The following is a 115,343-nucleotide window of genomic DNA, read 5'->3' on the forward strand; positions in this document are numbered from 1 at the left end:
CGCCGTCATGCGCAAATACCTGACCGGCCTGTGGGCCTGCATGCAAGCCGGAGAAGATTTCGACACGGCCAAGCTTTTTAGCGCAAAAGACCTCGCAAAAGCTTGACCGTGAACAGAGTATCTACAGTTTGATTGCGTACATTTGCAAAAATCTGGTCGGCTGTCAGGCCGCCTTCGCGAGCAGGCTTGCTCCTACAGTTGGAGTGCGTACATTTGCAAAAATCTGGTCGGCTGTCAGGCCGCCTTCGCGAGCAGGCTTGCTCCTACAGTTGGAGTGCTTACATTTGCAAAAAACAGGTGGGCTGTCAGGCCGCCTTCGCGAGCAGGCTTGCTCCTACAGTTGGATTGCGTACATCTGCAAAAACAGGTGGGCTGTCAGGCCGCCTTCGCGAGCAAGCTCACTCCTACAGTTGGAGTGCGTACATCTGCAACAAACAGGTCGGCTATCAGGCCGCCTTCGCGAGCAGGCTCACTCCTACAGTTGGAGTGCGTACATTTGCAAAAACCTGGTTGGCTGTCAGGCCGCCTTCGCGAGCAGGCTCACTCCCACAGTTGAATTGAGTACACCTGCAGAAAACAGGTCGGCTGTCAGGCCGCCTTCGCGAGCAGGCTCACTCCTACAGTTGGATTGAGTACACCTGCAGAAAACAGGTCGGCTATCAGGCCGCCATCGCGAGCAGGCTCGCTCCTACAGTTGGATTGCGTACATCTGCAAAAAACTGGGTCGGCTGTCAGGCCGCCTTCGCGAGCAGGCTCGCTCCCACAAAAAAGCGAGAGCAGATCGCCTCTGCTCCTAACCACTCAACAGGATGAGCGTTAGCTCGGCTGCAGCTTTTGATCTTAAGGCCCGTCGGCAGGCTGAGTGGAGGGATTGATCCGGGGGTGGGAGCGCAGCGACCGTTCGACGAAGTCGAACACATCGAGAGGAGGTGCAGCGAAGCAAACCGTAGGCGATGCGCCCGGATCGATCCCGGAGCGAAGGAACCCCGAGCCCCAGCGAGCGGGCCGAACGTCAGGGCAAAGACCTTTGGTTCCTTTGGGGCGTTTGCCAAAGGGACTCGCTGTAAGAGCGAAACCGCCAGCAGCGACACCCGCAGAAACGGATATACACCCAAAACCCCAAGAACATGGTCGGCCCAAAGGCCGCCACGTCACAAGAAGAATCAAGCGTCCTTACGCACCCGGAACCAAGCCGCATACAACGCCGGCAAAAACAACAGCGTCAACGCAGTCGCAACAATCAACCCACCCATGATCGCCACCGCCATCGGCCCAAAAAACACACTACGTGACAACGGAATCATCGCCAGCACCGCCGCCAAAGCCGTCAACACAATCGGCCTGAAGCGTCGAACCGTAGCCTCGATAATCGCCTGCCAAGGCTTAAGCCCCGAAGCAATGTCCTGCTCGATCTGATCCACCAGAATCACCGAATTGCGCATGATCATCCCGGACAGCGCAATCGTCCCCAACATCGCTACAAACCCGAACGGCTGCCGAAACACCATCAAGAACAACGTCACCCCGATCAACCCCAACGGCGCCGTCAAAAACACCATCGCCGTGCGCGAAAAACTGCGCAACTGCACCATCAGCAACGTTAGCACCACGACAATAAACATCGGCACCCCGGCATTCACCGACTTCTGCCCACGCTCGGAATCCTCCACCGTGCCGCCGACATCCAACAGATATCCATCTGGCAATTCAGCACGAATCGAATCCAGCGTCGGCATGATCTGCTTCACCAGCGTCGCCGGCTGCTCCTTGCCATAAATATCCGCCCGCACGGTCACGTTCGGCAGGCGATTACGGTGCCAGATAATCCCCTCCTCGAAGCCGTATTCCAGCGTGGCGATCTGCGACAACGCCACACTGCGGCCGTTATCCGTCGGCACCGCCAGACTCGGCAACAAGGACAATTCAGTGCGTTCATGCACCGTGCCGCGCAGCAGAATCTCGATCAATTCGTTGTCTTCGCGATACTGACTGACACTCGACCCGGTCAACGAACTCTGCAGGAATTTCGCCAGATTGGCCGTGCTCACACCCAACGCCCGCGCGCGATCCTGATCGATGTTCAGGTACACGACCTTGCTCGGTTCTTCCCAATCCAGATGCACATTGACCACATGCGGATTCTCGCGAACCTTGGCCGCGACCTTGCGCGCCAGCGCCCGGACTTCTTCGATGTGTTCGCCGGTGACGCGGAACTGCACCGGATAGCCAACCGGCGGACCGTTCTCCAGACGCGTAACCCGCGAACGCAGCGCCGGGAATTGCTCGTTGAGGGTTTCAATCAACCAACGGCGCAGCGCTTCACGCTCCTCAATGGTTTTCGCCAACACCACAAACTGCGCGAAGCTCGCCGCCGGCAACTGCTGATCAAGCGGCAGATAAAAACGCGGTGATCCAGTGCCGACATACGCCACATAGTTATCAATGCCAGCGTGATCCTTGAGCATCGCCTCCAGACGTTTCACCTCACCGGTGGTATTGGCCAGCGACGCGCCTTCCGCCAGCTTCAGATCGACCATCAACTCCAGTCGATTGGAAGCCGGGAAAAACTGCTGCGGGACGAAACGGAACAACATCACCGAAGCGATGAACAGCCCCACCGTCAGCACGATCACGGTCTTACGGTGCGCCACGCACCACTCCACCAAGCGCCGAACGCGCTGATAAAACGGCGTGCCGTACGGATCAGCCTGACCATCGGCGGTACCATGTTTGGCCGCATGAATTTTCGCCAGATCCGGCAGGAGTTTTTCCCCCAGATACGGCACGAACATCACCGCCGCCACCCAGGACGCGAGCAAGGCGATGGTCACCACCTGGAAGATCGAACGGGTGTATTCGCCAGTGCCGGATTGCGCCGTGGCAATCGGCAGAAACCCGGCGGCGGTGATCAACGTACCGGTGAGCATCGGGAACGCGGTACTGGTCCAGGCGTAGCTCGCTGCGCGGATGCGATCAAAGCCCTGCTCCATTTTGATCGCCATCATTTCCACGGCGATGATCGCGTCATCCACCAGCAAGCCCAACGCCAACACCAACGCGCCAAGGGAGATTTTGTGCAGGCCGATGCCGAGGTAATACATGCAGGCGAAGGTCATCGCCAGCACCAGCGGAATGGTCAACGCCACGACCATGCCGGTGCGCACGCCGAGGGAGAAGAAGCTCACCAGCAAGACAATCGCCAGCGCCTCGACCAGCACCTGGACGAACTCGCCGACTCCGGTTTTCACCGCCGCCGGCTGATCGGAAACCTTGCGCAGTTGCATGCCGGCCGGAAGGTTTTTCTGGATGCGCGAGAACTCGCCTTCCAGCGCCTTGCCGAGCACCAGAATGTCGCCGCCATCCTTCATCGCCACCGCGAGACCAATCGCGTCTTCGCCCATGAACCGCATGCGCGGCGCCGGTGGATCGTTGAACCCGCGACGCACATCGGCGACATCGGAGATGCGGAACGTGCGATCACCGACGCGGATCGGGAAGTTCTTTATCTCCTCGACCGTCTGAAAATTCCCCGAGACTCGTAGCTGCAAGCGCTCGCTACCGGTTTCGAAGAACCCGGCGGTCGAGACCGCGTTCTGCTCTTGCAGCGCCTGTTGCACTGCCGCCAGCGGCAAGCCGAGGGTCGCCAGTTTGACGTTGGACAGTTCGACCCAGATTTTCTCGTCCTGCAAACCGAGCAAGTCGACCTTGCCGACATCCTTGACCCGTTGCAGCTGGATCTGGATGCGGTCGGCGTAATCCTTGAGCACCGCGTAATCGAAACCGTCCCCGGTCAGCGCATAGATATTGCCGAACGTGGTGCCGAATTCATCGTTGAAAAACGGCCCCTGAATATCCGGCGGCAAGGTCTGGCGAATATCACTGACCTTCTTGCGCACCTGATACCAGAGATCGGGGATTTGCTTGGAATGCATCGAGTCGCGGGCAATGAAGGTGACCTGCGATTCGCCGGGGCGCGAGAACGACACGATGCGTTCGTACTCACCGGTTTCCATCAGTTTCTTTTCAATACGCTCGGTGACCTGCCGCGAGACTTCCTGCGCGGTCGCCCCCGGCCAGCGGGTCTGAATTACCATGGCCTTGAACGTGAACGGCGGGTCTTCACTCTGGCCGAGTTTGGTGTAGGACAACGCACCGACGATGGCCAGCAAAAGCATCAGGAACAGTACGATCTGGCGATTACGCAGCGCCCATTCGGAAAGGTTGAAGCGCATCGGGGCTTACTCCTTGTTCGCCAGATTGACCACGCGATTGGAGCGATCCACCGGACGCACCTGCTGCCCTTCGAGCAACACATGCACGCCGGCGGCCACCACCCAGTCACTGGCGTTCAAGCCTTCGAGTACCGGCACGGTTTTCTCGCCGAACGGGCCGACGCGCACCGGGGTTTTCTTCAAAGTGTTGTTGGCGCTGACGACCCAGACGTAGGTCGCGCCGTTTTCGGCGGTGAGTGCCGAGAGCGGCACCGAGAGGGAAACGCTGTCGGCCGATTGCACGAACACCCGGGCGCTCTGGCCCAGTTCAGCCGCAACTTTGCCGCTGGTAAAGGAGATGCGCGCAGCGAAAGTGCGCGAGCGTGGATCGGCGGCGGGCGACAGTTCGCGGATCTGCCCGGCAAAGCGCTGGTTCTGTTGCGTCCACAGTTCGACGGTCACAGGCTGACCGACCTTGAAGCGCCCGAAGCTCTGCTCCGGCAGGCTGATCAGCACTTCACGCTCGCCATCAGTGGCAAGAGTGAAAACAGTCTGTCCGGCGGCAACCACTTGGCCGACTTCCACCGAGCGTTTAGCCACCACGCCATCCTGCGGCGCACGCAGCACCGCGTAACTGGCCTGATTGGTCGACACGTTGAATTCAGCTTTGATTTGTTTAAGGCGGGCTTCACCGGAGCGGTAAAGGTTTTCGGCATTGTCGTAGGCCGAGCGGCTGACCATCTGCCGATCCATCAGGGTCTTGTAGCGATCACGTTCGGCGCGGACCAGATTGAGATTGGCTTCGGCGGCAGCCACCTGGGCGCGGGTGGCTTCCAGTTGCAGGCGCACGTCCTGCGGATCGAGTTCGGCGAGCGGCTGATCAGCCTTCACCCGCTGACCTTCATCGACCAGTCGTCGGCTGACTTTGCCGCCAATACGGAATGCCAGATCGGGTTCGTAGCGGGCGCGCACCTCGCCCGGATAACTTTCCATCGCCTGTGCCGAAGGCTCTGGCTGCACCACCATGGCCGGTCGCACGGTGACTTGCGTCGCCTCTTCCTGACCGCATGCTGACAAAAGGAACGCCAGACTCACTGGCAACGCGAGGGACAACGCATGGCGGAACATGGTGACGGACCTTTCGCTAATGGTGCTTGGAATAATTATACTGGCGGGTATGTTATTAATAGCAAACTCACCAGTCCAGTATTAAAAGCGAAGAATGTCGAACAATCTTTCAGCTCCAAACGGCCCGGGCCGCCCCAAGGATCTGGCCAAGCGCCAGGCGATCCTCGACGCGGCGAAAATTCTGTTTCTGAGTCACGGCTACGCCAACACCAGCATGGACGCGGTCGCCAGCGAGGCCGGCGTGTCGAAGTTGACGGTCTACAGCCATTTCAACGACAAGGAGACGCTGTTCTCCGCCGCCGTGGTGGCCAAATGCGAGGAGCAATTACCGCCGCTGTTCTTCGAATTGCCCGAAGGCATCGCCGTCGAAAATGTGTTGCTGAACATTGCGCGAGGCTTTCATCACCTGATCAACAGCGATGAATCGGTGAATCTGCACCGTTTGATCATGGCGCTGGGGGTGCAGGATCCGAAGCTGTCGCTGATTTTCTTCGAGGCCGGCCCGCAGCGCATGGTGCAGGGCATGGAACGGCTGTTGACGCGCATCCACGAGACCGGCGCGCTGAGCATTGATCTGCCGCGCAATGCGGCCGAGCATTTCTTTTGCCTGATCAAAGGTGCGGGGAATTTTCGGCTGTTGTATGGGTGTGGCGAGCCGTTGAGCGAAGAGGCAGCGGAAAGCCATATCCTGGAGGTGGTGGGGCTGTTTATGCGTGCTTACAAGCCCTGACGTTTTAGGTGTCTGAGCGGACGCTTTCGCGAGCAAGCTCGCTCCCACATTTGAAATGCATTCCAATGTGGGAGCGAGCTTGCTCGCGAATGGGGGCAACTCGGTTTAAGGCTTGAGCGCTTTCTTCGGATAAATGTCATAGCGGCTCGATTTGCCATCCAGCGCATGACTCGGCTTCGGCCCCGCAATGCACGGCGCCTTGCGCGGTCGCTTGACCACCACCCGGTGCGTGGCCAGCGCCAACGCGGCTTCGAGCAACGCCGGTGCATCCGGATCATCGCCCACCAGCGGCCGGAACAGACGCATCTCCTTTTTCACCAGCGCGGTCTTCTCGCGGTGCGGAAACATCGGGTCGAGGTAGATCACCTGCGGCGCCTCACCCTCCCAGTTCTGCATGACCTCGATGGAGTTGCCCTTGAGCAATTTCATCCGCGCCACAATCGGCGCCACGTCGAAATCTTCCGCCGCGCGCGCCAGACCATCCTCCAGCAAGGCGCCGATCAGCGGCTGGCGTTCGATCAGGCTCATTTCGCAACCGAGGCTCGCCAGCACAAACGCATCCTTGCCCAACCCCGCCGTGGCATCCAGCACTCGCGGGCGCACACCCTGAGCGATGCCGACAGCCTTGGCGATCATCTGCCCACTGCCGCCGCCGTATAAACGCCGATGTGCCGCGCCGCCCTCAACGAAGTCGACCCGCACCGGCCCCGGTGCATCCGGGCCGAGCTGCTGCAGTTGCAAACCCTGCTCGCCAACCTGCAAGGCAAACTCGCCGTCCGCCACTTCACGCGGCAGTCCCAGGCGTTCAGCCCACTGCTCGGCTTGCGCTTCAAACGTCGCGCCGAGGGCTTCGACATGGATGCGGCAGGCCGCAGGTTGCTCGATCATGGAAAACACGCTCAAAAATTCAAGGATCGGCAAAAACCGCCGATAATTCATTCAACGCGCATTTTGCCAGAGCTGAGCGTCAACCGAAAAAAATGTCAGGCATTCTTCCCACATCGATTGGCTACATCTCGCCCCATGGCGACTTTAGCCGTCACAACACTCAAGCACTGAGCGGCGTCAGTCACCTGTGGCAGGATTTCTTTGCCCAAGCGATGGCCGAACAGACGAGTGAAGTGGTGCCTGCCTGCGGTACATTTCCGCCGGTTGACCTGAGCAGCCCGGAAGAACCGACCATCGGCAGCGAGTTGCACGCGCACATCGTCAGCCAGCGCGAATGCGATGTGGTGGAAACCGAAGTGCGTCCGCCTGAGCCGCTGTTCCTGCCGATCGCCGAATTCGAAATGGACTTGCTGGACAAACCATTCCCGCCGTTCCCGCCGGAAGAACTGAAAGCTCAGCAAGAGCAACAGGATTTCGACAGCAGTTGGGTGCGCCCGGTGGTGATCAACAATGGTCAGCCCGTTCCAGAGCCTGGCCCGGCGCCGCAGAAGAAGCCGCTGTACCTGCCGATTGCCGAGTTCGACCTGGATCTGCTGCAAAAGCCTTACCCGCCGTTCCCGCCGGAAGAAATCGTCGAGCAACAGAAGGCACTGGACTTCGATAACGGCTGGGCCCGCCCGATCGTTCTGCAGAACCTGCGCCTCGCCGCCTAAACCTCAGCGACACACGCTCCAGCGCCCGACATCGACATGAAAATGATTGCGGTGGGCGGCGTTGTAATCCGGGCCCAAGACCACACTGAACGCCTCGCAGGCGCCATCGCGCACCTGACGCAGAAACTGTGCGTCCTGATTCTGCTTCGGCCAATCCTTGAGCACACTGATGCTACGGCCGTCCGCCAGGCGAAACCCGGCAATGTCCAGCGCATCGGCACTGGCATGACGGCTGAGCGCTCCGCTTTCGCGATTGTAGATATTGCGACAGGCGAAGCTGCCGAGGTGATCAAGGCGTGCGACTTTCTGACCGTAAACCGACTGTGCGGCGGGTTGCAGCGAATGGTGCTCGAACATCGCGTAGGCCACCGCCAGCGGACAACTGGCGAGGAAACTGCTGCTCAGCGCCACCTCACCGCCCTGTACGCGCAAGGCATCGATCAGCGGGCACTTGGCGTCCGGGCTGTCGGCTTGTCGCGTGACGCGAAGATCAGAGCTGTTCAACGCCTGGGCACAGAGTTCGGGGTCACTGCGCAAACGCATCAGCTTATAGCCGGTCAGCCAGTTGGGCGCGGCTTTTACGTCCAGCGGCGCCCATGGATTCCATGACGGCGGCACGTCCAGCCAACCGCGCCACACACTGATCAACGCGCCGCCAGTGATCAGCAACACCGTTAGCGCGATCCACCGCCCCATGCTCAGCCTTTGAAGAATTGATTGGCTTTGGCGTACGGCATCGACTGCGAGGTAAACCCGAAAGTGCCGGATTGCTGGATTTCTTCAGCGGCACGGAAGAATTCGCCGAACGCCGCCAACGCCAGTGCCGAACCGGTACTGATGCGCCGCACGCCCATTTCTTGCAGCTCCTGCACGGTCAGTTTCAAACCGCCGGACATCAGCACATTGACCGGTTTCGGCGCCACCGCGCGTACCACCGCCAGTACTTCTTCGGCGTTGCGCAAACCTGGCGCGTACAACACATCGGCGCCCGCTTCGGCGAAGGCCTGCAAGCGGCGAATGGTGTCGTTGAGATCGGGATTACCGTGCAGGTAGTTTTCCGCCCGCGCGGTGAGGATGAAGGGAAAGGGTAGCGTGCGCACCGCAGCGACAGCGGCCTCGATGCGCGCCACAGCGTGTTCGAAGCAATAGATTGGCGCATCCGCGCGGCCCGTGGCGTCTTCAATCGAACCACCAACAGCGCCGGCCTCGGCAGCACGCAGCAGACTCTTGGCGCATTCAACCGGGTCATCGGCGAAACCGTTTTCCAGATCCACCGCTACCGGCAAATCGGTGGCGGCGACAATCGCGCGGACATTGGCCAAGGTCTCATCAAGGCTCAACGCGCCATCGGCCTTGCCTTGGGAAAACGCATAACCGGCACTGGTGGTCGCCAAGGCCTGATAGCCGAGACTGGCGAGCATTTTTGCCGACCCCGCATCCCACGGATTAGGAATGACGAAAATCCCCGATTGTTCATGCAGGGCTTTGAAGGCGTGGGCTTTACGGGCTTGAGCATCCATCGGCAGGCTCCTGGGCTGGAAAAAAATCCGCCTCAAAGCAGGCCAAGTTGCTCCGCAGCGGGTTCTCTGTATAGCGCAGGCAGCGCTGGCAGGCCAGGCAAACGTTGCATCAGTTGTGCGTGAAAACGTTGCGCCAGTTTCGCCGCCAGCAGGTTATCGGCGGTGTGCAGGAAGATGTACGGCGTGCGGCCCTCTTCGATCCACTCGGCGATTTTCGCCACCCACGGCAGCAGGAACGGGTCGTTGGCCTCGAGCTCAGGATGACCAATGAAGCGCACCTGCGGGAACTGGGTGAACGCCGCCGGGCGCGTTGGCACGCGTGGCTTTTTCGATTGCGCGTGGATTACCGAAGATTCAGTCGACAGGCAACTGAACAGCGCACGCGGGTCGAGGCAGATGCGCTCAACGCCACGATCCAGCAGCAGGCGATTGAGCAGACGTTCGCTCTCGCCCTTGGCGAAGAACTGTTCATGGCGCACTTCCACCGCCAACGGGCAATCCAGCGCATCAATGAACGCCGCCAGTTCCGGCAGCCGGTGCGGCGTAAAGCTTTTCGACAGTTGCAGCCACAGCGGCGAGACGCGTTCACCGAGCGGCTTGAGTAATTGCAGGAAGGTTTCGGCGGCGGTCAGTTGCTCGCGCAAGTCACCGCTATGGCTGATGTCGCCGGGGAATTTGGCGGTGAAGCGGAAGTGCTCGGGCATGACCTCGGCCCATCGCTGCACCGTGGCGGGCGACGGGCTGGCGTAGAAGGTCGTGTTGCCTTCAACGGCGTTGAACACTTGTGAATACAGCCTGAGGAAATCGGAGGTTTTGGCGTCTACCGGGTACAGATAATCGCGCCAGGCGTTTTCGCTCCAGGACGGACAACCGAGGTAGTAAGGCAGATCCATCAGATATACAGATCGAGGCCCAGCACGTCTGCATCCCAATCGACAAAACCGGCGGTGCTCAGGTAGCTGGCGAGGGCCATCGCTACGCTTTTGCTCATGGCGCGGTGGTAAATCATGTCTTGTTGGCGGGCGGGCAGATTGCTCAGGCGTTGCGCGGCGGCTTTGGCGGCAGCACGGGCAGCCAGTTGCTCTTCAGTCGGAAATTCCAGCTCACCGTCGATGTCATCGACGGACTCATCCACGGTCACATGGCCTTTGCGAGGCTTGCGCTTGATGGGGTAGGACTGAGAGGAGAGGCCGTCTATACGCATAAATTCATGCTCGGTATCGATGATGGCAATTTAGCGGCACTTGACCGACTTAGCAAACTGCCGAGTGATAACTAGAACACATAAAGCGCAAAAGGTTTAAAGCGAGGGGTTAGAAACTGACGATTGGCGGATTCGGAGAGAACACGGTTCCCTGTGGGAGCGAGCTTGCTCGCGAAGAATTCAGCACATTCAACATTGATATTGGCTGACCCGACGCCTTCGCGAGCAAGCTCGCGCCCACAGGATTCGTGGCGAGTTAGCGGGCTTTCGGGGTGGCGACTTTGTCGCGCAGGTAAACCGGTTGAGCGTCATCCGCCGGAATCGACTCGCCGCGTTCCCAGGCAAAACGCGCCAGGGTCAACAGGTCTTCGGCATGGGGCAACATGCCTGCATCCGAGCCGCTCAGCTCGACCGCGATACGCTCGGCATAACCCCAACCGGTGCCAGCACCGAACCACTCGCCACTGGCATCAGCCGGCAGCGCCGCGACTTCCGGTGGCAACACCGCTTCGGCACCCACGAGGCGCATCTCCCCCGCCGTCTCGCGGTAGCAGCCCCAATACACTTCATCCATCCGCGCATCGATGGCCGCCGCGACCTGGCTCACACCGTGCTCACGCAACGCCCGCTGCGCCAGCACTGCGAGGTTGGACACCGGCAACACCGGACGATCCAGCGCAAATGCCAAACCCTGCACCACACCAATGGCAATCCGCACCCCGGTAAATGCACCCGGCCCGCGACCGAAAGCAATCGCATCGACCGCTTGCAGCGTGGTGCCGGCGTCGGCCAGCAGTTGCTGGATCATCGGCAGCAGTTTCTGCGCGTGCAGGCGCGGGATCACCTCGTAATGGCTCGTGACCTTGCCGTCATGCAGCAAGGCAACGGAGCAAGCTTCAGTCGCGGTGTCCAGGGCCAGCAAGGTGCTCATCGATGTTTCCAAAACAGGTGTGGGAAAAAGGGCGTCAGTATAAACAACTACGGCCCGCAAGCGGGCCGTGGATGATGCAGCCGATCAGACTTTTCAGCTCAGCGCTGCCAGCACCTTGGTGGTGATTGCATCAACCGAACCAACGCCTTCGATGTGGCTGTACTTTGGCTTGCCGTTGGCAGCCGACAGCTTCTGGTAGAAATCCACCAGCGGCTTGGTCTGCGAATGGTAGACCGACAGGCGATGACGCACGGTTTCTTCGGTGTCGTCCTTGCGCTGTACCAGCTCTTCGCCGGTGATGTCGTCTTTGCCCGCGATTTTCGGCGGGTTGTAGACGATGTGGTAAACGCGGCCGCTGGCTTCGTGAACACGACGGCCGGCGATGCGTTGAACGATTTCTTCGTCTTCAACAGCGATTTCAACCACTGCATCCAGCTCGACGCCGGCAGAAACCAGAGCTTCAGCCTGCGGAATGGTGCGCGGGAAGCCGTCGAACAGGAAACCGTTGGCGCAATCTGGCTGAGCGATGCGGTCCTGAACCAGTGCGATGATCAGGTCATCCGACACCAGGCCGCCGGCATCCATGATGCTCTTGGCTTGAACGCCCAGTGGAGTACCGGCCTTGACCGCTGCACGCAGCATGTCGCCGGTGGAAATTTGTGGAATGCCGAATTTTTCGGTGATGAACTTAGCCTGAGTACCTTTACCGGCCCCGGGAGCTCCCAGCAGAATGACGCGCATTAGATGTGCTCCTCAATTTTTTTATAAAAAGCTTTTACAAAACAAAGGATTCGCCTCTTGGGACGAATCCTGAAAATACGGGTCGTGGCCGCATAAACGGCCAAAGGCTGATCAAGATACACAGCAGGCTGCGCCCACACAAGACGCCAAAAGTCGGAGAAACCGACGCCCCCCGCGACCTTGCGACGCGGTAACCCAAGTCGCAACCCCATCATTAACTGTCGCCTGGCGGCACTTTCGTCGGTCAGGCGACGCGACAGCCAAGTCTTCGTCCGGCTACCGCGCCCCCGACAAAAACCTTAGCCGGTATTTCGCAAACCAGCGGCAATCCCCGCCACAGACACCAGCAACGCCTGTTCCACCGGGCTGCCCTGCTCGACATCCTGCTGCCGCGAACGGGCCAGCAGTTCGGCCTGCAATAGATGCAGCGGGTCGAGGTAGGTGTTGCGCAGACGGATGAATTCAAGGGTGTCAGGGCTATGTGCCAGCAGCTGCGACTGGCCAGTCAGGCCGAGCACCACCGCGCACGCCTGCGACAATAGGTCGCGTAACTGCGCGCCCAACGGCAGCAGATCCGGCTCGACCAGACGCTGATCGTAGGACAGCGCAATATCCGCATCAGCCTTGGCCAGCACCATTTCCAGCATGTCGATACGCGTACGGAAGAACGGCCATTGTTCGCGCATCTGCCCGAGCAACTCGCCCTCACCGCGCTCCAGCGCCTTGCTCAACGCCGACTCCCACCCCAGCCAAGCGGGCAGCATCAGCCGCGTTTGCGTCCAGCCGAAGATCCACGGAATCGCCCGCAAACTCTCGATGCCGCCGGCACGGCGTTTCGCCGGACGACTGCCGAGCGGCAAACGGCCCAACTCCTGCTCTGGCGTGGACTGACGGAAGTACTCGACGAATTGCGGATTTTCCCGCACGACCTGGCGATAAGCGCTGACACCGTCCGCCGCCAATTCATCCATCAGATGGCGCCATTCCGGTGTCGGTGGTGGTGGCGGCAGCAATGTCGCTTCAAGCACCGCCGCCAGATACAGATTGAGGTTTTGCTCGGCGATGTCCGGTAGGCCGAATTTGAATCGAATCATTTCCCCCTGCTCGGTGGTGCGGAATCGCCCCGCCACCGAGCCCGGCGGTTGCGACAGAATCGCCGCATGCGCCGGGCCACCGCCACGGCCCACGGTGCCGCCGCGACCGTGAAACAGCAGCAGTTCGACTTGCTGCTCACGGCAGATCTCCACCAAACGTTCCTGCGCGCGATATTGCGCCCAGGCCGCTGCCGTGGTGCCGGCGTCCTTGGCCGAATCGGAATAACCGATCATCACTTCCTGCGGGCCTTGCAGCCGTGCACGGTACCCCGGCAGCAGCAACAGCCGCTCCATCACCGGCCCGGCGTTATCGAGGTCGGCGAGGGTTTCGAACAACGGCACCACGCGCATCGGCCGCAGCACGCCAGACTCTTTGAGCAGAAGTTGCACAGCGAGCACATCGGAAGCGGCGCCGGCCATGGAGATCACGTAGGAACCGAGCGAGGCGCCCGGTGCCGCAGCGATTTCCTTGCAGGTGTTGAGCACTTCGGCGGTGTCGGCCGACGGCTTGAAATGCGCCGGCAGCAGTGGCCGACGATTGCTCAGCTCACGGGTCAGGAAGCTGATGCGCTGCTCTTCGTCCCAATCTTCGTAGCGACCGAGGCCGAGGTAATCGGTGATTTCCGTCATTGCCGAGCTGTGTCGCGAGGAATCCTGCCGCACATCCAGGCGCACAAGGAACAGGCCAAAGGTCACCGCACGACGCAAGCAATCGAGCAACGGGCCGTCAGCAATCACGCCCATGCCGCATTCGTGCAGCGAGTTGAAACACAATTCCAGCGGATCGAGCAGATCGCGATTGTTGTGCAACACATCGGCCGGCGCCGGGGTTGGTGCAGTCAGCGCGGCGTGTGCCCAATTGCGCGTGGCGCGCAGACGTTCGCGCAGTTGCTTGAGCACCGCACGATACGGTTCGGCGCTGTCGCCGGCCTTGGCTTTGAGGGCGTCGCTGGCCTGTTGCATCGACAGTTCAGCCGCGAGGTGATCGACATCACGCAGGTACAAATCGGCGGCCATCCAGCGCGCCAACAGCAACACTTCGCGAGTCACCGCAGCGGTAACGTTGGGATTGCCATCACGGTCGCCGCCCATCCATGACGCGAAGCGAATCGGCGCCGCTTCCAGTGGCAGACGCAGGCCGGTCGCTTCATACAAAGCCTTGTCGGCCTTGCGCATATGGTTGGGAATCGCCTGCCACAGTGAGTGTTCGATGACCGCGAAACCCCATTTGGCTTCATCGACTGGCGTCGGGCGCGTGCGGCGGATTTCTTCGGTGTGCCAGGCTTCTGCAATCAGCCGCTGCAGGGTGTTTTGAATCTGTTCGCGTTCGGCTGTGGTCAGGTCGCGATGGTCCTGCGCGGCGAGTTGCCCGGCGATCGCGTCGTACTTCTGGATGAGCGTGCGCCGTGCCACTTCGGTCGGATGCGCAGTAAGCACCAGCTCGATTTCCAGCCGCGCCAGTTGCCGCGCCAGTGATTCGGCGCTGTGGCCTTCATTGCGCAAACGCGCGAGCAATTCCGGCAGCACGCGGGATTCGAACGGCGCCGGCTGCGACTCCTCGCGACGATGAATCAACTGATACTGCTCGGCGATGTTCGCCAGGTTGAGAAACTGGTTAAACGCGCGCGCCACGGGGAGCAATTCGTCTTCGCTCAATTGATTGAGGCTGGCGCTCAGTTCGGCGTCCATAGAACCACGCCGATCGGCCTTGGCGCCCTTGCGGATCTGCTCGATCTTGTCGAGGAAAGCCTCGCCGTACTGATCTCGAATGGTATTGCCCAGCAGCTCTCCGAGCAGGTGAACGTCTTCGCGCAAGCGTGCATCAATATCGGTCATCAGCAATTCCCCAGCAGTAATCCGGACGGCTTAGAAACGAGTGCATGGCCTAGAGAGTGCCGCTCTACGACGCTTCTTACAAGCAGCCGACGAAGGGACGTTAAACCTTGTGGGCGAAAGCTAGTCTCAACAGTAAGCCGCACAACGGCTTGCCGCCGGCCCCGGCGGACACTCACCCAGACCTGCCATGAGCAGGTGCGAAATGAGGTCATCATGAAAATTCGTGAACTCGCCCAGCATTGGGAAGAAAACGCCAAAGGTCGCCTGACCGACACTGGCTACGCGATTCATCTGGACGTTGAAGCGGCTGCGCGTCTGGCAGCGATTACCGAGATGTACCCCAAACGTCATGTCGAAGAATTGCTTGGCGAACTGATCGGTGCGGCGCTTGAGGAGTTTGAAGCGAGCCTGCCGTATGTGAAGGGATCGACGGTGGTGGCGACCGATGAGGAAGGTGATCCGTTATACGAAGATGTCGGGCCTACGCCGCGTTTTCTGGCCCTTTCGCGCCGGCATTTGCATGACCTCTCGGCCGCAGCAGGCAAGCAAAAACACTGACCCAACCTAGATCAAACTGTAGGAGTGAGCCTGCTCGCGATAGCGGTTTTTCATTCAACATTTTTGTTGTCTGATACGACGCCATCGCGAGCAGGCTCACTCCTACAGGGATCGTCTTTCAAGCTGAAAATCGATGTGTTTTTGACGTCTTGAAACCCCACGCGTACCGCTCCATCCCGCCAAAGTTCCCGCTTTAGAGCCTTGTCCATTCGGTCAAAAAATATTTTGGCGATAGGCCATCTTTTCTGAACTTTTGAAAAACGCCTCCGGTCGGAACCTGTAACCACGCCTGGAACGAGCGTTTCAAAAACGCCATTCACACGACGCTTTCGGCTCCTCGACCAGGATGGATTCAGTTGTTTTCAGGAGATGCCTAATGGAGTTGAAGACCATGAAAAACCAAACCTCGTTTACCCACCTGCGCGGTCTGAAACTGGCGGCTCTGGCCATCGGCACCAGCTTCGTACTGGCCGGTTGCGCCGGTAACCCACCGACCGAGCAATACGCCGTGACCCAGTCGGCTGTGAACAGCGCCGTCAGCGCTGGCGGTACCGAGTTCGCTGCCGTTGAGATGAAGCAAGCGCAGGACAAACTGAAACAAGCCGAAATCGCCATGCACGACAAGAAGTATGACGAAGCTCGCATCCTGTCCGAGCAAGCCGAGTGGGACGCTCGCGTCGCCGAACGCAAGGCTCAGGCCGCCAAGGCTGAACAAGCCGTGAAGGATTCCCAGAAAGGTGTTCAGGAACTGCGTCAGGAAAGTCAGCGCACCGTGCAGTAAGCGCGCATCCCGACCGCAAAGCTGAATCTCTTACCGATAGAAAGGACGACAAATTATGCGTAAGCAACTGATGATCCCCGCTCTCCTCGCCGCAAGCGTCGCTCTGGCTGCCTGCTCCACCCCGCCTAATCCGAACCTGGAAAACGCGCGCACCAACTACGCCGGCCTGCAAGCCAACCCACAGGCGAGCAAAGTCGCGGCACTGGAAACCAAAGACGCCAGCGATTACCTGGACAAGGCCGACAAGGCCTACCTGGACAAGCAAGACGCTGCCAAGGTTGACCAACTGGCCTACCTGACCAACCAGCGTGTGGAAGTGGCCAAGCAGACCATCGCCCTGCGCACCGCTGAAAACAATCTGAAGAACGCTGCCGCTCAACGTGCCCAGGCACGTCTGGATGCGCGTGATCAGCAGATCAAACAGCTGCAGGACAGCCTGAACGCCAAGCAGACCGATCGCGGTACGCTGGTGACTTTCGGTGACGTGCTGTTCGCCACCGACCGTGCCGACCTGAAATCCAGCGGTCTGGTCAACATCAACAAACTGGCGCAGTTCCTTCAGGAAAACCCGGATCGCAAAGTGATCGTCGAGGGTTACACCGACAGCACCGGGACCGCGAGCCACAACCAGTCGCTGTCCGAGCGTCGCGCCAACTCCGTGCGCACCGCACTGGTGAAAATGGGCGTTGATCCAGCGCGCATCGTCACCCAAGGCTACGGTAAGGAATACCCGGTTGCCGAGAACGGCAGCGCTTCCGGCCGTGCGATGAACCGTCGTGTGGAAGTGACCATTTCCAACGACAACCAGCCAGTGATGCCACGTTCGGCGGTCAGCTCGAACTAAGCGCCCTGCTGTAACCCAAAAGCCCCGCCTGAGTGATCAGGCGGGGCTTTTTTTGTGCGGGCTGAAATCGCAGCCCCTCACCCCAGCCCTCTCCCGAGGGAGAGGGAGCTGATTTGTGCTGCTTTCAGAATTTGTGTTCGACACAATGGATCAGGTCGGCGTATAGCGAAAGAACACCTCGGTCAGTCCCCTCTCCCTCTGGGAGAGGGTTAGGGTGAGGGCTGAACCTGCAGAATCACTCTTGCAGCTTCTGCGGGGTTTCTTCGCCCATGCAGCGCACGGCTTTTTTCTGTGCGTTGATCAGCACACCGGTCAGACCTTTCTGCTCGGTATCGAACAACACCAGCACCCCATCAATGCACTGCGCCACTTGCGGCGCCGGGTCCAGCGAGACCTTGTAGTCTTCACCCGGAACAGTCTTGAGCATGGTGAATTCGTTGAGCAGCAACGCATCCTCGGGTTTGGCAAAGTGCAGGTAGCCGTAGTACCACAGCGCCCCGACGGTGCCGAGGATGCTGCAGATACCGGTAATGATCAGCGGGATGGCGTTACGTTCTTCAGTCATTGCGGACTCTCATCTTCAGAATTCGGGGGTGTCGGATAATTGGGGATTTCGCCGAGGCGGCGCAGGCCGTTGAAATGCTCGGGATCGTCGAGGTAGCGCAGCATGACCTGACGCCAGACCGGGTCGCCGAAGGTCTGCACATGACCGCCACGGGTCAGTTGCAGCACGCGCGGTGGCGGCGCAGCTTGATACAACCGGATGCCGTTGGACAGCGGCACCAGTGGATCGTCGATGCTGTGGAAGATCAGTTTTGGCACGCCGTTGAGTTGCGGCATCGAGTTGATCGCGCTGTCGCTGTCCGGCACCAGCCACGACAACGGCACCTGGAATGGCCAGGTCAGCCACGAGGTGCTCAGCGCATACTGGCCGACGCTGCGATAACTGGCGGGCACACCGTCGAGCACAAAGGCCTTGAGCTGTTTTTGCCGCTCGGGATGCTGCACCAGCCAATGCACGGCCATCGAACCGCCGAGGCTTTGGCCGAGCAGAATCAGCGGCTTGCCTTTGACCTCGGGCGCCTTGTCCAGCCAGGCGAACGCGGCGTCGATGTCTTGATAGATCGCCGGCAGGCTCGATTTGCCCTCGGACAAGCCATAACCGCGATAGTCGACCAACAACACTTGATAGCCGTTTTTCGGCAGCCACCAGCTCCCGCCCAAATGCATAGGCAGATTGCCGCCGTTGCCGTGCAAATGCAGGACGGTACCTTTGACCTCGACGCCGGATTTGGCCGGCAGCCACCAGGCATTGAGCTTCAAGCCATCCGCCGTGACCAGGGTGACGGTGCGGTATTCGAGCTTGGCTTTTTCCGGGGTAAATATCTGGCCCGGCTCGGGGTAGAACAACAGCGAACTGCAACCGCCAAGGGTCAGGAGCATGCAGAAGATGCCGAGGATTCTCATCCGGTGAAACCTCGCAAAAATTCAGGTTGGAACACCATTAAAAACTGTAGGAGTGAGCCTGCTCGCGATAGCGGTGTGTCAGTCGCTATTTGTGTTGATTGACACACCGCTATCGCGAGCAGGCTCACTCCTACAGGGGTCTAGTGTGTGGGTTAGAGGATATTGGAGTAATCCGCTTCGATCCGGTCCAGGCTCAAGTGATTGAGAAAGTTGGAGAAGCACATCCACGCCGACAATGCATTCAAATCGCGGAACTGGTCAGGCAGATACTTCGGCGGCACCACCAATCCTTCATCCACCAGCTGGCGCAAGGTACGCATGTCTTCCAGCGTGGTCTTGCCGCAGAACAACAACGGAATCTGTTCAAGCTTACCCTTACGCACGGCCAACTGAATGTAGTTGTAAACCATGATAAAGCCCTTGAGGTAGGACAAGTCTTTGGTAAATGGCAGACCGGTCGGTGTCGATCCACGGAAAACCCGACTGGCATTGCCGTAACTTTCCGCCATCTCGAAGCCCTGCTCACGGAAGAATTCGAAAACCTGCAGGAAGTCCGCGCCCTCCTCGACCATATGAATGGCGCGGGTGCGGTTGGTCAGTTTGCGCAGGCGGCTCGGGTAGGAGGCGAAGGTGATGATTTCCATCAGGATCGCCAGGCCTTCCTGGGTCACCGTCGACGACGGTGGGCCTTTGGACAGGAAGGTGCAGATCGGCTGGTTCAAACCGTTGAGCGTGGTGCCCACGTGGACCAGGCCTTCGTGGACTTCCAGCGCGCGCACGTCGCGGTCGTTGAACATCGCGTCGGTGCGGATCTTGATGTAATCCGCACCGGCCGCCGCGTCAGCAACGATACCGTCGGACTCGAACACGCGGATGGTTTCTTCGGCCTCGCCGAACACCTTGTTCAAACGGGTCTGCAGCAAGTGCACAGCGTCTTTGGCGGTGAGGATTTTCGGTTCATCCTTCAAATCGCCACGGCCATCGATGTTATTCAGGTAGTCGGACATCATCAGGCCGAGGTCAGCCAGGGTCGGGTCACCGGCGTGGAACGCATCGGACGCAGCGCCATACAGTTCTTGCGATATCAGGCCAAAATCCTCGGTACCGCGCGCTTCGAGCATGCGCACCACCATGCGGTATTCCTTGCACATGCGCCGCATGATCTGCCCGACCGGGTTGAACTGACCGAGCTGGCGGGTGATGTCGCGCTCGATGTTCTGGAACTCCAGTTTGACCTTGCTCGAATCAAAACTCAGCGGCCGATTGAGGTAATAGTCGCGATCCACCGCCGGCATTTCCTTGCCTTTGGCCTTGAGGAACCCCTTGCGAATGTTCTCGTCCCACTTGACGGCGTCGAGCACACGGATCGGCGTCTGCGCCAGCACAATGCGATCGGACAACATGCGTATCGTCTGCTGGTAATCGTCCACCCGAAACTCCTGTAGAAAACCTGACGTAATGAATTATTGGGCGCGGGCCTGGCGCTGGTAGCGCACGGCTTCCACGAAGACATCGGAATTGGCCGGATCGTCGAGGTAAGCAAAGACCTTATCGAGGTTACTGTCGACCTGCACGCCGTCGCCATCGTCGGTCTGGAAGGCCTGACCGTCGAGGGCTTTTTGTTTGATCGCCTGGTTGATCTGCTCGAGATCGAGGTTGTAGACCACCAGTTCGTGTTTGTCGGTGAGTTCGAAGCCGGCGATGGTGAAGTGGCCACCGTACTGCGCCGGGACTTTCGCCGACAGATACCAGCGGTTGCCATGGCGCGACACAGTGAAGGGATAGGCTTCGCGTTCGCGGGGTTTGGCCTTGAAGTACGTGACAGCCTGATAGCGGTCGTTGCCCAGGCGCGTCAGCTCAAGGTTCATCGGCTCGCCCCAGGCGTTGGTGCTCGACCATTTGCCGAGCAGGCCCTTGGGCGCCGGGTCGCTGGCGGTCAGCGGCTCCTTGAAAGTCACCAGACAGCCACTGAGCAGCAGGAACGACAAGGCGATCAGCACGCCACGCCAGGCTTTCATTCAAAACTCCCTATGAATCTGAAACACCTTTCCCCTGTAGGAGCTGCCGAAGGCTGCGATCTTTTGATCTTGGTCTCTAAAAGCAAGATCAAAAGATCGCAGCCTTCGGCAGCTCCTACATTGGGATCGGCGTCAGGCGGCAACGATTGCGTTACACCGACGCAAGCACCAGGTGCATATAGCGCGTCAGAATGCCGAGCATGTCCTCTTCGGCCAAAGGCTCGGCGTCGTTGAGCAGGCCCTGATATTCCATCCGACCGATAATCGCCGTCAACACCTTGGCATCCTGTTGCGGTTCACGCGAGCCCAGCACCTGGAACAACTGGCAAGTGCCCTGCAACAGAATCTGCTGATGCGAACGCACCAGAATCGCCAGACGCGGGTTGAGCAGCGCTTCCTGACGGAACGCCTGTTCGGCCATCAAATGCTCACGACGGTTAACCAACTGACGATGCACGTAGTCGGCCATCAACCGTGCAATGTCATCAGCCAGTTGCGAGCGCGACTCGGGGCTGCCGTCGCCACTGACGACCATTTCGCGCAGCAGACCTTCATTGTTGACCCACAGCTTGGCCATGTACGCCGCGCTGCGTTCAACGTATTGAGCGAAGGTATCGGTGAGCAGGTCGTCGATATCCTTGAAGTAATAGGTGGTCGCCGACAGCGGCACTCCGGCCTCGGCCGCCACCGCGCGGTGGCGCACGGCACGCACGCCGTCACGCACGACAATGCGCATCGCGGCGTCGAGAATGTCCTGGCGACGCTGCTCACTGCCCTGTCGGCTGGCCTTGCGACCCTGGTACTGAACGCTTTCAGCGACCGCAGTGGCGATACCCGCTGCACCTTCTTGAGCTATTGCACCCATCACGACAGAACTTCCTCTGCAATTCAAAAGTAACCAATTGATACATTTGTACCAGACAGGCAATAAAAAGCCGCCTGTTTTAGGCGGCTTTTTAACTGAAACGTTTACGCTTGCGGTCGCATGTGCGGGAACAGGATCACATCGCGGATCGACGGCGAGTTGGTCAGCAACATCACCAGACGGTCGATGCCGATGCCTTCACCGGCCGTTGGCGGCATGCCGTACTCCAGCGCACGCACGAAGTCGGCGTCGTAGTGCATGGCTTCATCGTCGCCGGCGTCCTTGTCGGCCACCTGCGCCATGAAGCGCTCGGCCTGGTCTTCCGCGTCGTTCAACTCGGAGTAGGCGTTGGCGATTTCACGGCCACCGATGAACAGCTCGAAGCGGTCGGTGACGTTCGGGTTGTCGTCGTTGCGACGGGCCAGCGGCGACACTTCAAACGGGTACTGAGTGATGAAGTGCGGCTGTTCCAGCTTGTGCTCGACCAGTTCTTCGAAAATCATCACCTGCAGTTTGCCCAGACCTTCGAAGCCCAGCACCTTGGCGCCGGCCTTCTTGGCGATGGCGCGGGCCTTGTCGATGTCGTTCAGATCATCGGCAGTCAGCTCAGGGTTGTACTTGAGGATCGAGTCGAACACCGACAGACGTACAAACGGCTCGCCGAAGTGGAACACCTTGTCGCCGTACGGCACGTCGGTGCTGCCCAGAACCAGTTGCGCCAGTTCACGGAACAGTTCTTCGGTCAGGTCCATGTTGTCTTCGTAGTCGGCGTACGCCTGGTAGAACTCCAACATGGTGAATTCAGGGTTGTGACGAGTCGAAACGCCTTCGTTGCGGAAGTTGCGGTTGATCTCGAAAACCTTTTCAAAACCACCAACCACCAGACGCTTCAGATACAGCTCTGGCGCGATACGCAGGAACATTTCCATGTCCAGCGCGTTGTGGTGGGTTTCGAACGGCTTGGCCGCAGCGCCGCCCGGAATGGTCTGCAGCATCGGCGTTTCGACTTCGAGGAAGTCGCGCTTCATCAGGAAGCTGCGGATGTGCGCGATCACTTGCGAACGCACGCGGAAGGTCTGGCGCACGTCTTCGTTGACGATCAGGTCAACGTAGCGCTGACGGTAGCGCTGTTCGGTGTCGGTCAGGCCGTGGTGCTTGTCCGGCAGCGGACGCAGCGACTTGGTCAGCAGACGCACGCTGGTCATTTCAACGTACAGGTCGCCCTTGCCGGAACGCGCGAGGGTGCCTTCGGCGGCGATGATGTCGCCCATGTCCCAGGTTTTCACCGCAGCCAGGGTGTCTTCCGACAGAGTTTTACGGTTGACGTAGACCTGGATGCGACCGGTCATGTCCTGGATCACCATGAACGAGCCACGGTTGAGCATGATGCGACCGGCAACCTTGACCGGGATTGCAGCCTCTGCCAGCTCTTCCTTGGTCTTGTCCGCGTACTGTTTCTGCAGAGCATCGCAGTAGTTGTCGCGGCGGAAGTCGTTCGGGAAGGCGTTGCCCTTGGCGCGCTCGGCAGCCAGCTTTTCCTTGCGCAGGGCGATCAGGGAGTTTTCTTCCTGTTGCAGGGCTTGCGGGTCGAGTTGTTGGTCGCTCATGTCTTTAGATATTCCATCAGGTTCGTTGCCCCCGGGCCTTGCGGCCCGGGGATCGCCAGCAGGCTGGCTCCTACAGGGATCGGGTTGAATCAGCCGATCCTGTAATGCGTCTTTTACAGCCCGGATTTCAGGCTGGCATACAGGTATTCGTCGATATCGCCGTCGAGTACCTTGTCGCAGTCGCTGCGTTCGATGTTGGTGCGCAGATCCTTGATCCGCGACGCATCGAGCACGTACGAGCGAATCTGGTGACCCCAGCCGATGTCCGACTTGGTGTCTTCCAGCGCTTGCGACGCGGCGTTGCGTTTCTGCATTTCCTGCTCGTACAACTTGGCCCGCAGCATTTTCATGGCGGTGTCCTTGTTGGCGTGCTGGGAACGTTCGTTCTGGCAGCTGACCACGGTGTTGGTCGGTACGTGAGTGATACGTACGGCCGAGTCGGTGGTGTTTACGTGCTGACCACCGGCACCGGAGGAACGATAGGTGTCGATCCGCAAGTCTGCCGGGTTGATTTCGATTTCCACCTTGTCATCGATCTCTGGCGAGACGAAAACCGCGGAGAACGAGGTGTGGCGACGGTTGCCGGAGTCGAACGGGCTCTTGCGCACCAGACGGTGTACGCCGATTTCGGTACGCAGCCAGCCAAAGGCGTATTCGCCCTTGATGTGCACGGTCGCACCTTTGATACCGGCGACTTCACCGGCCGACAGTTCCATGATGGTCGCGTCGAACCCGCGTTTGTCCGCCCAGCGCAGGTACATGCGCAGCAGGATGTTGGCCCAGTCCTGGGCTTCGGTGCCGCCGGAACCGGCCTGGATGTCCAGGTAGGCGTTGTTCGGGTCCATTTCATGGCTGAACATGCGGCGGAATTCCAGCTTGGCCAGATTTTCCTCGAGACGGGCCAGCTCGGCGACGACATCGCCCACTGCGCCTTCGTCGTTTTCTTCGACGGCCATGTCCAGCAGGTCGCGGCAATCGGCCAGACCGCCGTTCAGTTCGTCGAGGGTATCGACGATCTGCGCCAGCGCGGCGCGCTCGCGGCCCAGTTCCTGGGCGTATTCAGGTTTGTTCCAGACGCTCGGATCTTCAAGCTCGCGATTGACTTCGGTCAGACGCTCATGCTTTTGATCGTAGTCAAAGATACCCCCGAATAGTTTCGGAGCGCTCGGACAGGTCCTTGATGGTGTTCAGGATCGGGTTGATTTCCATGACGGGCAGCACTCGTTGGCGAACTTTTGAAAGCCGGCGAGTATAACGTAATCAGGCTGTGACGGCAGCCCGTCTGGCGGGTGTGGGGATCATTAAAGCCTTTGCCCTCACCCTAACCCTCTCCCAGAGGTAGAGGGGACCGATTGGGGGATATTTGAGAGGTACGCCGACGTGAAAGGGCTTTGCCGAATCAATGATCGCCACGCTTACAGATCCATAATCGCCGAGGTCTTTCAGGTCGATGCAGAACCCAAGACACCTCGGTCTGCCCCCTCTCCCTCCGGGAGAGGGTTGGGGTGAGGGCCGGCCGTTACTCGATCCCGACCTGATTACGCCCATTGTTCTTGGCCAGATACAACCCACGATCCGCCGCCGAAATCAGCAACCGGCAATCACTGCCCGCCTGCGGCACCATCGTCGCCAGACCAATACTGATGGTCAGGCTCGCCCCTTCCGCCGGGGTGTTGTGCGGGATTTTCAAGGATGCCACGGTCTGGCGCAGTTTCTCCGCGACCAGCCGCGCGCCGCCCGGCGAGGTGTTCGGCAGCACCAGCACAAACTCCTCACCGCCATAACGCGCCGGCAGATCCGACGGTCGTGCGCTGGCCTCGCGGATCGCCGTAGCGACCTTGCGTAACGCTTCATCGCCTTCAACGTGACCAAAGCTGTCGTTGTAGGACTTGAAGTAATCGACGTCGATCATCAACAGCGACAACTGACTCTGTTCCCGCAACGAGCGGCGCCACTCCAGTTCCAGGTACTCGTCGAAGTGCCGGCGGTTGGACAGCCCGGTCAGGCCGTCGGAGTTCATCAGGCGTTGCAGCACCAGATTGGTGTCGAGCAATTGCTGCTGGCTGACGCGCAGCGCGCGGTACGCGGCATCGCGCTGCAGCAAGGTCATGTACGAGCGCGAGTGATAGCGGATGCGCGCCACCAGTTCGATGGTATCCGGCAGTTTCACCAGGTAATCGTTGGCGCCGGCAGAGAACGCCGCGCTCTTGATCAGCGGGTCTTCCTTGGTCGACAGGACGATGATCGGGATGTCCTTGGTCGCCGGGTGATTGCGGTATTCGCGCACCAGGCTCAGGCCATCGAGGCCGGGCATCACCAGGTCCTGGAGGATCACTGTCGGTTTGATCCGCACCGCCTGGGCAATGGCCTGCTGCGGGTCGGAGCAGAAGTGGAAGTCGATGTTTTCTTGATTCGACAGCCCACGGCGCACCGCTTCGCCGATCATCGCCTGATCGTCCACCAACAACACCATGGCGGCGTTTTCGTCGGTTTTAATGTCGTCGATCTGTAAGTCATTCATGGGCGGTCACCTGAGTACTGCGGGGGCCAGGATTGCGGATAAACCTGTTCATTTGGGAAAAACCTCCAGCAATCGTGGCGCTATCTTTTCCAGCGCACGGATTTCAACCGCGGCATCGATCGCCGCGGCAGCCTTGGGCATGCCGTACACCGCACTGCTTTGCTGATCCTGCGCGATGGTCAAATAACCCTGCTGGCGCATGAGCTTAAGCCCTTGCGCGCCGTCGCGCCCCATCCCGGTCAATAAAACCCCGATCGCGTCGCCGTTCCAATAACTGGCGACACTGTCGAAAAACACATCGATCGAGGGGCGGTAGATCTCGTTGACCGGCTCGGCGGTGTAGGCCAGCGTGCCGTTTTTCAACAAGCGAATATGGTGATTGGTGCCGGCCAGCAACACGGCACCGGCCTGCGGCGGTTCGCCTTCACGGGCCAGGCGCACATCGAGGCCACTGGCGCTGGCCAGCCATTCGGCCATGCCGGCAGCAAAGACCTGATCGACATGCTGCACTAGCACAATCGCCGCCGAGAAATCCTTGGGCAAGCCTTTAAGCAGCACCTCCAGCGCCGCCGGACCGCCTGCAGATGAGCCGATCGCCACCAGTCGCTGACACGACGCAGAACTGCGCTGGGCCGTCGGCGTCGGCCGCGAACGCGTGGGTTTCTCGCCGATCAGCCAGCCGATATTGAGGATCTTGCGCAGCAACGGCGCCGCCGCTTCCTGGGCATTGCCGGCGCCGAGCGCCGGGGTATCGACCACGTCCAGCGCGCCGTGGCCCATGGCTTCGAAGACCCGGTGCACGTTCTGCTGGCGGTCGACCGTCACAATGACGATCGCGCACGGGGTTTCGGCCATGATCCGGCGCGTGGCTTCGACGCCGTCCATCACCGGCATGATCAGGTCCATCAGTATCAGGTCTGGGGTATTTTCGGCGCACAGTTGCACCGCCTCGGCGCCATTGCGGGCGACCCAGACCACCTGATGCGCCGGCTCGAAGGCCAGCGCCCGGCGCAGGGCCTCCACCGCCATGGGCATGTCATTGACGATTGCGATCTTCATGCCCGCGCTCCTCCGATCAGCTCGACCACTGCGTCGAGCAGGGCGTCGTCATGAAAACTGGCTTTGGCCAAATAATAGTCGGCGCCGGCATCGAGGCCACGGCGGCGGTCCTCTTCACGGTCCTTGTACGACACGACCATCACCGGCAGCGATTGCAGGCGGTTGTCGCGGCGCAGCAGCGTGACCAGCTCGATGCCGTCCATGCGCGGCATGTCGATGTCGGTGATCAGCAAATCGAAGTCCTCCGAACGCAGCGCGTTCCAGCCGTCCATGCCGTCCACCGCCACCGCGACATCGTAGCCGCGATTGAGCAGCAGTTTGCGTTGCAGCTCGCGCACGGTCAGCGAGTCGTCAACCACCAGCACCCGCTTGCGCGCCGCCTCGGCAGCTTGATTGCCGCGACGCGCGATGCGCTCAAGGCGCCCGGTATTGAGCAGTTTGTCCACTGAGCGCAGCATGTCTTCGACGTCGACGATCAGCACCACCGAGCCGTCATCAAGCAAGGCGCCGGCGGAGATGTCCTGCACTTTGCCCAGACGCTCATCGAGCGGCAAGACCACCAGCGTGCGTTCGCCAATAAAGCGCTCCACGGCAACGCCATAAACCGCATCACGCTCACGGATCACCACGACTTTGAGGGTTTCACCACTGTTCTGGCTGGCCGGACGATTCAGTAACTGGCTGGCCGCCACCAGTCCGACGTGCTGGCCTTCGTGCCAGAAATGCTGACGGCCTTCGACCTGCACGATGTCCTCCGGCGCCAGATCGCACATGCGCTCGATGTGCGCCAGCGGGAAGGCGTAGGCCTCTTCGCCAACTTCCACCACCAGACTGCGCACCACCGACAAGGTCAGCGGTACTTCCAGATGAAAGCGACTGCCCTCGCCCGCCGTTTGCTCCAGCACCACGGCCCCGCGCAACTGGCGAACCATGTGCTGAACGGCATCGAGGCCAACGCCCCGCCCAGACACTTCGGTGACCGTGTCGCGCAAGCTGAAACCAGGCAGGAACAGGAACGTCAGCAGTTCTTCTTCGCTCAGTTGCGCAGCGGTTTCGGCTGGAGATAACTGCCGCTCGACAATGCTGCGGCGGACCGTCTCCAAGTCGACACCATTGCCGTCATCGCTCAACTCCAGCACTAGCAGACCGGCCTGATGCGAGGCGCGCAGGCGGATCAGGCCTTCTTCCGGTTTGCCCTTGAGCAGCCGTTGCTCCGGGGTTTCGATGCCATGATCGACCGCGTTGCGCAGCAAATGCGTCAGCGGTGCTTCGAGCTTTTCCAGCACATCGCGATCGACCTGGGTTTTCTCGCCTTCGATCTCCAGGCGTACCTGTTTGCCGAGGCTGCGACCCAGATCGCGGACCATGCGCACCTGACCGGTGAGCACATCGGCAAAGGGCCGCATGCGGCAGGCCAACGCCGTGTCGTAGAGCACTTGTGCGCGCTGGCTGGCCTGCCAGGCGAACTCGTCGAGTTCGGCGTTTTTCTCGCTAAGCAATTGCTGGGATTCGGCGAGCAAACGGCGCGCGTCTTCCAAGGCTTCGAGCGCTTCAAGGCTCAGCGCGTGCTCCTTGAGGTGCACGTTGAGATTTTCCAGCGCACGCAAGCCGTTGTTCTGCATGCGTTTGAGGCGCTGCATGGTCGCCAGATGCGGTTTGAGGCGCTGGGTTTCCACCAGCGACTTGCTCGACAGATCGAGCAAACTGTTCAGGCGTTCAGCGGTGACCCGCAGCACCCGTTCGCCACCTTCGGTGGTGCGTTTGCTTTTGCGTGGCGCCGGTTCAGAGGGTTCGACCGGGGCTTCAATGATCGGCGCTGGCGTCAGTTCAAATACGGGCGGCGCTTGAAGTTGCAACTCGGCCATCGGCGGCGCAACAAACGCTGCCAGCGGCGTCGACGGATCGAGCAAACCCGCCATCAACGCCACGTAAGTTTCAATATCGCTCGGCTGCGGCGCATTGGTCGGGGTGGCGATGCGCATCAGCAAATCGGTGCCCTGCAACAGCGCATCGATGTGTTCGGGCCGCAACAACAAGCGCCCCTCCTGGGCGCTGACCAGGCAATCTTCCATGACATGGGCGACGCTGACGCCGCTATCGATGCCAACAATTCGCGCCGCGCCTTTGAGCGAATGCGCCGCGCGCATGCACGATTCCAGTTGATCGGCCTGGGTCGGGTTGCGCTCCAGGGCCAGCAATCCGGCGCTGAGCACTTGGGTCTGGGCTTCGGCTTCAAGGCTGAACAGCTCAAGCAGCGAGGCGTCGCGCATTTGCTCGGGGGTCATGTGAGGCTCCGGGTCACGGCGGACAGCAGCTGTTCTTCATCCAGCCAACGCAGGCTGCGACCGCGATACTGCAGAACACCACGGGTGTATTTGGCACTGGCTTGCGCGCCGGATTGCGAGGCGGCATCAAGAATGCGCTCGTCGATGGCATGAATACCGTCGACCTCATCCACCGGCACCACCACCGGCCCGCCACGGGCGGTGATGATCAGCATGCGCGGCATGATGCGCGCGCCGGTGGCTGGCGCGGCGTTGCCATCCAGATCGAGCAATTCAACCAGCGACAGGCAGGCCACCAGCGCACCACGCACATTGGCCACACCGAGCAATGCGCGTGAGCGCTGGTGCGGCAGCGAGTGAATCGCCTGCAGTGGCGCGACTTCGACGAGGCTGCGCGTCGCCAGCCCCAGCCATTCTTCGCCGAGACGGAACATCAGCAACGAGCGGGTTTTCACATCGCTTTCGACAGCGATCGCCACCGGGTCGCGTTCGTCCTGTTGCAACGCATAACGGTCGAGCAGGCGCGTGGCGGCGGCGGAATACACCGAACAATTGCGGCAATGAATATGCTCTTCCAGCAGCGGACAGGACTTGTCGCCGTGAATGCCGATGCGGTTCCAGCAATCGTCGATGGCCCGGGCGTCTTCGTGGGTGACGTTCAAGGTGTCGGACGGGATCATCGTTTACGCTCACTGTCGGCGGTGCGGCCGCTGCGGGCGGCACGCTCCTGCAATCGTCTGGCACCCGCTGTATCGCCCTGGGCCTGCAACAACGCGGCCAGGTGCATCAACGCTTCAGGGTGTTGCGGTTCGAGGTACAACGCCTTGCGGTAGAAGCCCTGAGCTTCGAGGGTCAGGCCGGCGACGTCGCTGAGCAGACCGAGCCAGTAAAACACCTGAGCCACCGGTTCATGGCTGCGCAGATACTGTTCGCAGGCCGTCCGGGCTTCAGCGCTTTTGCCTTCGTTGGCCAGCGCGGCGATATTGGCCAGCAGGGTCGCCGCATCCGGGTTCGCGCCTTTGCTGGCGGTCGACAGTGGCGTCACGGAGGCAAACGGTCGCTGGCGCACCAGCGCTGGCGGTATGCTGCGTGGCGGCAGACTGACAGGCAACGTGACAGGTTTAGGTGTCGGCAACGGCTCGGGGTGCGGATCGTTGTGGCGGCTGAACGCGAAGGATTGCGGGATACCGATCGAACGCATGCCCAAGCGCCCAAGCAAACTGCCCTCGGCCGGCCCGATAAACAGCACGCCATCGAAATGGGTCAGGCGCTTGAGCACCTCGAACACCTGCTTCTGCGTCGGCTGGTCGAAATAGATCAGCAGGTTGCGGCAGAACACGAAATCGAACGCTGGCTCGCTGGTCAGCAGCGTCGGATCGAGCACATTGCCGACCTGCAAACGCACTTGCTCACGCACATAGTCATTGACCCGATGGCCGTCCTGCTCAGGCGTGAAATGCCGTTCGCGAAAGTCCAGATCCTGGCCGCGAAACGAATTCTTGCCATACAGCGCACGCCGCGCCTTCTCCACCGACAGCGGGCTGACGTCCATGCCATCGACCTTGAACTGATGCGGTTTGAGCCCGACATCGAGCAAGGCCATGGCAATCGAATAAGGCTCTTCGCCGGTGGAACACGGCAGGCTGAGGATGCGCAGTGCGCGCATGTTGTTCAGTTCAGCGAGACGATTGCGCGCCAGTTTGCCCAGCGTGGCAAAGGACTCTGGATAACGGAAAAACCACGTCTCGGGGACGATCACCGCTTCGATCAGCGCCTGTTGCTCGTCTCGCGAGCCTTGCAGCAATTGCCAATACTCATCGGCATGCGCGGCTTGCGACAGCGTTGTGCGCTGGCGCACAGCGCGCTCGATGATCGCCGGGCCAACCGAGGTCACATCGAGGCCGATGCGCTCCTTGAGAAAGTCGAAAAAGCGCTGATCACTGCTCATGCCTGCGCCTCAAGCTGCGCCGGACTCAGCGGCGGATCGGGGAACAGCAACCTGCGCACGGCGTCATCGAGCAAGTCATTGACCCGAACCCATTGCACCAATCCCTGGGCATCTTCACGCACCGGGCCGAGGTACGGCGCCGCGCGGTTGTCGAGGCCGTAAGGCTGGAATTCCTGAGGATGGCAACGCAAGGTGTCGGTGGCCTGTTCCAGAATCAGCCCGAGCCATTGCGCGGGTTGCGCTTCATCCGGCCGATAATTGACCAATACCAGACGGGTGCTGGTGCGCGCCTCGGCGGGATGACCGAAGGTCAGCGCACTGAGGTCGATCACCGGCACCACCGCACCGCGATAGGCAAACACCCCGGCGACCCACTGCGGCGCCCGGGCGATTGGCTTGAGCGGCAGGCGCGGCAGCACTTCCGCCACTTCGGTGGCGCGCAAGGCGTAGCGCTCGCTGCCGATGCGAAACAGCAGGAATAACGCCGGCTTCGCCACCTGCGCGGCGCTGCGTTTGGCGAGGATTTCGCTCATCAGACTTTGAATCGCGAAACGCCGCTGCGCAGCCCGACGGCCACCTGGCTCAGTTCGTCGATGGCGAAACTGGCCTGACGCAGGGACTCGACGGTCTGGCTGCTGGCATCGCCCAACTGCACCAGCGCGTGGTTGATCTGCTCGGCGCCGGTGGCCTGGGCCTGCATGCCTTCGTTGACCATCAACACCCGCGGCGCCAGCGCCTGCACCTGATGGATGATCTGCGACAACTGCTCGCCGACCTGCTGCACCTCGGACATGCCACGGCGCACTTCTTCGGAGAACTTGTCCATGCCCATGACACCCGCCGACACCGCCGACTGGATCTCACGAACCATCTGTTCAATGTCGTAAGTGGCCACGGCGGTCTGATCCGCCAGACGCCGTACTTCGGTGGCAACCACGGCAAAACCGCGACCGTATTCACCGGCCTTTTCGGCTTCAATCGCTGCGTTGAGCGACAACAAGTTGGTCTGGTCGGCAACCTTGACGATGGTCACCACCACCTGATTGATGTTGCCGGCCTTCTCATTGAGGATCGCCAGTTTGGCGTTGACCAGATCGGCTGCGCCCATCACCGAGTGCATGGTGTCTTCCATGCGCGCCAGGCCTTGCTGGCCGGAGCCGGCCAGCACCGAGGCCTGATCGGCGGCGGTGGACACTTCGGTCATGGTGCGCACCAGATCGCGCGAGGTGGCCGCAATCTCGCGGGACGTCGCGCCGATTTCGGTGGTGGTCGCGGCGGTTTCGGTGGCAGTGGCTTGTTGTTGCTTGGAGGTGGCGGCGATTTCGGTCACCGAAGTGGTGACCTGCACAGAAGAGCGCTGGGCCTGCGACACCAGCGAGGTCAGTTCGGTCATCATGTCGTTGAAGCCGGTTTCGACGGCGCCGAACTCGTCCTTGCGGTCGAGGTTGAGCCGCGAACTGAGGTCGCCGGTGCGCATGGTTTCGAGGATCTGCACAATGCGGTTCATCGGCGCCATGATCGCGCGCATCAACAGTAAGCCGCAGGCACCGGCCGCCAGCACAGCCACCAGCAGCGAGACGAACATGCTGACCTTGGCCGCCGCCACCGCCTCGTCGATATTGTTCATGGCCTGATCGGCGACTTTCTTGTTTTCACCGATGATGTCGTTGAGTTTCATGCGCCCGGAATACCAGGTTGGCGTGAGCTTGTCGTGGAACAGCCTGACCGCGTCTGCTTCCAGGTTGCGTTTGTGCAAATCAAGCACGGCATCCTGAATCTGAATGTAGGCGTCGTGGTACTTCTCGAACGCGGCGAACTCGGTACGGTCCTCGTCGGTCGCCATCGTCTTGCGATAGTTCTCCATCTGCTCCTGCAAACGCGCCTCGAAAGCCTTGTAGTCGGCCGCGTCCTCGCTGGAAATCCCCTGACCTTCCTTGAGCCCGAGCAGTTCTTGCGTCTGCAGATAGCTGTCGACCCAGGCGCCACGGATCATCGAGCTGTAATAGACGCCGGGAATCGCGTCATCACGCACGCTGTTTTCACTGGCCTCGATCTTCAGCAACCGCGAATAAGAGACGACAACCATCAGCAACATGATGGCGATAATCACCGCAAAGCTCGCCAAAATGCGTTGGCGCAACGTCCAGTTCTTCACAGTGATTCCTCGTGCCTGATCGAAATGCGGAGAGTATAGCCGAGGGCGGTGTCTCATTTATAAGACGCTTTTTAACCCTCGGCCTGTCCGACGGGGTTAGCGAGAAGGCTCTGGGGTGGGACTGTCCGACAATTGCGAGTGGCCGTACCAGTGGGGTAATGGCAAAAAGAGGCGATAGATCGGCCATTGCCGCCGGTGTGCGGCGGAAAATGCCTTCGCGAGCAAGCTCGCTCCCACATTGGAACGCAATCCCCTGTGGGAGCGAGCTTGCTCGCGAAGGGGCCAGCCGGGTTTACACCGATGCGATGCGCACCTGCTTCTCCAGCTCCACCTTCAACCCCGGCTCCAGCTTCAACTGTCGCGCCAGTTCATCCAGATAGCTCTTCTCCATGAAGTTCTCCTCATCCACCAACATCACACTGGCGATGTACATTTCTGCCGCCATCTCCGGCGTGCTCGAGGCCCGGGCGACGTCGGTCGGGTCGAGGGGTTTATTGAGTTCGGCGTGTAGCCAGTGTTGCAGTTCCTGATCGTTGTCGAGTTTGGTGAATTCGCCTTCGATCAGTTGGCGTTCACGGTCATCGATATGGCCGTCAGCCTTGGCGGCGGCCACCAGTGCTTTGAGAATGGCCTGACTGTGTTGCTCGGCTTGCGCAGGTGGCAAGCGATCGAGGGTTTGCGGTTCGCGTTGTGGGGCGGTGCCTTTTTGCGCGTTGTAGTTGCCGTAAGCCTTGTAGGCCAACACACCCAGCGCCGCGAGGCCGCCGTAGATCGCAACTTTGCCGCCGACCTTGCGCACTTTCTTGTTACCGAGCAACAGGCCCATCGCACCTGCGGCCAATGCACCGCCACCTGCACCTGACAGCAGACTGCCGAGTCCACCAGAGCCTGATGCGCCGCCGAGCAAACCGCCCAAGCCACCGGCAGCCGGTTTGTTCTGCGTTCCGCCAGCCTTGTTCTGCAATAGATCCTGGCCGGACTTGAGCAGTTGATCGAGCAATCCACGGGTGTTCATGTTCCGCCTCCAAACAGGGGTTATCCGGATCTATAAGGCCCTCAGCCTAGTTCGAAAGTGCCCCTGTCCGACCTGCGAGTGTGCTTCCAGATGTTGCTCGCCCTGCAGCAGCCCTTCGTGAAAATAGATATACACTCAGGCCAATCTATAAAAACCGCCCACTGGGTAGCCCTTCTCATGATGACCCTGCGTCAGATTCGTCACTTCATCGCCGTGGCCGAGACCGGCTCGATCTCCTCCGCCGCGCAAACCGCGTTCATATCCCAATCGACCCTGACCTTGGCGATTCAGCAACTGGAAGAGGAAATCGGCGTCAGCCTGTTCAGCCGCCACGCCAAGGGCATGACGCTGACACACCAAGGTCATCAATTCCTACGCCAGGCGCACCTGATTCTGGCGACCGTGGATAACGCCAAACGCAGCCTGCAACAGAGCACCGATCAGGTTGCCGGGCAGTTGATCGTCGGCGTAACCAGTCTGGTCGCCGGTTATTACCTGGCGGATCTGCTCACCCGTTTTCAGCGCGCTTATCCCAATGTCGAAATCAGAGTGATGGAAGACGAACGGCCCTACATCGAGCATTTGCTGGTCAGTGGCGAGATCGATGTCGGCGTATTGATCCTCTCCAACCTCGAAGATCGCCACGCTTTGCAGACTGAAGTACTGACTCACTCACCGCACCGTTTGTGGCTCCCGGCCCAGCATCCACTGCTGGAGCACGACAGCATCAACCTCGCCGACGTCGCCCGCGAACCGTTGATTCAACTTAACGTCGATGAAATGGATCGCAACGCCCAGCGTTTCTGGCGCGGTTCCGGGCTGCAACCGAAAATCACTCTGCGAACCGCATCCACCGAGGCGGTGCGAAGTCTGGTCGCCGCCGGTTTGGGCGTGTCGATCCAGCCGGACATGACTTATCGCCCATGGTCGCTGGAGGGCGACATCATCGAAGCGCGTCCGATCGCCGACCTCAATCAGACCTTGGACGTGGGCCTGGCCTGGCGCCGCGGCACCGCGCGTCCCGCATTGGTCGACCCCTTCCTGACTGTCGCGCGCGAGCAACCCCACGGCGGGCGCAAGCCATCTATTTAATCGAATGCTGCCTTCAGTATTTAGTATTTGTCGACCTCGGAGCCGCGCACTAGTCTTGCTGCATCTATAAGACGGTCGGCTCCCCTGTCCAGGGAGCAACAATGGCCACACAAGAAAAGAGATCGCGGAAAATGGCTGGCGCGCAGACCCCGATGTGTACCGCGTTGTTGATTGACGGCGAATTGGTCGCCGGGGAAGGTTTTGTCGAGCCGATTTTCAATCCGGCCACCGGCGAAATCCTCACGCACATCGCCGAGGCCAGCACCGAGCAAGTCGAAGCCGCCATCCTCGCCGCCCACCGCGCCTTTGCCGAGTGGTCGCGCACCACGCCGCAGCAACGTTCGAACCTGTTGCTCGAGATCGCCAACGCCGTGGAAAAACACGCCGACCACCTCGCCCGCCTCGAATCGCTGAACTGCGGCAAGCCGTTGCACCTGGCGCGCCAGGACGATTTGACCGCGACCGTCGATGTGTTCCGTTTCTTCGCTGGCGCCGTGCGTTGCCAGACCGGGCAGCTCAGCGGCGAATACCTGCCGGGCTACACCAGCATGGTCCGTCGCGATCCGATTGGCGTGGTCGCTTCGATTGCGCCGTGGAACTACCCGATCATGATGGCCGCGTGGAAAATCGCCCCAGCCCTCGCCGCCGGCAACACGCTGGTGTTCAAACCGTCCGAACACACACCGCTGTCGATCCTCGCCCTGGCGCCAGCGCTGGCCGAAATCCTGCCGCGCGGGGTGATCAACATCATCTGTGGTGGCGGCGAAGGCGTCGGCAGCCATTTGGTCGGCCACGCGAAAGTGCGCATGGTCTCGCTGACCGGCGATATCGTCACCGGACAGAAAATCCTCCAGGCCGCCGCGAAAACCCTGAAACGCACACACCTCGAACTCGGCGGCAAAGCCCCGGTGATCGTCTGCAACGACGCTGACATTCAGGCCGTGGTCGAAGGCGTGCGCACTTACGGTTACTACAACGCTGGCCAAGACTGCACCGCAGCCTGCCGGATCTACGCGCAAGCCGGGATTCACGACAAATTGGTTGCCGAACTCGGCGCTGCCGTCAGCAGCCTGCGCTTCGCCGGCAAACGTGATGCCGACAACGAGATCGGCCCGCTGATCAGCACCCGTCAGCGCGACCGCGTCGCCAGTTTCGTCGAGCGCGCCCTCAGCCAGCCGCACATCGAACGCGTGACCGGTGCGGCGGTGCACTCTGGTGCCGGTTTCTACTATCAGCCGACGCTGCTCGCCGGTTGCAAACAGAGCGACGAAATCGTTCAGCGCGAAGTGTTCGGCCCGGTGGTGACCGTGACACGTTTCGACGAACTCGCGCAGGCCGTCGACTGGGCCAACGACTCCGAATACGGCCTCGCCTCGTCGGTGTGGACACAGAATCTCGACAAGGCCATGCAGGTTGCCGCGCGCTTGCAGTACGGCTGCACGTGGATCAACAGTCATTTCATGCTGGTCAGCGAAATGCCCCACGGCGGGCTGAAGCGCTCCGGTTACGGCAAAGACTTATCCAGTGATTCGCTGCAGGACTACAGCGTGGTGCGGCACATCATGGCCCGCCACGGCCAGCATCTCTGACTACGCTAATAACAAGCCGCCAACGGCATGCTTCACCGCGTTCACAACTGCCCCGACCATAATTTAAAGAAGAGGGTTCAACCATGTTCGTGCACAAGACCGCACTGCTCAGTGCAATCACCACGGCCCTGCTGGCCAGCGCCAGCCTGCAAGCGGCCGAGCCGTTAAAGGCTGTCGGTGCTGGCGAAGGTCAGCTGGATATCGTTGCGTGGCCGGGTTACATCGAACGTGGTGAGAGCGACAAAGCCTATGACTGGGTGACCGGTTTCGAGAAAGAAACCGGCTGCAAGGTCAATGTGAAAACCGCCGCTACCTCGGACGAAATGGTCAGCCTGATGGCCAAGGGCGGTTACGACCTGGTCACCGCGTCGGGCGATGCCTCACTGCGGTTGATCGTCGGCAAACGGGTGCAACCGATCAACACCGCGCTGATCCCGAACTGGAACACCCTCGACCCACGCCTGAAAGATGCGCCGTGGTACGTGGTCAACCAGCAGACTTACGGCACCCCGTACCAGTGGGGACCGAACGTGCTGATGTACAACACCAACGTGTTCAAGACTGCGCCGACCAGTTGGAACGTGGTGTTCACCGCTCAGGATCTGCCCGACGGCAAGCCGAACAAGGGCCGCGTGCAGGCGTATGACGGCCCGATCTACATCGCAGATGCGGCGCTGTATCTGAAGTCGACCAAGCCTGAACTGGGTATCAAGGATCCTTATCAACTGACCGAAGATCAGTACAAAGCCGTGCTTGATCTGTTGCGCGCACAGCAGCCGCTGATCCACCGCTACTGGCACGACACCACGGTGCAGATGAGCGACTTCAAAAACGAAGGCGTGGTCGCCTCCAGCGCTTGGCCGTATCAGGTCAATGGCTTGATGAACGAGAAGCAGCCAATTGCTTCGACCATTCCTAAAGAAGGCGCCACCGGCTGGGCCGACACCACCATGCTCCACGCCGAAGCCAAGCACCCGAACTGCGCGTACAAGTGGATGGACTGGTCGCTGAAACCGAAAGTCCAGGGTGATGTGGCGGCGTGGTTTGGTTCGTTGCCGGCCGTTCCTGCGGCGTGCAAAGAGAGTGAGTTGCTTGGCGCTGAAGGTTGCAAGACCAACGGTTTCGACCAGTTCGACAAGATCGCCTTCTGGAAAACCCCGCAGGCTGAGGGTGGCAAATTTGTGCCGTATAGCCGCTGGACTCAGGATTACATCGCGATCATGGGCGGCCGCTAAGCCCGGGAGCACCTCGGTCTAGCTCCCTTTCCCCCTCGCCCCCCTGGGGGAGAGGGCTGGGGTGAGGGGGTAGCTTTTGCCTTTGCTCTTGATTGAAGGGCAACGGCCAATAAAGCCCCCTCACCCCCCGCCCTCTCCCGGAGGGAGAGGGAGCTAAAAGCAATTTCAGCGCCCTGCACACCTACTGTAGGAGCTGCCGCAGGCTGCGATCTTTTCGACGCACACACGACTTTTTTGAAAGCCCGTTTTACCGGAGCACCGCACCATGACGCTTGCAGTCCAGTTCACCAACGTTTCCCGGCAGTTCGGCGATGTAAAAGCCGTTGACCGGGTTTCCATCGATATCGAGGACGGCGAGTTCTTTTCCATGCTCGGCCCATCCGGTTCGGGCAAAACCACCTGCCTGCGCCTGATCGCCGGGTTCGAACAACCGAGCGCCGGTTCGATCCGCATTCATGGCGCTGAGGCGGCCGGTCTGCCGCCGTACCAGCGTGACGTCAACACGGTGTTTCAGGACTACGCGCTGTTCCCGCACATGAACGTTCTCGACAATGTCGCCTACGGTTTGAAGGTCAAAGGCGTCGGCAAAACCGAACGGCATAAACGCGCCGAAGAAGCTTTGGATATGGTTGCCCTCGGCGGTTACGGCGCACGAAAACCGGTGCAGTTGTCCGGCGGTCAGCGCCAGCGTGTGGCCCTCGCCCGCGCCTTGGTCAACCGTCCGCGCGTGCTGCTGCTCGACGAGCCTTTGGGCGCCCTCGATCTGAAACTGCGCGAGCAAATGCAAAGCGAACTGAAGAAGCTGCAACGCCAGCTCGGCATCACCTTCATCTTCGTCACTCACGATCAAACCGAAGCGCTGTCGATGTCCGATCGCGTCGCCGTGTTCAACAAGGGTCGCATCGAACAAGTCGACACGCCGCGCAATCTGTACATGAAACCGACCACCACATTCGTGGCTGAATTCGTCGGCACCTCGAACGTGATTCGCGGCGATCTGGCGCGTGAAATCAGCGGTCATCCGCAGCCGTTTTCGATCCGTCCGGAACACGTGCGGTTTGCCGAAGGCCCACTCGCCAGTCATGAAATTGAAGTCAGCGGATTACTCCACGACATCCAGTACCAAGGCAGCGCCACGCGTTATGAATTGAAGCTGGAAAACGGCCAGACCCTGAGCATCAGCCACGCCAACAATCAGTGGATCGACAGCAGCGCACAGCATCAGACCGGCCAGCGCCTGAGCGCGCGCTGGGCGCGGGAAGCGATGATCCCGCTGCACGATAACGTGGCGAGCGGGGTGTGACATGAGCACGCTCGCGATGACTGCATCGCCGCCGTTGCGCCGGTTTTCCAACCTGCTCTACCGCAAGCCCAACCTGTATCTGTCGATGTTGCTGGTGCCGCCGCTGCTGTGGTTTGGCGCGATCTACCTCGGCTCGCTGCTGGTGCTGTTGTGGCAGGGTTTCTACACCTTCGACGACTTCACCATGGCGGTCACTCCTGACCTGACCCTGGCGAATTTTGCCGCACTGTTTCAGCCATCGAACTTCGACATCATCCTGCGCACGCTGAGCATGGCCATCGTCGTGTCGATCGCCAGCGCCATCGTCGCGTTCCCGATTGCCTACTACATGGCGCGCTATACCACCGGCAAGACCAAGGCGTTTTTCTACATCGCGGTGATGATGCCGATGTGGGCCAGTTACATCGTCAAGGCCTACGCGTGGACGTTGCTGCTGGCCAAGGGCGGCGTGGCGCAATGGTTCGTGCAGCACTTGGGGCTGGAGCCGGTGTTGCAGTTCATTCTGGGGATTCCCGGCGTCGGTGGCAGCACCTTGTCGACCTCGCATCTGGGGCGGTTCATGGTGTTTGTCTATATCTGGCTGCCGTTCATGATCCTGCCGATTCAGGCGTCGCTGGAACGTCTGCCGCCATCGCTGTTGCAGGCTTCTGCCGACCTCGGCGCCAAGCCGCGTCAAACGTTTATGCAGGTGATCTTGCCGCTGTCGATTCCGGGCATTGCGGCCGGTTCGATCTTCACGTTTTCGCTGACCCTGGGCGATTTCATCGTGCCGCAACTGGTCGGGCCACCGGGCTACTTTGTCGGCAGCATGGTGTACGCGCAGCAAGGGGCGATCGGCAATATGCCGATGGCCGCCGCGTTTACGTTGGTGCCGATTGTGTTGATCGCGGTTTACCTGTCCATCGTCAAACGACTGGGGGCCTTCGATGCGCTCTGACTCTTCATCACAAGGGCAGGCCTCACTGGGCTTAAAAATCGCAGCCTGGGGCGGGTTGGTATTTTTGCACTTCCCGATCCTGATCATCTTCCTTTACGCCTTCAACACTGAAGAAGCCGCGTTCAGCTTTCCGCCGAAGGGCTTCACGCTGCACTGGTTCAGCGTGGCGTTTTCGCGGCCGGATGTACTGGAATCGATCAAGCTTTCATTGCAGATAGCAGCCATCGCTACATTGATCGCGATGGTGCTCGGCACGCTGGCTTCGGCAGCGTTGTACCGCCGGGATTTCTTCGGCAAGCAGGGCATCTCGCTGATGCTGATTTTGCCGATTGCGCTGCCGGGGATCATCACCGGGATCGCGCTGCTGGCAACCTTCAAAACGCTGGGGATCGAACCGGGGATGTTCACCATCATCGTCGGCCACGCGACCTTCTGTGTGGTGATCGTCTACAACAACGTCATCGCCCGCCTGCGCCGCACTTCGCACAGTTTGATCGAGGCCTCGATGGACCTCGGCGCCGATGGCTGGCAGACGTTTCGCTACATCATCCTGCCGAACCTTGGCTCGGCGTTGCTGGCCGGCGGCATGTTGGCGTTTGCATTGTCGTTCGACGAAATCATCGTCACCACGTTTACCGCCGGGCATGAACGCACGTTGCCGTTGTGGCTGCTCAATCAACTGAGCCGACCACGGGATGTGCCGGTGACCAACGTCGTCGCGATGCTGGTGATGATGGTGACGATGTTGCCGATTTTGGGCGCGTATTACCTGACCCGGGGTGGCGAAAGCGTTGCCGGCAGCGGCGGTAAATAACCGAATAACTGAAGAAACCGAACCCCGTGTAGGAGCTGCCGAAGGCTGCGATCTTTTGATCTTGATCTTCAACAGCAACATCAACATCAAAAGATCGCAGCCTTCGGCAGCTCCTACACAGAGTTCGGTTTCGGCAGAACAATAAAAGTGTTAGTGAGGACACAACAATGCAAACCAAACTCTTGATCAACGGCCAACTGGTCGACGGCGAAGGCCCGGCGCAACCGGTGCTCAACCCTTCACTTGGCGAAGTGCTGGTAGAGATCAACGAAGCCACTGAAGCCCAGGTCGACGCGGCCGTGCGCGCTGCCGACAACGCCTTCGCCGACTGGTCGCAAACCGCGCCAAAAGACCGCTCGCTGTTGCTGCTCAAACTCGCCGACGCCATCGAAGCCCACGGCGAAGAACTGGCCAAACTGGAATCCGACAACTGCGGCAAACCCTACAGCGCCGCGCTCAACGACGAGATTCCAGCGATTGCCGACGTGTTCCGTTTTTTCGCTGGCGCCAGCCGTTGCATGAGCGGCTCGGCCGGTGGCGAATACCTGCCGGGGCACACCTCGATGATCCGTCGCGATCCGGTCGGCGTGATCGCCTCCATCGCGCCGTGGAACTACCCGCTGATGATGGTCGCCTGGAAAATCGCCCCGGCGCTGGCCGCCGGTAATACCGTTGTGCTCAAGCCGTCGGAACAAACCCCGCTGACCGCGTTGCGCCTGGCCGAACTGGCGTCGGAAATCTTCCCGGCCGGTGTACTCAATCTGGTGTTTGGTCGCGGTCCTACCGTCGGCAGTCCGTTGGTTACGCACCCGAAAGTGCGCATGGTTTCGCTGACCGGCTCCATTGCTACGGGCGCCAATATCATTTCCAGCACCGCCGACAGCGTTAAACGCATGCACATGGAACTCGGTGGCAAAGCGCCGGTGATCATCTTCGACGACGCCGATATCGATGCGGCAGTTGAGGGCATTCGCACGTTTGGTTTCTACAACGCTGGGCAGGATTGCACCGCCGCGTGCCGGATCTATGCGCAGCAAGGCATCTACGACAAGTTCGTCGAGAAGCTCGGCGCGGCGGTCAGCAGCATCAAGTACGGCTTGCAGGATGATCCATCGACTGAGCTGGGGCCGCTGATCACAGCGCAACATCGCGATCGCGTTGCCGGGTTTGTCGAGCGTGCTGTGGCGCAATCGCACATTCGTTTGATCACTGGCGGCAAGGCTGTTGACGGTAACGGCTTCTTCTTTGAACCGACTGTGCTGGCCGATGCCCAGCAGGACGACGAAATCGTTCGCCGTGAAGTGTTTGGGCCGGTGGTTTCGGTGACCAAATTCACTGATGAAGCGCAGGCGCTGGAATGGGCCAACGATTCGGACTACGGCCTCGCCTCCTCGGTGTGGACAGCGGACGTCGGACGCGCGCACCGCATGTCAGCGCGGTTGCAGTACGGATGCACGTGGGTGAATACGCACTTCATGCTCGTCAGCGAAATGCCCCATGGCGGTCAGAAATTGTCCGGTTACGGGAAGGACATGTCCATGTATGGGCTGGAGGACTACACCACGGTTCGGCATGTGATGTTCAAGCATTAACAGCGAAAAGATCGCAGCCTGCGGCAGCTCCTACATGATGGACGCCGCTCCTCTGTAGGAGCTGCCGCAGGCTGCGATCTTTTCCGCGACACACGGATGATGTCGGCGATTCACCACCAGGCTTCACCGAAACCAAAACAATAACTACCGACCCGGGCGGCGCCTGCATGGCCCCGCCACGGCCTCGGCCATCCGAAATCTGCCGATTTCACGGAGCAAACACACATGAGTTCCTCACCCGATCTCGCCGCAGCCGTTGCCGACAGCGATGCCGAACAACTGCGCAAACTGGGCTACACCTCGAACTTCAACCGCAGCATGAGCCTGTGGGAAAACTTCGCCTTGGGCTTCACTTATCTGTCACCGGTCGTAGGGGTTTATACCCTCTTCGGTCTGTGCCTCGCCGCCGGCGGGCCACCGATGTTCTGGGCCTACTTGCTGGTCGGTTGCGGCCAATTGCTGGTGTGCCTGATATTCGGCGAAGTGGTCTCCCAGTTCCCGATTTCCGGCGGCGTTTACCCTTGGGCACGCCGATTGGTCGGCAAGAAATGGGCATGGATGGTCGGCTGGATCTACTCCATCGCCCTCTGCGTCACCATCGCTGCCGTTGCCGTCGGCGCCGGCCCGTACCTGGCCGCCATGCTCGGTTTTGAGCCAAGCAACAACACCAACATCGTCATCGCCCTGGTGCTGACCCTGTTCGCCACACTGGTCAACCTCAGCGGCACCAAAGTGCTGGCACGCATCGCCATGTTCGGTTTTCTCTGCGAGCTGGTCGGCGCGGTGATCGTCGGCGTTTACCTGTTGGTGTTCGAACGTCATCAACCGCTGAGCGTGCTGTTCAACACCTTCGACATCAGCGTCGACGGCTCGTACCTGCCGGCCTTCCTCACCGCATCGCTGGCGGGGATGTTCCTCTACTACGGCTTCGAGGCCTGCGGCGACGTCGCCGAAGAAACCCCGAACCCCAGCGCAAAAATCCCGGTGGCCATGCGCATGACCATCTACATCGGCGGCATCGCGGCAATGTTCGCCTGCCTGGCGCTGATCCTCGCTGTGCCGGACATGCAAGCGGTGATCAACGGCACCGACAAAGACCCGGTCACCACCATCCTCAACAACGCCTTCGGCCCGGTCGGTTCGAAAGTGGTGATGGGCGTGGTAATGATTTCCTTCATCTCCTGCGTCATCAGCCTACAAGCAGCGGCAAGCCGTCTGCTGTACTCCTACGCTCGCGATGAAATGGTCATCGGCAGCCGACTGCTGAAAAAGATTTCTCCTACCACCCAAGTACCGGTTGCCGCACTGTTCGTGTCCGGCGTCCTGCCCGCCCTGATCATCGCCCTCGGCTTCTTCCTGCAAGACGCCGTGGCCACCATCGTCAGCTTCGCCGCCATCGGCATCTACCTCGCATTCCAGATGATCGTCCTGGCCGCACTGTACGCCCGCAGCAAAGGCTGGAAACCGAGCGGCAAATTCACCCTCGGCGCGTGGGGCTGGCCGGTGAACATCGGCGCGCTGGTGTACGGCGTTGGCGCAATCATCAACATGGCCTGGCCACGTACTCCGGATGCGGCTTGGTATGTGAACTATGCGATGGTGTTGAGTACTGCGATCGTGATTGGTTTGGGGCTGGTTTATATGTGGATTGGCAAGCCGTATGACCATGGCAAGGCGCCGGCTGGGGATGCGTGGAAGGTGAGTCGCTAAGAGCGCTTGATCCCGGCACCGACAAGGTGCCGGGGTTCAGGTAAGCCGTGAAACATCATCAAAAAGAAAGATCTGTCTGATCGTGCTTCAACAGGGAAATACGGTCGAACAGTTTGATTTTTTCATTGGCTTTTTGCTTGGCGTGATCGGACATGAATGCAATCAACTCTTCGAGCTGACTGACGTCTCCGACCACTTTGAATTCCTTTTCCTTGTTGACGAAAACAAGCGACTTCTTCTTTCTCGACAACAATTCAATGACGTTGCTGAGCGTGCCGGTGCTCTTCGCGTCCCAGATCATCAAACCGTAGTCAGCCGCTTCGGCCATGACGACGTCTTTCTCGGTGAAGAAGGCTCTCGATCCCTTGGAATGTTTGGAGTCGACTGTTCTGGCGGGCCAGTGCCCAAGGTTGTTCCTCGGTGCCGAGCCGCTGCAGAACACCGTGGTTCTGGATCGTTCGAGACTCAGCAGGTACTCCTGAATGGAGGTATCGGCGCCACCTGCATCCCCAACCACCACCTCAAAATCAGACGCCACGATATTATTGATACGCTCTTTAACCTTCGGATCAAGGTTCTTGATGTTGATAGAGCCGGCAATAAATACAGTCGTCATTGAATTCACTTCCAAGTTAGCGCTGCGACGTAAATTTTCCCTACCTTCGGATATTTACGCAAAACAGCGCAGGCCGCGCCCATGGACGCCCCGCTATCAAACAAATCATCTACAACCAAAACATTCCAGCGCCCATCAGTGGTGATTTCATCATTGACGCTGAAACTGTCTCCAATCGCAGCAAACTTTGTGACCTTCGAGGAAAAATCTTGTTTCCTACAGTGGATGGCGACTGAATGGCCTTGGTTCAGCCAGCGCCTGCCAGCAACGTCTCGTCTCAGCTACTGGGGGGCTCGGAGAGGTCTTATGTGTCAATCGGCTGGGGCTTTGAGAGGGCTTCGAACTCATCCATCAATAGGTGAATTTCAGTGCTTGGGTTGTGTTCGCCACTGAGGGCCACATCCTCAAGAACTTTGGGGGCCAGCGCTCTTGCCTGCTGAAATGGCTTTCCGAGTAGCTGAGCGAAGTAGCTGACGTCTTTGCCTTTCTGATAGTCAGCCATGCTGGGTTTTGCTCTGAGGCTCTTGGTCACCAAATCAGCCGGAGAGTTCTTCCCGGCTGTGCTGAACGGTTTTCGACTGTAGCCAAAGTGCAGTAGCAGCCAAAACTCGAAGCACGGATAAGATGCGATGACTTGGATTTTTGGATAAGACTTCGCCACATTCAACGCTCGCCCGAAGCACATGTGGGTGTCTCGATCCAAAACACAGAACACCTTATCGAAGCTTTTTTGCCTTACGACTGCTCGCTCAACAATGCCGCTTGGATGTGTAACACCGCAGTGGACGATCTCAACCTGGGCCTTGGCCCGAAAATAAAACGCGGCTTCCTCCAGATAACGTTTCCCTGACTTACTGTCTTCACACAACACCAGCACCTTAGGCTGCGGTTTGAAGCGGGAAGCCTTGCGATCAAACGATTTGAACGAACTCACTACCCTCACCCCTGCCTTATCAGCGGCAGCCCGCGATAACGCCCTTCGAAGTAACGCTTCTCGACATCCTCGCTTTCCCGGCCTCCAAAATCGTGTACGGAAAACAAGCTCGTGGCGCCATGAGCATCACGTTCTGTAATCCAGAACTGGTCACGCCGCAGAATCTTTTCATTCATCAGATGGGTATCGTGTGTCGTGAAAATCAGTTGGGTATCCAACCCACTGTCCAGATGCTTTGCGATCAAATCAGCGACGATTTCGGGATGAAGACTGCTATTCAGTTCGTCGACGCAGAGGATCCCACTGCCACCGGCCTGATTCATCATGAACCAGGGCAACCAGAAGCCAATCAGGTTTTTGGTTCCGCAAGACTCCTCCGAGAAGTCGAACTGCGCATCGCCTGAAATGCTGGAATGCGTGAGGGTCAGTTTGTCCCTTTGAGCCGCCGCGAAGAACTCCTTCAAGGTCAGCTTTCTGTTGCTCAAGTCTGCACAGGCGTCATCCGGGTCGAGCTGTATCGCAGACACAGGAATATCCAGCGCACTGAGAAAATCGCGCAGGTTGCTCGTATGATTTTTGACCATTCGCAGAAAGCGAATCGAGGCTGTGGATAAGCCAAGCATGTTGTTTTGTTCAATGACTAGCAGACCGGTTTGAAACCAACTGAATGGAGTGCGCAGTTGACTCAACTCTTCGCTGCTATGAGTGACGGCTTGTGCAATAAACAGCATCGTCGGACTGGTCAATCGACGCCAGGCGCAATGCACTTCCTTGCCGCCCTCAAGGGTTTTACCAAACAGGTAATGCTCACCTTCAGCATCAAACCGGCGGTCATAAAGCAGTGTTTCCTTACCTTTCGGGTAAGCAGTCAGTTGTTCCTGAACAATCCTCTGCGCGGTCAGCCCGAGGACAAACCGATAGCGCAGTCCGCCCTGAATAAAGTCGTACTCAAAGACACTGGGCGCATCGCTCAGAGTGCAATCAAATCGAAAAGGTGAAACGGGCAGCGCTTCATCATTTGAACCAAGTGGTGTCGCCAGCAAGCGTCCGACGATGCCCATTGCGCGAATCAGTGAAGACTTTCCGGAGGCGTTCGGACCGTAAATAGCTGCAACCTTCAACAGCTCTGGAAGCTTTTCTGCGCTCGTGGAGGCTTTGAACGTATTGCGCGTTTTGCTCAGACGAGGGCTCGCCGCCATGGACAGGGTTTGCCTGTCCCGAAATGAGCGGTAATTGGATACCGAGAATTCGATCAACATGGAGAAAACCTGCAGTTCATTGCTTGGGTTTTCATGAATAAACGAAAAAACAGGCTTCAGATGCAGACGGACTGCAGCGAGTGCAAAAACAGGCATTTCCTACAGACACAGCCTTCCTGAAAAAGCCCCGTTTCCTACAGTTATTGTCGATAGAACAGACTTGGTGCGTAGAGCACACGGCAGATAGTCTTCTTTCCAGCTGTGACATCAGCAGCCCGGTGTCGAAGCCGGAAGAAAATCAACATGGCGCAACCGCGCTCATTTGAGTGGCGGCTCTATTCTCGATATTGGAGTCGACAAATGCATAACCACGTACAAATTCCTTCTGAAACCTCCGCTTTCTTCACCCCCACCGTCTTCACCCGCCACAACCGTTTCCTCCACGCCTTCATGCAAGATCACGAAGCCTGGTTCTGTGTTCAGGATCTCGGTCGCTTGATGGGTTACCCCCTGAACGAACGCCTCACCCTTAAACTCGATCCCGACCAGCGTCGCCATGTCCTCCTGCGTCGGGACGGCGAAATCATCGATTGCGCGATGGTCAGCGAGTCCGGCCTGTTTGCCCTGCTCGTCCATCACTTCGTCCCGGAAAACCGACACTTGCGCCAATGGCTGAGCCATGAAGTCATCCCGATGCTGCTCGAAACCCATTCAAGCCCTGTGAAAAACCACCCCAGCGTGAGTTCGATGCATTGGGCAGGCGTCACCGTGCCGCTGCTGCACTGGCAACAGCAGGCGTGGGTCAAATGGGGGGATGTGCCGGAGTTGATGCACGGCCAGCGGCCGTATCCAGTACTGGGAACGTGTAGCTGATCCAAATAAAAAAGGGGCGGACCTTTCAGTCCGTCCCTTTTTATTTCGACTCAAAACCGCGAAACACTCCGCATCGCATCCACCAGATACCTCATCGCGATCCGGTCATTCTCCGAAAGCTCTCGATAACGCTCCACCAGCTTCACTTCGTCAGAGCTGAGCCGGCGCCTTTTGCGGCCGCTGCCCAGGCAAGGAAAGATGCCCAACATGTCGGTGATCCCTTGTATTTTTGCCATGGACGATGTCCTTCAATACTTCAAAGAATTGCTAAACCACCACATCGCCCTGCCCCTTACAGCAGCGCCGTGTGCCCTACCGGTCAGCACCGGTCATGCCCATAGAATAGAAATTAAATCGGCGCTGAAAAGCGGTTTTTAGAGTAATTAGTCGAAAAAAGCAGATATGCCGTGTAAATCAGAACGCCCTGTCAGACTTTTAACCGACATGTCTTGTTTCATTGACACACTGACGCGGTGAATCAACGAATTTTGCATTGCGAGCGAACCGTTTAAGCTAGCCGGCATCTGTTAATAGTCCGTTGCGTTTGGCCGAAGGCTTGTCCGAACCGTTATTTCTGATCCAGCACGTGCCAGGAACGGCGCGGGATTGCACACGACAGGTTGTATTTATGCATCGCAGGAATTTGCTCAAAGCGTCCATGGCCATTGCGGCTTACACCGGTCTTTCGGCCACTGGCCTGCTGGCCAGCCGTGCCTGGGCGGCCAATGGCGGCGCCGCCGATGGCGAGGCGCAGGCCTTCGACTTCGAAGCGCTGAAGCGCCAGGCCAAGCAATTGGCCGGCAGCGCCTATCAGGACACCAAACAGGTGCTGCCGCCAACCCTGGCGACCATGACCCCGCAAAACTTCAATGCGATCCGCTACGACGGCGAGCATTCGCTGTGGAAGGAAAACAAGGGTCAGCTGGACGTGCAGTTCTTCCACGTCGGCATGGGGTTCCGTCAGCCGGTGCGCATGTACAGCGTCGACGCCAAGACGCGCACTGCCCGCGAGGTGCATTTCCGCCCGGCGCTATTCAACTATGAAAACACTTCGGTCGACACCCAGCAGCTCAAGGGTGACCTCGGTTTTGCCGGCTTCAAGCTGTTCAAAGCGCCGGAGCTGGATCGTCACGATGTGTTGTCGTTCCTCGGCGCCAGCTATTTCCGTGCGGTAGACGCCACTGGCCAATATGGCCTCTCGGCGCGCGGCCTGGCGATCGACACGTACGCGAAAAAACGCGAAGAATTCCCTGACTTCACCAAGTTCTGGTTCGAGACACCGGACAAGAACGCCACCCGATTTGTGGTGTATGCCCTGCTCGACTCGCCGAGTGCCACTGGCGCTTACCGTTTCGACATCGACTGCCAGGCCGAGCGCGTGGTGATGGAAGTCGATGCGCACATCAATGCGCGCACGGCGATTGAGCAATTGGGCATCTCGCCGATGACCAGTATGTTCAGTTGCGGCACCCATGAGCGCCGCATGTGCGACACCATCCACCCGCAGATCCACGACTCGGATCGTCTGGCGATGTGGCGCGGCAACGGCGAGTGGATCTGCCGCCCGCTGAACAACCCGGCGACCCTGCAATTCAATGCGTTTGCCGACACCGATCCGAAAGGCTTCGGTCTGGTGCAGACCGACCATGAATTCGCCAACTATCAGGACACCGTGGACTGGTACAGCAAGCGCCCGAGCCTGTGGGTAGAACCGACCACGGCGTGGGGCGAAGGCTCTATCGATCTGCTGGAAATCCCTACCACCGGCGAGACTCTCGATAACATCGTCGCGTTCTGGACCCCGAAAAAACCGGTGGCTGCCGGGGATTCGCTGAACTACGGCTACAAGCTTTACTGGAGCGCATTGCCGCCAGTGGGCACGCCGTTGGCACGGGTGCACGCGACCCGTTCCGGCATGGGCGGATTCACCGAAGGCTGGGCACCGGGCGAGCACTACCCGCCAGTCTGGGCGCGTCGTTTTGCCGTGGACTTTACTGGCGGTGGTCTGGATCGACTGCCGCAAGGCACCGGGATCGAACCGGTGGTGACGTGCTCGAACGGCAAGGTGCAGGATTTCAGCGTCTTGGTGCTGGATGACATCAAGGGCTATCGGATTCTGTTTGACTGGTACCCGACCAATGACAGCGTCGAGCCGGTGGAACTGCGTTTGTTCATTCGCACCAATGACCGCACATTGAGCGAGACCTGGTTGTATCAGTACTTCCCGCCGGCACCGGACAAGCGCAAATACCCTTGAGGGGTATGTAGCGCCTGATTGGGCCTCATCGCGAGCAGGCTCACTCCTACAGTTGATCTGTGTCGAACACGTATTTTGTGAACGACACATGCTCCTTGTAGGAGTGAGCCTGCTCGCGATCGCGTCCGATCAGGCAACGCAACGACAACCAGACAAAAACAAAGCCCCGGCCATCAATGACCGGGGCTTTTTGCTTTACCGCGACTGACTCAATCGCGCAGATCAGACTCATGAATCGGCTGATCACGATGCGTCGCGCGTTGATACTGCGCCGGCCACACCGCTTTGCGCCCACCCAGGTCATCGTCGGCATGCAGTGGCCAGTACGGATCACGCAACAACTCCCGAGCGAGGAAAATGATGTCAGCCTGACAGGTGCGCAGAATATGCTCGGCCTGCGCCGGCTCGGTAATCATTCCCACGGTGCCGGTGGCGATGCCTGACTCTTTGCGCACACGCTCGGCGAAGCGGGTCTGATAGCCCGGCCCGACCGGGATTTCTGCGTTGGCCGCCGTCCCGCCCGACGACACATCGATCAGATCCGCGCCGAGGGTGTGCAGACGTCGCGCCAGTTCCACGGTTTCATCCGGGTTCCAGCCGTCCTCCACCCAGTCAGTGGCCGACACGCGGACAAACACCGGCAACTCCTCAGGCCAGACCGCCCTCACCGCCTCAGTCACTTGCAGCACCAGACGAATGCGGTTTTCAAACGAACCACCGTACTGATCCCGGCGCTGATTACTTAACGGCGAGAGAAACTGATGCAACAGATAACCGTGCGCGGCATGCACCTCAACCACACTGAAACCGGCCTTCAGCGCACGTTTGGCGGCATCGACGAACGCTTGAATAACATCGGCGATCTGCCCTTCATCCAGCTGTTTCGGTTGCGTGTGTTGTGGGTCAAAGGCAATCGGCGATGGCCCGACCGGAGTCCAGCCGCCATCATCGGGTTTGACGCTGCCGTGCTTGCCGATCCACGGCCGATGGGTGCTCGCCTTGCGCCCGGCGTGGGCCAGTTGAATCCCGGCGACCGCACCTTGGGCAGTGATGAAGCGGGTGATGCGTTGCAGCGGCTCGACCTGTTCGTCGTTCCACAGGCCAAGGTCTTCGGCGGTGATCCGCCCGTCGGCCGTGACCGCCGTGGCTTCGGTAAATACCAGACCCGCGCCACCTACCGCGCGACTGCCGAGGTGTACCAGATGCCAGTCGTTAGCGAGGCCGTCGACACTTGAGTATTGGCACATCGGTGACACCGCGATGCGGTTGGGCAGGGTCAGTTGGCGCAGGGTGAAGGGTTCAAGCAGCAGACTCATGGGGCACCTCTCAAATCAGTGGGCAGGCTCCAGGGTTCTGTTTGAATAGTCGACGAGTGACAGGAAAAAGATGCAGCACCCGCCCCCGCGGGCAAAAAATTCGACAAGACGTCACAAGGCCAATCAAGCAGTGCTTAGAGCCTAGTCGACAACCGGGGATGAGGGAGGGTTCAGAGTGATTCAGTGTGTGAAAGGACGCTTTCGCGAGCAGGTCGAATCGTCGCACCGTCGCTCCCACAGGGGAATGCATTCCAAAATGTGGGAGCGAACTTGCTCGCGAAGACGTCAGCGCGGTTCGATGTGGGCAATCATCAGTTGTACCGTCTCATTACCCCGAAACTCATTAACGTCAAGCTTGTAAGCCAATTCAACCCACTGAATCGTCGGGTTCGGCCAGATATCCCGATCGATACCAAACGCAATGCCATCCAGTTTCACCGAGCCGCACTCGCTTTTCAGCACCACTTTCAGATGCCGTTCACCGACCACGCGTTGCTCGACCAGCTGAAACACGCCGTGAAACAGCGGTTCCGGGAAGTGCTGCCCCCAAGGTCCGGCATGACGCAGGGCGCGAGCCAGTTCGAGGTGGAACTCTTCAACCGCCAGTGTGCCGTCCGACAGCATGCGCCCGGTCAGATCTTCCTCGCGAAGTTGCCTACGCACTTCAGCGTCGAAGGCCTCGGCGAACAGCGCAAAGTTCTCCTGCAGCAAGGTCAGACCGGCCGCCATTGCGTGGCCACCATACTTGGCGATCAGGTTCGGATGCTGCGCCGCCACCACGCTCAACGCGTCACGAATGTGGAACCCTTGCACCGAACGCCCGGAGCCCTTGAGCAAGCCATCACCGGCATCGGCGAAAGCAATGGTCGGACGGAAATAGCGCTCTTTCATCCGCGACGCGAGAATCCCGATCACACCCTGGTGCCACTCCGGGTCGAACAGGCACAGACCAAACGGCATCGATTCGACCGGCAAGTCCTTGAGCTGCGCCAGCGCTTCACGCTGCATGCCCTGCTCGATGGATTTGCGATCCTGGTTCATGCCGTCCAGTTGCGCGGCCATTTCCCGGGCCAGATTGGCGTCGGTGGTGAGCAGGCATTCGATGCCCAGGCTCATGTCATCCAGACGTCCGGCAGCATTCAGGCGCGGGCCGACGATAAAGCCGAGATCGGTGGAGGTAATGCGCGCAGCGTCTCGCTTGGCCACTTCAAGGATCGCTTTGATCCCCGGCCGTGCGCGCCCGGCGCGAATCCGCTCGAGGCCCTGATGCACCAGAATCCGATTGTTGGCGTCCAGCGGCACCACGTCGGCGACGCTGCCCAGCGCCACCAGATCGAGCAGTTCGCCGATGTTCGGCTGCGGCTTGTTCTCGTACCAGCCGAGGCTGCGCAGGCGCGCGCGCAACGCCATCAACACATAGAAAATCACCCCGACGCCGGCCAGCGCCTTGCTCGGGAATTCGCATCCGGGCTGGTTCGGGTTGACCAGCGCATCGGCCAGCGGCAGTTCATCGCCGGGCAAGTGGTGGTCGGTGATCAGTACTTTGAGGCCAGCCTTTTTGGCTGCGGCAACGCCTTCGACGCTGGAGATGCCGTTGTCGACGGTGATCAGCAATTGCGGCTCGCGGGTCAGTGCGACCTCGACGATTTCCGGGGTCAGGCCGTAGCCATATTCGAAGCGGTTCGGCACCAGATAGTCGACATGCGCCGCACCGAGCAAGCGCAAACCAAGCATGCCGACGGTACTGGCGGTCGCCCCGTCCGCGTCGAAGTCGCCGACGATGAGGATGCGCTGGCGTTGCTCCAGCGCCGTCACCAGCAGGTCTACCGCCGCATCGATGCCCTTGAGTTGCTGAAACGGGATCAACCGCGCCAGGCTCTTGTCCAGCTCCGCCTCGGACTGCACGCCCCGTGCCGCGTACAAGCGGGTCAGCAAGGGTGGCAGATCACCGAGAAACGGCAGAGTGGCAGGCAGTTGACGAGGTTCGATACGCATGGGGTGACAGAGACTTCTCTTGATTACGTGGGATTATTGCGCTGGTGGCGCGGGATCAGCCGCGCTCACCTTGCAGCCATTGCAACTGGACTTCGTGCTGACCACGATCGTCAGTGACGAAGATCGTGCCTTCGCTGATCATCACGTCCCACTTGATAACGCGGGGCATGTCCTTGGCCAGGGTTTCCAGCACTTCTTGCGGGACCGCTGCGATGTTGACGTTCTTCAGGTTTTTGATCGCCGGGATCACTTTGGTTTCCCAAACGCGCAGGCTGCCATAGGCCAGCAGGCTGGTGCGCTCGGTGCGACGCGAGCACCAGGTCAGGCGATCAGCGTCAGGCTGGCCAACTTCGATCCAGTGCAGAACACGGTCGTCCAGGCTCTTTTCCCACAGTGCAGGTTCATCCACGTCTGACAGACCGCGACCAAACGACAACTGCTCGTTGTACCAGAGGGCGTAGGCCAGCAGTCGCACGGTCATACGCTCTTCGGTTTCCGAAGGGTGACGGGCGATGGTCTGCTTGACGCTCTCATAGACACTGCGGTCGAGGTCGGTGAGGTTCAGTTCAAATTTGTAGGTAGTGGACGGCTGGGCCATGAACGGGCTTCTTGATACGAGGAAAGTCGGCAAGTCTAACCGATGCGGTAGGCAATCATCGAATTGATGGCGATCAAGCTGCGGCGTCTGACCGCCGGCTATGTTAAAACGCTGTATCCGCTCAGCCTTGTCCTACAGGATTTCGCATGCCGTTCACTAGCAAACCGCTCTCGGGTCTGAAAGTCATTGAATTGGGTACATTGATTGCCGGGCCGTTTGCCTCGCGCATTTGCGGCGAGTTCGGCGCCGAAGTGATCAAGATCGAGTCACCGGACGGCGGTGATCCGCTGCGCAAATGGCGAAAACTGTACGAAGGCACGTCGTTGTGGTGGTTCGTCCAGGCACGCAACAAGAAGTCGCTGACGCTGAACCTCAAACACCCTGACGGCTTGGCGATCCTGAAAAAACTGCTCAGTGAAGCCGACATCCTCATCGAGAACTTCCGCCCCGGCGTGCTGGAAAAACTGGGCCTGGGTTGGGAAACCCTGCACGCGTTGAACCCGAAACTGGTGATGGTGCGCCTGTCCGGTTTTGGCCAGACCGGGCCGATGAAGGATCAGCCCGGCTTCGGTGCGGTGGGTGAGTCCATGGGCGGCTTGCGCTACATCACCGGTTTCGAGGACCGCCCACCGGTGCGCACCGGAATTTCCATCGGCGATTCGATTGCCGCGCTATGGGGCGTGATCGGCGCACTGATGGCGCTGCGTCATCGTGAGGTCAATGGTGGCACCGGACAAGTTGTCGATGTCGCGTTGTATGAAGCGATTTTCGCGATGATGGAAAGCATGGTGCCGGAATTCGACGTGTTCGGTTTTATCCGCGAGCGCACCGGCAACATCATGCCCGGCATCACGCCCTCCTCTATCCACACCAGTGCCGATGGCAAACACGTGCAGATCGGCGCCAATGGTGACGCGATCTTCAAACGCTTCATGCTGATCATCGGCCGTGAAGACCTGGCCAATGACCCTACGCTGGCCAGCAACGACGGGCGTGACAATCGTCGCGACGAGTTGTACGGCGTGATCGATCGCTGGGTCAATTCGTTGCCGCTGCAATCCGTGCTCGACCTGCTCAATCAGGCCGAAGTACCGGCCAGCCGGATCTTCAGCGCCGAGGACATGTTCAGCGATCCGCAGTACCTGGCCCGAGAGATGTTCCTGCAGGCCAAGCTGCCCGGCGGCAAAGATTTCAAGATGCCGGGCATCGTGCCGAAACTCTCAGAGACACCCGGCAGTTCGGAATGGGTCGGACCGCAATTGGGTGAACACAATGCGCAGGTACTTCACGATCTTGGCTACGACGAGAGACAGATCACCAAGTTGCGCGAAGACGGAGCCATTTAAGCTGAAACGCCGGCAGACATCGCACACCAACCGTGCCCATCACTGGTGGACGTGGCGGTTGTTCGGCTTGTTGTTTTTGCTCATGCTGTCGACCGGCGCGCAGGCGAAACCGACGCTGATCTGGTTACTGCGCGACCTGCCGCCACTGACCATTTTCGAAGGCCCGAAAAAAGGTCAGGGTGTGATCGACCAACTGATGCCGCTGCTGATCGCCGGCATGCCGCAATACGAACACAAGTTGATGCGAGTCAATCGAGCCCGAGGCATCCAGATGCTTCACGAAGCCTCCTTCACCTGCGACCCGTCGCTGATCTGGAGCAAGGAGCGCGCGCAATGGATCGCGTACTCCATCCCGGCCTTCCGCGCCGTCAGTAATGGGCTGGTGGTGCGTCAGAAAGATCGCGAAGTGTTGGCACCGTTTCTCGTGGAAGGTGAAATCGATCTGGCATCGCTTCTAGCCAATGGCCAAGAGAAAATCGGGGTCGTGGCGGAACGCAGTTACGGTGAAATAGTCGATGACTTGCTGCGCCAGGCCCCCAGGGACGCCCTGACGCCTCATTACGGCAACGAGGCCCTGAACAATCTGCTGCTGATGCAGCGCCTGGGACGATTACAGCTGGTGCTGGGCTATTGGCCAGAAATTCGTTATCAGGCTCATCTGGCGCACATCGCCGAAGACGAGTTGCTGTTTTATCCGATCCGCGGCACCGGTAAATACCTGTCGGGCTACATCGGCTGCTCCGACACACACCAGGGCCGTCAGGCAATCAGCGAAATAAACCAACTGCTGCGCACCCTTCCCCACGATCAACTGAACCAGTTGTACGCCGACTGGCTGGACCCCGCGATGCGAAGTGACTACCTCGAACAGGCCCGATCGTTCTTCGAGCAACAAGCGGCGCCATGAGCAAATCGCAGACAAAAGAAACCCCGAGAAGTGGGGAGACGACTCGGGGTTAAACGTGGCCTACATAAAGACCCGTAGCAGCAAGCGACAAGCACCGGAGCACAATGCTTGATCCTGCTGTTACCGGGTCTGACTGACAGGGATGCAGGAAGGTTCCCACAAAAAATATTTCATCTTTACAGCGCCGCACGTTTATCCAGCGCGGCGTTGCGCAATGCCGCGATCACACAGGGTTCCAGCCTTCCCTCCGCAATCAGAACGTCGCGGTGCAAGCCGTCAACGACATCGGTCAACTGGCGCTTGTCGGTCAGTTGCGCCTGATTGAATTCGCGTTCCACCACAATGGCGCCGTGACTGTTCTTCAAGGTCACCAGGCATTCGCCATGGGAACCGTTTGGAGACAACGAAACCTGATACGGGCTCAGAGCCTCACCGAGCAATAGACTGATACTTTCCATCTCGATCTCCACTCAATAGTCCGAAAACTGTGTGCCTGGGGCGTGTTCACAATAAATGACCACCGGCCCGAGAAGAAAGTTCTGCATACCGATCGCTCCGCTCCTGGAGTCACCGGTCTGTCAGAGCATGCACGGCGAAGATGACAGAAAAATAACCGTCCCCGTCAAACCTGGAGAGTTGGCGAAGCGGCGCTCAGGTAACTGTCGAGCAAACCGCGCATCAGCACCGCCGACACCGGGGTTTGCAGGCGCCCCAGCAGCCGCAGGCGGTGTTCACACAGCAAAGGCTCTAGATCGTTCAGCAGGCTTGACGCGACCGCCCCCAGCAGGATCAACGCACGCGCCTCATGCCGTGTCGCCAGATGATGAATCAGCGCCAGGCCATCGCCACCCTTGAGTTGCGGATCGCAAATGGCGATATCGACCGCGCCGCGATGGCCCAGCGAAGACAGCGCAGAGGCCAGCGACGGCGCCGTCAGCACGTCATAGATGCCAATGGCATTGAGCATTTGATGCAATGCCATCAGCTGGAACGGATTGGGTTCAAGTATCAGGACTTTAAGCGAGCGCATAAGCGACCTCTGGAGGCGACAATCGCGGACTCTCACCGCAGTTGTTGTCACTCTAGGGCAGGCGTCCTAAGCCTCCCATCGGAAAAGTAGTCGCGTCTTATAGGACATTTCCCATCTTCATTGCAGACATCGACACCCGCTCTCTGTACGACGCAGGGTGATGTCCGTCCAGCCCCCCAAAAGTCCACGCAGTTTGCCGTCGGCGCTGTAGAACGGCACTGTCCACTGATAGACGTCGCGGGGACCACTCTTGAATTGCAATCGGCGCTTGCTGAAGCGCGACTTGCGGGTACGCAACTGCACCAGGAACTCGTCGTGCAGCATCAGCGCCGTAGCCTGCGGCAGCGCGTCAACCTCGATCAGCAACTTCCCCAGCACCTGATCCAGTCGAATCGACAAGGCCTCCTCATAGCTGCGATTGCACATGATCAGCCGCCCTTGCAGATCACGGACGAACACCGGGTCGGGCATGGAGTCGATCAGCGCGTGCTGAAACGCCAGTTGATCGCCCAGATCCTTTTCCGCCGCGCGACGCAGTTTGATCACGGCCGTCAGTCGCCGATTCCATATCAGGAAAAGCAGGCCAAACACGCCGAGTCCGCCCATGCCCCAGCAACCCCATTCGAGCATCTGCTGCCAGACCGACGGCACGGGCACCGGTGCAACACCCTCCAGCCATTTCAGGCGGATCGCCCGTAACTCCGCCGCAGGAAAAGCCTCAAGGGCCTTGTTGAGAATACTCAAGAGCACTGGCATGCCTTTGCGCACGGCCAGGTTATCCGCTTCCCATTTGCCTTCGACCAGACCGCCTACCTTGAGCAACCCCAAAGGATAAAGCTGCGCGCCGATTTCGTTCTCGATGGTGGCGTAAGCTTCACCGCTCTCGACCAGTGCCCGCGCCTCGGCGTAGGTCTTGACCGAGCGAATCTCGATCAACGGGAAGTCACGCCGGATCATGTCTTCCAGCGCATGCCGGGCCGGCAGCACCAACACCCGTTGACTCAATTGCTCAAAAGCCTCCAGTCGGGGCGCGTCGGCGCGGCCGACAAACACCCAGCCCGCACCACCAAATGCATGGCTGTAATCCAGAAACGCCTTGCGCTCCTCGCTCATGGCCAGGGTCGTACTGATATCCGCCGATCCGCTTTCCAGACGTTCGAGCATGTGATCGGTGGAAAACGACTCCTGATGCACAAACCGCAACCCGGTCATCGCCGTCACGCGCTTGAGTACATCATTATTCAAGCCGCTCCACTGCCCGTGCTCATCCTGGAACAGATACAACGGGTACTGCAACGACGTCACCTTCACCTCGGGGTTGTCTCGAATCCACTGACGCTCGTGCGCAGCCAGTTCGATGGGCTGGACCCTGGAAGTCGCGGCATCGTCATGCAGCGCCAGTTGCGCCGCCTCGCTGCTGCGCATCAAAGCCAGTAATCCGAACAAGAACAGCCCACTCAGTGCCGGTTTCAAACCTCTATAAAACAGCATTGCCACTTCCTTCGTGATCGACTCACCCGTCCTTCGTGGGTGAAAACCCGCACAGTGTGGCAGCAGAAACAAAAAAGCCCGTCAGGAGACGGGCTTCAAAATGTGACAGCTTTTACCGGATTAAAGCGGCTTGCCGCGGTTGCCATGCTGGCTGACAAAGGCTTGCACGGCTTTCAGCTCGTTTGGCAAAACGGTGCAACGCTCGTTTCGCTCAAACAAATCAGAAAGATGTGCAGGTAGCTCGAGCGCTTTTCCTACACCGGCTTTCTCTACCGCATCCGGGAATTTCACCGGATGTGCGGTGCCGAGAATCACCATCGGGATATCGAGGCTACGACGGCACTCGCGCGCGGCCTTGACGCCGATCGCGGTATGCGGATCCAGCACTTCACCGGTCTGCTCGTAGACTTCGGCGATGGTTTCGCAGGTTTGCGCGTCGTCCACGGCCAGCGAGTCGAACAGCTTGCGGGCTTCGGTCCAGCGTTCTTGCTCGACGCTGAAACCGCCACCCTGCCTGAACGTGTCCATCAGGCCGGCGATGGCCGCGCCGTTGCGACCGTGCAGGTCGAACAGCAGGCGTTCGAAGTTCGACGACACCATGATGTCCATCGACGGCGACAGCGTGGCGTGCAGGGTTTCCTTGACGTACTGATTGCCGCTCATGAAGCGGTGCAGGATGTCGTTGCGGTTGGTGGCGACGATCAACTGGTTGATCGGCAGGCCCATGTTGCGCGCCAGGTAACCGGCGAAGATGTCGCCAAAGTTGCCGGTCGGCACCGAGAACGACACCGAACGCGCCGGACCGCCCAACTGCAGGGCCGCGTGGAAGTAGTAGACGATCTGGGCCATGATCCGCGCCCAGTTGATCGAGTTCACCGCCACCAGACGCGTGCCTTTGAGGAAGCTCTGGTCGGCGAAGCTCGCCTTGACCATTTCCTGGCAGTCATCGAAGTTGCCTTCGATGGCGATGTTGTGGATGTTCTCGCCGAAGATGGTGGTCATCTGGCGACGCTGCACTTCGGACACACGGTTGTGCGGGTGCAGGATGAAGATGTCGACGTTTTCGCAGTGCTTGCAGCCTTCGATGGCCGCCGAGCCGGTGTCACCCGAGGTGGCGCCGACGATGACCACGCGCTCACCGCGTTTTTCCAGCACGTAGTCGAGCAGACGGCCGAGCAGTTGCAGAGCGAAGTCCTTGAACGCCAAAGTCGGGCCGTGGAACAACTCCAGCACCCATTCGTTGCCGTTCAGCTGACGCAGCGGTGCCACGGCGCTGTGGGCGAACACACCGTAGGTTTCTTCAAGGATCTTTTTGAAGTCGGCATCCGGAATGCTGCCGGTAACGAACGGACGCATCACCCGGAAGGCCAGTTCGTGATACGGCAGGCCGGCCCACGAAGCGATTTCTTCCTGAGTGAAACGTGGCAGGTTTTCCGGAACGTACAGACCGCCGTCGGTGGCGAGACCGGCCAGCAGGACGTCTTCGAAATTCAGGGCCGGTGCCTGGCCGCGGGTACTGATATAACGCATGATTTCAAACCTTCGGTTTGAGCTTCAAGCTACGAGCTACAAGCTGCAAGTAAAAGCCAGACCGCTTTTCTCTTGCCGCTTGCAGCGCGAAGCTTGCAGCTGCTTCTGTTTAGTTCAGGTGCTCGACGCGGATCCGGACAACCGGACCATTCACGCCGGCCAGGGCTTCGAGGGCGGCGATCGCATCGTTGATACGTTGCTCGACCACGCGGTGGGTCAGCAGGATCATCGGCACCAGACCGTCATGCTCTTCGACTTCCTTCTGCATGATCGACTCGATGTTGATGCCGCGCTCCGAGAGGATGCTCGCCACCTGAGCCAGTACGCCGGGATGGTCCTTGGCCTGGATGCGCAGGTAGTACGCGCTTTCGCAGGATTCGATCGGCAGGATCGGATGGGCCGACAGCGAATCCGGCTGGAAGGCCAGGTGCGGCACGCGGTTTTCCGGGTCGGAAGTCATGGCGCGAACCACGTCCACCAGATCGGCGATCACCGACGAGGCGGTTGGCTCCATGCCGGCGCCCGCGCCGTAGAACAGCGTCGAACCAGCCGCATCACCGTTGACCATCACCGCGTTCATCACGCCGTTGACGTTGGCGATCAGGCGATCGGCCGGGATCAGCGTCGGGTGCACGCGCAACTCGATGCCGGCGGCAGTGCTGCGCGCCACGCCGAGGTGCTTGATGCGGTAGCCCAGCGCTTCGGCGTAGTTGACGTCGGCGGTGGTCAGCTTGGTGATGCCTTCGGTGTAAGCCTTGTCGAATTGCAGCGGAATGCCGAACGCGATCGAGGCCAGAATCGTCAGTTTGTGCGCGGCGTCGATGCCTTCAACGTCGAAGGTCGGATCGACTTCGGCGTAACCCAGTGCCTGGGCTTCGGCCAGCACGTCTTCGAAGGTACGGCCCTTCTCGCGCATTTCGGTGAGGATGAAGTTACCGGTGCCGTTGATGATCCCGGCCACCCAGTTGATGCGGTTGGCGGACAAGCCTTCACGGATCGCCTTGATCACCGGAATACCACCGGCCACGGCCGCTTCGAATGCGACGATTACGCCTTTCTCGCGAGCCTTGGCGAAAATTTCATTACCGTGAACGGCAATCAGAGCCTTGTTCGCGGTGACCACATGCTTGCCATTCTCGATGGCCTTGAGTACCAGCTCGCGGGCGACGGTGTAGCCGCCCATCAGCTCTATGACGATGTCGATCTCAGGGTTCGTGGCCACTTCGAAGACATCGTTGGTAATCGCAATACCGGTCGTCTGGAACTGAGGCTTTGGCGTGCGCATGGCAATTTGTGCCACTTCGATCCCACGCCCGGCACGACGAGCAATTTCCTCGGCGTTGCGCTGAAGTACGTTGAAGGTACCGCCACCGACGGTCCCTAACCCACAGATGCCTACTTTGACCGGATTCACTGTGAACTCCCCATAAAACGGCCGACGCGGGGTCGGCCGGAAAACAACCGCGTGCTCGCGGCTCTCTATTGATGGTCCGGCGATGCAGCTGCCGGACCATGATCGTCACGGCTGACCGTGACGATGCGAATCACTTCGCGCCCAGCGCCAGTTTGGCGACTTGTGGCGCAGGCTGGTAGCCCGGAATCACTTGTCCGTCAGCCAAAACGATGGCCGGTGTGCCGTTCACGCCGATCGACTGACCTAGGGCGAACTGCTTGGAAACCGGGTTATCGCACTTGGCGGCCTTGATTTCCTTGCCATCGACCATTTTGTCCATGGCAGCTTTCTTGTCTTTCGAGCACCACACGGCTTGCAGTTGCTCGTCACCCGGCGAACCGAGGCCCTGACGCGGGAACGCCACATAGCGCACTTCGATGCCACGCTTGTTCAGCTCAGGCACTTCGGCGTGCAGCTTGTGGCAGTAAGGGCAGGTGGTGTCGGTGAACACGGTGATGTGCGATTTGGTTTCGCCGATCGCCGGGTAGACCACGGTTTCGGCAACCGGAATGGCGTTGACCAGTTTGGAGACGCCCAGGCGTTCGGTTTTCTCGGTCAGGTTGACCGGTTTGCCGTCCTTGAGCTGGAACAGGTAACCCTGAACGATGTACTGGCCATCGGCGCTGGCGTAGAGCACGCGGCTGCCCTTGAGCTTGACTTCGTACATGCCCGGCAACGGGCTGGCGCTGATGCTTTCTACCGGAACCTCGAGTTCGAGTTTTTCCAGGCTTTGACGAATGGCTTTGTCGGCCGCGTCATCGGCGACGGCAAAGGTGCTGACCAACGCAATGGCTGCGGCGGCGAAAATCTGGGTCAGACGCATGAGAACTCCTGAAGGCGGACAAATGGAACGATCAGAACGCCCGTGCCGGAACACCGGGTCATAACCGTCCATCGTGCAAACCGGCAAAGCCTAACACATAAGGTCACGGTGGCCGAATGCGCCTGTCGCCATAGATTTTGAGAGCACTGAAGAACCTGTAGGAGTGAGCCTGCTCGCGATAGCGGTCCTTCATTCAGCAGTGTGTTTTCAGGAATCTCGCTATCGCGAGCAGGCTCGCTCCCACAGGAATTTTTGTTCAGCCGCGCGGGTGGTGTTTGGCGTGCAGATCCTGCAATCGAGCGCGGGCGACGTGGGTGTAGATCTGTGTAGTAGAGAGGTCGCTGTGGCCGAGCAACATCTGCACCACGCGCAAATCCGCGCCATGGTTGAGCAAGTGCGTGGCAAACGCATGGCGCAAGGTGTGCGGCGACAGCGACTTGCCGATCCCGGCGACCTTGGCCTGGTGCTTGATCCGGTGCCAGAAGGTCTGACGGGTCATCTGCTCGCCACGCTGACTGGGAAACAGTACATCGCTGGGGCGGCCACCGAGCAATTCGCTACGACCGTCACGCATATAGCGCTCGACCCAGACGATCGCCTCTTCGCCCATGGGCACCAGCCGTTCCTTGCTGCCCTTGCCCATCACCCGCAACACACCTTGACGCAGGTTGACCTGCTCCAGCGTCAGGCTGACCAGTTCTGTCACGCGCAAACCACAGGCATACAACACTTCGAGCATGGCGCGGTCTCGCTGACCGATGGCTTCGCTCAGGTCCGGCGCTTTGAGCAACGCCTCGACGTCGGCTTCCGACAGCGATTTGGGCAGAGGCCTACCGAGTTGCGGCATGTCGACGCGCAATGTCGGGTCGACGCTGATCATCTTTTCCCGCAGCAAATAGCGATAAAAGCCACGCACCCCGGAAAGAAATCTGGCAGTGGAGCGCGGTTTGTAGTTCTGCTCCAGACGCCAGGACAAGTGATCGAGGATCAATTCACGACCGGCATTGATCAGCTCAAGGTTCTTCTCCTGCAACCAGCCATTGAACAACGCCAGATCACTGCGATAAGCGCCACGGGTGTTCTCGGACAGGCCTTTCTCCAGCCATAACGCGTCGAGGAATTGGTCAATCAGCGGGTGGTCGATGGCAGGCATGGGCGCTCAAGTCACACAGCCTTAAGACTGTGCGCAAATGTAGAGTGAACTGTAGGAATGGGCGCTAGTCTTTCATAGCCCGCTAATTCAAGGAACAGGGAGCATCAATGAACGAGCAGCAAATTCTCTTGGCATTTGGCGGGATCGGCGCAGCCGCGCTGGGTTGCCAATGGCTGGCCTGGCGCCTGAAGCTGCCGGCCATTCTGTTTCTGTTGTTGACGGGGATTCTGGTCGGCCCGGTATTGGGCTGGCTGGATCCGCAGGAAATGTTTGGCCCATTGCTGATGCCGCTGGTGTCGCTTGCCGTAGCGCTGATTCTGTTCGAGGGCAGCCTGACGCTGCACCTGTCGGAGTGGAAGGAGATCGGCAGCGTCGTCCATCGACTGGTGACCATTGGGGCGATCTCGACTTGGGTTGTGATCGCGGTGGCGACTCACTTTCTACTGGGCTTCGACTGGATGCTGGCCATCCTGTTCGGCAGCCTGACGCTGGTCACCGGTCCAACCGTGATCGTGCCGATGCTGAGAGTCGTGCGGCCGAAAGCCTCAATCGCCAGCATTTTGCGCTGGGAGGGCATCGTTATCGACCCGATCGGCGCCCTCCTCGCCGTGGTGGTTTACAGCTTCATCATTGCCAGCGCTGAAGGTCATGGCCTCAAGCAGAGCCTGTTCACCTTTGGTGGCGTGATCCTGTGCGGCGCGGTGTTCGGCATTGTCGGTGGCTGGCTGCTCGGCACCGTGATCCGCCGGCAATGGTTGCCGGAGTATCTGCATAACCTCGCCTCGCTGGCGGCGGTGCTGGGGATTTTCATTGCCGCCAACGAAGTGATGCATGAATCCGGCCTGCTGGCGGTAACGCTGATGGGCATGTGGCTGGCGAACATGAAAGGTGTGGATGTACGGCACATCCTGCACTTCAAGGAAAACCTCAGTGTGCTGCTGATTTCCGGGCTGTTCATCCTGTTGGCGGCGCGCCTCGATTTGTACGCGCTGATCGGACTGGGGCCGCTGGTGCTGATTCTGCTGTTGGTGATTCAACTGATCGCTCGACCGCTGAACGTGCTGCTCAGTACAGCGGGGTCCAGCCTGAGCTGGCGAGAGCGAGCGTTGCTGTGCTGGATTGCGCCACGCGGGATCGTTGCGGCGGCGGTTTCGGCGATTTTTGCGATTCGTCTGCATGAGGCGGGGCACGAGGGCGCATTGCTGCTGGTGCCGCTGACGTTTGCAGTGATCATCGGCACGGTTGTGCTGCAAAGCGCCACGGCACGACCGCTCGCGCGTCTGCTGAAGGTTGCAGAACCGGCGCCGAGTGGCTTCCTGATCGTCGGCGCCAACGGCCCTGCGCGGGAGCTGGGCAAATCGCTGCAGCAACTGGGTAGCCGTGTGCTGCTGACCGATTCGAGCTGGGAAAACATTCGTGCCGCACGCATGGAAGGGTTGCCGACGTACTTTGGCAATCCGGCCTCGCAGCATGCCGATGCGCATCTGGATCTGGTCGGGCTGGGGCATCTGCTGGCGCTGTCGCCGTCAGGTGAACTCAATACCTTGGCGGCAATGCGCTTTCGGCATGACTTCGGCCATCAGCGCCTGTTCGGTCTGGCCAGCGGCCATGAAAGCCGGCGCAGCGACAAACACCGCGCCAGCCTTGAGCATCGCGGCAATCAGTTGGGTAGCGAGGCATTCACCTACGCGAAGCTGGCCAGCCAGATGGGCCAGGGCGCCGAGTTGTACAGCACGACATTGACGGATGGCTTCGGCTGGGAGGATTACCGCGCGCTGCATGGTAATCGTGCGACCTTGCTGTTCATGCGCGATGACAGCGGCTGGGTGCATGTGGTGACGCCGGAGACTGCTTTGAAACCGGGATCCGGGTGGACGCTTTTGGCGTTGATTCAGCCGGAGGCCAGCGGCGCCTGAGCTGACGACTGCGAGCAAGCTCGCTCCCACAGGTTCTGTGCCGGACACAAATGGTGTGTTCACCCCGATCACTGTGGGAGCGAGCTTGCTCGCGAATGGCGCGACTCGATATCAGATCATGCAGCAAACCCCGGCAGCACCGGCACCGGCCGCTTGTCATCATCAATGGCGACAAAACTGAATTGCCCGTGGATCGCCTTCTCACGCCCATCACAGCTCATGCTCTCGACGAACACTTCCACCTCGACCTTGAGGCTGGTATTGCCGACCTTGATCACCTTGCCGACCAGCTCGACGATGGAACCGGCCGGGATCGCATGATTGAAGTCGATGCGATCGGTGGACACGGTCACCAGCGGCAGGCGGCAGAAGCGTGTGGCAGTGATGAACGACACTTCGTCCATCCATGCCAGCGCTGTGCCGCCGAACAGGGTGTTGTGGTGGTTGGTGGTCGGCGGGAAGACGGCTTTGGTTACGCGGGTCACCGAGAGTTCGGTGCGGCGTTCGATTTCCTGGTCGCGGGTGGTCATGGTTCTGGCCTGAAACGAAAGTACGGTGAATAAATTGCAGGCAACAAAAAAGCAGCCCGTAGGCTGCTTTTTTCTGCATCGGAAGCTGGGCTTAAGCCAGTTTTTCCTTGATGCGAGCTGCTTTACCCGACAGATCGCGCAGGTAGTACAGCTTGGCTTTACGTACGTCACCGCGACGTTTAACAGCCATGCTGTCGATCTGCGGGGAGTAGGTCTGGAAAGTACGTTCTACGCCAACACCGTTGGAGATTTTACGAACGGTGAACGCACTGTTCACGCCGCGGTTACGCTTGGCGATTACAACGCCTTCGAACGCTTGCAGACGGGAACGATCGCCTTCCTTCACTTTCACCTGAACGACAATAGTGTCGCCTGGGGCGAAGGTAGGGATTTCTTTGGTCATCTGCTCTGCTTCGAGTGCAAGGATGATTTTGTTGGTCATGCTGTGCTCCTAAGGTAAATCGTTCGATCTACCATCGATACGTTGTTAACTATCGTCCCGCTCGCGGATGTATTCCTCGAGCAGCTTCTTCTCTTCTCCAGAAAGCGAGCGGCTTTCCAGAAGATCGGCGCGTCGTTCAAAGGTCCTACCAAGGGACTGCTGTAAACGCCAACGCCGGATATGCGCGTGATTGCCACTCAGCAACACGTCGGGAACACGCTGATCCGCATACACCTCAGGTCGGGTGTAGTGCGGGCAATCCAGCAGACCATCCGTAAAGGAATCTTCCTCAGCGGAATCCGCATGCCCTAAAGCTCCAGGCAGCAGTCGTGTAACCGCATCGATCAGGACCATGGCCGGCAGCTCACCGCCAGACAGTACATAGTCGCCAATCGACCACTCTTCATCGACATGAGCCTCAATAAAGCGCTCGTCAATGCCTTCATAGCGGCCGGCAATCAGGATCAATGCATCCGATTGTGCCAGCTCGCGTACCGCCGACTGAGTCAGTTGACGGCCTTGGGGGGACAGGTAAATCACCTTCGCCGCCTCCCCGGCTGCTGCTTTGGCCTGAACCAGAGCATCTTCCAGGGGCTTGATCTTCATCACCATGCCCGGACCACCGCCAAACGGGCGATCGTCCACAGTGTGATGCCGATCCGTCGTGTAATCTCGCGGATTCCAACAGGTCAGCTGCAAGAGCCCCTGTTTGACCGCACGACTGGTGATGCCGTAGTCGCCGATGGCGGAAAACATCTCGGGAAACAAACTGATCACTTCTACGCGCAAATTAGCCACGTTTAGAAGTCCGCGTCCCAATCCACCTTCATCTCGCCCGCGGCCAGGTCGACAGCCAACACGCATTGCTCCGTATAGGGCAACAGGCGTTCGCGATCATCCAGGCTGCCAGCGCAAGGCTTGACGACCATTACATCATTGGCGCCGGTTTCCAGAAGATGATCGATTTTCCCGAGCAATTGCCCAAGCGTGTCGATGACCTTCAGACCTTCCAGCTGGTACCAGTAGTACTCGCCTTCGGTCAATTCAGCGAACAGATTGCGCGGCACGCAGATCTCATAACCGGCCAGAAGACGAGCTTCTTCACGATCATCAAGACCCTTGAGCTTTGCGACCAGGAACTTGTCGTTCCCGCGTCCACTGACCAGCTCGACCTGTTTCACATTGCCTTCGCGCTTGAGCGTCCAGGTTTTGTACTGCAACAGGTTTTCAGTCGGATCAGTAAAGGAATAAACCTTCACTTCGCCGCGAACGCCATGAACAGAATAAATTTTGCCAATAACGATCAAATCATCGGCAACAGCAGGCGTCGCGTTCATATTGCTCAGGCCGCAGCCTTGGCAGATTCCTTCAACAACTGAGCAACGCGCTCAGAAGGTTGTGCACCAACGCTCAGCCAGTAGGCTACGCGCTCTTGGTTCACGGACAAACGGGTTTCCTGACCACGGGCAACAGGGTTGAAGAAACCAACCTGTTCTTTGTGGGAGCCGTCACGCGGGTTACGCGAGTCGGTTACGGTCAGGTGGTAAAACGGGCGCTTTTTGGAGCCGCCAAGGGCAAGACGGATTGTTAGCATGTGAACATCGTTCCTGTAGTCGGTGCTGCAAATCTAAATGCACAGCGGGCATGGGTGCCCGAAAGGCCGCATATTCTAAGGAATATCCGGACTTTTGCAAATGACTTTTTCCGGCGCCTATGGCATGCCGTGCAGATCTGCATATAGAGCCGTCGATGAAAACGGCCAGTCAGCTCCCGCCGAGTGCGGGTTTGCTGTTGATCCCGCATCCTTGCGGGGCCTGCGCCGGTGCGACGACCGGCGAGATTCCAGTATCCCGTCTCACCCATTTCACTCACTTTTGGCGAGTGAAATGGATGAGACGGGACACCTTACATTTTTGGCATGCCGCCGCCGGGCAACATTCCGCCCATGCCGCGCATCATTTTCGCCATACCGCCCTTGGCGGAGAATTTCTTCATCATCTTCTGCATCTGCTTGTGCTGCTTGATCAAGCGACCGATGTCCTGCACCTGGGTGCCGGAACCCATGGCGATCCGACGCTTGCGCGAACCGCTGATCAGCTCAGGGTCGCGGCGCTCGGCCGGGGTCATGGAATTGATGATGGCTTCCATCTGCTTGAACTGCTTCTCTGCGGCGTTCTGGGCATTGCCCATCTGCGACAGGTTGACGCCGCCGATGCTCGGCAGTTTGTCCATGAGCCCGCCGAGGCCGCCCATGTTCTTCATTTGTTGCAGCTGATCGCGGAAGTCTTCGAGGTCGAAGCCCTTGCCCTTCTTCAGCTTCTTGGCCAGTTTGTCGGCCTTGTCCTTGTCGAGGGTCGCTTCGGCCTGTTCGATCAGGCTGAGCACGTCACCCATGCCGAGGATCCGCGAGGCGATACGCTCAGGGTGGAACGGATCGAGCGCTTCGCTCTTCTCGCCCATACCGATGAACTTGATCGGTTTGCCGGTGATGGCGCGTACCGACAGGGCGGCACCGCCACGGGCGTCGCCGTCGACCTTGGTCAGGATCACACCGGTCAGCGGCAGTGCATCACCGAAGGCCTTGGCCGTGTTGGCCGCATCCTGACCGGTCATGGCGTCAACCACGAACAGGGTTTCGACCGGGTTGATCGCGGCGTGCAACGCCTTGATCTCGCCCATCATCTCTTCGTCGATGTGCAGACGACCGGCGGTATCGACGATGACCACGTCGATGAATTTCAGTTTTGCTTCTTTAATAGCTGCGGTGGCGATGTCGACCGGCTTCTGGCTCAGATCGGACGGGAAGAACGTCACGCCGATGTCGTTGGCCAGGGTTTCCAGCTGTTTAATCGCCGCAGGACGGTAAACGTCCGCCGACACGACCATGACCGACTTCTTCTTGCGCTCTTTAAGGAAGCGCGCGAGTTTGCCGGCGGTGGTGGTTTTACCCGCACCTTGCAGACCTGCCATCAGAATGACGGCAGGTGGCACAGCGCTCAGGTTCAAATCTTCGTTGGCTGCGCCCATCAGGCTTTCGAGCTCGGCCTGGACGATCTTCACGAACGCCTGGCCCGGCGTCAGGCTGCGCGACACCTCGGTGCCGACAGCGCGCTCCTTGACCGAATTGACGAAGTCCTTGACCACCGGCAGGGCGACGTCGGCTTCGAGCAACGCCATGCGCACTTCACGCAGGGTGTCTTTGATGTTGTCCTCGGTCAGCTTCGCCTTGCCGGTGACATGGCGCAGCGTCTGCGAGAGACGGTCGGTTAAGTTTTCAAACATTGCGCGATCCTTTCAGGCCCTGTGTAGACCGGGATAATGGCGGCCCAGACCGGAATCAACATGTGCTCGGCGAGCCTGCGGCGTGGGCAGGTCGCGGATTATAGCGAAGACTGCGGCTGGCGGACACCTCGCTGTCAGCTTCCTGAGTCTTTCGTGCCATGGCGGTTCTATGCCAAACTCAGCCCCTTTCGGGCCTGCCTAACAGGATTTATGCTCCCCTTGTCACCCAGTTTATTGACCACTCTCGCCGCCGCCCTTCTATATGCCGCTGCGACCCTTTATCAGAGCACTCGTCTGGCCACTGGTGCCAAGGCGAACAAGCGCCTGCTGGTTAGCCTCGGCGCTCTCGCCGTGGTGGCCCACGCTGCCAGCCTGCTCACGCATCTACTGACCCCGATCGGTCTGGGCCTGGACTTCTTCAGCGCCTCGAGCCTGATTGCCGCGGCAGTGATCGCGCTGACACTGATTGCCTGCTCGCGAATCCCGGTGGAAAACCTGCTGGTGCTGCTATTTCCGCTGGGCGCGATCACGGTGCTGCTGGCGCAGTTCGCGCCGACCGGCACGGTGCAGATCATCGACGAAGAGCCGGGCATCCTCGCGCACATTCTGTTGTCGATCCTCGCCTACGGCATGTTCACCATCGCGGTGTTCCAGGCCTTGCTGCTGCTGGTGCAAGACCACCAGCTCAAACACAAGCACCCGTCCGGGCTGATCAAGAATTTCCCGCCGCTGCAAACCATGGAAAGCCTGCTGTTCGGCTTCCTCTGGGCCGGCTGGACACTGCTGTCGCTGTCGCTGATTTCCGGCTGGCTGTTCGTCGAGAACCTGTTCGCCCAGCATCTGGTGCACAAGACCCTGCTGGCGTGCCTCGCCTGGATCGTCTTCAGCGTGTTGTTGTGGGGCCGCAATCGTCTCGGCTGGCGCGGTCACAAGGCGATTCGCTGGACCCTCGCCGGTTTCTGCCTGCTGATGTTGGCGTATTTCGGCAGCAAACTGGTTCGTGAATACATCCTGCACATCTGACGGGCGGCATAAATGGACGGTTTGCCCCTAGGGCCGATGCTCGCGGTATTTGTCCTGCTGATTTTATGGTCGGGGCTGTTTACCGCCGTCGAAATCGCGCAGCAGCACCTGCTCGCGCAACGCATCGCCTCGCGCGCCAGCGATAAGCCGCTGGCGAAGCTGAGCTTCCCGCTCGACAGCCTTATTCTCTGCAACACCCTGTGCCGCGCTCTCGCGGTCGTCATCGCGACACTGCTGGCGATTTTCCTCTGCGAAGAAAACGGCCCATGGGCTGCGTGCCTCGGTGCCGGCGCCATTCTGCTGGTGTTTGCCGATTACTTCCCGCGTACCGTCGCTCAACGTTATCCCGACGCGGTGCTGGCGTTCGGCAACACCTTGCTGGCCGTGCCGCTGAAAATCATTTACCCGTTTGCCTGGCTGTTCAGCCGTATCAGCGGTTTGCTGATGAGTCCGTTTGCTCGCAAAGTTCAGGTCGTGCAGCAAAGCGAAGATGACTCGCCTGCCGATCGTTACGAGGATCCAGAGCATCCAGTGCGCGCGCACCCGGTCTCAGGCATTCATGCGCTGGACAATATTACGGTCAACGACATTCTGGTGCCGCGCAGTGACGTCGACGGCATCAACCTCGATGACTCGATCGAAGAAATCATCGAACAACTGCGGCATAACAAGCGCACACGCCTGCCGGTGTTCCATAGCGACATCAATCAGGTTGAAGCGGTGCTCAACACCCGGCAGATCCGGCACCTGCTGAACAACGGCGATCTGTCGCGCGAAGCGCTGCTGGCCGCCAGTTACGAACCGTACTTCGTGCCGGAAAGCACGCCGCTGCAACTGCAACTGCTGAACTTCCACAAGCAACAACGCCGCCTCGGCATGGTGGTCGACGAGTACGGCGAAGTGCTTGGCATCGTCACTCTGGAAGACATTCTCGAAGAAATAGTCGGCGAGTTTGAAAGCGAGCACAGCCTGGATAATCCGCATATTCATCCGCAGGGCGATGGCCGCATGGTCATTGACGGCGCCGCGTCGATCCGCGAGCTGAACAAGTGCCTGGGTTGGCATTTGCCGAGCGATGGGCCGAAAACGCTGAATGGGCTGGTGACTGAAGCATTGGAGACGATTCCGGAAAGTGCCGTTTGCTTGAAGATCGGGCGTTATCGGCTGGAGATTCTTGAGACTGAAGAGAACCGGGTTAGCAAAGTGCTGATTTGGCATACCTCTTCTGTGCCTGCTTTGGTGCCTGCCCGATAAAAATCAAAAGATCGCAGCCTTCGGCAGCTCCTACATTTGAAATGCGTTCCCATGTAGGAGCTGCCGCAGGCTGCGATCTTTGCTCTTGTTTGATTGTTAGCCTCCTTCCTATAATCGAAACGCTTATCCAAGCCCCCGCCAAACCTTGTGCTTACCCCGCACCCAACAGGTTTCGGCCATTTCTGTTGTACTCCGGCGACTGTTCCTACCTGAAACAGCGACCGCGCCTCATCCCACATCCCTGGGTGCTCGACCATAATAATTCGCTCCAATGGAGCTCATGACTGTCAGGGATCACCGCATGACGACCAGTACCGCTTACAGCGCCACCGCGCCTGCCCAACCGACCAACTCCGCCACCCGCGTGGCCACGGCAAGTTTTATCGGCACGGCCATCGAGTTCTACGACTTCTATGTTTACGCCACCGCCGCCGCTTTGGTGATCGGGCCGGTGTTCTTTCCACAGACCTCTGGCACCGCGCAGATGCTGTCGGCGTTCCTGACCTTCGGCATTGCCTTCCTCGCCCGACCGCTGGGTTCGGCGTTGTTCGGCCACTTCGGTGACCGTATCGGGCGCAAGTCGACGCTGGTTGCCTCGCTGCTGTTGATGGGCGTGTGTACGACACTGATCGGCGTGCTGCCGGGTTACGCCACCATCGGTGCCTGGGCACCGATTCTGCTGTGCGTGCTGCGCTTCGGACAGGGCCTGGGATTGGGCGGTGAATGGGGTGGCGCGGCATTGCTGGCCACGGAAAACGCGCCGAAAGGCAAACGTGCGTGGTTCGGCATGTTTCCGCAGCTCGGACCTTCGATCGGCTTTCTCGCCGCGAACGGTTTGTTCCTGACCCTGGCGATGACGCTCACGGACGAGCAGTTCCGCAGCTGGGGCTGGCGGATTCCGTTTCTGCTCAGCGCAGCGCTGGTAATGGTCGGCCTGTATGTACGCCTGAAACTCCATGAAACTCCGGTGTTCGCCAATGCCATCGCTCGCCAGGAGCGGGTGAAAATACCGCTGGTCGAGCTGTTCAGTCAGTACTGGGCACCGACATTGCTGGGCGCGGCGGCGATGGTGGTCTGTTATGCGCTGTTCTATATCTCGACGGTGTTCTCCCTGAGTTACGGGGTTTCCACACTTGGCTATAGCCGCGAAACCTTCCTCGGGCTGCTGTGCTTTGCCGTGCTGTTCATGGCTGCCGCGACACCTTTGTCAGCCTGGGCCAGCGACCGTTACGGGCGCAAACCGGTGCTGATCATCGGTGGCGTGCTGGCGATTCTGTCCGGGTTCCTGATGGAGCCGTTGCTGACTCAGGGTTCGACCTGGGGCGTGGCGCTGTTTCTGTGCATCGAGCTGTTCTTGATGGGCGTAACGTTTGCGCCGATGGGGGCACTGTTGCCTGAGCTGTTTCCGACCCATGTGCGTTATACCGGCGCGTCGGCGGCGTATAACCTGGGCGGCATTGTCGGAGCCTCAGCGGCGCCATTCTTTGCGCAGAAACTGGTAGCGATGGGCGGTTTGAGTTATGTCGGCGGGTATGTGTCGGGGGCGGCGGTGCTGAGTTTGATTGCGGTGCTGTGCCTGAAGGAAACGAAGAATAACGACCTGAATCAGGTTGCCTGACAGAAGATCAAAAGTTTCGCGAGCAGGCTCGCTCCCACAGGGTTTTGGGGTTGGTCACAGATTCTGTGTTCACCCAACCCCATGTGGGAGCGAGCCTGCTCGCGATGGACGCGACTCGGTTTAGAGCTCGACCACAACAGCCTGAGCAGCGCGGGTCGCCTTGGCACGAGCAGCCTCGATCGACTCATCTCGCGCCAGCGCCACGCCCATGCGGCGCTGGCCATTCACTTCCGGCTTACCAAACAGACGCAACGCCGTATCCGGCTCGCTCAGGGCAGTGCCGAGGTTGGCGAATGCGGTCTGCGTCGACTGCCCTTCCACCAGAATCACCGCCGAAGCCGACGGCCCGAACTGACGGATCAGCGGCACCGGCAGGCCTAGAATTGCCCGAGCGTGCAGCGCGAACTGCGACAGATCCTGCGAAATCAAGGTCACCAGGCCGGTGTCATGCGGACGCGGCGAGACTTCACTGAACCACACCTGATCACCTTTGATGAACAGCTCAACGCCGAACAGACCACGGCCACCCAGCGCTTCAGTTACCGCTTTGGCAACGCGCTCGGATTCAGCCAGGGCAATCGGGCTCATGGCTTGCGGCTGCCAGGATTCCTGATAGTCGCCCTTCTCCTGACGGTGACCGACCGGCGCGCAGAACGTGGTGCCGCCGATGTGGCGCACGGTCAGCAGGGTGATCTCGTAATCGAAATCGATGAAACCTTCGATGATCACCCGGCCTTTGCCGGCGCGACCGCCCTCTTGCGCGTAATCCCATGCTTTCTGCACGTCATCAGCGCTACGCAGCAGGCTCTGGCCTTTGCCCGACGAACTCATGACTGGTTTGACGACGCATGGGAAGCCCAGGTCCTGAACGGCTTTGCTGTAGTCCTCGAAGGTGTCGGCAAAGTGGTACGGCGAGGTCGGCAGATCCAGCTCTTCAGCAGCCAGACGACGGATGCCTTCGCGATTCATGGTCAGTTGCGCAGCGCGCGCGGTCGGGATCACGGTGAAGCCTTCGGCTTCCAGTTCGACCAGCGTGGCGGTGGCGATCGCTTCGATTTCCGGCACGATGAAGTGCGGCTTCTCGGCTTCGATTACGGCACGCAGGGCCGCGCCGTCGAGCATGTTGATCACGTGACCGCGATGGGCAACCTGCATGGCTGGCGCATTGGCGTAGCGATCGACGGCAATCACTTCAACGCCCAGGCGTTGCAGCTCGATCACCACTTCCTTGCCCAACTCACCACAGCCACACAGCAATACGCGGGTCGCGGTTGGCGACAATGGAGTTCCGATACGGGTCATCTCAGGTCCTCAAAGAAGCGGATCATCGAGGAAAGCAACGCCAGACGCGCTTTCCATGGGGAGAAAGCGCGGCATTTTACATGAACCTGAGGCTTTGGCTTCAGCCGGCGACGGCCTGTTTGCGCTCGCGCCAGGCCATGATCAGCCAGACGGCAGTGACGCCGGCGAATTTCGAAGCCAGAGCGGTGATGATCACCGGCGGCGTCAACAGGTCGATCATGCCGAAGAAGATGAAGGTATCGAGCGGAATACTCAGCGCCGAACTGATCCACAAGCGGTCGCGCAGCGGCCGTTTGGTGATGCTGAACACCAGCCAGTCGATGATCTCGGACACCGCAAACGCCGTGGCACTGGCCAACGCGATCGACGGATCGGAGGTGACATAAGACAGCACCAGCGCCGCCAGCATTGCCACCAACGCACCGTGGCCGAAACGGGTTTGCACCATGTCGCGCAACACGAACACCAAGCCGCCCCAGGCCGACCAGATGATGTCCAGGTGTGGCGCGGTGGAGAAGGCGAAGTTGATCAGCACAACGCTGCTGATGTAGGCGATGAGGAAAATCATGGAGGTGACCTGTCAGATTGGCGCACAGATTACTGGACCCGCAGATCAAGAGCCACCCCCTCACCCCAGCCCTCTCCCCCAGGGGGCGAGGGGGAAAGGGAGCCGATCTCCAAGATGTTCAAGACCTGAGTTCGACGCGGTATTTTCAGGTCGGCGTGACTCGTCCAAACAACCCGGTCAGTCCCCTCTCCCTCTGGGAGAGGGTTAGGGTGAGGGCACCCTCAAGCCGATCACGATTTCGAAGGGATCATCCACACCAACCCACTCGCCTTCGCCCGCTCATGACACAACCCCAGCACCACGCGGCGCTCGTCATTGGTCATACGGCCCCAGCGGGTGATCTCCGCGACCGTACGCTGGCAGCCAGTACAAATGTCATCCTCATCCAGCGCACAAATATTCACGCATGGCGAGGCGACCGGTCTTTCGGCTGTGTTCATTCTTCCTGCTCAACCAGATCGCGGGCATAACGCTGGGCGTTATGCACATAGTGGGCGGCGCTGGCTTCGAGCATCTTCTTCTGCGGCTCGGTCAGCTCGCGCACGACTTTGCCCGGCGAGCCCATCACCAGCGAACCATCCGGAATTTCCTTGCCTTCACCAATCAGCGAGTTGGCGCCAATGATGCAGTTCTTGCCGATCTTCGCGCCGTTGAGAATCACCGCGTTGATGCCGATCAGGCTGTAGTCGCCGACGGTGCAGCCGTGGAGCATGGCGTTGTGGCCGATGGTCACGCCGGTACCGATGGTCAGCGGATAGCCCATGTCGGTGTGCATCACCGTGCCATCCTGCACATTGCTGTTCTTGCCGATCAGGATCAGTTCGTTGTCGCCGCGCAACACGGCGTTGAACCAGACATTGGCGCCCTCTTCGAGTTTGACCTTGCCCACCAGTACGGCATTGGGGGCGACCCAGCTTTGTGGATGGGTCTCGACACGGGCGTCGCCCAAGCGGTATTTCATCTTGTTTTCCTCAGGGCTCACGGTGAATGGCCATTGTGCCGATGGCTCAGGTATTGATGCGTTCAAATATCAAGAAAGCTTTTCGGCGGTTGGTGCAGGCTGATCTTCGCGTCATAGAGCAGATTGATCAACTCGACGATCATGATCGCCGTCAGCCCCCAGATCTTGTACTCGCCAAAACGGTAGCTCGGCACGTACCAGCTGCGACCCTGATAGTCGATGCGGTGCGTGTGTTCACGGGGGTCTTTACGGAAGAATTCCAGCGGCACAGTGAACACCGCAGCAATCTCGGCATCGTTGGCCAGATACTCGACAAAATCGGGGATGACGCCGACATAAGGCGTGACCTTGATGCCGTGCAGGGAGATCAGCGGACTGAGCGGGCCGATGATTTCAACCAGGCCGGGGGGCAGGCCGATCTCTTCTTCAGCTTCGCGTAGCGCGGTGAAGATCAGGTCGGGGTCTTCCGGGTCGCGACGGCCACCGGGGAACGCGACTTCGCCGCCGTGGGTCGAGAGCCCGCTGGCGCGCAGGGTCAGTACCAGTTCCGGCTCGTCACTGCGGGTGATCGGCACCAGAACGGCGGCCTCGGGGAAACGGGTGTCGGTCTCCAGCGTGCGCGGTGTGTGGTTGCTAACCCTATGCAGTAGCTCGTCCAGCATGAGTGTTCTCGATCTGTGCCTTACTCTGCATCATGCACCAATCGTTGCAAGCGCCCAAGCCCCCGAAACCCGACGTGTCGCGAAACGACAACTTGCCGACCGGCACCGCTGCACGCCAAGATAGGCGCAGCATTCAGGAAGCCCAGCATGAAATTTTGCAGCCACTGCGGTAACCCGGTCACCCAGCGCATTCCCGAAGGCGATTCGCGGCTGCGATTTGTCTGTGACAGCTGTCAGACCATTCACTATCAAAACCCCAATATCGTCGCCGGTTGCGTGCCGACCTGGGGCACGAAAGTGTTGCTCTGCCGCCGCGCCATCGAGCCGCGTCTCGGCTACTGGACCTTGCCCGCCGGCTTCATGGAGAACGGCGAGACCATCGAGCAGGCCGCCGTACGCGAAACCGCCGAAGAAGCCTGCGCCCGGGTGCGCAACCTGAGTATCTACACGCTGATCGACGTACCGCACATCAGTCAGGTGCATGTGTTCTTCCGCGCCGAACTGGTCGACCTGGACTTTGCCGCCGGCCCCGAGAGCCTCGAAGTACAACTATTCGACGAAGCCGACATTCCCTGGGACGAGCTGGCTTTCCGCACGGTGGGGCGTACCTTAGAATGCTTCTTCGCTGATCGGCGTATCGAGACGTATCCGGTTCGGTCGGAATCGATTCCTCCGTTGGCGCAGCCGGTCATTATTTAATCAAGACATTGGCGTGATGGCCGACAAAAAGATCGCAGCCTTCGGCAGCGCCTACATGTACACATACATATAAAATGTTGGTTATCCGCGTCACTCCCTGGGGAATCGTTTCAATGCGCTGGTTGCTTGCCCTGTTTTGCCTGTCGTTCGTTACCGCCTCCCAAGCGTCATTCGTGACCACCGTGACGCCGTCGAATACCCCGCTCATCGAGAAAGTCCTGGTGCTCAAAGCGGCTCATCAACTGCAGTTGATCGCCGACGGCAAGCCGTTGAAGACCTATCGCATTTCCTTGGGCAAAGGCGCGAAGAAAGGCCCGAAGCTGATAGAGGGTGACAAGCGCACGCCGGAAGGTTTCTATTGGATCGACTGGCGCAAGACCAGCGACAAATTCAATCTGTCGATGCACATTTCCTATCCGAACATCAGCGATTCGGCCCGCGCCCGGCGTGAAGGCGTCGAGCCCGGCGGGATGATCATGATCCACGGCACGCCGGATTCGGAAGAGACCCCGGAAGACCTGTTCCACACCTTGGACTGGACTGACGGCTGCGTCGCCATGCGCAACGTTGATATGCGCGAAGTATGGAACCTGGTGCCGGACGGCACGATGGTCGAAATTCGCCCTTAACTTCCTCACGACCATTGGTCGGCATTAAAAAATAAATCAAAAAGATCGCAGCCTGCGGCAGCTCCTACAAGGGTGATACCACTCTCAACTGTAGGAGCTGCCGCAGGCTGCGATCTTTTGCTTTTCCTAGCCCACCACTAATACCACTTGAAACCAAACCCCCTGAATACCGCCAATTCATTAGACATGGCGTTGTTTCATCGCGTTGACATGGTATTCAAGTGGTATTAATTTCCGTTCCACAAGCGAGCCACAACAATCCTATACTCGCGACGGAAATGCCCTCCATGAACGACCTCCATCCCCTACGCCCGGACGACTCCCAGCCGACGCCGCTGTACCTGCAGCTAGCGCGCAATCTGGAAGCAGCGATTCATGCCGGGCAGTGGAAGTCCGAACAGGCGATGCCTTCGGAACGCAACCTCAGCGAGCAACTGGGCATCTCCCGTGTGACGGCACGCAAGGCACTGGAAGTCCTGCTCGATCAGGGCCTGATTCGTCGCCTGCAAGGTTCCGGCACTTTCATCACCCCTCGCCTCGAACAACCACTGTCACGCCTTTCGGGTTTCAGCGAGATGCTGCGCCTCAAGGGCTTCGTGCCCAGTTCGCAATGGCTGGAACGCGAAATCACCCTGCCGACCCACGAAGAACTGATCCGCCTCAGCCTGTCGCCGAACGACAAGGTCGCGCGCATGAAGCGTCTGCGCAAAGCCGATGACACGGTGATGGCCATCGAAATGAGCACCCTGCCCGCCTCGATCATGCCCAAGCCGCAATTGGTCGGCGATTCGCTCTACGAATACCTCGACGGCATCGGCAAGCCGATCGTCCGCGCCCTGCAGCACATCCAGGCGATCAACGCCTCTGACGAGTTCGCCGCACTGGTCGGCATCGCCCCCGGCACCGCGATGCTGCTGATGACCCGGGTCGGCTACCTCGAAGACAACACTCCGATTGAAGTCACCGACACCTATTGCCGCAACGACTACTACGACTTTGTTGCAGAGCTTCGTAGATAAAGAGCTGCGTCGATAAGCGCAGTCACAAGCGAGAACCAAAATGTCCGAAGACAACATCCTTACCGCCAGCGGCTGGATTCGCGGCCGGCTGGTCCACGAACACGGCAAAGTCGTGTCGATCGAAGGCGTGCCCTGCGATCCGGCCGACAATGACCTGCCGTATCTGCTGCCGGGCTTCATCGATCTGCACGTCCACGGCGGCGGTGGCAAAGACATCATGGAAGGCGCCAGCGCCTTCGAGACCATCACCAGAACCCACGTGCGTTTCGGCACCACCTCGCTGCTGGCCACCACCATGACCGCGCCGAGCGCCGAGATCTCCAGCGTCTTGAAAGAAGTCGGAGAGTTCTGCGAACAGCGTCCGCAAGGTGCCGCGCGAGTCCTCGGTGTACACCTCGAAGGCCCGTACATCAATCCGGGAAAACTCGGCGCGCAACCGAACTTCGCCCACACCGCGTTAATGGCCGAAGTCGAAGAATATCTGGCACTGGCGCCGATCCGGGTGATCACCATCGCCCCGGAAATCGCCGGCCACGACGGTTTGATCCGTGAGCTGAGCAGCCGTGGCATCCGCATGCAGATCGGCCACACGCTCGGCAGTTACGAGGAAGGCGTTGCCGCCCTCGATGCCGGCGCGACCAGTTTCACCCACCTCTACAACGCCATGAGCCCGCTGCATCACCGCGAGCCGGGCATCGTCGGCGCCGCACTGGCCCACGCCAAATTCGCCGAGCTGATTCCGGATTTGCTGCACGTGCATCCCGGTGCGATCCGCGTGGCCTTGCGTTCGATCCCGTGCCTGTATTGCGTCACCGATTCGACCGCCGCCGCTGGCATGCCCGACGGTGAATACAAGCTCGGCAGCCACACCGTGACCAAATGCCTGGGCGGCGTACGCCTGCCCGACGGCACGTTGGCCGGCAGCACCCTGACCATGGATCAGGCCCTGCGCAACCTGGTGAAGATCGGTTTGCCGATCGCCGAGGCCTCGCAGCGCCTGTCGCAATTTCCCGCCGACTACCTCGGCATAAACGAACGCGGGCGCCTGCAACCAGGGGCCTGGGCCGACTGCGTGCGGCTGGATCGCTCACTCACACTGACCGCCGTCATGGTCGAAGGAGAAGACATTGACTTCAAAAATGCTTGAGGAGGCGCTGTCCTCGTTCGAGGCCGTGCAAGCCCAACTGCAACAGCTCGACCCGCAAATGATCGAAATTGCCGGGCGCCTGCGCCGTCAGCCGCCGCAAGTGGCAATGACTGTGGCTCGCGGCAGCTCCGACCACGCGGCGAGCTACTTCGCCTACTTGACCATGCAGCAACTCGGCGTACCGGTGGCGTCGTTGCCAATGTCGGTGGTGACCATGCAGCAGGCGCCGTTGAAAGTCAGCGGTCAGGTGGCGTTCGCCTTTTCGCAATCGGGGCAGAGCCCGGACCTGGTCAACAGCCTGCGCCTGTTGCGCAAGCGTGGCGCGCTCAGTGTGTCGATGGTCAACGCCGCCGATTCGCCATTGGAAGCCGCGTGTGAATTCAGCGTTCCCCTGCTCGCCGGGACTGAAAGCAGCGTCGCCGCGACCAAAAGTTTTATCGCCACCCTCAGCGCCAGCGCCCGTTTGATCGCGCACTGGAAAGAGGACAGCGAATTGCTCGAAGCCGGCAACGCCCTGCCCGAAGGCCTGCGCGAAGCCGCCAAACAGGACTGGAGCGTGGCCATCGAAGCGCTGCGCGATTGCGAGCGTTTGATGGTCATCGGCCGTGGCGCCGGTTTTGCCATCGCCCAAGAGGCGGCGCTGAAATTCAAGGAAACCTCGGCGATTCAGGCCGAAGCGTTCAGCAGCGCGGAAGTGCGTCACGGCCCGATGGCGCTGATCGACGAACACTATCCGTTGCTGGTCTTCGCCCCACGCGGTGCCGAGCAGGCCGGGCTGTTGAGCCTCGCGGCAGAAATGCGTCAACGCGGTGCTCGCGTATTGCTCGCTGCGCCGGACGATATCAGCGAACGCGACCTGACCCTGACCCTGACCCGCGCCGAGCACCCGGCCCTTGATCCGATTCTGGCGATTCAGAGCTTCTACGTGATGGCCGCTGGTTTGGCCGTGGCCCGAGGCATGGACCCGGATCAGCCGCGCCACCTGAGCAAAGTGACCCGCACGCATTAATTGAAGCAAACCTGTAGGAGCTGCCGAAGGCTGCGATCTTTTGATTTTGATTCACAGAAAGACAAGATCAAAAGATCGCAGCCTGGGACAGCTCCTACAGGGGACATCGAACCGAGATATCACCGATGAGACCGAGCCATGCACAACAACAATAAAGAGCTGACCCTCTGCGCCCCGCTCAGCGGCCCGGTGCTCACGCTCGCCAAAGTCCCGGACGCGGTGTTCGCCAGCGGCGCCATGGGCGACGGCATTGCTATCGACCCGATCAACGACACGCTGTATTCGCCGTGCGCCGGAATGATCATTCACGTCGCCCGCACCGGCCACGCGCTCACCGTGCGTGCCGACAACGGCGCCGAGATCCTTCTGCATCTGGGCCTCGATACCGTTGAGTTGAACGGCGAAGGCTTCTCAATGCTGGTCAAGGATGGCACCCGCGTCAGCAAGGGCCAGCCGTTGTTGCGCTATGACCTGGACAAGGTCGGCCAGCAATGCAAAAGCCTGGTCAGCCTGTTGATCCTGACCAACAGCCAGGATTTTCAGGTGCGACCGATTACGCTCAAAACAGTGAAAGTCGGCGAGCCGTTGCTGCACATTATTGCGCGCAACGGTTTGGCGGCGAGCGCAGCAGTCATCGACGGGCCTGAGGTTCATGGCCATGTTCTGGTGGCCCATCGCGGTGGTTTGCATGCCCGCCCGGCTGCGTTGATTCGGCAGACTGCGCAAGGGTTCAAGAGCCAGTCGCAACTGCACTTCGCCGGCAAATCGGCGCCGTGCAACAGCCTGATCGGTTTGATGGGCCTGGCCGTTGGCGAGCAGGATGAGGTGCAGGTCAGTTGTCAGGGGCCGGACGCTGAAGCCGCGTTGCAAGCGTTGCTCAGCGCACTGGCCACGGCGCTGCCGGATGATCATCACGCGGTGGCGCCGGTCAATGTTGCCGCTCTTAAGCGCCCGGCCGAGGCTGGCGTGTTGCACGGTGTCTGCGCTGCGCCGGGACTGGTTGGCGGGCCGCTGTTTCGTTTGAACGCGATCAGGTTGCCGGCGGATGCGGGCAATCATGATCCGCTGCAGCAACAGCAGGTGCTCGACGCGGCGCTGACTCAGGTGCGCAACGAAATCGACGCCACCCTCGCGCAAGCGAAAAAACACAGGAATGCCGACGAAGAAGCGATCTTCGCCGCGCATCTGGCGTTGTTGGAAGATCCAGCGCTGCTCGACGCGGCACAGCTTTCCATCGAACAAGGTTGTGCGGCCACTCACGCCTGGAGTCAGTCGATCGACGTGCAATGCGAAATGCTGCAGCACACCGGCAGCGCGCTGCTGGCCGAGCGCGCCAACGATCTGCGTGACCTCAAGCAACGGGTGTTGCGGGCATTGCTCGGCGAAGCCTGGCATTACGACGTACCGGCCGGCGCCATTGTTGCCGCTCATGAACTGACGCCTTCGGATCTGCTGCAACTCAGCGCGCAAGGCGTTGCCGGGTTATGCATGGCCGAGGGTGGCGCGACGTCGCACGTGGCAATTCTCGCTCGCGGCAAAGGTCTGCCGTGCATGGTGGCGTTGGGTTCTGCCTTGCTTGATCAGCGACAAGGCCAAGCGGTGGTGCTCGATGCCGACAGTGGACGCCTCGAACTGACGCCAGATGCCGAACGCCTGGCTGAAGTTCAGCAGGCGCAAATTGATCGTCAGCAACGCCGCGACGCACAGCAAGCCAAGGCTCACCTGCCTGCAGAAACCCGCAACGGCGTGACCATCGAAGTTGTCGCCAACGTTGCCTCCAGCGGTGAAGCGGCAGATGCCTTCGCCAACGGCGCTGACGGCGTTGGTCTGTTGCGCACTGAGTTTTTGTTCGTCGATCGTCAGACCGCGCCGGACGTCGAAGAACAGCGCTGTGCCTATCAAGCCGTCATCGATGCGATGGGCGACAAGTCGGTGATCATCCGCACCATCGACGTCGGCGGCGACAAGCAACTCGACTACCTGCCGCTGCCGGTCGAAGCCAACCCGGTGCTCGGCCTGCGCGGCATTCGTCTGGCTCAGGCGCGCCCGGAAATCCTCGACCAGCAACTGCGCGCGCTGCTGCAAGTCAGCCCATTGCGCCGCTGCCGGATCCTGTTGCCGATGGTCACCGAAGTCGACGAGCTGCTGCACATTCGTGAACGCGTCGATGCGTTGTGTCTGGAGCTGAACATCACCCAACGCCCGGAAATCGGCGTGATGATTGAAGTCCCTGCCGCCGCATTGCAGGCCGAACAACTGGCCGAACACGCGGACTTCCTCTCCATCGGCACCAACGATCTGTCGCAATACACCTTGGCCATGGATCGCGACCACGCCGGTCTGGCTGCCCGCGTCGACGCCTTGCACCCGGCGCTGCTGCGTCTGATCGCCATGACCTGCGAAGGCGCAGCAGTGCACAAGCGTTGGGTCGGCGTCTGCGGCGCCCTCGCCTCCGACCCGCTGGCCACACCCGTTTTGATCGGCCTCGGCGTGAGCGAACTGTCGGTCAGCCCGGTGCAGATCGGTGAAATCAAGGACCGCGTGCGTCAACTGCACGAAACCGAATGTCAGCGCCTGAGTCGCGACCTGCTCAAGCTGAGCAGCGCCGCCGCCGTGCGTCACGCCTGCCACCAGCATTGGCCGCTGCCCTAACAACAAGCTCTCTATAAAGAGCCGGGAGAACCACCATGTACCAACTCTTCATCGAAGGCCTGCAACGCCTCGGCCGCGCGCTGATGCTGCCGATCGCGATCCTGCCGATTGCCGGCCTGCTACTGCGCCTGGGTGACACCGACCTGCTGAACATCGCGATCATTCACGATGCCGGCCAAGTGATCTTCGCCAACCTGGCGATGATCTTCGCCATCGGCATCGCCGTCGGTTTCGCCAAGGACAACAACGGCACCGCCGGTCTTGCCGGAGTGATCGGTTATCTGGTGATGATCTCCACGCTCAAGGTGCTCGACGCGAGCATCAACATGGGCATGCTCGCCGGGATTGTCAGCGGCCTGATGGCGGGCGCGCTGTACAACCGCTTCAAGGACATCAAGCTGCCGGAATACCTGGCGTTCTTCGGTGGCCGGCGGTTTGTGCCGATTGTCACAGGGTTCGCGGCGGTCGGCCTCGGTGTCGTGTTCGGCTATATCTGGCCGCCGATCCAGCACGGCATCAACGCGTTTGGTGCGCTGATGATGGAAAGCGGCAGTATCGGCGCGTTCGTGTTTGGCGTGTTCAACCGCCTGCTGATCGTCACCGGCCTGCACCATATCCTCAACAACATGGCGTGGTTCGTGTTCGGCAACTTCACCGATCCAACTACCGGGGCTCTGGTGACGGGTGACCTGTCGCGCTACTTCGCCGGTGATCCGAAGGGCGGCCAGTTCATGACCGGCATGTTCCCGATGATGATCTTCGGCCTGCCCGCCGCGTGCCTGGCGATGTATCGCAACGCCCTGCCGGAACGGCGCAAGGTCATGGGCGGGATTTTTCTGTCGATGGCTTTGACGTCGTTTTTGACTGGGGTGACCGAGCCGATTGAATTTGCCTTCATGTTTCTGGCGCCGTTGTTGTATCTGCTGCATGCGCTGCTGACCGGGTTGTCGATGGCGATCACCAATGCGTTGAACATTCACCTCGGCTTCACCTTCTCTGGCGGCTTCATCGACATGGTGCTGGGCTGGGGCCGTTCGACCAATGGCTGGTTGGTGATTCCGGTCGGGCTGGCGTATGCCGTGGTGTATTACGCGGTGTTTGATTTCTGCATTCGTCGTTTCAATCTGAAGACGCCGGGGCGTGAAGATGTGGCGACGGCTGAAAAAGCGGTTTTTGCGGAAAACGAACGCGCCGGGGCTTACATCAAGGCACTCGGTGGTGCCGATAACCTTGTGACTGTCGGTGCCTGCACAACGCGGTTGAGACTGGAAATGGTGGATCGCAACAAGGCGTCCGATGCAGACCTGAAAGCGTTGGGTGCGATGGCCGTTGTGCGTCCGGGCAAGGGTGGCAGTTTGCAGGTGGTGGTCGGTCCGCTGGCCGACAGCATTGCTGATGAGATTCGCCTGGCGATGCCGGCGTTGGGGCGTGCGGTTCTTGCTGAACCTGTTGCGGTTGTCGAAGAGCCGAAAGCTGTTGTGGTCGCAGGCACCGAAGCCCAGCAATGGCTGAACGCACTGGGTGGTGGCGACAACGTGCTGCAACTGGATTGCATTGCCATGAGCCGGATTCGCTTGCTGTTGGCGGATGGCAAGGCGCTGTCCGAGGCGCAGTTGAAGGAGCTGGGTTGTCAGGGTGTCAGCCAGTTGGAGGGTGGGGTTTGGCACTTGTTGGTGGGTGACAAAGCTGCGAGTTTGAGTGGAGCACTTGAAGCGCTGGTCAATCGTAGTGAGGTCAGTGCGAAGGTTTAAGCCAAAGCAAAATCAAACAACCTTGCTGATCAAGGAAAAGCCGCTGCGCTATGAAGCACAGCGGCTTTTTTTCGGCAGTTACTTGGCTGGAACAACGGTAAACGTACGAGCCTGTGACATACCAGCGCTTCCTTTGGCCGTAATCGAATGAGCACCCAGTTTCAGACCTGTCAGGTGCAGCGCCCAGCGTCCTGTACCACTGGCGATTACTTGCCCCTTCACAACAGAAGCGTCGAGGATTTCAACTCTCTCTCCAGCAACTGCAATCCCGCTCAAGTGCACAGAAGTTGCCAAAGTGGTGCCACCGCTGGGAATTTCTAGGCCGTTATCGTCTTTCACACTGGTGATTACTGGCACAACATTTTTTTCAGCAGACATATCTAAGTTCCTTCTTACCCGTTTTGGATGGAAGGCTTATCTGACAGGAGTTGGAGGTATCGCACCACTGTCAGAAATTACAGGTCAAGGGCTGTTTCCGATGAACGGTCAATGCCACATCTGCCACTGAGTTGAGCCGCGAACGTCAATCTCCAAAGTCATGCGCTTGAGCAGGCTGGCCCCTATCCCAATGGGGCCAGCCTGTTTGCGATGTCCCCGTATGGATCAGGTTTGCGGGTCTACCCGATCCAGTGCGCGATTTACCGCCAGTTCGGCGAGCATGACGATTTGCTGGATGCCTAATACGGTGCTGCGCTGAGAACCGTTTAGCTCATTGGCGAAGTTGCCGGCCGCGGTACTTGCAGAGGCTAATGACTCGCAAGCGTGGGCGAGCAGGCTTTCGGTGTCGACCTGCGGACAGACCATGAACATGGTGCTAGGCCGGCGTGGCTTTGCGGGCTCGGGGCACAGGTAGAAGTCGAGGGCGCGCTTGATGGCTTCGCGGTTTCGGGCCTGGTCTTCGGCGCGGAGGGCTTCTTCGAGTGGGGTTTTGGTTTCGTGGGGTGGGTCGGGGATCAGCTTGTCCAAAGTTCAACTCCTGCTACTGCAAGTGTGGATGCCATCGTTCGCCGGATCTCACGCGGCGAAGAGGTGGCAGCTATGTGCAGGGTGAGATCCACCGGAGCAGGCAACCGGCCAGACCGAAGTCTGCCCGCACACAGCCGCCATAAAACAGGCAGCAGATTGAGCTGGCGCCAATTATCGTAGTGTTGGCGCTAGTTGCAAGCATTCCGGGGATCTCACGCCCGGTCGCTGAATTGGCAGCGACAGGCAAAGCCTAGAGAGCGGGCGTCCGACGGACAACCTGAAAACCTTGTGGGAAGGTTCTGGCTATTCGACACACCATTAAACAGCCAAAAGCAAACCCTCACCCTAGCCCTCTCCCAAAGGGAGAGGGGACTGACCAAGGTGTTTGGTGGATGTACGCCGACGTGAAATACCGAGTCGAATTCAGATTCTGAAACAGATCAAAAGCCATTACCTTCCCCTCACCCAGAGGACGAGGGGACTGACCGAGGTGTTTGGTGGATGTACGCCGACGTGAAATACCGAGTCGAATTCAGATCTTGAAAAGCCCACAAATCGGCTCCCTCTCCCTCGGGAGAGGGCTGGGCGGGCGGCGTTCCGATGAGGGGCGAATCCACCACAAAACCACTGCCGAACACTCCGTGCTCCTCACCACTCAGCAGGATGAGCGTTAGCTCGGCTGCTGCTTTTGATCTTGATCCACCGGCCCCGTCGGCAGGCTGAGTGGAGGGATTTATCCGGGGGTGGGAGCGCAGCGACCGTTTGGCGCAGCCAAATGCATCGAGAGGAGGTGCAGCGCAGCAAACCGTAGGCGATGCGCCCGGATGAATCCCGGAGCGAAGGAACCCCGAGCTTTAGCGAGTGGGCCGAACGTTGGGGCAAGCCTTTTTTTGCTTACTTTTTCTAGGCGTTTGTAAAAAAAGTGAGTCGCCGTAAGGGCGAAACCGCCAGCCGCAGCACCCGAAGAAACGGATATTCACTCAGTCAGCCAGAACATGGTCGCCTGTCAGGGCGCCATCGCGAGCAGGCTCACTCCTACAGAACAGCAAATCGCAGGCAACAAAAAACCCGCAGACAATCACTCATCTGCGGGTTTCCTGTTTCAGCAGCAAGAAAGATCAGAAATCTTCCAGCCGCCACACTTCATAAGCCGGCGTCTCGTAGGGATGGCTCAACTTGAGCGCCGCCACAACAGCCACGATCAACTCATCCGCCACTACAAGCTCAACCTTCCATTCCTCAACCCGCTCAACCCGCCCCGCCTCGCCCATAAACGGCTGACTGCCGTCCAAAGGTCGAAACTGGCCAGACCCAAGCACCTGCCAAGCACAGTGGTCATAGTCACCGATCCGCCCACCACCGGCAGCGAACACAGCCCCTTTGACCACCTCGACATGACTGTCAGGAACAAAAAACGCCAGCTTATACACAGGCCTTAGTTAACCCACACACGCGCATTACGGAACATACGCATCCAGGGTGCGTCTTCGTTCCAGTCTTCCGAACGCCACGAGTTCTGCACCGCGCGGAACACACGCTCCGGGTGCGGCATCATGATCGTTACACGGCCATCACGGCTGGTGAGACCGGTAATCCCGCGCGGCGAACCGTTCGGGTTGGCTGGATAACGCTCGGTGACCTTGCCATGGTTGTCGACGAAACGCATCGCCACGCAACCCGACAGATCGGCTTCCAGCAGTGCTTCTTCGCTGGAGAACTCAGCGTGACCTTCGCCGTGAGCAATGGCGATCGGCATACGCGAACCGGCCATGCCTTGCAGGAAGATCGAGTTCGACTCCTGAACCTGAACCATCGCCACGCGGGCTTCGAACTGCTCGGAACGGTTACGCACGAAGTGCGGCCAGAACTCGCTACCCGGGATCAGCTCGTGCAGGTTGGACATCATCTGGCAACCGTTGCACACGCCGAGGGTGAAGCTGTCGTTACGCTCGAAAAAACCCTGGAACGCATCGCGGGCGCGGCTGTTGAACAGTGCCGACTTGGCCCAGCCTTCACCGGCGCCGAGTACGTCGCCGTAGGAGAAACCACCGCACGCCACCAGACCTTTGAACTCGTTCAAGTCAACACGGCCGGCCAGAATATCGCTCATGTGCACGTCGATCGCGTTGAAACCGGCGCGGTCGAACGCGGCCGCCATTTCCACCTGACCGTTGACGCCCTGCTCACGCAGCACGGCAACCTGTGGGCGGATGCCTTTCTTGATGTAAGGCGCGGCGATGTCCTGATTGACGTCGTAGCTGAGCTTGACGCTCAGGCCCGGGTTGTCTTCTTCCAGCAGCACGTCGAACTCTTGTTCGGCGCAGTCGGCGTTGTCGCGCAGACGCTGGATCTGGTAGCTGGTCTCGGCCCACTGACGTTGCAGCAGACGACGCTGACCTTCGAACACGGTGTCACCGTTGAAGGTGATGTTGATCTGGCCATTGTTGATCGGCTGACCGATCACCGATACGCAGTCGCCCAGACCGGCCGCGCTGAATTGCGCGAGGATATCTGGCGTGGCGTCCTGACGAACCTGGATCACGGCGCCCAATTCTTCGTTGAACAGGATCGCGGCGATTTCCGCCGAAGACTCGGCAACGCTGTCGAGGTTCAGGCTCAGACCGCAGTGGCCAGCGAAGGCCATTTCCACCACGGAGGTCAGCAGACCACCGTCGGAACGGTCGTGGTAAGCCAGCAGGTGACCGTCGGCGTTGAGGCCCTGGATCACTGCGAAGAAGGCTTTCAGGTCTTCGGCGTCATCGACGTCCGGAGCGTGTTTGCCGAGCTTGCCGTGAACCTGAGCAAGAATCGAAGCCCCCATACGGTTCTGACCGCGACCGAGATCGATCAGGATCAGGTCGGTGGTGCCCTTGTCCATGCGCAGTTCCGGGGTCAGGGTCTGACGGATGTCAGCCACTGGCGCGAAACCGGTCACGATCAGCGACATCGGCGAGGTCACGGTTTTTTCTTCGCCGTTATCGTTCCAGCGGGTGGCCATGGACATCGAGTCCTTGCCCACCGGAATGGTGATGCCCAGCTCAGGGCACAGTTCCATACCGACCGCTTTCACGGTGTCGTACAGACGCGCGTCTTCGCCCGGGTGGCCGGCCGCCGACATCCAGTTCGCCGACAGTTTGATGTCGGAGAGCTTGTTGATACGCGAAGCAGCAATGTTGGTCAGGGTTTCGCCGATGGCCATGCGGCCCGACGCCGGAGCGTCCAGCAGTGCCAGCGGAGTCCGCTCGCCCATCGCCATCGCTTCACCGGTGTAAACGTCAAAACTGGTGGCGGTGACAGCAACGTCGGCCACCGGAACCTGCCATGGGCCAACCATTTGGTCACGGGCCACGAGGCCGGTGATGGTACGGTCGCCGATGGTGATCAGGAAGCTTTTGCTCGCCACGGCCGGGTGATGCAGAACGCGTTCGATGGACTCGCTGATGTCGAGGTTCGACGGATCGAAGTCATCGCCCAACTCAGCTTCGCGAACCACCGAACGGTGCATGCGCGGGGCTTTGCCCAGCAACACTTCCAGTGGCATGTCCACCGGGTTGTTGCCGAAGTGGCTGTCGGTCACGGTCAGTTGCGGCTCGGCAGTCGCCTCGCCCACTACGGCAAACGGGCAACGCTCACGTTCGCAGATCGCCTGGAAGCGCTCGAAGTCTTCCGGGCCGACCGCCAGAACGTAACGTTCCTGAGATTCGTTGGACCAGATTTCGTGCGGGGCCATGCCCGGCTCGTCGTTGGGAATGTTGCGCAGTTCGAAACGGCCACCGCGGTCGCCGTCGTTGACCAGTTCCGGGAAGGCGTTGGACAGACCGCCCGCGCCGACGTCGTGGATGAAGCTGATCGGGTTTTTGTCGCCCAGTTGCCAGCAACGGTCGATGACTTCCTGGCAGCGACGCTCCATCTCAGGGTTTTCACGCTGCACGGAAGCGAAGTCGAGATCCGCCGAGCTGGTGCCGGTGGCCATCGAGGACGCAGCGCCGCCGCCCAGACCGATGAGCATCGCCGGGCCGCCGAGGACGATCAGCTTGGAGCCAACGACGATCTCGCCTTTCTTGACGTGTTCTTCGCGGATGTTGCCCATGCCGCCAGCGAGCATGATCGGCTTGTGGTAACCACGAACTTCGTCACCGTGCGGGGTGGTGATCGACTGTTCGAAGGTCCGGAAGTAGCCGGTCAGGGCCGGACGACCGAATTCGTTGTTGAACGCAGCGCCGCCGAGCGGGCCTTCGATCATGATGTCCAGCGCGGTAACAATGCGCTCAGGCTTGCCGTACGGCACTTCCCATGGCTGTTCGAAGCCCGGGATCTGCAGGTTGGACACGGTGAAACCGGTCAGGCCAGCCTTTGGCTTGGCACCACGGCCGGTTGCACCTTCGTCACGGATCTCGCCACCGGAACCGGTGGACGCGCCCGGGAACGGAGCAATTGCGGTCGGGTGGTTGTGGGTTTCAACCTTCATCAGGATGTGCACCGGCTCCTGCACCGCGCCGTACTGGCGGGTTTCAGGATTCGGGAAGAAACGGCCGGCAACGTTGCCGACGATCACCGAGGCGTTGTCCTTATAAGCCGACAGAACGCCTTCGCTGTGCATCACGTAGGTGTTCTTGATCATGCCGAACAGGCTTTTTTCCTGGTTCTCACCATCAATATCCCAACTGGCGTTGAAGATCTTGTGGCGGCAGTGCTCGGAGTTGGCCTGGGCGAACATCATCAGTTCGATGTCGTGCGGGTTGCGCTTGAGACCGTTGAAGGCATTGACCAGGTAATCGATCTCGTCTTCAGCCAGAGCCAGGCCCAGCTCGGTGTTGGCCTTTTCCAGCGCGGCGCGGCCGCCACCGAGGATGTCGATTGCAGTCAGCGGCTTCGGCTCGGCGTGGCTGAACAGACCGGCGGCCTGCTCGAGGTTGGCCAGCACGATCTGGGTCATGCGGTCATGCAGCACGTCGGCAATCTGCTGCGCTTCGGCTTCGCTGAACTGACCGGCAACGTAGAAGGCGATACCGCGCTCCAGACGCTGGATCTTGCTCAGGCCGCAGTTGCGGGCGATATCGCTGGCCTTGCTCGACCATGGCGAGATGGTGCCAAAACGCGGCAACACCAGAAACAGACGGCCGGTAGGCTCTTGTACCGGAACGCTTGGACCGTACTTCAGAAGGCGCGCAAGCACCTGCTGTTCGTCGCCGGTCAGGACGCCGGTGACTTCGGCGAAGTGAGCGAATTCAGCATACAAGCCACTGACAGCCGGAACCTTCTGGCTCAGTTGCTCAAGGAGTTTGCTGTGGCGAAAGGCAGAAAGGGCAGGAGCGCCGCGCAGGATCAACATCTTCGGGACAGCCTCGGGAAGGGGTGTGCTTTGAGGCCGTGCATTCTAGCCTAAACCGCCCTCAACATCACCCGAAACGCTACGCACGGTTGCACTCGGGTATCAATCTGTGTTTCCGACTTCAGAGTCAGGTAAATCAGCGATACAGATGCCGCTTATTTTTACTGTAACAAAATGCCGTCAAGCCCCGTTCCTGCGGGATTTCGTGCAGTTTTGTGATCGCTAGCAGACTCGCCCTGCACTGTCGAGATATGGCGCCCGCAGCCGTTTGCGTATACTGCGCAGATGTTTTTCCCAACGGCTTTGCGTCCGCGGTACGCCAAATGGCTGATCGCAACCGGACTCTTCCTGGTGCTCGGTGGCTGTGTTGATAAACCCAACACACTCGAGCGCGTAAAGGAGGATGGTGTGCTGCGGGTGATTACCCGTAACAGCCCCGCCACCTACTTTCAGGATCGCAGCGGTGAAACCGGCTTCGAATACGAGCTGGTGAAGCGTTTCGCCGACGATTTGGGCGTAGAGCTGAAGATCGAGACCGCCGACAACCTCGACGACCTGTTCGACCAGATCGGCAAACCGAATGGCCCGGTACTGGCCGCCGCCGGTCTGGTCAGCAGCGAACAGCGCAAGCAGCAGGTGCGCTTTTCGCACTCCTACCTTGAAGTCACCCCGCAGATCATCTATCGCAACGGCCAATCGCGGCCGACCGATCCCGGCGATCTGGTCGGCAAGAAGATCATGGTGCTCAAGGGCAGCACCCACGCCGAGCAACTGGCGGAGCTGAAAAAGAAATTCCCCGGCATCGAATACGAAGAGTCCGACGCGGTTGAAGTGGTCGACCTGCTGCGCATGGTCGATGAAGGCCAGATCGACCTGACCCTGGTCGATTCCAACGAAGTGGCGATGAATCAGGTGTACTTCACCAATATTCGTGTGGCCTTCGACCTCGGTGATGCGCGCAGCCAGAGCTGGGCGGTCGGCCCCGGCGAAGACAACAGCCTGCTCAACGAAATCAACGCGTACCTGGACAAAGTGCAGAAGAACGGCACCCTGCAACGCTTGAAGGATCGCTATTACGGCCACGTCGATGTTCTTGGCTATATGGGCGCCACGACCTTCGCCCAGCACTTGCAGCAGCGCCTGCCGAAATACGAACAGCACTTCAAGAATTACGCGAAGAAAGAGAAAGTCGACTGGCGTCTGCTGGCGGCCATTGGTTATCAGGAATCGCTGTGGCAACCAGCGGTCACCTCAAAGACCGGCGTGCGCGGGCTGATGATGCTGACCCAGAACACGGCACAGGCAATGGGCGTGTCCAACCGCCTCGATCCGAAGCAGAGCATCATGGGCGGCGCCAAGTACCTGGCTTATATGAAGGATCAGCTCGACGATTCGATCAAGGAGCCGGACCGCACCTGGTTTGCCCTCGCGGCGTACAACGTCGGCAGTGGCCACCTGGATGACGCGCGCAAGCTGACGGCCAAGGAAGGGCTGAACCCGGACAAATGGCTGGACGTGAAGAAAATCCTGCCGCGCCTGTCGCAGAAGCAGTGGTACAGCAAGACGCGTTATGGCTACGCCCGAGGCGGCGAACCGGTGCATTTTGTGGCGAACATTCGTCGCTACTACGACATTTTGACCTGGGTGACGCAGCCGCAACTTGAGGGTGATCAGGTTGCTGAGGGCAATCTGCATGTGCCCGGTATCGACAAGTCAAAACCCGCTCAAGAACCTGCCCCGCTCTAACAGACCCTGGAACCAAATGTGGGAGCGAGCCTGCTCGCGATAGCGGTGGGTCAGTCAATTAATTTTGTCTGACACACCGATATCGCGAGCAGGCTCACTCCTACAAGGGTTTTGAGTTGAAGCTTAAGGCTTGGCAGCAGCCAGGATCAGCGCTTTCATTTCGGACACCGCGGACTTGAAGCCCACGAACAACGCATGCGCCACCAGCGCGTGGCCGATGTTCAGTTCGTTGATGCCTTTGATGGCCGCTACGGCTTCAACGTTGTGATAGTGCAAACCGTGACCCGCGTTAACGATCAGGCCTTGGGCCAGACCAAACGCCACGCCATCGGCGACACGCTTGAGTTCTTCTGCCACTTCGGTCGGGGTTTCGGCATCGGCATAACGTCCGGTGTGCAACTCGATGGCCGGCGCACCAACACGCTTCGACGCTGCGATCTGGCGCTCATCTGCATCGATGAACAGCGACACTTCGCTGCCGATCTTCGACAGGCGCTCAACCGCTGCCTTGATGCGCTCTTCCTGCCCCGCCACATCCAGGCCACCTTCAGTGGTCAGCTCCTGACGGGTTTCCGGCACCAGGCAGATGTGCGCCGGACGAATGCGTTCGGCGAACGCCATCATTTCTTCGGTGACGCCCATTTCGAAGTTCATGCGGGTTTGCAGCACATCCTTGAGCAGCAAGACATCGCGCTCCTGGATATGCCGACGGTCTTCACGCAGGTGCACGGTGATGCCATCGGCGCCCGCCTCTTCCGCGTCCAGTGCCGCTTTGACCGGATCCGGGTAGCGCGTGCCACGAGCCTGACGCAGGGTGGCGACGTGGTCGATGTTCACGCCAAGAAGAATGCGATTGCTGGTGGTCACGGATGCGCTCCTGAAGGGAAAGATTCGGCGCACAGCATACACGGGGCTAGGGCTTGCGAAACAGCTCGCGACTGACGAGAGGGCGACCGCCCAGGTGAACAGCCAGTGCCTGACGCATCAAGCGCTTGGCGGCGGAGAGCGCGCCGGGGGCGGTCCAGTCGGCTTCGGCCATGGCCAGTAATTCGACGCCGTTGAACAGGCCGGGTTGCAGCAGGAAGACCCGCTCAAGACCGGCATCCACTTGCAGACGATAAAGACCATCCGGCGCAACAGGTTCGCCATGGACATCGGTATTCAACGAAAAGCCGTAACCGAGATCGTCCAGCAGCCGCCATTCGAAGGAGCGCAGCAACGGCTCCAGCGGACGACCTTCGGCCAATGCCAGCAAGGTCGCGGCGTAGTGATCGAAGACACCCGGGTGCGGGTCTTCGGCAGGCAGCAGGCGAATCAGCAATTCATTCAGATAGAGACCGCTGAACAGCGCTTCACCGTTGAGCCACGCCGAGGTGCCAGAGCTCTCCATGCGCCCGACATTTTTCAACTCACCCTTACCGCGGAACTCCACTTCGAGCGACACGAACGGCCTGGCCAATGTCCCGGCCTTGCCCCGCGCACTGCGCAACACCGCCCGCAGCCGACCTTGCGGCGTGAGGAAGTCCACCAACGCACTGGTTTCGCGGTAGGCGCGAGAATGCAGGACGTAGGCGGGTTGGGCGGGAGGCGGTGTTGAGGACATGGAGCTCTCATTGATAAAAACGCGGTTCTATATTCACCCCAAAACCAATGTGGGAGCGAGCTTGCTCGCGAATGCTGGGTGACAGTCAACAAATATGTCGGCTGGCACTACGCCTTCGCGAGCAAGCTCGCTCCCACAGGTTTCTTCGGTGTTGCGACAACCGCGTTTTTACAGGTCGCCGTAACCCAGCGAACGCAGCGCACGCTCGTCATCGGACCAGCCGCCCTTCACCTTGACCCACAGGTTGAGCATGATCTTGGAGTCGAACAGCAGCTCCATATCCTTGCGCGCTTCGGTGCCGATGCGTTTGATACGCTCGCCCTTGTCGCCAATGATGATCTTCTTCTGGCCGTCGCGCTCAACGAGGATCAAAGCATGAATGTGCAGGGTCTTGCCCTGCTGCTTGAACTCTTCGATTTCGACGGTGATCTGGTACGGCAGCTCGGCGCCCATCTGGCGCATGATTTTCTCGCGCACCAGTTCGGCGGCAAGGAACCGGCTGCTGCGGTCGGTGATCTGGTCTTCCGGGAAGAAGTGATCGTTCTCCGGCAGATGGTCTGCGATGACCTTTTCCAGCGCTTCAAGGTTGTGTCCGTGCTGCGCGGAAATAGGAATGATCTGCGCGTTCGGCAGTTGTTCCTGCAGCCAGCTCAGGTGCGGCATCAGCTCGGCTTTGTCTTCGATGCGGTCAGTCTTGTTCAGCGCGACGATCAGCGGGCCGGTCACGTACTGCACGCGCTCCAGGACCATCTGGTCTTCGTCGGTCCACTTGGTGCGGTCAACGACGAAGATCACCACGTCGACGTCTTTCAACGCTGCCGAAGCGGTTTTGTTCATGTAACGGTTCAGGGCCTTTTCGCCACCCTTGTGCATGCCGGGGGTGTCGACGTAGATCGCCTGTACGTCACCTTCGGTTTTGATCCCGAGCATATTGTGGCGAGTGGTCTGCGGCTTGCGCGAAGTGATCGCAAGCTTCTGGCCAAGGATGTGGTTCAGCAACGTGGACTTGCCAACGTTGGGACGGCCGACGATGGCAACATAGCCACAGCGAGTTGCGTTTGTATCAGTCATTGCCATTCTCCACGCCCAGGGCAATCAGTGCTGCGGCGGCCGCTACCTGTTCGGCAATACGACGGCTCACACCCTGACCTCGGCTTTTTTCATTCAGTAAGACAACTTCGCACTCGACGAAGAAGGTTCGGCAGTGCGGCTCGCCCTGGATATCCACCACTTCGTAGCGTGGCAGTTCACAACCGCGCGATTGCAGGTGTTCCTGCAGGCGGGTCTTCGGATCCTTGTTGGTGTCGACCAGCGTCAGACCTTCGAACTCGCCAGCCAGCCAGGCCAGCACGCGCTCACGCGCCATGTCCATGCCGGCGTCGAGGTAGATCGCGCCGATCAGGGCTTCGAGGGCATCGGCCAGAATCGATTCGCGACGGAAACCGCCGCTTTTCAACTCACCGGAGCCCAGTCGCAGGTAATCGCCAAGGTCGAAACCGCGAGCCAGTACGGCCAGCGTCTCACCTTTTACCAGGCGTGCGCGCAAACGCGACAACTGGCCTTCGCGGGCCAGCGGGAAGCGATCGAACAGTGCCTCGCCGGCGACAAAATTGAGGATGGCATCGCCGAGGAATTCCAGGCGCTCGTTGTTGCGCCCGGCAAAACTTCGGTGCGTCAGGGCCAGCAGCATCAGCTCCTGATCCTTGAAGGTGTAACCGAGCTGGCGCTCGAGACGGCTTAGAGAAACGCTCACGGTTTACCCACGCTGAGTTCGTGGCTGAATTCCACTGCCATCGCCGGGATGCGGCGCAGGCCTGGGACAATTAACGCTGTGTTCAAAAATTAAATCCTGGCGATTGCGAAGCCGATTGTGCCGGCTCCAGAAATGCATTCGGCGCTGTGGTCAACAGCGCCGTGTGTAATTACTTGATCAGGCCAACCCGCGAAAAATTCGGCAGGTGACTGAGTTTTGATTCCGGCCAGCTCATCCAGACCGCGAAGGCCTTGCCGACGATATTCTGGTCTGGAACCATGCCCAGCAGATCCTTGGGAATGTTCGGATCATCCCAGTAGCGACTGTCGTTCGAGTTGTCGCGGTTGTCGCCCATCATGAAGTAGTGCCCGGCCGGCACGGTCCAGGTATGGTCCGGCGTGGCGCGGTAACGGCTCATTTCCTTGCGGATCAGGTGTTCGGCAGCGCCGAGCTTTTCTTTGTAGAACTCGGCGCTGCCGAGCATGCCTGGCTCCGGGCCGACCAACTGTTCGGCCACCGACTCGCCGTTGATGAACAGACGCTTGTCGGCGGTGTAACGCACCGTATCGCCCGGCAGGCCGACTACACGCTTGATGTAATTGACGTTCGGATCACTTGGATAGCGGAACACCATCACATCACCGCGCTGCGGATCACCCACTTCGATGATTTTCTTGTCGATCACCGGCAGACGGATCCCGTAAGAAAACTTGTTCACCAGAATGAAGTCGCCGACGTCCAGGGTGGGTTTCATCGAGCCCGAAGGGATCTGAAACGGTTCCACGAGGAACGAGCGCAGCACCAGCACGATGAACAACACCGGAAAAAACGACTTGCCGTATTCGACCAGCAGCGGCTCTTTGTTCAGTTTTTCAACGACCACTACATCGGGCTGGCTGACACTGCCTTGATAGGAGGCAATGGCAGCACGCCGACGCGGCGCCAGGATCAACAGATCAAGCAACGCCAACAGGCCGCAGACGAACACGGCGATGACCAGCAACAGCGGGAAATTTAGTGACATAGGACCTAACTATCCAACCTGAGCACTGCGAGGAAGGCTTCTTGTGGAATTTCCACATTGCCGACCTGCTTCATGCGTTTCTTACCGGCCTTTTGCTTCTCGAGCAGTTTCTTCTTACGGCTGACGTCACCGCCGTAGCATTTGGCCAATACGTTCTTTCTGAGCGCCTTGACGGTTGTCCGGGCAACGATCTGACCACCGATGGCGGCCTGAATGGCTACGTCGAACATCTGACGAGGAATCAGTTCTTTCATCTTCTCGGTCAACTGGCGACCTTTGTAGTGCGAGTTGTCACGGTGCACGATCAACGCCAGGGCATCGACCTTGTCGCCGTTGATCAGCACGTCCAGTTTCACCAGATTAGCCGATTGGTAACGATCGAAATGGTAATCCAGCGAAGCATAGCCGCGGCTGGTGGATTTGAGACGGTCGAAGAAGTCCAGGACCACTTCGTTCATCGGCAGGTCGTAGGTGACCTGCACCTGATTGCCGAGGAACAGCATGTCGACTTGAACGCCACGCTTCTCGATGCACAGGGTGATGACGTTGCCCAAGTGTTCCTGCGGCACCAGAATGTTGGCCCGCACGATCGGCTCACGCATGTCTTCGATCGACGACACATCCGGTAGCTTGGATGGGTTGTCGACGTAAATCGTTTCACCGGTTTTCAGCACCAGCTCGAAAATTACCGTTGGCGCAGTGGTGATCAGGTCCAGGTCGTACTCGCGCTCGAGGCGCTCCTGGATGATTTCCATGTGCAACATGCCAAGGAAGCCGCAACGGAAGCCGAAGCCCAGTGCGTCGGAGCTTTCCGGGGTGTACTGCAACGACGAGTCGTTGAGGGTCAGCTTCTGCAGCGCTTCGCGGAAGTCCTCGAAGTCGTCGGAACTGACCGGGAACAGACCGGCGTAAACCTGTGGCTGAATGCGTTTGAAGCCGGGCAGCACTTCAACGTCCGGGGTCGAGGCCAGGGTCAGGGTGTCACCGACCGGTGCACCGTGAATGTCCTTGATGCTGGCGATGATGAAGCCCACTTCGCCGGCTTTCAAATCAGTGGTGGCGGTGTGTTTCGGGTTGAACACACCCACGCTGTCGACCAGATGGATCTTGCCGGTGGACTTGACGAGGATCTTGTCGCCCTTCTTCACGCGGCCATGACGTACACGTACCAGGGAAACAACGCCCAGGTAGTTGTCGAACCACGAGTCGATGATCAACGCTTGCAGCGGATCTTCAATGTTGCCGGTCGGCGCAGGAATGGTATGCACCAGGCGCTCGAGCACTTCGTCGACACCCAGGCCGGTTTTGGCACTGCAGGTGACGGCGTCGGTGGCATCAATGCCGATGATTTTCTCGATTTCGTCTTTTACGCGATCAGGATCAGCCTGCGGCAGGTCGATCTTGTTCAGCACCGGCATGACTTCAAGGCCCTGCTCGATCGCGGTGTAGCAGTTGGCCACGGACTGGGCTTCAACGCCTTGACCGGCATCGACCACCAACAGTGCACCTTCACACGCTGCCAGGGAACGGCTGACTTCGTAGGTGAAGTCGACGTGACCCGGGGTGTCGATGAAGTTCAGCTGGTACTTGATGCCGTCTTTGGCGGTGTAATAAAGGGTGACGCTGTGGGCCTTGATGGTGATCCCGCGTTCACGTTCCAGGTCCATGGAGTCCAGCACCTGGGCTTCCATTTCACGCTCGGCCAGGCCGCCGCACATCTGGATGAAGCGATCGGCCAGCGTCGACTTGCCATGGTCAATGTGGGCGATGATGGAGAAATTGCGGATATGACTCAAATCACTCACGGATCAACACTCAAAAAGGCTGCAGGCATGGCCCGCCGAAAAATAGCCGGGAATTGTACCTGATACACGGCGCAAGCGTCACGTTCGCCTGTCACCCGGATTGCATGCAAAAACGCCCCGATCTGTCGACCGAGGCGTTTTCGAGGTTTAAAACACAGGTCAATCGCCTGTCATCAACCGGCTCTTCGCAGCAGCCAGACACCCGCCAGCGCACAGACCCCGGCCGGCACCAGCACCGCAAACAGCGGCGAGAAACCGAACACCAGGCTCGACGGGCCGAGTAAATCCTGGACGATACGGAAGGTGAAGCCCACCAGCACGCCGGTAAACACCCGCTGACCGAGGGTTACCGAGCGCAGCGGACCGAAAATGAAGGAGATCGCCATAAGCACCAGTGCTGCGGTCACCAGCGGCTGCAACACCTTGACCCAAAATGCCAGCCAGTAGCGGCCGTTGCTCAGGCCCTGCTCGGACAGATAGTGGATGTAGCCCCACAAACCACTGATCGACAGCGATTCCGGTGCCATGATCACAGTGCTGAGCAATTGCGGGCTCAACGCCACGTCCCATTGCTCGCTCGGGGTATTGACGACTTCAGTGCTGCGTTCATGGAACAGCGTGGTGGCAACGTCGGTGAGCTGCCACTTATTGCCGTCGAACTCGGCCTTCTTGGCGAAACTCGAACTCAGCAGGTGACGCTCTTTGTCGAAGTGATAACGGGTCACGCCATACAGCAGGCCGTTGGGTTGCACGGCGTTGATGTGGATGAACTCTTCACCTTGACGGTGCCACATACCGTGCTTGGCGCTTTGCGCGTCGCCGCTGCCTTGCGCCAGCGAGCGATTGGCCTGGGCCATGCTTTCGGTCGCCGGCGCGACATATTCGCCGATCAGCACACCGGCCAGCATCAGCACCAGCATTGGCTTCATGACAGCCCAGACAATACGGCCGATGGACACGCCAGCGGCGCGCATGACGGTCAGCTCACTGCTACTGGCCAGACTGCCGAGCCCGATCAGGCAACCGATCAACGCCGCCATCGGCAGCATTTCGTAGAGACGGCGTGGCGCGGTCAGCAACACGAAGCTGAGGACATCGACAAGGGTGTAGGTGTCGCTGACGTCGCCCATCTCATCGATGAAGGCAAACAAGGTTGCCAGACCGAGAATGATTGCCAGCACGGCGATGATCGCCATGAACACGCTGCTGCCGATATAGCGGTCGAGTTTAACCACGGGCCACCTCCAGCGCGGCAGCGCGACGGCTGGCCATCTTCAGACGCAGCGGCTCCCAATAAAGCAAACCGAGACCGATGAACAGGAAGATCGCATGTACCCACCACAGGCCCAGGGCTGGCGGGATCTTGCCTTTTTCAAGGGCGCCGCGGGCGGCAATCAGAATGGTCAGGTAAGCCATATAAAGAAGAATCGCCGGCAGCAGCTTGAGGAAACGCCCTTGGCGCGGATTGACGCGCGACAGCGGCACCGCCATCAGGGTCACGATAAACACCAGTAGCGGCAGGGACACACGCCATTGCAGTTCGGTTTTCGAGCGGATGTCATCGCTGCCCAACAGAGACGAGGTCGGCATGGCGTCACGGTCGGTGACTTCTTCGCTGACGTCTGGCTTGGGCAGCAGCACACCGTAGGTTTCGTAATGAATAGCGCGGTAATCGGCCTGACCCGGGCTGCCGTCGTAGCGGTAGCCGTTATCGAGGATCAGGTAGCGGTTGCCGTCGGGACGCACTTCCTGGCGACCGCTTTCGGCCACCAGCACGGAAATCCCGCGATCCTTTTGATCGGCACCGAGGTTCTTCTGCGAAATGAATACGCTGCCCAGATTGACGCGATCGTCGCTCAAGGTCTCGGTATAGGTGACCCGAGTGCCATCACGCAGGGCCTGAAAGCGACCCGGCTCGAGGGTGTCGAATTCGGTCAGGGCGTCTTGCTTGTTCAGCAGCAACTGGAATTGATTGGCGCCTTGCGGGGCGAGGCCCAGGCTCAGCCATGCCACCACCAGTGCCACCAGCGTCGCCGGGAACAGCGTCATGCGAAACAGCTTCTGCTGACTCATGCCAGTGGCCGACAGCACGGTCATCTCGCTTTCCAGATACAGGCGACCGTAGGCCAGCAGGATCCCGAGGAACAGACCCAGCGGCAGAATCAGCTGCATGAAACCCGGCAGGCGATAGCCCATGATCAGGAACAACGAGCCCGGATCGAGCTGGCCGGCAGCGGCCTGAGCCAGATATTTGATGAAGCGACCGCTCATGATGATGACCAGCAGCACAGCACTCACGGCGCTGAGGGTCAACAGGACTTCGCGGGACAGATAACGGAAGACGATCAAACCAGACACTCCAGGGTTGTCAGGCTAAGGCGGCCAAACAAGCAAACACATCGACCGGCCCGCAACGCAGAGCCGTCGAAAAAAGATGCGGCATTATCCTGTGATTGAGGGCGCCTGTCACTGCGCACACTCATCCATGTCTGTAATCCTTTGCAGATCGTACAACCTAGGGGGCGTTCTCAATTAGTTTTCACACCGCGCCGGGTCTGCTGTTGTGCAGGGCAAGGCGCGAGAAGCGTGGTTTGGTCATTCCAAATAAGCTTCGAGCAACGCAGCCCTGCACAACAGCAGGCCCGGCCCTTCGGGTTGTGCCTTAAAGCCGGCCAGTCTGCGTTGCAAGCCTTGGAAAGGGAACAACCATTCCCAGCGGCCTGCGCCTTGCCTGGCTGGCTTTAAGGCTACAACGCGGTGTGAAAACTAATTGAGAACACCCCCTAGGGTTGTCAGGCGCGGGGAGCGAGGTTCAAACTGCGGCCCTTGTCGCAGGCTTTGGCCTGCGCCTCTTCTCTCTATAAGCAGGCGACTGCGAACAGCGTCGAACGCCTGCGTGTTGACCATTCATTCAGGGATCCGGACATGGAACTGGTTGTAAAAAGCGTTAGCCCAGAAACGTTGAAAACCGCCACCCTGGTGGTTGCCGTCGGCGAAGGCCGCAAACTCGGTGTCGCCGCCAAACAAGTCGACGAACTGAGCGGTGGCGCGCTCAGCGCCGTCCTCAAGCGTGGCGATCTGGCTGGTAAAGTCGGTCAAAGCCTGCTGCTGCACAGCCTGCCGAACCTGAAAGCCGAGCGCGTGCTGCTGGTCGGCGTGGGCAAGGATGAGGAACTGGGCGACCGTCCATTCCGTAAAATCGTGGCCGGCATCCTCAACACCCTGAAGGGTCTGGGCGGCAGCGACGCCGTGCTGGCGCTGGATGAAGTTATTGTCAAAAACCGCGACAGCTACGGCAAAACCCGTCTGCTGGCAGAAACCCTGGTCGATGGCGAATACACCTTCGACCAGTTCAAGAGCCAGAAAGCCGAACCGCGCGCCCTGAAGAAAATCACCCTGCTGACCATCAAGGCTGCTCAGGCCGAAGTGCAGCGCGCGGTGAATCACGCGACCGCGATTGCCAATGGCATGGCCTTCACCCGCGATCTGGGCAACCTGCCGCCGAACATCTGCCACCCGACCTTCCTCGGCGAACAAGCCAAGAATCTGGGCAAAGAGTTCAAGGATCTGAAAGTCGAAGTCCTCGACGAGAAGAAGATCAAATCCCTGGGCATGGGCTCGTTCTACGCCGTCGGCCAAGGCAGCGAGCAACCGCCGCGCCTGATCGTCATGCAATACAACGGCGGCAAGAAATCCGAGAAGCCGTACGCGCTGGTTGGTAAAGGCATCACCTTCGACACTGGCGGCATCAGCCTGAAACCGGGTGCCGGCATGGACGAAATGAAGTACGACATGGGCGGCGCAGCCTCCGTGTTCGGTACCCTGCGTGCCGTGCTTGAGCTGAAACTGCCAATCAACCTGGTGTGCATCCTCGCCTGCGCGGAAAACATGCCGAGCGGCAACGCGACCCGTCCGGGCGACATCGTCACCACCATGAGCGGCCAGACCGTGGAAATCCTCAACACCGACGCCGAAGGCCGTCTGGTGCTGTGCGACGCGCTGACCTACTCCGAGCGTTTCAAGCCGCAAGCGGTGATCGACATCGCCACTCTGACCGGCGCTTGCGTCGTGGCACTGGGCGCACACACCTCGGGCCTGCTGGGCAACAACGACGAACTGATCAGCCAACTGTTGAGCGCTGGCCAGACTGCCGACGACCGCGCCTGGCAATTGCCGCTGTTCGACGAATACCAGGAGCAACTGGACAGCCCGTTCGCCGACATCGCCAACATCGGCGGGCCGAAAGCCGGCACCATCACTGCCGCTTGTTTCCTGTCGCGCTTCACCAAGAACCTCAACTGGGCGCACCTGGACATCGCGGGCACCGCATGGACAAGCGGCGGCAAGGACAAGGGCGCCACCGGCCGTCCGGTGCCTCTGCTGACCCAGTACCTGCTGGATCGCGCCAAAGCCTGAACCCGCTGACGGGCGGCGTTACCTTCGGGTGACGCCGCTTGCTGCTCTGGAACCGCAATGACCAAAGTCGACTTCTATATCCTGCCCAGCGCTGACCCTTCGGCGCGCCTGGACTTTGCCTGCAAGCTCACCGAGAAAGCCTGGCGCATGGGCCATCGCATCTACCTGCATTGCAGCGATGCCGCTCAGCGCGACGATCTCGATGCGCGCTTGTGGGCATTCAAGGGCGAAACGTTCGTGCCGCATGGCCCGGCTGACAGCGAACCGGACGGTTTGATTGTGTTGGGATTGGGTGATGACTGCGGTCAGCACCAGGATTTGCTGGTCAACCTCGACCTGAAAGTCCCGGCCTTCGCCAGCAAATTCGCCCGTGTGGCGGAGGTGGTGGTGGAAGATCCGACAATTCGGGCGGCCGCGCGGGAGAGTTTCCGTTTCTACCGCGAACAGGGCTATCCTCTGCAAGACCACCGTTTACAGCGACTCTGAGCATTCCAATGGACACTCCGAAACCGCAACAAAAGTCCGCACACCTGTTGGATGATCTTGAATCGATCCGCCAGTTGCTCGGCGATGACAACCTGCAACCACCGCTGTTGACCGACACGGTCGACGATGGCGAACAGGAACAGATTCCGATGTTGTTTGATTCGGTCGGCAACGAGCCGGCTGCTGTCGAACCACCACCCGCGCCAGCCCCGACACCCGCCGCCCCGACTGCGACCGCTGCCAAAGGCCCGGACGCCCTGCTCCACCTGGACAGCGAACTGCGCGCCGCCGCGCAATTGATCATGCAAGACGTGATCGATGACTTCGCACCGCACATCGAAACCGAAATCAAGCGCCGGCTCGATGCACGCATGGAACGACTGCTCAGCCAATACGAATAACGTACCCCGTGTAGGAGCTGCCGCAGGCTGCGATCTTTTGACCTTTGTTTTTTAAAGACAAGATCAAAAGATCGCAGCCTTCGGCAGCTCCTACATTTAGATCTCCATCCGGCCCGCCCCGCTCGCCCTCGGCCCCATGCCCCGCTATACTCGTCGGCTTTTCCTGAATTAATGCCAATAGGGTCCCGCCGCGCATGGATAAGACCTACCAGCCGCACGCCATTGAAACTTCCTGGTACAACACCTGGGAGTCCGAGAACTACTTCGCCCCGCAAGGCGCGGGCGACTCCTACACCATCATGATCCCGCCGCCGAACGTCACCGGCAGCCTGCACATGGGTCACGGTTTCAACAACGCGATCATGGACGCCCTGATCCGTTTCCGCCGCATGCAGGGTCGCAATACCCTGTGGCAGCCGGGCACCGACCACGCCGGTATCGCCACGCAGATGCTGGTGGAGCGTCAACTGGAAGCCACCGGCCAGAATCGTCACGATCTGGGCCGCGAGAAGTTCCTCGAGAAAGTCTGGGAGTGGAAGGATCAGTCCGGCGGCAACATCAGCCGTCAGATCCGCCGCCTCGGCTCGTCCGTCGACTGGAGCCGCGAGCGCTTCACCATGGACGACGGCCTCTCGGAAGCGGTCAAAGAAGCGTTCGTGCGCCTGCACGAAGACGGTCTGATCTATCGCGGCAAGCGTCTGGTCAACTGGGACACCAAACTGCACACGGCGATTTCCGACCTCGAAGTGGAAAACCACGACGAGAAAGGTTTCCTGTGGAACCTGAAGTACCCGCTGGCTGACGGCGTGAAAACCGCTGAAGGCAACGATTTCCTGATCGTCGCGACCACCCGTCCGGAAACCATGCTCGGCGACTCCGCCGTTGCGGTGAACCCGAACGATGAGCGCTACCAGGCCCTGATCGGCAAGTTTGTCGAGCTGCCACTGGTTGGCCGCCGCATCCCGATCATCGCCGACGATTACTGCGATCCTGAATTCGGCACCGGCTGCGTGAAAATCACCCCGGCCCACGATTTCAACGACTACGAAGTCGGCAAGCGCCACAACCTGCCGCTGCTGAACATCTTCGACAAGAACGCTAACGTGCTGCCAGCCGCCCAGGTGTTCAACCTCGACGGTACGCTGAACGACAGCATCGATGGCGCGATTCCGGCTGAGTACGCCGGCCTTGAGCGTTTCGAAGCGCGCAAGCAAATCGTGGCTGCGTTCGACGCCGCCGGCCTGCTGGTCAGCGTCAACGACCACGGCCTGAAAGTGCCGAAAGGCGACCGCTCCGGCACCATCATCGAGCCGTGGCTGACTGACCAGTGGTACGTGTCGACCAAACCGCTGGCCGAGCCTGCGATTGCTGCCGTTGAAGATGGCCGCATCCAGTTCGTGCCGAAGCAGTACGAAAACATGTACTTCTCGTGGATGCGCGACATCCAGGACTGGTGCATCAGCCGTCAGCTGTGGTGGGGCCACCGGATTCCGGCCTGGTACGACGAGTCGGGCAAGGTCTACGTTGGTCGCGACGAAGCCGAAGTGCGCGCCAAGCACAACCTCGGCCCGGACGTGGCGCTGCAACAGGACAACGACGTACTCGACACCTGGTTCAGTTCCGGCCTGTGGACGTTCTCCACTCTGGGTTGGCCTGAGCAGACCGAATTCCTGAAGAAATTCCACTCCACCGACGTGCTGGTGACGGGCTTCGACATCATTTTCTTCTGGGTTGCCCGGATGATCATGCTGACCATGCACCTGATCAAGAACGAGGACGGCACGCCGCAGGTTCCGTTCAAGACCGTTTACGTGCACGGTCTGGTGCGCGATGGCCAGGGCCAGAAGATGTCCAAGTCCAAGGGCAACGTTCTGGATCCGCTGGACATCATCGACGGTATCGAGCTGGAAGAACTGGTGCAGAAACGCACCTCCGGCCTGATGCAGCCGAAACTGGCGAAGAAGATCGAGAAGCAGACCCGCGACGAATTCGCCGACGGCATCGCCAGCTACGGCACCGACGCCCTGCGCTTCACCTTCTGCTCGCTGGCCTCGACCGGTCGCGACATCAAGTTCGACATGGGCCGCGTCGAAGGCTATCGCAACTTCTGCAACAAGATCTGGAACGCCGCGCGTTATGTTCTGGACAAGGGCGAAGACTGCGGCCAGAACGGCGAAGCCTACGAGCTGTCGCTGGCGGATCGCTGGATCATCTCGCAACTGCAACGCACTGAAGCCGAAGTGACCCGTCAGCTGGATCAATTCCGTTTCGACCTGGCAGCACAAGCGCTGTACGAGTTCATCTGGAACCAGTACTGCGATTGGTACCTGGAGCTGTCCAAGCCTGTGCTGTGGGACGAGAACGCACCGGTTGAACGTCAGCGCGGCACTCGCCGTACGCTGGTTCGCGTACTGGAAGTGGCACTGCGCCTGGCGCATCCGTTCATGCCGTTCATCACTGAAGAAATCTGGCAGCGCATCGCGCCGCTGGCTGGTATTCAGGGCAAGACGATCATGCTGCAAGCGTGGCCAGTGGCCAACGAAGAGCGCATCGATCCGGCTGCCGAAGACGACATCGAATGGCTCAAGGAACTGATGCTCGGCACGCGTAACATCCGTGGCGAAATGAACATTGGCCCGGGCAAGCCACTGCCGATCTACCTGAAGAACGTCAGCGCTGAAGACCAGCGCCGTCTGACCGAGAACGAAGCGCTGCTGAAGAAACTGGCGCGTCTGGAATCGATCACCGTTCTGCAGGCCGGCGAAGAAGCGCCGCTGTCCGCCACCGCACTGGTTGGCGAGATGGAAGTGCTGGTACCAATGGCCGGCCTGATCGACAAGGGCGCTGAACTGGCGCGTCTGGACAAGGAAATCCTGCGTTTGCAGGGCGAAGTCCAGCGCGTCGGCGGCAAATTGTCCAACGCCGGTTTCGTCGACAAGGCCCCGGCCGAAGTCATCGAGAAGGAACGCGCCAAACTGGCCGAGGCTGAACAAGCCTTGGGCAAACTGGCCGAGCAGCACGCGCGGATTGCCAGCCTGTAAGGGCAAATCGCAATGAAGAAGGGAGGCCCAGGTGGCCTCCTTTTTTCATTCCCGCCACTTCCCCCCTGTAGGAGCTGCCGCAGGCTGCGATCTTTTGATCTGGCTTTTAAAAACCAAGATCAAAAGATCGCAGCCTGCGGCAGCTCCTACATGGGATCGGCGCATAGCTCGTCAATGTGGGACAATACCCGCCACTTTCAGCCATACCCGAATCGACCACGCCCATGAACGCCCCCCGCACACCCAAACCTGCGCGCAAGAAGCCTGATTCCGCGACCCCGGCCAAGACCGTCGAGCCGCGTGAAAAGGCCAGCCTGCACCCGCGCAATCGCCATCAGGGTCGTTACGACTTCCCGGCGCTGATCAAAACCACGCCGGAACTGGCGAAGTTCGTGATCACCAACCCGTACGGCAAGGAAAGCATCGACTTCGCCAGCCCCGATGCGGTGCGCGTTTTCAACCGGGCGCTGCTCAAGTCGTTTTATGGCATCCAGCATTGGGACATTCCGGCAGACTACCTCTGCCCGCCTGTACCGGGCCGTGCCGATTACGTGCACTTCCTCGCGGATTTGCTGGCGAGCATGAACGACGGCAAGGTCCCGCGCGGCGCGATCGTCAACGTGCTGGACATCGGCATGGGCGCCAACTGCGTGTATCCGCTGATCGGTAACAGCGAATACCGCTGGCACTTCCTCGGTTCGGAGATCGATCCGACCGCCGTGGCCGCAGCCAAAGCCATCGTCCAGTCCAACGACCTGAGCAAGGTTATCCAGCTGCGCCAGCAGGAAAACCGCAAGCACATCCTGATTGGCTTGCTGGAGCCGGGCGAGCGCTTTGACCTGACCATGTGCAACCCGCCGTTCCACGCCTCGATGGACGAGGCGACCAAGGGCAGCGAGCGCAAATGGCGCGCACTGGGCAAGGCTGACCCGAAACGCAAACTGCCGGTACTGAACTTCGGTGGCCAGTCGGCGGAGCTGTGGTGTGAAGGTGGCGAGGCGCGTTTCGTGACGCAACTGATCGCCGAGAGTGCCAACTTCCAGCATAAAGTGCTGTGGTTCAGCACGCTGGTGTCGAAAGCGTCGAACCTGCCGGCCATCGAAACCGCGCTGAAAAAGGCCGGCGTACTGGAAAGCCAGGTCGTGGAAATGTCTCAGGGCCAGAAGCAGAGCCGCTTTGTGGCCTGGACCTTCCAGACCAAGTCCGAGCAGCAGATCTGGCGCCGCGAGCGCTGGGTTCGCTGATAGCTGCGCAGAGGCCCCTGTAGGAGCTGCGGCACGCTGCGATCTTTTGATCTTGATCCCGAAGAACAAGATCAAAAGATCGCAGCCTCGTTTCACTCGACAGCTCCTACAGGCGGTGTCATTCCTCGCCAAATCGCAGGCACAAAAAAACCGTGCCCGGATCACTCCGGTGCACGGTTTTTTTATCGCTGCGTCTTACTTGTTCACAGCGTCGGTCAGGCCTTTGGCCACAACCAGCTTGATCACTTTCTTAGCAGGGATTTCGATGGCAGCGCCAGTCGAAGGGTTACGGCCAGTGCGGGCAGGACGCTCGGTCACTTTCAGCTTGCCGATACCTGGCAAGGTGATTTCGCCGCCGTTTTCCAGCTGATCGGCAACGATTTGGCCCAGTTGGTCCAGAGCGTTACGCGCGGTGGTTTTCGGCGCGTCGATAGCTTCAGCGATGTCGGCGATCAGTTGGTCTTTAGTAAGAGCCATGTAGTGTTCCTTCCCTATCAAATTCATATGGATTGCAGAGTGCAGTGTCAGCCATCGAGCCCGATCTTCTGGATCTGGCACCCTCGGCGATAACCACGACGAGTCGGGTTATAGATGCCGAAATCAGGGTTTGGTTCGACCTGACAAATGCTGATTGCACGCTTAACGCAGTGACTTCGCGTAAGACCGGGCAAAACTAGCACAGAGACGGGGAAATATCCGCCTCTAGCTACCCATTTGGTCAGCTTTATTGCGCTAAATCGGTAAAAAACTGCATATGCGTCAGTGCGCGCCCCGGTTTTGCCCTACAACCCCCTGTAGGAGCTGCCGAAGGCTGCGATCTTTTGATCTGGCTTTTCAAGAAAACAAGATCAAAAGATCGCAGCCTTCGGCAGCTCCTACGGAGAGTCTCGACCGGAGATTCGGGTACACTTAGCGCTTTTTCGGGGGAGCCTGCCCTCCTCCCTTCCAACAGCCGAGAAGCCCATGCCGATCCGTCATTGCATCGTCCACCTGATCGACAAAAAACCCGACGGCACGCCCGCAGTTCTGCACGCCCGCGACACGGAACTGGCCGAGTCTGCAGCCATCGAGAACATGCTCGCCGACCTCAACGAGAGCTATAACGCCAAACAGGGCAAAGCCTGGGGCCTGTTCCATCCGGAGTCCGGCGCGTTCCCGTTCAGCGGCTGGCTGAAGGAATACATGGAAGGCAGCAAGGACTTCACCGCGTTCAGCAAAGTCGCGGTCGAGCACCTGCAGAAGCTGATGGAAGAGTCGAACCTGTCGGTCGGCGGTCACGTGTTGTTCGCCCACTATCAGCAAGGCATGACCGATTACCTGGCCATCGCCCTGCTCCACCACAGCGAAGGCGTGGCGGTGACCGATGAGCTGGACGTGACCCCTTCGCGCCACCTCGACCTCGGCCAGTTACACCTGGCGGCGCGGATCAACGTGTCCGAGTGGCAGAACAACAAGCAGTCCAAGCAGTACATCTCGTTCATCAAAGGCAAGAACGGCAAAAAGGTCTCCGAGTACTTCCGCGACTTCATCGGTTGCCAGGAAGGCGTCGACGGCCCGGGCGAGACCCGCACGCTGCTCAAGGCTTTCAGTGACTTCGTCGAAAGCGAAGACCTGCCGGAAGACTCCGCCCGCGAGAAGACCAAGACCCTGGTCGATTACGCCAGCAGTCAGGCCAAACTCGGCGAACCGATGGGCCTGGAAGAGCTCTCGGAGCTGATCGACGAAGAGCGTCCGAAAGCCTTCTATGATCACATTCGCAACAAGGACTACGGCCTGTCGCCGGAGATTCCTGCGGATAAACGCACTCTCAACCAGTTCCGCCGTTTCACCGGCCGCGCCGAAGGCCTGTCGATCAGCTTTGAAGCACACCTGCTGGGTTCGAAGATCGAGTACGACGAAGAGGCTGGCACCTTGGTGATCAAGGGCCTGCCAACGTCGCTCACCGATCAGTTGAAGCGGCGTAACTGATGCTCGGCAATGTGCTGAAGAAGGTCGCTCTGGTTCTGCTGGTGGTCGTGGTCTATCAGAACTGGGGCAAGATCGAGCGGCTGTTCAACCCGTCGCAGATGGTCTCGGAGCAGACACGGGCGCAGGCCAATGTCGTGCTCTACGCCACTGACTGGTGCGGCTACTGCAAGCAGACCAAACGCTTTCTCGACAGCAAAGGGATTGCGTTCAAGGAGTTCGATATCGAGAAGGATGCCGAGGCGCGCAAGGCGTATGAGGCATTGGGTGGACGCGGGATTCCGTTGATCGATGTGAATGGCACGTTGATTCGCGGTTTTGACCCGGACGAAATCCTCGCCGCCCTGAAATGACCTGTAGGAGTGAGCCTGCTCGCGATAGCGGTGTGTCAGTCGATAAATCCGCCGATTGACACACCGCTATCGCGAGCAGGCTCACTCCTACAAAGTTTTGCATCAGACTTGAGAGATCAGCGTGCTTCGATACGGAAACCGAATCGCGGGAAGTGCACATGCACCACACCGCCACGTTCGTCTTCACGACGAATGATCAACTCTTCGCGACCGGCAAACAGCAGCTCACCGACCACCGGATCAACCCCGTAATCCGTCGCCGAGACTGCCACCTGCTGGCCAGCCTTGAAGCCGTTCGGATCAACAAACTGCTCATCCGGCAATGCCGCCGGTGTCGCGTTGCGTGCAACCTCAAGCGCCTCCTCGGAGGTCATCGCACTCGCCGCGCCATGACCAAAGCCCAGTACTCGACTCAGCCACGCCGAAACCGCCGGATACTCATCCACCAGCGGCGCCGTCACATGCGTCGCCTTGAGGAACCACAGCGGATGCGCCAATGCGAAGTCAGCAATCGACGGCTCGCCAAAAAGGAAGTCGCCTTGCTCGCGCTGCAACTGCTGCTCCAGCCGCGCCATGATCGTCGGCCATTGATGCTTGGCCTGTTCGGCGGACAGACGTGTGGCACTGCCGCCCGAGAACAAACCGGCGCGGTCGGCAATAAACGCTTTGATCGCCTCCGGCGGCAACTTGGCAAAACGCACGGCCACAGATTCCGGCTGGAACACCAGACTCACCGCATGCTGGAACACTACCGAGTCAGCCCACGTGGCGAAACTGGCGGTGGTGAACTCCTGACCTTCGGGGAAGAACGCTGGCAAAGCCTTTTCTTGCTCGAGACGACGAGCGATCAACGACGTGTCGCAGTAGATGTCAGCGCCAATCTGCAACACCGGGGTCTTGCGATAGCCACCGGTCAGGGCGGTCAGATCCGGTTTCGGCATCACCGGCGAAATATGCACCGAGCGCCACGACAAGCCTTTGAAGCCCAGCAGCAGACGGGCCTTCTCGGCAAATGGAGAGGTCGGGTAATGGTGGAGAATCAACTCGGACATGCTCGGCTCCGCCGCTCAGATAGTGAGCCAGCAGCTTAGCGTGCATTTGCTTAGCAGCCTACAGATCTGCCTGATGGGAACCAATCAGTCAGATTGATAAGACGCAACCAGACATTCCTTGGCGCTCTTCCTGAGTTTTTTGATCAAACGTTCCTGGCGCAGCGCATCGCTCTTGTCGCGGCACAGTTCGGTATAAACCAGCGCCATCGCCGGGCTGGAGAGGAAGAACCGCGCGCCCTTGCCGCTTTGATGCTTGGCGAAACGGCGCACCGGGTCGTCGCTGATTCCGCAGTACAACGAGCCATTGGCGGCGCGAACGAGGTAGACGAACCAGGACTTGCTCACCGGTTCGGCCACATCGACAGATTTTTCGCTAAGGCTGGTCACTTCGGGATCTGAACGTGTAGGAAAACAGGCGGCGATCTTATCAGCGACCGGACTGAAATGCCTTCAGTCCCTTCAACGCCTGAGCGCGTACGGCGTTGCGCACCAGTGGTGTCCAGCCCAGCAGCAGGCCTTTGAAACCGAGGGCCTGACGCGACCAGCGCCACAGGTCGAAGTGATCGTGGTGCTCGCAGATCTTGCCGTCACGGAAGACGAAGCGGGCCTGGATATCGTTGATGACGATGTTACCGGTCTGGCTGAACAGATAAGTCGCGACCCAATGTGCGCCACCGCTGCGCTCATCGACGCGGACGTTGTCGAAGGTCAGCGAGAAGTCTTTGGCCCGAGTGGTGAGCATGCGCCACATGTCGCCGGCATCGCGTCCGCGCAGTTCGCCGAAGGCCGGATCACTGAACACGACGTCGTCGGTGTAGCAGGCGGCCATGGCTTCGGCATCGAGGCGCTGGAAGGCCTGGTAGAAGCGGGTGATCAACGCGGCGTGGGCTTCGCTCATGGGCAAACTCCAAAATAGGTACAGAGTGCCAGCACCATAATCTGCAATGCGCAGAAACACTATCGGCATTCGTAAACCGAATACCCGCTGTACACAAAACCCATGTAGGAGTGAGCCTGCTCGCGATAGCGGTGTGTCAGTCAGCGCAACGTTGACTGGTATAAAGCTGTCGCGAGCAGGCTCACTCCTACAGTTTGAACCGCGTCAGATTTTTTCGCTTTGCACTTGCACGTACAACGCACGCCCGGCGCCGAGGCCGGCGATGATCGCACCGGTGCCAATGATGCCGAAGATCCAGCCCACGGCATTCCAGCCGCCGGTCCAGTCATGCACCACGCCGACCGCAAACGGTCCCATCGACGCCAACGTGTAACCGAAACCCTGAGACATGCTCGACAGATTCGCCGCAACATGCGAATCACGCGAACGCAGTACGATCAACGTCAACGCCAGACTGAACGTACCGCCCTGCCCCAGCCCCAACAGAATCGCCCAGCCCCACAGGCCTTCGATCGGCGCGTACAGGCAACCGAACAGCCCGCCAAGAGTCAGCGCCATGACCACGACGATCGCCAGACGCTGATCCTTGCCGCGCGTCGCCAGCCACGGTGCGGCTAACGAACTGGCGAGCTGGATGATCACCGAACCGGACAACACCAGACCGGCCTGGGTCGGCGTCAGGCCGCGACCAATCAGGATCGACGGCAACCAGCCGAACACAATGTAGGCCAGCGACGATTGCAGGCCCATGTACAAGGTCACCTGCCAGGCCAGCGGATCACGTAATAACCCGCGAACGCGATAGGCGACGTTGTGCGCGCCATGTTTCTGCCCGACTTGCGGCAGCCAGAACACCGCCGCAACCAGCGCCGGAATCACCCA

Annotated in this window: 103 protein-coding genes and 1 pseudogene (1 of these 104 running past the window's edge); 37 read left to right on the forward strand and 67 right to left on the reverse strand. The window is 59.6% G+C overall.

The annotated features are described in order from the left end of the window. Positions 1 to 106, forward strand: a pseudogene (locus H8F23_RS29430) (IS110 family transposase); the annotation flags it as partial. Positions 107 to 1,163: 1,057 nt separating this feature from the next. Here the strand turns inward: H8F23_RS29430 and H8F23_RS02075 are convergent. Continuing rightward, entirely contained in the window at positions 1,164 to 4,232 is a 3,069-nt protein-coding gene (locus H8F23_RS02075) for an efflux RND transporter permease subunit (RefSeq protein ID WP_194933256.1), read from the reverse strand. 6 nt (positions 4,233 to 4,238) lie between these two features. Further along, complete coding sequence (locus tag H8F23_RS02080; protein ID WP_194933257.1) at positions 4,239 to 5,339, reverse strand: efflux RND transporter periplasmic adaptor subunit; 1,101 nt, start codon at positions 5,337 to 5,339, stop codon at positions 4,239 to 4,241. 94 nt (positions 5,340 to 5,433) lie between these two features. Here H8F23_RS02080 and H8F23_RS02085 point away from each other — a divergent pair, with 94 nt between their 5' ends. Further along, positions 5,434 to 6,069 (forward strand): TetR/AcrR family transcriptional regulator, encoded by a 636-nt coding sequence (locus H8F23_RS02085; RefSeq protein ID WP_194933258.1) that lies wholly within the window; start codon positions 5,434 to 5,436, stop codon positions 6,067 to 6,069. Positions 6,070 to 6,174: 105 nt separating this feature from the next. Here H8F23_RS02085 and H8F23_RS02090 read toward each other — a convergent pair whose 3' ends face one another. After that, positions 6,175 to 6,957, reverse strand: coding sequence for a class I SAM-dependent methyltransferase (locus H8F23_RS02090; protein ID WP_228759079.1), 783 nt, complete (start codon positions 6,955 to 6,957; stop codon positions 6,175 to 6,177). A gap of 92 nt (positions 6,958 to 7,049) precedes the next feature. Between H8F23_RS02090 and H8F23_RS02095 the strand changes: the two genes are divergently transcribed. Further along, positions 7,050 to 7,670 carry a hypothetical protein gene (locus tag H8F23_RS02095; RefSeq protein WP_007908883.1) on the forward strand — a complete coding sequence of 207 codons (621 nt, stop codon included), beginning with the start codon at positions 7,050 to 7,052 and terminating at the stop codon, positions 7,668 to 7,670. 3 nt (positions 7,671 to 7,673) lie between these two features. On the opposite strand, the gene H8F23_RS02100 is transcribed toward H8F23_RS02095, so the two are convergent. From H8F23_RS02100 to ppc, 7 genes are all read right to left on the reverse strand, one after another. Further along, positions 7,674 to 8,366: an extensin-like domain-containing protein gene (locus H8F23_RS02100; RefSeq protein WP_194933259.1), complete on the reverse strand. Its 693-nt coding sequence runs from the start codon at positions 8,364 to 8,366 to the stop codon at positions 7,674 to 7,676. A 2-nt stretch (positions 8,367 to 8,368) separates the two neighbouring features. Continuing rightward, complete coding sequence (locus H8F23_RS02105) at positions 8,369 to 9,190, reverse strand: isocitrate lyase/PEP mutase family protein (protein WP_194933260.1); 822 nt, start codon at positions 9,188 to 9,190, stop codon at positions 8,369 to 8,371. A gap of 32 nt (positions 9,191 to 9,222) precedes the next feature. After that, positions 9,223 to 10,083, reverse strand: coding sequence for a DUF72 domain-containing protein (locus H8F23_RS02110; protein ID WP_194933261.1), 861 nt, complete (start codon positions 10,081 to 10,083; stop codon positions 9,223 to 9,225). Beyond that, positions 10,083 to 10,394, reverse strand: a complete 312-nt coding sequence (locus H8F23_RS02115; protein ID WP_093436677.1) for a hypothetical protein — start codon at positions 10,392 to 10,394, stop codon at positions 10,083 to 10,085. Before H8F23_RS02115 ends, H8F23_RS02110 begins: the two co-directional genes overlap by 1 nt. Before the next feature lie 256 nt (positions 10,395 to 10,650). Then, a complete protein-coding gene (gene tsaB / locus H8F23_RS02120; RefSeq protein WP_194933262.1) occupies positions 10,651 to 11,325 on the reverse strand; it encodes a tRNA (adenosine(37)-N6)-threonylcarbamoyltransferase complex dimerization subunit type 1 TsaB in 675 nt (224 codons plus the stop codon). Positions 11,326 to 11,418: 93 nt separating this feature from the next. Continuing rightward, positions 11,419 to 12,066, reverse strand: coding sequence for an adenylate kinase (gene adk / locus H8F23_RS02125; protein WP_093436683.1), 648 nt, complete (start codon positions 12,064 to 12,066; stop codon positions 11,419 to 11,421). Positions 12,067 to 12,365: 299 nt separating this feature from the next. Next, positions 12,366 to 14,996 carry a phosphoenolpyruvate carboxylase gene (ppc, locus tag H8F23_RS02130; RefSeq protein ID WP_194933263.1) on the reverse strand — a complete coding sequence of 877 codons (2,631 nt, stop codon included), beginning with the start codon at positions 14,994 to 14,996 and terminating at the stop codon, positions 12,366 to 12,368. Between the two features lie 213 nt (positions 14,997 to 15,209). Here ppc and H8F23_RS02135 point away from each other — a divergent pair, with 213 nt between their 5' ends. The 3 genes from H8F23_RS02135 (at position 15,210) to H8F23_RS02145 (ending at position 17,179) form a co-directional block, all read left to right on the forward strand. Beyond that, a complete protein-coding gene (locus H8F23_RS02135; protein WP_093436693.1) occupies positions 15,210 to 15,554 on the forward strand; it encodes a pilin assembly protein in 345 nt (114 codons plus the stop codon). A 376-nt stretch (positions 15,555 to 15,930) separates the two neighbouring features. Next, positions 15,931 to 16,335 (forward strand): DUF4398 domain-containing protein, encoded by a 405-nt coding sequence (locus H8F23_RS02140; protein ID WP_093436697.1) that lies wholly within the window; start codon positions 15,931 to 15,933, stop codon positions 16,333 to 16,335. A gap of 55 nt (positions 16,336 to 16,390) precedes the next feature. Further along, positions 16,391 to 17,179, forward strand: a complete 789-nt coding sequence (locus H8F23_RS02145; RefSeq protein ID WP_007908901.1) for an OmpA family protein — start codon at positions 16,391 to 16,393, stop codon at positions 17,177 to 17,179. Positions 17,180 to 17,414: 235 nt separating this feature from the next. Here the strand turns inward: H8F23_RS02145 and H8F23_RS02150 are convergent, their stop codons facing one another. From H8F23_RS02150 to H8F23_RS02220, 15 genes are all read right to left on the reverse strand, one after another. Continuing rightward, positions 17,415 to 17,744, reverse strand: coding sequence for a hypothetical protein (locus tag H8F23_RS02150; protein ID WP_194933264.1), 330 nt, complete (start codon positions 17,742 to 17,744; stop codon positions 17,415 to 17,417). Continuing rightward, positions 17,741 to 18,646, reverse strand: coding sequence for an alpha/beta hydrolase (locus H8F23_RS02155; RefSeq protein WP_194933265.1), 906 nt, complete (start codon positions 18,644 to 18,646; stop codon positions 17,741 to 17,743). The genes H8F23_RS02150 and H8F23_RS02155 overlap by 4 nt, the downstream gene beginning before the upstream one ends. 152 nt (positions 18,647 to 18,798) lie before the next feature. After that, on the reverse strand, positions 18,799 to 20,049 hold the full coding sequence (locus H8F23_RS02160; RefSeq protein WP_175559644.1) for a flavohemoglobin expression-modulating QEGLA motif protein: 1,251 nt from the start codon (positions 20,047 to 20,049) through the stop codon (positions 18,799 to 18,801). A 60-nt stretch (positions 20,050 to 20,109) separates the two neighbouring features. After that, entirely contained in the window at positions 20,110 to 20,664 is a 555-nt protein-coding gene (locus tag H8F23_RS02165; protein ID WP_095050373.1) for a hypothetical protein, read from the reverse strand. A 151-nt stretch (positions 20,665 to 20,815) separates the two neighbouring features. Continuing rightward, positions 20,816 to 21,529, reverse strand: coding sequence for a TetR/AcrR family transcriptional regulator (locus tag H8F23_RS02170; RefSeq protein WP_034154855.1), 714 nt, complete (start codon positions 21,527 to 21,529; stop codon positions 20,816 to 20,818). Between the two features lie 104 nt (positions 21,530 to 21,633). Then, positions 21,634 to 23,136, reverse strand: coding sequence for a lysine--tRNA ligase (gene lysS / locus H8F23_RS02175; RefSeq protein ID WP_194933266.1), 1,503 nt, complete (start codon positions 23,134 to 23,136; stop codon positions 21,634 to 21,636). Between the two features lie 113 nt (positions 23,137 to 23,249). Further along, positions 23,250 to 24,345 (reverse strand): peptide chain release factor 2 gene (gene prfB / locus H8F23_RS02180; protein WP_102900567.1). Its coding sequence is split into 2 segments (ribosomal slippage): positions 23,250 to 24,272 and positions 24,274 to 24,345, totalling 1,095 coding nucleotides; the frame shifts between segments, so codons are not numbered across the junction. A gap of 310 nt (positions 24,346 to 24,655) precedes the next feature. Then, positions 24,656 to 25,657 carry a response regulator gene (locus tag H8F23_RS02185; RefSeq protein ID WP_093436712.1) on the reverse strand — a complete coding sequence of 334 codons (1,002 nt, stop codon included), beginning with the start codon at positions 25,655 to 25,657 and terminating at the stop codon, positions 24,656 to 24,658. Positions 25,658 to 25,705: 48 nt separating this feature from the next. Beyond that, a complete protein-coding gene (gene cheB / locus H8F23_RS02190; RefSeq protein WP_194933267.1) occupies positions 25,706 to 26,716 on the reverse strand; it encodes a chemotaxis response regulator protein-glutamate methylesterase in 1,011 nt (336 codons plus the stop codon). Continuing rightward, a complete protein-coding gene (locus H8F23_RS02195; protein ID WP_194933268.1) occupies positions 26,713 to 29,001 on the reverse strand; it encodes a hybrid sensor histidine kinase/response regulator in 2,289 nt (762 codons plus the stop codon). Before H8F23_RS02195 ends, cheB begins: the two co-directional genes overlap by 4 nt. Continuing rightward, the gene (locus H8F23_RS02200) at positions 28,998 to 29,681 is read right to left on the reverse strand and encodes a chemotaxis protein CheW (protein WP_194933269.1); all 684 of its coding nucleotides are present in this window, start codon (positions 29,679 to 29,681) and stop codon (positions 28,998 to 29,000) included. Before H8F23_RS02200 ends, H8F23_RS02195 begins: the two co-directional genes overlap by 4 nt. After that, on the reverse strand, positions 29,678 to 30,949 hold the full coding sequence (locus H8F23_RS02205; protein ID WP_194933270.1) for a CheR family methyltransferase: 1,272 nt from the start codon (positions 30,947 to 30,949) through the stop codon (positions 29,678 to 29,680). The genes H8F23_RS02200 and H8F23_RS02205 overlap by 4 nt, the downstream gene beginning before the upstream one ends. Then, the gene (locus H8F23_RS02210; RefSeq protein ID WP_194933271.1) at positions 30,946 to 31,482 is read right to left on the reverse strand and encodes a chemotaxis protein CheW; all 537 of its coding nucleotides are present in this window, start codon (positions 31,480 to 31,482) and stop codon (positions 30,946 to 30,948) included. Before H8F23_RS02210 ends, H8F23_RS02205 begins: the two co-directional genes overlap by 4 nt. Continuing rightward, a complete protein-coding gene (locus H8F23_RS02215; protein ID WP_194933272.1) occupies positions 31,482 to 33,104 on the reverse strand; it encodes a methyl-accepting chemotaxis protein in 1,623 nt (540 codons plus the stop codon). Before H8F23_RS02215 ends, H8F23_RS02210 begins: the two co-directional genes overlap by 1 nt. Positions 33,105 to 33,396: 292 nt before the next feature. Then, a complete protein-coding gene (locus tag H8F23_RS02220; RefSeq protein ID WP_194933273.1) occupies positions 33,397 to 34,119 on the reverse strand; it encodes a tellurite resistance TerB family protein in 723 nt (240 codons plus the stop codon). 177 nt (positions 34,120 to 34,296) lie between these two features. On the opposite strand from H8F23_RS02220, the gene H8F23_RS02225 reads away from it, so the two are divergent. The 8 genes from H8F23_RS02225 (at position 34,297) to H8F23_RS02260 (ending at position 44,391) form a co-directional block, all read left to right on the forward strand. Next, a complete protein-coding gene (locus H8F23_RS02225; protein WP_194933274.1) occupies positions 34,297 to 35,211 on the forward strand; it encodes a LysR family transcriptional regulator in 915 nt (304 codons plus the stop codon). A 131-nt stretch (positions 35,212 to 35,342) separates the two neighbouring features. Further along, entirely contained in the window at positions 35,343 to 36,800 is a 1,458-nt protein-coding gene (locus H8F23_RS02230; protein ID WP_194933275.1) for a gamma-aminobutyraldehyde dehydrogenase, read from the forward strand. A gap of 83 nt (positions 36,801 to 36,883) precedes the next feature. After that, positions 36,884 to 38,035: a putative ABC transporter substrate-binding protein YdcS gene (ydcS, locus tag H8F23_RS02235; RefSeq protein ID WP_099758096.1), complete on the forward strand. Its 1,152-nt coding sequence runs from the start codon at positions 36,884 to 36,886 to the stop codon at positions 38,033 to 38,035. A gap of 265 nt (positions 38,036 to 38,300) precedes the next feature. Next, on the forward strand, positions 38,301 to 39,338 hold the full coding sequence (locus H8F23_RS02240) for an ABC transporter ATP-binding protein (protein WP_194933276.1): 1,038 nt from the start codon (positions 38,301 to 38,303) through the stop codon (positions 39,336 to 39,338). A 16-nt stretch (positions 39,339 to 39,354) separates the two neighbouring features. After that, a complete protein-coding gene (locus H8F23_RS02245) occupies positions 39,355 to 40,275 on the forward strand; it encodes an ABC transporter permease (RefSeq protein WP_007908947.1) in 921 nt (306 codons plus the stop codon). After that, a complete protein-coding gene (locus tag H8F23_RS02250; protein WP_194933277.1) occupies positions 40,265 to 41,089 on the forward strand; it encodes an ABC transporter permease in 825 nt (274 codons plus the stop codon). The genes H8F23_RS02245 and H8F23_RS02250 overlap by 11 nt, the downstream gene beginning before the upstream one ends. Before the next feature lie 167 nt (positions 41,090 to 41,256). Then, a complete protein-coding gene (locus H8F23_RS02255; protein WP_194933278.1) occupies positions 41,257 to 42,681 on the forward strand; it encodes a gamma-aminobutyraldehyde dehydrogenase in 1,425 nt (474 codons plus the stop codon). Between the two features lie 225 nt (positions 42,682 to 42,906). After that, entirely contained in the window at positions 42,907 to 44,391 is a 1,485-nt protein-coding gene (locus H8F23_RS02260) for an APC family permease (protein WP_077571272.1), read from the forward strand. Between the two features lie 58 nt (positions 44,392 to 44,449). Here the strand turns inward: H8F23_RS02260 and H8F23_RS02265 are convergent, their stop codons facing one another. The 3 genes from H8F23_RS02265 to H8F23_RS02275 all read right to left on the reverse strand — a co-directional run bounded on the left by H8F23_RS02265 (position 44,450) and on the right by H8F23_RS02275 (position 47,200). After that, positions 44,450 to 45,007 carry a hypothetical protein gene (locus H8F23_RS02265; protein WP_194933279.1) on the reverse strand — a complete coding sequence of 186 codons (558 nt, stop codon included), beginning with the start codon at positions 45,005 to 45,007 and terminating at the stop codon, positions 44,450 to 44,452. A gap of 304 nt (positions 45,008 to 45,311) precedes the next feature. Continuing rightward, on the reverse strand, positions 45,312 to 45,950 hold the full coding sequence (locus tag H8F23_RS02270) for an RloB family protein (RefSeq protein ID WP_194933280.1): 639 nt from the start codon (positions 45,948 to 45,950) through the stop codon (positions 45,312 to 45,314). Further along, on the reverse strand, positions 45,947 to 47,200 hold the full coding sequence (locus H8F23_RS02275; protein WP_194933486.1) for an AAA family ATPase: 1,254 nt from the start codon (positions 47,198 to 47,200) through the stop codon (positions 45,947 to 45,949). Before H8F23_RS02275 ends, H8F23_RS02270 begins: the two co-directional genes overlap by 4 nt. Before the next feature lie 300 nt (positions 47,201 to 47,500). Here H8F23_RS02275 and H8F23_RS02280 point away from each other — a divergent pair, with 300 nt between their 5' ends. After that, positions 47,501 to 48,013: a BRO-N domain-containing protein gene (locus tag H8F23_RS02280; RefSeq protein ID WP_194933281.1), complete on the forward strand. Its 513-nt coding sequence runs from the start codon at positions 47,501 to 47,503 to the stop codon at positions 48,011 to 48,013. Between the two features lie 50 nt (positions 48,014 to 48,063). On the opposite strand, the gene H8F23_RS02285 is transcribed toward H8F23_RS02280, so the two are convergent. After that, positions 48,064 to 48,249 (reverse strand): hypothetical protein, encoded by a 186-nt coding sequence (locus H8F23_RS02285; protein ID WP_007908956.1) that lies wholly within the window; start codon positions 48,247 to 48,249, stop codon positions 48,064 to 48,066. A 392-nt stretch (positions 48,250 to 48,641) separates the two neighbouring features. Here H8F23_RS02285 and H8F23_RS02290 point away from each other — a divergent pair, with 392 nt between their 5' ends. Then, entirely contained in the window at positions 48,642 to 50,270 is a 1,629-nt protein-coding gene (locus tag H8F23_RS02290; RefSeq protein WP_038357769.1) for a glucan biosynthesis protein D, read from the forward strand. Between the two features lie 209 nt (positions 50,271 to 50,479). Here the strand turns inward: H8F23_RS02290 and H8F23_RS02295 are convergent, their stop codons facing one another. The 3 genes from H8F23_RS02295 to H8F23_RS02305 form a co-directional block, all read right to left on the reverse strand. Further along, positions 50,480 to 51,586, reverse strand: a complete 1,107-nt coding sequence (locus tag H8F23_RS02295; protein WP_194933282.1) for an NADH:flavin oxidoreductase/NADH oxidase — start codon at positions 51,584 to 51,586, stop codon at positions 50,480 to 50,482. 285 nt (positions 51,587 to 51,871) lie between these two features. Continuing rightward, positions 51,872 to 53,581, reverse strand: a complete 1,710-nt coding sequence (gene recJ / locus H8F23_RS02300) for a single-stranded-DNA-specific exonuclease RecJ (RefSeq protein WP_194933283.1) — start codon at positions 53,579 to 53,581, stop codon at positions 51,872 to 51,874. Positions 53,582 to 53,636: 55 nt separating this feature from the next. Next, entirely contained in the window at positions 53,637 to 54,179 is a 543-nt protein-coding gene (locus tag H8F23_RS02305) for a YaeQ family protein (protein WP_007908961.1), read from the reverse strand. 146 nt (positions 54,180 to 54,325) lie between these two features. On the opposite strand from H8F23_RS02305, the gene H8F23_RS02310 reads away from it, so the two are divergent. Both H8F23_RS02310 and H8F23_RS02315 read left to right on the forward strand, forming a co-directional pair. Beyond that, a complete protein-coding gene (locus H8F23_RS02310; protein WP_194933284.1) occupies positions 54,326 to 55,525 on the forward strand; it encodes a CaiB/BaiF CoA transferase family protein in 1,200 nt (399 codons plus the stop codon). Then, positions 55,452 to 56,432 carry a TIGR02285 family protein gene (locus H8F23_RS02315; RefSeq protein WP_194933285.1) on the forward strand — a complete coding sequence of 327 codons (981 nt, stop codon included), beginning with the start codon at positions 55,452 to 55,454 and terminating at the stop codon, positions 56,430 to 56,432. The genes H8F23_RS02310 and H8F23_RS02315 overlap by 74 nt, the downstream gene beginning before the upstream one ends. 176 nt (positions 56,433 to 56,608) lie before the next feature. Here H8F23_RS02315 and H8F23_RS02320 read toward each other — a convergent pair whose 3' ends face one another. The 7 genes from H8F23_RS02320 to xerD all read right to left on the reverse strand — a co-directional run bounded on the left by H8F23_RS02320 (position 56,609) and on the right by xerD (position 63,912). Continuing rightward, positions 56,609 to 56,890, reverse strand: coding sequence for a DUF3509 domain-containing protein (locus H8F23_RS02320; RefSeq protein WP_093436783.1), 282 nt, complete (start codon positions 56,888 to 56,890; stop codon positions 56,609 to 56,611). Positions 56,891 to 57,054: 164 nt separating this feature from the next. Then, entirely contained in the window at positions 57,055 to 57,462 is a 408-nt protein-coding gene (locus H8F23_RS02325) for a response regulator (RefSeq protein WP_194933286.1), read from the reverse strand. Positions 57,463 to 57,579: 117 nt separating this feature from the next. Continuing rightward, positions 57,580 to 58,953 (reverse strand): transporter substrate-binding domain-containing protein, encoded by a 1,374-nt coding sequence (locus tag H8F23_RS02330; protein WP_194933287.1) that lies wholly within the window; start codon positions 58,951 to 58,953, stop codon positions 57,580 to 57,582. 120 nt (positions 58,954 to 59,073) lie between these two features. Next, positions 59,074 to 60,483, reverse strand: a complete 1,410-nt coding sequence (thrC, locus tag H8F23_RS02335; protein WP_194933288.1) for a threonine synthase — start codon at positions 60,481 to 60,483, stop codon at positions 59,074 to 59,076. 109 nt (positions 60,484 to 60,592) lie between these two features. After that, on the reverse strand, positions 60,593 to 61,897 hold the full coding sequence (locus H8F23_RS02340) for a homoserine dehydrogenase (protein WP_194933289.1): 1,305 nt from the start codon (positions 61,895 to 61,897) through the stop codon (positions 60,593 to 60,595). Positions 61,898 to 62,027: 130 nt separating this feature from the next. Continuing rightward, positions 62,028 to 62,759 (reverse strand): bifunctional protein-disulfide isomerase/oxidoreductase DsbC, encoded by a 732-nt coding sequence (gene dsbC / locus H8F23_RS02345; protein WP_194933290.1) that lies wholly within the window; start codon positions 62,757 to 62,759, stop codon positions 62,028 to 62,030. A 256-nt stretch (positions 62,760 to 63,015) separates the two neighbouring features. Further along, entirely contained in the window at positions 63,016 to 63,912 is an 897-nt protein-coding gene (gene xerD / locus H8F23_RS02350) for a site-specific tyrosine recombinase XerD (RefSeq protein WP_194933291.1), read from the reverse strand. A 107-nt stretch (positions 63,913 to 64,019) separates the two neighbouring features. Between xerD and H8F23_RS02355 the strand changes: the two genes are divergently transcribed. Then, on the forward strand, positions 64,020 to 65,828 hold the full coding sequence (locus H8F23_RS02355) for a cation:proton antiporter (RefSeq protein ID WP_194933292.1): 1,809 nt from the start codon (positions 64,020 to 64,022) through the stop codon (positions 65,826 to 65,828). Positions 65,829 to 65,944: 116 nt separating this feature from the next. On the opposite strand, the gene H8F23_RS02360 is transcribed toward H8F23_RS02355, so the two are convergent. The 6 genes from H8F23_RS02360 to ffh all read right to left on the reverse strand — a co-directional run bounded on the left by H8F23_RS02360 (position 65,945) and on the right by ffh (position 70,082). Beyond that, on the reverse strand, positions 65,945 to 66,358 hold the full coding sequence (locus H8F23_RS02360) for an acyl-CoA thioesterase (protein WP_038357747.1): 414 nt from the start codon (positions 66,356 to 66,358) through the stop codon (positions 65,945 to 65,947). Between the two features lie 91 nt (positions 66,359 to 66,449). Then, the gene (gene rplS, locus H8F23_RS02365; protein ID WP_003175895.1) at positions 66,450 to 66,800 is read right to left on the reverse strand and encodes a 50S ribosomal protein L19; all 351 of its coding nucleotides are present in this window, start codon (positions 66,798 to 66,800) and stop codon (positions 66,450 to 66,452) included. Between the two features lie 45 nt (positions 66,801 to 66,845). After that, positions 66,846 to 67,598, reverse strand: coding sequence for a tRNA (guanosine(37)-N1)-methyltransferase TrmD (gene trmD, locus H8F23_RS02370; protein WP_008081628.1), 753 nt, complete (start codon positions 67,596 to 67,598; stop codon positions 66,846 to 66,848). Positions 67,599 to 67,600: 2 nt separating this feature from the next. After that, positions 67,601 to 68,137 (reverse strand): ribosome maturation factor RimM, encoded by a 537-nt coding sequence (gene rimM / locus H8F23_RS02375; protein ID WP_093436819.1) that lies wholly within the window; start codon positions 68,135 to 68,137, stop codon positions 67,601 to 67,603. Positions 68,138 to 68,142: 5 nt separating this feature from the next. Beyond that, entirely contained in the window at positions 68,143 to 68,394 is a 252-nt protein-coding gene (gene rpsP, locus H8F23_RS02380; RefSeq protein ID WP_016986371.1) for a 30S ribosomal protein S16, read from the reverse strand. 311 nt (positions 68,395 to 68,705) lie between these two features. After that, positions 68,706 to 70,082 carry a signal recognition particle protein gene (ffh, locus tag H8F23_RS02385; protein WP_007908988.1) on the reverse strand — a complete coding sequence of 459 codons (1,377 nt, stop codon included), beginning with the start codon at positions 70,080 to 70,082 and terminating at the stop codon, positions 68,706 to 68,708. A 210-nt stretch (positions 70,083 to 70,292) separates the two neighbouring features. Here ffh and H8F23_RS02390 point away from each other — a divergent pair, with 210 nt between their 5' ends. The 3 genes from H8F23_RS02390 to H8F23_RS02400 all read left to right on the forward strand — a co-directional run bounded on the left by H8F23_RS02390 (position 70,293) and on the right by H8F23_RS02400 (position 73,977). Further along, positions 70,293 to 71,105 (forward strand): cytochrome C assembly family protein, encoded by an 813-nt coding sequence (locus H8F23_RS02390; RefSeq protein ID WP_034154823.1) that lies wholly within the window; start codon positions 70,293 to 70,295, stop codon positions 71,103 to 71,105. Between the two features lie 12 nt (positions 71,106 to 71,117). Beyond that, entirely contained in the window at positions 71,118 to 72,359 is a 1,242-nt protein-coding gene (locus tag H8F23_RS02395) for a transporter associated domain-containing protein (protein ID WP_194933293.1), read from the forward strand. A 301-nt stretch (positions 72,360 to 72,660) separates the two neighbouring features. Beyond that, a complete protein-coding gene (locus H8F23_RS02400) occupies positions 72,661 to 73,977 on the forward strand; it encodes an MFS transporter (protein WP_194933294.1) in 1,317 nt (438 codons plus the stop codon). A gap of 120 nt (positions 73,978 to 74,097) precedes the next feature. On the opposite strand, the gene purT is transcribed toward H8F23_RS02400, so the two are convergent. From purT to H8F23_RS02425, 5 genes are all read right to left on the reverse strand, one after another. After that, positions 74,098 to 75,279, reverse strand: coding sequence for a formate-dependent phosphoribosylglycinamide formyltransferase (gene purT / locus H8F23_RS02405; protein ID WP_194933295.1), 1,182 nt, complete (start codon positions 75,277 to 75,279; stop codon positions 74,098 to 74,100). Positions 75,280 to 75,379: 100 nt separating this feature from the next. Beyond that, positions 75,380 to 75,847, reverse strand: coding sequence for a VUT family protein (locus H8F23_RS02410; protein WP_095050338.1), 468 nt, complete (start codon positions 75,845 to 75,847; stop codon positions 75,380 to 75,382). Between the two features lie 230 nt (positions 75,848 to 76,077). After that, complete coding sequence (locus tag H8F23_RS02415) at positions 76,078 to 76,287, reverse strand: DUF1289 domain-containing protein (RefSeq protein ID WP_093436849.1); 210 nt, start codon at positions 76,285 to 76,287, stop codon at positions 76,078 to 76,080. After that, a complete protein-coding gene (locus H8F23_RS02420; protein WP_047538150.1) occupies positions 76,284 to 76,808 on the reverse strand; it encodes a gamma carbonic anhydrase family protein in 525 nt (174 codons plus the stop codon). The genes H8F23_RS02415 and H8F23_RS02420 overlap by 4 nt, the downstream gene beginning before the upstream one ends. A gap of 62 nt (positions 76,809 to 76,870) precedes the next feature. After that, the gene (locus tag H8F23_RS02425) at positions 76,871 to 77,470 is read right to left on the reverse strand and encodes a CoA pyrophosphatase (protein ID WP_099758082.1); all 600 of its coding nucleotides are present in this window, start codon (positions 77,468 to 77,470) and stop codon (positions 76,871 to 76,873) included. A gap of 147 nt (positions 77,471 to 77,617) precedes the next feature. Between H8F23_RS02425 and H8F23_RS02430 the strand changes: the two genes are divergently transcribed. The 7 genes from H8F23_RS02430 (at position 77,618) to nagE (ending at position 86,376) form a co-directional block, all read left to right on the forward strand. Continuing rightward, complete coding sequence (locus tag H8F23_RS02430) at positions 77,618 to 78,169, forward strand: NUDIX hydrolase (protein WP_194933296.1); 552 nt, start codon at positions 77,618 to 77,620, stop codon at positions 78,167 to 78,169. A gap of 113 nt (positions 78,170 to 78,282) precedes the next feature. Then, a complete protein-coding gene (locus H8F23_RS02435) occupies positions 78,283 to 78,798 on the forward strand; it encodes a L,D-transpeptidase family protein (protein ID WP_194933297.1) in 516 nt (171 codons plus the stop codon). Between the two features lie 287 nt (positions 78,799 to 79,085). Continuing rightward, positions 79,086 to 79,817 carry a GntR family transcriptional regulator gene (locus H8F23_RS02440; RefSeq protein WP_407692547.1) on the forward strand — a complete coding sequence of 244 codons (732 nt, stop codon included), beginning with the start codon at positions 79,086 to 79,088 and terminating at the stop codon, positions 79,815 to 79,817. A gap of 40 nt (positions 79,818 to 79,857) precedes the next feature. Beyond that, positions 79,858 to 80,964, forward strand: coding sequence for an N-acetylglucosamine-6-phosphate deacetylase (nagA, locus tag H8F23_RS02445; RefSeq protein WP_194933299.1), 1,107 nt, complete (start codon positions 79,858 to 79,860; stop codon positions 80,962 to 80,964). Beyond that, on the forward strand, positions 80,945 to 81,973 hold the full coding sequence (locus tag H8F23_RS02450; RefSeq protein WP_194933300.1) for an SIS domain-containing protein: 1,029 nt from the start codon (positions 80,945 to 80,947) through the stop codon (positions 81,971 to 81,973). Before nagA ends, H8F23_RS02450 begins: the two co-directional genes overlap by 20 nt. Before the next feature lie 138 nt (positions 81,974 to 82,111). Beyond that, positions 82,112 to 84,625 (forward strand): phosphoenolpyruvate--protein phosphotransferase, encoded by a 2,514-nt coding sequence (gene ptsP / locus H8F23_RS02455; protein WP_194933301.1) that lies wholly within the window; start codon positions 82,112 to 82,114, stop codon positions 84,623 to 84,625. A gap of 35 nt (positions 84,626 to 84,660) precedes the next feature. Further along, positions 84,661 to 86,376: an N-acetylglucosamine-specific PTS transporter subunit IIBC gene (gene nagE / locus H8F23_RS02460; protein ID WP_123464916.1), complete on the forward strand. Its 1,716-nt coding sequence runs from the start codon at positions 84,661 to 84,663 to the stop codon at positions 86,374 to 86,376. Positions 86,377 to 86,454: 78 nt separating this feature from the next. Here nagE and H8F23_RS02465 read toward each other — a convergent pair whose 3' ends face one another. From H8F23_RS02465 to purL, 4 genes are all read right to left on the reverse strand, one after another. Continuing rightward, positions 86,455 to 86,754: a hypothetical protein gene (locus H8F23_RS02465; protein ID WP_194933302.1), complete on the reverse strand. Its 300-nt coding sequence runs from the start codon at positions 86,752 to 86,754 to the stop codon at positions 86,455 to 86,457. Positions 86,755 to 86,979: 225 nt separating this feature from the next. Then, positions 86,980 to 87,342 carry a DUF6124 family protein gene (locus H8F23_RS02470; RefSeq protein WP_095119363.1) on the reverse strand — a complete coding sequence of 121 codons (363 nt, stop codon included), beginning with the start codon at positions 87,340 to 87,342 and terminating at the stop codon, positions 86,980 to 86,982. A gap of 1,118 nt (positions 87,343 to 88,460) precedes the next feature. Continuing rightward, positions 88,461 to 88,772 (reverse strand): YqfO family protein, encoded by a 312-nt coding sequence (locus tag H8F23_RS02475; RefSeq protein ID WP_194933303.1) that lies wholly within the window; start codon positions 88,770 to 88,772, stop codon positions 88,461 to 88,463. 5 nt (positions 88,773 to 88,777) lie between these two features. Continuing rightward, the gene (gene purL, locus H8F23_RS02480; protein WP_194933304.1) at positions 88,778 to 92,674 is read right to left on the reverse strand and encodes a phosphoribosylformylglycinamidine synthase; all 3,897 of its coding nucleotides are present in this window, start codon (positions 92,672 to 92,674) and stop codon (positions 88,778 to 88,780) included. Between the two features lie 285 nt (positions 92,675 to 92,959). Between purL and mltF the strand changes: the two genes are divergently transcribed. Continuing rightward, complete coding sequence (gene mltF / locus H8F23_RS02485) at positions 92,960 to 94,420, forward strand: membrane-bound lytic murein transglycosylase MltF (RefSeq protein ID WP_194933305.1); 1,461 nt, start codon at positions 92,960 to 92,962, stop codon at positions 94,418 to 94,420. A 123-nt stretch (positions 94,421 to 94,543) separates the two neighbouring features. Here the strand turns inward: mltF and pdxJ are convergent, their stop codons facing one another. The 8 genes from pdxJ to lptF form a co-directional block, all read right to left on the reverse strand. After that, positions 94,544 to 95,287 carry a pyridoxine 5'-phosphate synthase gene (pdxJ, locus tag H8F23_RS02490; protein ID WP_016986101.1) on the reverse strand — a complete coding sequence of 248 codons (744 nt, stop codon included), beginning with the start codon at positions 95,285 to 95,287 and terminating at the stop codon, positions 94,544 to 94,546. A gap of 46 nt (positions 95,288 to 95,333) precedes the next feature. Continuing rightward, positions 95,334 to 96,023: a DNA repair protein RecO gene (recO, locus tag H8F23_RS02495; RefSeq protein WP_102900606.1), complete on the reverse strand. Its 690-nt coding sequence runs from the start codon at positions 96,021 to 96,023 to the stop codon at positions 95,334 to 95,336. A gap of 168 nt (positions 96,024 to 96,191) precedes the next feature. Next, a complete protein-coding gene (gene era, locus H8F23_RS02500; RefSeq protein WP_016771562.1) occupies positions 96,192 to 97,094 on the reverse strand; it encodes a GTPase Era in 903 nt (300 codons plus the stop codon). Further along, complete coding sequence (gene rnc, locus H8F23_RS02505; protein ID WP_093436904.1) at positions 97,087 to 97,776, reverse strand: ribonuclease III; 690 nt, start codon at positions 97,774 to 97,776, stop codon at positions 97,087 to 97,089. Before rnc ends, era begins: the two co-directional genes overlap by 8 nt. Positions 97,777 to 97,945: 169 nt before the next feature. Further along, entirely contained in the window at positions 97,946 to 98,800 is an 855-nt protein-coding gene (lepB, locus tag H8F23_RS02510; RefSeq protein ID WP_093436909.1) for a signal peptidase I, read from the reverse strand. 5 nt (positions 98,801 to 98,805) lie between these two features. Next, the gene (lepA, locus tag H8F23_RS02515) at positions 98,806 to 100,605 is read right to left on the reverse strand and encodes a translation elongation factor 4 (RefSeq protein WP_008083639.1); all 1,800 of its coding nucleotides are present in this window, start codon (positions 100,603 to 100,605) and stop codon (positions 98,806 to 98,808) included. A 173-nt stretch (positions 100,606 to 100,778) separates the two neighbouring features. Further along, a complete protein-coding gene (lptG, locus tag H8F23_RS02520; protein ID WP_194933306.1) occupies positions 100,779 to 101,840 on the reverse strand; it encodes an LPS export ABC transporter permease LptG in 1,062 nt (353 codons plus the stop codon). Beyond that, positions 101,833 to 102,954, reverse strand: coding sequence for an LPS export ABC transporter permease LptF (gene lptF / locus H8F23_RS02525; RefSeq protein WP_194933307.1), 1,122 nt, complete (start codon positions 102,952 to 102,954; stop codon positions 101,833 to 101,835). Before lptF ends, lptG begins: the two co-directional genes overlap by 8 nt. Before the next feature lie 576 nt (positions 102,955 to 103,530). Between lptF and H8F23_RS02530 the strand changes: the two genes are divergently transcribed. From H8F23_RS02530 to rlmF, 5 genes are all read left to right on the forward strand, one after another. Further along, positions 103,531 to 105,021, forward strand: coding sequence for a leucyl aminopeptidase (locus H8F23_RS02530; RefSeq protein WP_194933308.1), 1,491 nt, complete (start codon positions 103,531 to 103,533; stop codon positions 105,019 to 105,021). A gap of 57 nt (positions 105,022 to 105,078) precedes the next feature. Next, on the forward strand, positions 105,079 to 105,507 hold the full coding sequence (locus tag H8F23_RS02535) for a DNA polymerase III subunit chi (RefSeq protein ID WP_007909049.1): 429 nt from the start codon (positions 105,079 to 105,081) through the stop codon (positions 105,505 to 105,507). Between the two features lie 8 nt (positions 105,508 to 105,515). Further along, entirely contained in the window at positions 105,516 to 105,908 is a 393-nt protein-coding gene (locus H8F23_RS02540; protein WP_194933309.1) for a DNA polymerase III subunit chi, read from the forward strand. Positions 105,909 to 106,102: 194 nt separating this feature from the next. Further along, positions 106,103 to 108,949 (forward strand): valine--tRNA ligase, encoded by a 2,847-nt coding sequence (locus tag H8F23_RS02545; protein WP_194933312.1) that lies wholly within the window; start codon positions 106,103 to 106,105, stop codon positions 108,947 to 108,949. A 224-nt stretch (positions 108,950 to 109,173) separates the two neighbouring features. Then, entirely contained in the window at positions 109,174 to 110,193 is a 1,020-nt protein-coding gene (gene rlmF, locus H8F23_RS02550) for a 23S rRNA (adenine(1618)-N(6))-methyltransferase RlmF (RefSeq protein WP_007909052.1), read from the forward strand. A 195-nt stretch (positions 110,194 to 110,388) separates the two neighbouring features. On the opposite strand, the gene H8F23_RS02555 is transcribed toward rlmF, so the two are convergent. Beyond that, positions 110,389 to 110,670, reverse strand: coding sequence for an HU family DNA-binding protein (locus tag H8F23_RS02555; RefSeq protein WP_003221909.1), 282 nt, complete (start codon positions 110,668 to 110,670; stop codon positions 110,389 to 110,391). 486 nt (positions 110,671 to 111,156) lie between these two features. Here H8F23_RS02555 and yejK point away from each other — a divergent pair, with 486 nt between their 5' ends. Both yejK and H8F23_RS02565 read left to right on the forward strand, forming a co-directional pair. Beyond that, positions 111,157 to 112,161, forward strand: coding sequence for a nucleoid-associated protein YejK (gene yejK, locus H8F23_RS02560; protein WP_095050956.1), 1,005 nt, complete (start codon positions 111,157 to 111,159; stop codon positions 112,159 to 112,161). Continuing rightward, positions 112,161 to 112,511 (forward strand): glutaredoxin family protein, encoded by a 351-nt coding sequence (locus H8F23_RS02565; RefSeq protein ID WP_093436950.1) that lies wholly within the window; start codon positions 112,161 to 112,163, stop codon positions 112,509 to 112,511. Before yejK ends, H8F23_RS02565 begins: the two co-directional genes overlap by 1 nt. A 116-nt stretch (positions 112,512 to 112,627) precedes the next feature. On the opposite strand, the gene H8F23_RS02570 is transcribed toward H8F23_RS02565, so the two are convergent. From H8F23_RS02570 to H8F23_RS02585, 4 genes are all read right to left on the reverse strand, one after another. Then, entirely contained in the window at positions 112,628 to 113,563 is a 936-nt protein-coding gene (locus H8F23_RS02570) for a glutathione S-transferase family protein (protein ID WP_194933313.1), read from the reverse strand. An 84-nt stretch (positions 113,564 to 113,647) separates the two neighbouring features. Continuing rightward, positions 113,648 to 113,950, reverse strand: coding sequence for a GIY-YIG nuclease family protein (locus H8F23_RS02575; protein WP_008083651.1), 303 nt, complete (start codon positions 113,948 to 113,950; stop codon positions 113,648 to 113,650). Positions 113,951 to 113,990: 40 nt separating this feature from the next. Then, positions 113,991 to 114,461 (reverse strand): nuclear transport factor 2 family protein, encoded by a 471-nt coding sequence (locus H8F23_RS02580; RefSeq protein ID WP_194933314.1) that lies wholly within the window; start codon positions 114,459 to 114,461, stop codon positions 113,991 to 113,993. A gap of 204 nt (positions 114,462 to 114,665) precedes the next feature. After that, positions 114,666 to 115,343: the 3' portion of a CynX/NimT family MFS transporter gene (locus H8F23_RS02585; protein ID WP_194933316.1), read on the reverse strand. It continues 627 nt past the right edge of the window; 678 of the gene's 1,305 nt are visible here — the last part of the coding sequence; the start codon falls outside the window, past its right edge; its stop codon occupies positions 114,666 to 114,668.

The sequence above is a fragment of the Pseudomonas neuropathica genome, from assembly GCF_015461835.1.
In the GTDB taxonomy this organism is placed as follows: Bacteria; Pseudomonadota; Gammaproteobacteria; order Pseudomonadales; family Pseudomonadaceae; genus Aquipseudomonas; species Aquipseudomonas neuropathica.

Coding starts and splice junctions, on each gene's coding strand:
- H8F23_RS02075 (WP_194933256.1), bottom strand. CDS start 4,232: ATGCGCTTCAACCTTTCCGAATGGGCGCTGCGTAATCGCCAGATCGTA.
- H8F23_RS02080 (WP_194933257.1), bottom strand. CDS start 5,339: ATGTTCCGCCATGCGTTGTCCCTCGCGTTGCCAGTGAGTCTGGCGTTC.
- H8F23_RS02085 (WP_194933258.1), top strand. CDS start 5,434: ATGTCGAACAATCTTTCAGCTCCAAACGGCCCGGGCCGCCCCAAGGAT.
- H8F23_RS02090 (WP_228759079.1), bottom strand. CDS start 6,957: ATGATCGAGCAACCTGCGGCCTGCCGCATCCATGTCGAAGCCCTCGGC.
- H8F23_RS02095 (WP_007908883.1), top strand. CDS start 7,050: ATGTCAGGCATTCTTCCCACATCGATTGGCTACATCTCGCCCCATGGC.
- H8F23_RS02100 (WP_194933259.1), bottom strand. CDS start 8,366: ATGGGGCGGTGGATCGCGCTAACGGTGTTGCTGATCACTGGCGGCGCG.
- H8F23_RS02105 (WP_194933260.1), bottom strand. CDS start 9,190: ATGGATGCTCAAGCCCGTAAAGCCCACGCCTTCAAAGCCCTGCATGAA.
- H8F23_RS02110 (WP_194933261.1), bottom strand. CDS start 10,083: ATGGATCTGCCTTACTACCTCGGTTGTCCGTCCTGGAGCGAAAACGCC.
- H8F23_RS02115 (WP_093436677.1), bottom strand. CDS start 10,394: ATGCGTATAGACGGCCTCTCCTCTCAGTCCTACCCCATCAAGCGCAAG.
- tsaB (WP_194933262.1), bottom strand. CDS start 11,325: ATGAGCACCTTGCTGGCCCTGGACACCGCGACTGAAGCTTGCTCCGTT.
- adk (WP_093436683.1), bottom strand. CDS start 12,066: ATGCGCGTCATTCTGCTGGGAGCTCCCGGGGCCGGTAAAGGTACTCAG.
- ppc (WP_194933263.1), bottom strand. CDS start 14,996: ATGACCGATATTGATGCACGCTTGCGCGAAGACGTTCACCTGCTCGGA.
- H8F23_RS02135 (WP_093436693.1), top strand. CDS start 15,210: ATGAAAATTCGTGAACTCGCCCAGCATTGGGAAGAAAACGCCAAAGGT.
- H8F23_RS02140 (WP_093436697.1), top strand. CDS start 15,931: ATGGAGTTGAAGACCATGAAAAACCAAACCTCGTTTACCCACCTGCGC.
- H8F23_RS02145 (WP_007908901.1), top strand. CDS start 16,391: ATGCGTAAGCAACTGATGATCCCCGCTCTCCTCGCCGCAAGCGTCGCT.
- H8F23_RS02150 (WP_194933264.1), bottom strand. CDS start 17,744: ATGACTGAAGAACGTAACGCCATCCCGCTGATCATTACCGGTATCTGC.
- H8F23_RS02155 (WP_194933265.1), bottom strand. CDS start 18,646: ATGAGAATCCTCGGCATCTTCTGCATGCTCCTGACCCTTGGCGGTTGC.
- H8F23_RS02160 (WP_175559644.1), bottom strand. CDS start 20,049: ATGTTGTCCGATCGCATTGTGCTGGCGCAGACGCCGATCCGTGTGCTC.
- H8F23_RS02165 (WP_095050373.1), bottom strand. CDS start 20,664: ATGAAAGCCTGGCGTGGCGTGCTGATCGCCTTGTCGTTCCTGCTGCTC.
- H8F23_RS02170 (WP_034154855.1), bottom strand. CDS start 21,529: ATGGGTGCAATAGCTCAAGAAGGTGCAGCGGGTATCGCCACTGCGGTC.
- lysS (WP_194933266.1), bottom strand. CDS start 23,136: ATGAGCGACCAACAACTCGACCCGCAAGCCCTGCAACAGGAAGAAAAC.
- H8F23_RS02185 (WP_093436712.1), bottom strand. CDS start 25,657: ATGAATGACTTACAGATCGACGACATTAAAACCGACGAAAACGCCGCC.
- cheB (WP_194933267.1), bottom strand. CDS start 26,716: ATGAAGATCGCAATCGTCAATGACATGCCCATGGCGGTGGAGGCCCTG.
- H8F23_RS02195 (WP_194933268.1), bottom strand. CDS start 29,001: ATGACCCCCGAGCAAATGCGCGACGCCTCGCTGCTTGAGCTGTTCAGC.
- H8F23_RS02200 (WP_194933269.1), bottom strand. CDS start 29,681: ATGATCCCGTCCGACACCTTGAACGTCACCCACGAAGACGCCCGGGCC.
- H8F23_RS02205 (WP_194933270.1), bottom strand. CDS start 30,949: ATGAGCAGTGATCAGCGCTTTTTCGACTTTCTCAAGGAGCGCATCGGC.
- H8F23_RS02210 (WP_194933271.1), bottom strand. CDS start 31,482: ATGAGCGAAATCCTCGCCAAACGCAGCGCCGCGCAGGTGGCGAAGCCG.
- H8F23_RS02220 (WP_194933273.1), bottom strand. CDS start 34,119: ATGAACACCCGTGGATTGCTCGATCAACTGCTCAAGTCCGGCCAGGAT.
- H8F23_RS02225 (WP_194933274.1), top strand. CDS start 34,297: ATGATGACCCTGCGTCAGATTCGTCACTTCATCGCCGTGGCCGAGACC.
- H8F23_RS02230 (WP_194933275.1), top strand. CDS start 35,343: ATGGCTGGCGCGCAGACCCCGATGTGTACCGCGTTGTTGATTGACGGC.
- ydcS (WP_099758096.1), top strand. CDS start 36,884: ATGTTCGTGCACAAGACCGCACTGCTCAGTGCAATCACCACGGCCCTG.
- H8F23_RS02240 (WP_194933276.1), top strand. CDS start 38,301: ATGACGCTTGCAGTCCAGTTCACCAACGTTTCCCGGCAGTTCGGCGAT.
- H8F23_RS02245 (WP_007908947.1), top strand. CDS start 39,355: ATGACTGCATCGCCGCCGTTGCGCCGGTTTTCCAACCTGCTCTACCGC.
- H8F23_RS02250 (WP_194933277.1), top strand. CDS start 40,265: ATGCGCTCTGACTCTTCATCACAAGGGCAGGCCTCACTGGGCTTAAAA.
- H8F23_RS02255 (WP_194933278.1), top strand. CDS start 41,257: ATGCAAACCAAACTCTTGATCAACGGCCAACTGGTCGACGGCGAAGGC.
- H8F23_RS02260 (WP_077571272.1), top strand. CDS start 42,907: ATGAGTTCCTCACCCGATCTCGCCGCAGCCGTTGCCGACAGCGATGCC.
- H8F23_RS02265 (WP_194933279.1), bottom strand. CDS start 45,007: ATGACGACTGTATTTATTGCCGGCTCTATCAACATCAAGAACCTTGAT.
- H8F23_RS02275 (WP_194933486.1), bottom strand. CDS start 47,200: ATGTTGATCGAATTCTCGGTATCCAATTACCGCTCATTTCGGGACAGG.
- H8F23_RS02280 (WP_194933281.1), top strand. CDS start 47,501: ATGCATAACCACGTACAAATTCCTTCTGAAACCTCCGCTTTCTTCACC.
- H8F23_RS02285 (WP_007908956.1), bottom strand. CDS start 48,249: ATGGCAAAAATACAAGGGATCACCGACATGTTGGGCATCTTTCCTTGC.
- H8F23_RS02290 (WP_038357769.1), top strand. CDS start 48,642: ATGCATCGCAGGAATTTGCTCAAAGCGTCCATGGCCATTGCGGCTTAC.
- H8F23_RS02295 (WP_194933282.1), bottom strand. CDS start 51,586: ATGAGTCTGCTGCTTGAACCCTTCACCCTGCGCCAACTGACCCTGCCC.
- recJ (WP_194933283.1), bottom strand. CDS start 53,581: ATGCGTATCGAACCTCGTCAACTGCCTGCCACTCTGCCGTTTCTCGGT.
- H8F23_RS02305 (WP_007908961.1), bottom strand. CDS start 54,179: ATGGCCCAGCCGTCCACTACCTACAAATTTGAACTGAACCTCACCGAC.
- H8F23_RS02310 (WP_194933284.1), top strand. CDS start 54,326: ATGCCGTTCACTAGCAAACCGCTCTCGGGTCTGAAAGTCATTGAATTG.
- H8F23_RS02315 (WP_194933285.1), top strand. CDS start 55,452: ATGCGCAGGTACTTCACGATCTTGGCTACGACGAGAGACAGATCACCA.
- H8F23_RS02320 (WP_093436783.1), bottom strand. CDS start 56,890: ATGGAAAGTATCAGTCTATTGCTCGGTGAGGCTCTGAGCCCGTATCAG.
- H8F23_RS02325 (WP_194933286.1), bottom strand. CDS start 57,462: ATGCGCTCGCTTAAAGTCCTGATACTTGAACCCAATCCGTTCCAGCTG.
- H8F23_RS02330 (WP_194933287.1), bottom strand. CDS start 58,953: ATGCTGTTTTATAGAGGTTTGAAACCGGCACTGAGTGGGCTGTTCTTG.
- thrC (WP_194933288.1), bottom strand. CDS start 60,483: ATGCGTTATATCAGTACCCGCGGCCAGGCACCGGCCCTGAATTTCGAA.
- dsbC (WP_194933290.1), bottom strand. CDS start 62,759: ATGCGTCTGACCCAGATTTTCGCCGCCGCAGCCATTGCGTTGGTCAGC.
- xerD (WP_194933291.1), bottom strand. CDS start 63,912: ATGCCTGCCATCGACCACCCGCTGATTGACCAATTCCTCGACGCGTTA.
- H8F23_RS02355 (WP_194933292.1), top strand. CDS start 64,020: ATGAACGAGCAGCAAATTCTCTTGGCATTTGGCGGGATCGGCGCAGCC.
- H8F23_RS02360 (WP_038357747.1), bottom strand. CDS start 66,358: ATGACCACCCGCGACCAGGAAATCGAACGCCGCACCGAACTCTCGGTG.
- rplS (WP_003175895.1), bottom strand. CDS start 66,800: ATGACCAACAAAATCATCCTTGCACTCGAAGCAGAGCAGATGACCAAA.
- rimM (WP_093436819.1), bottom strand. CDS start 68,137: ATGAACGCGACGCCTGCTGTTGCCGATGATTTGATCGTTATTGGCAAA.
- rpsP (WP_016986371.1), bottom strand. CDS start 68,394: ATGCTAACAATCCGTCTTGCCCTTGGCGGCTCCAAAAAGCGCCCGTTT.
- ffh (WP_007908988.1), bottom strand. CDS start 70,082: ATGTTTGAAAACTTAACCGACCGTCTCTCGCAGACGCTGCGCCATGTC.
- H8F23_RS02390 (WP_034154823.1), top strand. CDS start 70,293: ATGCTCCCCTTGTCACCCAGTTTATTGACCACTCTCGCCGCCGCCCTT.
- H8F23_RS02395 (WP_194933293.1), top strand. CDS start 71,118: ATGGACGGTTTGCCCCTAGGGCCGATGCTCGCGGTATTTGTCCTGCTG.
- H8F23_RS02400 (WP_194933294.1), top strand. CDS start 72,661: ATGACGACCAGTACCGCTTACAGCGCCACCGCGCCTGCCCAACCGACC.
- purT (WP_194933295.1), bottom strand. CDS start 75,279: ATGACCCGTATCGGAACTCCATTGTCGCCAACCGCGACCCGCGTATTG.
- H8F23_RS02410 (WP_095050338.1), bottom strand. CDS start 75,847: ATGATTTTCCTCATCGCCTACATCAGCAGCGTTGTGCTGATCAACTTC.
- H8F23_RS02415 (WP_093436849.1), bottom strand. CDS start 76,287: ATGAACACAGCCGAAAGACCGGTCGCCTCGCCATGCGTGAATATTTGT.
- H8F23_RS02420 (WP_047538150.1), bottom strand. CDS start 76,808: ATGAAATACCGCTTGGGCGACGCCCGTGTCGAGACCCATCCACAAAGC.
- H8F23_RS02425 (WP_099758082.1), bottom strand. CDS start 77,470: ATGCTGGACGAGCTACTGCATAGGGTTAGCAACCACACACCGCGCACG.
- H8F23_RS02430 (WP_194933296.1), top strand. CDS start 77,618: ATGAAATTTTGCAGCCACTGCGGTAACCCGGTCACCCAGCGCATTCCC.
- H8F23_RS02435 (WP_194933297.1), top strand. CDS start 78,283: ATGCGCTGGTTGCTTGCCCTGTTTTGCCTGTCGTTCGTTACCGCCTCC.
- H8F23_RS02440 (WP_407692547.1), top strand. CDS start 79,086: ATGAACGACCTCCATCCCCTACGCCCGGACGACTCCCAGCCGACGCCG.
- nagA (WP_194933299.1), top strand. CDS start 79,858: ATGTCCGAAGACAACATCCTTACCGCCAGCGGCTGGATTCGCGGCCGG.
- ptsP (WP_194933301.1), top strand. CDS start 82,112: ATGCACAACAACAATAAAGAGCTGACCCTCTGCGCCCCGCTCAGCGGC.
- nagE (WP_123464916.1), top strand. CDS start 84,661: ATGTACCAACTCTTCATCGAAGGCCTGCAACGCCTCGGCCGCGCGCTG.
- H8F23_RS02465 (WP_194933302.1), bottom strand. CDS start 86,754: ATGTCTGCTGAAAAAAATGTTGTGCCAGTAATCACCAGTGTGAAAGAC.
- purL (WP_194933304.1), bottom strand. CDS start 92,674: ATGTTGATCCTGCGCGGCGCTCCTGCCCTTTCTGCCTTTCGCCACAGC.
- mltF (WP_194933305.1), top strand. CDS start 92,960: ATGTTTTTCCCAACGGCTTTGCGTCCGCGGTACGCCAAATGGCTGATC.
- recO (WP_102900606.1), bottom strand. CDS start 96,023: ATGTCCTCAACACCGCCTCCCGCCCAACCCGCCTACGTCCTGCATTCT.
- era (WP_016771562.1), bottom strand. CDS start 97,094: ATGACTGATACAAACGCAACTCGCTGTGGCTATGTTGCCATCGTCGGC.
- lepB (WP_093436909.1), bottom strand. CDS start 98,800: ATGTCACTAAATTTCCCGCTGTTGCTGGTCATCGCCGTGTTCGTCTGC.
- H8F23_RS02530 (WP_194933308.1), top strand. CDS start 103,531: ATGGAACTGGTTGTAAAAAGCGTTAGCCCAGAAACGTTGAAAACCGCC.
- H8F23_RS02535 (WP_007909049.1), top strand. CDS start 105,079: ATGACCAAAGTCGACTTCTATATCCTGCCCAGCGCTGACCCTTCGGCG.
- H8F23_RS02540 (WP_194933309.1), top strand. CDS start 105,516: ATGGACACTCCGAAACCGCAACAAAAGTCCGCACACCTGTTGGATGAT.
- H8F23_RS02545 (WP_194933312.1), top strand. CDS start 106,103: ATGGATAAGACCTACCAGCCGCACGCCATTGAAACTTCCTGGTACAAC.
- rlmF (WP_007909052.1), top strand. CDS start 109,174: ATGAACGCCCCCCGCACACCCAAACCTGCGCGCAAGAAGCCTGATTCC.
- H8F23_RS02555 (WP_003221909.1), bottom strand. CDS start 110,670: ATGGCTCTTACTAAAGACCAACTGATCGCCGACATCGCTGAAGCTATC.
- yejK (WP_095050956.1), top strand. CDS start 111,157: ATGCCGATCCGTCATTGCATCGTCCACCTGATCGACAAAAAACCCGAC.
- H8F23_RS02565 (WP_093436950.1), top strand. CDS start 112,161: ATGCTCGGCAATGTGCTGAAGAAGGTCGCTCTGGTTCTGCTGGTGGTC.
- H8F23_RS02570 (WP_194933313.1), bottom strand. CDS start 113,563: ATGTCCGAGTTGATTCTCCACCATTACCCGACCTCTCCATTTGCCGAG.
- H8F23_RS02580 (WP_194933314.1), bottom strand. CDS start 114,461: ATGAGCGAAGCCCACGCCGCGTTGATCACCCGCTTCTACCAGGCCTTC.